This window comes from Microvirga mediterraneensis (genome assembly GCF_013520865.1).
Classification (GTDB): Bacteria; Pseudomonadota; Alphaproteobacteria; order Rhizobiales; family Beijerinckiaceae; genus Microvirga; species Microvirga mediterraneensis.
Map to the genome: position 1 here is coordinate 732,852 of NZ_JACDXJ010000001.1, position 109,686 is coordinate 842,537.

General features: G+C 65.5%; 107 protein-coding genes and 1 tRNA gene. 43 read left to right on the forward strand and 65 right to left on the reverse strand.

The genetic code is table 11. The features are described 5' to 3' along the window. Positions 1-22 precede the first annotated feature (22 nt). The 15 genes from nusA to H0S73_RS03540 form a co-directional block, all read right to left on the reverse strand. Positions 23-1,642 carry a transcription termination factor NusA gene (nusA, locus tag H0S73_RS03470; protein WP_181050847.1) on the reverse strand — a complete coding sequence of 540 codons (1,620 nt, stop codon included), beginning with the start codon at positions 1,640-1,642 and terminating at the stop codon, positions 23-25. Between the two features lie 12 nt (positions 1,643-1,654). Further along, complete coding sequence (gene rimP, locus H0S73_RS03475) at positions 1,655-2,284, reverse strand: ribosome maturation factor RimP (RefSeq protein WP_181050848.1); 630 nt, start codon at positions 2,282-2,284, stop codon at positions 1,655-1,657. Between the two features lie 151 nt (positions 2,285-2,435). Beyond that, the gene (gene trmB, locus H0S73_RS03480) at positions 2,436-3,119 is read right to left on the reverse strand and encodes a tRNA (guanine(46)-N(7))-methyltransferase TrmB (protein WP_181050849.1); all 684 of its coding nucleotides are present in this window, start codon (positions 3,117-3,119) and stop codon (positions 2,436-2,438) included. A 160-nt stretch (positions 3,120-3,279) separates the two neighbouring features. After that, positions 3,280-4,458 (reverse strand): methionine adenosyltransferase, encoded by a 1,179-nt coding sequence (metK, locus tag H0S73_RS03485; RefSeq protein ID WP_181050850.1) that lies wholly within the window; start codon positions 4,456-4,458, stop codon positions 3,280-3,282. A 105-nt stretch (positions 4,459-4,563) separates the two neighbouring features. Then, entirely contained in the window at positions 4,564-4,977 is a 414-nt protein-coding gene (locus tag H0S73_RS03490) for a helix-turn-helix domain-containing protein (protein WP_181050851.1), read from the reverse strand. Between the two features lie 49 nt (positions 4,978-5,026). Then, the gene (gene lnt, locus H0S73_RS03495; protein ID WP_181050852.1) at positions 5,027-6,631 is read right to left on the reverse strand and encodes an apolipoprotein N-acyltransferase; all 1,605 of its coding nucleotides are present in this window, start codon (positions 6,629-6,631) and stop codon (positions 5,027-5,029) included. Further along, positions 6,628-7,653: a hemolysin family protein gene (locus H0S73_RS03500; RefSeq protein WP_181050853.1), complete on the reverse strand. Its 1,026-nt coding sequence runs from the start codon at positions 7,651-7,653 to the stop codon at positions 6,628-6,630. The genes lnt and H0S73_RS03500 overlap by 4 nt, the downstream gene beginning before the upstream one ends. 20 nt (positions 7,654-7,673) lie before the next feature. Continuing rightward, positions 7,674-8,132 (reverse strand): rRNA maturation RNase YbeY, encoded by a 459-nt coding sequence (gene ybeY / locus H0S73_RS03505; protein ID WP_181054227.1) that lies wholly within the window; start codon positions 8,130-8,132, stop codon positions 7,674-7,676. A 14-nt stretch (positions 8,133-8,146) separates the two neighbouring features. Continuing rightward, the gene (locus tag H0S73_RS03510) at positions 8,147-9,247 is read right to left on the reverse strand and encodes a PhoH family protein (protein ID WP_181050854.1); all 1,101 of its coding nucleotides are present in this window, start codon (positions 9,245-9,247) and stop codon (positions 8,147-8,149) included. 69 nt (positions 9,248-9,316) lie between these two features. Beyond that, the gene (miaB, locus tag H0S73_RS03515; protein WP_181050855.1) at positions 9,317-10,675 is read right to left on the reverse strand and encodes a tRNA (N6-isopentenyl adenosine(37)-C2)-methylthiotransferase MiaB; all 1,359 of its coding nucleotides are present in this window, start codon (positions 10,673-10,675) and stop codon (positions 9,317-9,319) included. 208 nt (positions 10,676-10,883) lie between these two features. Continuing rightward, positions 10,884-11,885 carry an adenosine kinase gene (locus H0S73_RS03520; RefSeq protein WP_181050856.1) on the reverse strand — a complete coding sequence of 334 codons (1,002 nt, stop codon included), beginning with the start codon at positions 11,883-11,885 and terminating at the stop codon, positions 10,884-10,886. A gap of 71 nt (positions 11,886-11,956) precedes the next feature. Further along, a complete protein-coding gene (locus H0S73_RS03525) occupies positions 11,957-12,364 on the reverse strand; it encodes a helix-turn-helix domain-containing protein (protein WP_181050857.1) in 408 nt (135 codons plus the stop codon). A 4-nt stretch (positions 12,365-12,368) separates the two neighbouring features. Further along, a complete protein-coding gene (locus H0S73_RS03530) occupies positions 12,369-12,938 on the reverse strand; it encodes a Smr/MutS family protein (protein WP_181050858.1) in 570 nt (189 codons plus the stop codon). Beyond that, complete coding sequence (gene mltA / locus H0S73_RS03535; protein ID WP_181050859.1) at positions 12,863-14,050, reverse strand: murein transglycosylase A; 1,188 nt, start codon at positions 14,048-14,050, stop codon at positions 12,863-12,865. Before mltA ends, H0S73_RS03530 begins: the two co-directional genes overlap by 76 nt. Before the next feature lie 50 nt (positions 14,051-14,100). Continuing rightward, a complete protein-coding gene (locus tag H0S73_RS03540) occupies positions 14,101-14,823 on the reverse strand; it encodes a Tim44/TimA family putative adaptor protein (RefSeq protein WP_181050860.1) in 723 nt (240 codons plus the stop codon). Between the two features lie 262 nt (positions 14,824-15,085). Between H0S73_RS03540 and secB the strand changes: the two genes are divergently transcribed. Continuing rightward, entirely contained in the window at positions 15,086-15,568 is a 483-nt protein-coding gene (gene secB / locus H0S73_RS03545; protein WP_181050861.1) for a protein-export chaperone SecB, read from the forward strand. Positions 15,569-15,701: 133 nt separating this feature from the next. Here secB and dnaQ read toward each other — a convergent pair whose 3' ends face one another. Genes dnaQ through H0S73_RS03570 form a run of 5 tightly spaced genes read right to left on the reverse strand, consistent with a single transcriptional unit; the run spans position 15,702 to position 19,352 of the window. Next, positions 15,702-16,421 (reverse strand): DNA polymerase III subunit epsilon, encoded by a 720-nt coding sequence (gene dnaQ / locus H0S73_RS03550; RefSeq protein WP_181050862.1) that lies wholly within the window; start codon positions 16,419-16,421, stop codon positions 15,702-15,704. 15 nt (positions 16,422-16,436) lie between these two features. Then, the gene (coaE, locus tag H0S73_RS03555; RefSeq protein ID WP_181050863.1) at positions 16,437-17,042 is read right to left on the reverse strand and encodes a dephospho-CoA kinase; all 606 of its coding nucleotides are present in this window, start codon (positions 17,040-17,042) and stop codon (positions 16,437-16,439) included. Next, complete coding sequence (locus H0S73_RS03560; protein ID WP_181050864.1) at positions 17,039-17,887, reverse strand: shikimate dehydrogenase; 849 nt, start codon at positions 17,885-17,887, stop codon at positions 17,039-17,041. Before H0S73_RS03560 ends, coaE begins: the two co-directional genes overlap by 4 nt. 12 nt (positions 17,888-17,899) lie before the next feature. After that, entirely contained in the window at positions 17,900-18,517 is a 618-nt protein-coding gene (locus H0S73_RS03565; protein WP_181050865.1) for a Maf family protein, read from the reverse strand. Between the two features lie 4 nt (positions 18,518-18,521). Next, complete coding sequence (locus tag H0S73_RS03570; RefSeq protein ID WP_181050866.1) at positions 18,522-19,352, reverse strand: pyruvate, phosphate dikinase/phosphoenolpyruvate synthase regulator; 831 nt, start codon at positions 19,350-19,352, stop codon at positions 18,522-18,524. A gap of 380 nt (positions 19,353-19,732) precedes the next feature. Here H0S73_RS03570 and hemE point away from each other — a divergent pair, with 380 nt between their 5' ends. From hemE to rho, 3 genes are all read left to right on the forward strand, one after another. After that, positions 19,733-20,770, forward strand: a complete 1,038-nt coding sequence (gene hemE / locus H0S73_RS03575) for a uroporphyrinogen decarboxylase (RefSeq protein ID WP_343058211.1) — start codon at positions 19,733-19,735, stop codon at positions 20,768-20,770. A 5-nt stretch (positions 20,771-20,775) separates the two neighbouring features. Continuing rightward, positions 20,776-21,201 carry a protoporphyrinogen oxidase HemJ gene (gene hemJ, locus H0S73_RS03580; RefSeq protein WP_181050867.1) on the forward strand — a complete coding sequence of 142 codons (426 nt, stop codon included), beginning with the start codon at positions 20,776-20,778 and terminating at the stop codon, positions 21,199-21,201. Positions 21,202-21,567: 366 nt separating this feature from the next. Further along, positions 21,568-22,833 carry a transcription termination factor Rho gene (gene rho / locus H0S73_RS03585; protein ID WP_114944157.1) on the forward strand — a complete coding sequence of 422 codons (1,266 nt, stop codon included), beginning with the start codon at positions 21,568-21,570 and terminating at the stop codon, positions 22,831-22,833. Between the two features lie 195 nt (positions 22,834-23,028). On the opposite strand, the gene H0S73_RS03590 is transcribed toward rho, so the two are convergent. Then, positions 23,029-23,949, reverse strand: a complete 921-nt coding sequence (locus tag H0S73_RS03590; RefSeq protein ID WP_181050868.1) for a DMT family transporter — start codon at positions 23,947-23,949, stop codon at positions 23,029-23,031. Positions 23,950-24,070: 121 nt separating this feature from the next. On the opposite strand from H0S73_RS03590, the gene H0S73_RS03595 reads away from it, so the two are divergent. After that, positions 24,071-24,580, forward strand: a complete 510-nt coding sequence (locus tag H0S73_RS03595) for an Lrp/AsnC family transcriptional regulator (protein WP_181050869.1) — start codon at positions 24,071-24,073, stop codon at positions 24,578-24,580. Between the two features lie 156 nt (positions 24,581-24,736). Here the strand turns inward: H0S73_RS03595 and H0S73_RS03600 are convergent, their stop codons facing one another. Further along, positions 24,737-26,761, reverse strand: a complete 2,025-nt coding sequence (locus tag H0S73_RS03600; protein WP_343058212.1) for a thioredoxin domain-containing protein — start codon at positions 26,759-26,761, stop codon at positions 24,737-24,739. A 106-nt stretch (positions 26,762-26,867) separates the two neighbouring features. Here H0S73_RS03600 and mnmE point away from each other — a divergent pair, with 106 nt between their 5' ends. From mnmE to H0S73_RS03625, 5 genes are all read left to right on the forward strand, one after another. Continuing rightward, positions 26,868-28,178, forward strand: coding sequence for a tRNA uridine-5-carboxymethylaminomethyl(34) synthesis GTPase MnmE (mnmE, locus tag H0S73_RS03605; protein WP_246388712.1), 1,311 nt, complete (start codon positions 26,868-26,870; stop codon positions 28,176-28,178). Positions 28,179-28,497: 319 nt separating this feature from the next. Next, positions 28,498-30,381, forward strand: a complete 1,884-nt coding sequence (gene mnmG / locus H0S73_RS03610) for a tRNA uridine-5-carboxymethylaminomethyl(34) synthesis enzyme MnmG (protein WP_246388715.1) — start codon at positions 28,498-28,500, stop codon at positions 30,379-30,381. Positions 30,382-30,392: 11 nt separating this feature from the next. Then, the gene (gene rsmG, locus H0S73_RS03615) at positions 30,393-31,007 is read left to right on the forward strand and encodes a 16S rRNA (guanine(527)-N(7))-methyltransferase RsmG (protein ID WP_181050872.1); all 615 of its coding nucleotides are present in this window, start codon (positions 30,393-30,395) and stop codon (positions 31,005-31,007) included. Then, positions 31,004-31,843, forward strand: coding sequence for a ParA family protein (locus H0S73_RS03620; RefSeq protein WP_181050873.1), 840 nt, complete (start codon positions 31,004-31,006; stop codon positions 31,841-31,843). Before rsmG ends, H0S73_RS03620 begins: the two co-directional genes overlap by 4 nt. A 17-nt stretch (positions 31,844-31,860) precedes the next feature. Further along, positions 31,861-32,748, forward strand: a complete 888-nt coding sequence (locus H0S73_RS03625) for a ParB/RepB/Spo0J family partition protein (RefSeq protein ID WP_181050874.1) — start codon at positions 31,861-31,863, stop codon at positions 32,746-32,748. 137 nt (positions 32,749-32,885) lie between these two features. Here H0S73_RS03625 and holA read toward each other — a convergent pair whose 3' ends face one another. Genes holA through leuS form a run of 3 tightly spaced genes read right to left on the reverse strand, consistent with a single transcriptional unit; the run spans position 32,886 to position 37,054 of the window. Continuing rightward, positions 32,886-33,905, reverse strand: coding sequence for a DNA polymerase III subunit delta (gene holA, locus H0S73_RS03630; RefSeq protein WP_181050875.1), 1,020 nt, complete (start codon positions 33,903-33,905; stop codon positions 32,886-32,888). A 4-nt stretch (positions 33,906-33,909) separates the two neighbouring features. Then, positions 33,910-34,446 carry an LPS assembly lipoprotein LptE gene (gene lptE / locus H0S73_RS03635; protein ID WP_181050876.1) on the reverse strand — a complete coding sequence of 179 codons (537 nt, stop codon included), beginning with the start codon at positions 34,444-34,446 and terminating at the stop codon, positions 33,910-33,912. After that, a complete protein-coding gene (gene leuS, locus H0S73_RS03640; protein ID WP_181050877.1) occupies positions 34,433-37,054 on the reverse strand; it encodes a leucine--tRNA ligase in 2,622 nt (873 codons plus the stop codon). The genes lptE and leuS overlap by 14 nt, the downstream gene beginning before the upstream one ends. 181 nt (positions 37,055-37,235) lie before the next feature. Between leuS and H0S73_RS03645 the strand changes: the two genes are divergently transcribed. Next, on the forward strand, positions 37,236-37,916 hold the full coding sequence (locus tag H0S73_RS03645) for a YggS family pyridoxal phosphate-dependent enzyme (protein ID WP_181050878.1): 681 nt from the start codon (positions 37,236-37,238) through the stop codon (positions 37,914-37,916). 156 nt (positions 37,917-38,072) lie between these two features. On the opposite strand, the gene H0S73_RS03650 is transcribed toward H0S73_RS03645, so the two are convergent. Next, positions 38,073-39,068, reverse strand: coding sequence for an aldo/keto reductase (locus H0S73_RS03650; protein WP_181050879.1), 996 nt, complete (start codon positions 39,066-39,068; stop codon positions 38,073-38,075). A gap of 120 nt (positions 39,069-39,188) precedes the next feature. Here H0S73_RS03650 and H0S73_RS03655 point away from each other — a divergent pair, with 120 nt between their 5' ends. Both H0S73_RS03655 and H0S73_RS03660 read left to right on the forward strand, forming a co-directional pair. Further along, positions 39,189-40,115 (forward strand): LysR family transcriptional regulator, encoded by a 927-nt coding sequence (locus tag H0S73_RS03655; RefSeq protein ID WP_181050880.1) that lies wholly within the window; start codon positions 39,189-39,191, stop codon positions 40,113-40,115. A 278-nt stretch (positions 40,116-40,393) separates the two neighbouring features. Then, positions 40,394-41,908, forward strand: coding sequence for an ABC-F family ATP-binding cassette domain-containing protein (locus tag H0S73_RS03660; RefSeq protein ID WP_181050881.1), 1,515 nt, complete (start codon positions 40,394-40,396; stop codon positions 41,906-41,908). Positions 41,909-42,552: 644 nt separating this feature from the next. On the opposite strand, the gene H0S73_RS03665 is transcribed toward H0S73_RS03660, so the two are convergent. Then, positions 42,553-43,086, reverse strand: coding sequence for a L,D-transpeptidase family protein (locus tag H0S73_RS03665; protein ID WP_181050882.1), 534 nt, complete (start codon positions 43,084-43,086; stop codon positions 42,553-42,555). Positions 43,087-43,322: 236 nt separating this feature from the next. Here H0S73_RS03665 and H0S73_RS03670 point away from each other — a divergent pair, with 236 nt between their 5' ends. Beyond that, entirely contained in the window at positions 43,323-44,009 is a 687-nt protein-coding gene (locus H0S73_RS03670; RefSeq protein ID WP_181050883.1) for a response regulator transcription factor, read from the forward strand. A 5-nt stretch (positions 44,010-44,014) separates the two neighbouring features. Further along, a complete protein-coding gene (locus H0S73_RS03675; RefSeq protein ID WP_181050884.1) occupies positions 44,015-44,515 on the forward strand; it encodes a cyclic nucleotide-binding domain-containing protein in 501 nt (166 codons plus the stop codon). A 113-nt stretch (positions 44,516-44,628) separates the two neighbouring features. On the opposite strand, the gene xth is transcribed toward H0S73_RS03675, so the two are convergent. The 3 genes from xth to H0S73_RS03690 all read right to left on the reverse strand — a co-directional run bounded on the left by xth (position 44,629) and on the right by H0S73_RS03690 (position 49,170). Beyond that, positions 44,629-45,444: an exodeoxyribonuclease III gene (gene xth, locus H0S73_RS03680; RefSeq protein ID WP_181050885.1), complete on the reverse strand. Its 816-nt coding sequence runs from the start codon at positions 45,442-45,444 to the stop codon at positions 44,629-44,631. Positions 45,445-45,549: 105 nt separating this feature from the next. Beyond that, positions 45,550-46,473 (reverse strand): outer-membrane lipoprotein carrier protein LolA, encoded by a 924-nt coding sequence (locus tag H0S73_RS03685; protein WP_181050886.1) that lies wholly within the window; start codon positions 46,471-46,473, stop codon positions 45,550-45,552. 99 nt (positions 46,474-46,572) lie between these two features. Further along, the gene (locus tag H0S73_RS03690) at positions 46,573-49,170 is read right to left on the reverse strand and encodes an FtsK/SpoIIIE family DNA translocase (RefSeq protein ID WP_181050887.1); all 2,598 of its coding nucleotides are present in this window, start codon (positions 49,168-49,170) and stop codon (positions 46,573-46,575) included. A gap of 154 nt (positions 49,171-49,324) precedes the next feature. Between H0S73_RS03690 and H0S73_RS03695 the strand changes: the two genes are divergently transcribed. The 3 genes from H0S73_RS03695 to H0S73_RS03705 are packed head-to-tail and all read left to right on the forward strand — an operon-like array spanning position 49,325 to position 51,357. Next, entirely contained in the window at positions 49,325-49,708 is a 384-nt protein-coding gene (locus tag H0S73_RS03695; RefSeq protein ID WP_181050888.1) for a hypothetical protein, read from the forward strand. Between the two features lie 41 nt (positions 49,709-49,749). Beyond that, positions 49,750-50,685, forward strand: coding sequence for a DUF1775 domain-containing protein (locus tag H0S73_RS03700; RefSeq protein WP_181050889.1), 936 nt, complete (start codon positions 49,750-49,752; stop codon positions 50,683-50,685). Between the two features lie 15 nt (positions 50,686-50,700). Next, positions 50,701-51,357, forward strand: a complete 657-nt coding sequence (locus tag H0S73_RS03705; RefSeq protein ID WP_181050890.1) for an SCO family protein — start codon at positions 50,701-50,703, stop codon at positions 51,355-51,357. Positions 51,358-51,458: 101 nt separating this feature from the next. On the opposite strand, the gene H0S73_RS03710 is transcribed toward H0S73_RS03705, so the two are convergent. The 3 genes from H0S73_RS03710 to tesB form a co-directional block, all read right to left on the reverse strand. After that, a complete protein-coding gene (locus tag H0S73_RS03710) occupies positions 51,459-52,802 on the reverse strand; it encodes an ammonium transporter (RefSeq protein WP_181050891.1) in 1,344 nt (447 codons plus the stop codon). 35 nt (positions 52,803-52,837) lie between these two features. Continuing rightward, entirely contained in the window at positions 52,838-53,176 is a 339-nt protein-coding gene (locus H0S73_RS03715; RefSeq protein ID WP_181050892.1) for a P-II family nitrogen regulator, read from the reverse strand. Positions 53,177-53,383: 207 nt separating this feature from the next. Beyond that, a complete protein-coding gene (gene tesB / locus H0S73_RS03720) occupies positions 53,384-54,244 on the reverse strand; it encodes an acyl-CoA thioesterase II (protein WP_181050893.1) in 861 nt (286 codons plus the stop codon). A gap of 190 nt (positions 54,245-54,434) precedes the next feature. Here tesB and H0S73_RS03725 point away from each other — a divergent pair, with 190 nt between their 5' ends. After that, positions 54,435-55,700, forward strand: coding sequence for a ubiquinone biosynthesis hydroxylase (locus H0S73_RS03725; RefSeq protein ID WP_181050894.1), 1,266 nt, complete (start codon positions 54,435-54,437; stop codon positions 55,698-55,700). 103 nt (positions 55,701-55,803) lie between these two features. Then, the gene (locus H0S73_RS03730) at positions 55,804-58,032 is read left to right on the forward strand and encodes a hypothetical protein (RefSeq protein WP_181050895.1); all 2,229 of its coding nucleotides are present in this window, start codon (positions 55,804-55,806) and stop codon (positions 58,030-58,032) included. A 71-nt stretch (positions 58,033-58,103) separates the two neighbouring features. Here H0S73_RS03730 and ppa read toward each other — a convergent pair whose 3' ends face one another. The 3 genes from ppa to acnA form a co-directional block, all read right to left on the reverse strand. Continuing rightward, positions 58,104-58,637, reverse strand: a complete 534-nt coding sequence (ppa, locus tag H0S73_RS03735) for an inorganic diphosphatase (protein ID WP_009490622.1) — start codon at positions 58,635-58,637, stop codon at positions 58,104-58,106. A gap of 282 nt (positions 58,638-58,919) precedes the next feature. Beyond that, positions 58,920-59,426, reverse strand: a complete 507-nt coding sequence (locus H0S73_RS03740) for a GNAT family N-acetyltransferase (RefSeq protein WP_181050896.1) — start codon at positions 59,424-59,426, stop codon at positions 58,920-58,922. A gap of 337 nt (positions 59,427-59,763) precedes the next feature. After that, positions 59,764-62,469, reverse strand: coding sequence for an aconitate hydratase AcnA (gene acnA / locus H0S73_RS03745; RefSeq protein WP_181050897.1), 2,706 nt, complete (start codon positions 62,467-62,469; stop codon positions 59,764-59,766). A 229-nt stretch (positions 62,470-62,698) separates the two neighbouring features. Between acnA and ccmA the strand changes: the two genes are divergently transcribed. Both ccmA and ccmB read left to right on the forward strand, forming a co-directional pair. Continuing rightward, positions 62,699-63,352 (forward strand): heme ABC exporter ATP-binding protein CcmA, encoded by a 654-nt coding sequence (gene ccmA, locus H0S73_RS03750; RefSeq protein ID WP_181050898.1) that lies wholly within the window; start codon positions 62,699-62,701, stop codon positions 63,350-63,352. Continuing rightward, positions 63,349-64,017 carry a heme exporter protein CcmB gene (gene ccmB / locus H0S73_RS03755; RefSeq protein ID WP_181050899.1) on the forward strand — a complete coding sequence of 223 codons (669 nt, stop codon included), beginning with the start codon at positions 63,349-63,351 and terminating at the stop codon, positions 64,015-64,017. The genes ccmA and ccmB overlap by 4 nt, the downstream gene beginning before the upstream one ends. 12 nt (positions 64,018-64,029) lie before the next feature. Here the strand turns inward: ccmB and H0S73_RS03760 are convergent, their stop codons facing one another. Then, positions 64,030-64,707: an ArsR/SmtB family transcription factor gene (locus tag H0S73_RS03760; protein ID WP_181050900.1), complete on the reverse strand. Its 678-nt coding sequence runs from the start codon at positions 64,705-64,707 to the stop codon at positions 64,030-64,032. 77 nt (positions 64,708-64,784) lie between these two features. Here H0S73_RS03760 and H0S73_RS03765 point away from each other — a divergent pair, with 77 nt between their 5' ends. Next, positions 64,785-65,114 (forward strand): NIPSNAP family protein, encoded by a 330-nt coding sequence (locus H0S73_RS03765; protein ID WP_181050901.1) that lies wholly within the window; start codon positions 64,785-64,787, stop codon positions 65,112-65,114. Further along, positions 65,111-65,476, forward strand: coding sequence for an antibiotic biosynthesis monooxygenase family protein (locus H0S73_RS03770; protein WP_181050902.1), 366 nt, complete (start codon positions 65,111-65,113; stop codon positions 65,474-65,476). The genes H0S73_RS03765 and H0S73_RS03770 overlap by 4 nt, the downstream gene beginning before the upstream one ends. On the opposite strand, the gene H0S73_RS03775 is transcribed toward H0S73_RS03770, so the two are convergent. Then, complete coding sequence (locus H0S73_RS03775) at positions 65,460-66,449, reverse strand: M23 family metallopeptidase (RefSeq protein ID WP_181050903.1); 990 nt, start codon at positions 66,447-66,449, stop codon at positions 65,460-65,462. The genes H0S73_RS03770 and H0S73_RS03775 overlap by 17 nt on opposite strands. A gap of 190 nt (positions 66,450-66,639) precedes the next feature. Here H0S73_RS03775 and H0S73_RS03780 point away from each other — a divergent pair, with 190 nt between their 5' ends. Genes H0S73_RS03780 through H0S73_RS03790 form a run of 3 tightly spaced genes read left to right on the forward strand, consistent with a single transcriptional unit; the run spans position 66,640 to position 68,110 of the window. Beyond that, positions 66,640-67,380, forward strand: coding sequence for a heme ABC transporter permease (locus H0S73_RS03780; protein ID WP_181050904.1), 741 nt, complete (start codon positions 66,640-66,642; stop codon positions 67,378-67,380). Positions 67,381-67,383: 3 nt separating this feature from the next. Beyond that, a complete protein-coding gene (gene ccmD, locus H0S73_RS03785; RefSeq protein WP_181050905.1) occupies positions 67,384-67,539 on the forward strand; it encodes a heme exporter protein CcmD in 156 nt (51 codons plus the stop codon). Then, positions 67,532-68,110 (forward strand): DsbE family thiol:disulfide interchange protein, encoded by a 579-nt coding sequence (locus tag H0S73_RS03790; protein ID WP_181050906.1) that lies wholly within the window; start codon positions 67,532-67,534, stop codon positions 68,108-68,110. Before ccmD ends, H0S73_RS03790 begins: the two co-directional genes overlap by 8 nt. Here the strand turns inward: H0S73_RS03790 and H0S73_RS03795 are convergent. Beyond that, positions 68,076-68,564, reverse strand: coding sequence for a YaiI/YqxD family protein (locus H0S73_RS03795; RefSeq protein ID WP_181050907.1), 489 nt, complete (start codon positions 68,562-68,564; stop codon positions 68,076-68,078). The genes H0S73_RS03790 and H0S73_RS03795 overlap by 35 nt on opposite strands. A 137-nt stretch (positions 68,565-68,701) precedes the next feature. Here H0S73_RS03795 and H0S73_RS26230 point away from each other — a divergent pair, with 137 nt between their 5' ends. Next, positions 68,702-70,045 carry an adenylate/guanylate cyclase domain-containing protein gene (locus H0S73_RS26230; protein ID WP_181050908.1) on the forward strand — a complete coding sequence of 448 codons (1,344 nt, stop codon included), beginning with the start codon at positions 68,702-68,704 and terminating at the stop codon, positions 70,043-70,045. A gap of 3 nt (positions 70,046-70,048) precedes the next feature. On the opposite strand, the gene H0S73_RS03805 is transcribed toward H0S73_RS26230, so the two are convergent. Further along, positions 70,049-70,675, reverse strand: a complete 627-nt coding sequence (locus H0S73_RS03805; RefSeq protein WP_181050909.1) for a thioredoxin domain-containing protein — start codon at positions 70,673-70,675, stop codon at positions 70,049-70,051. A 184-nt stretch (positions 70,676-70,859) separates the two neighbouring features. On the opposite strand from H0S73_RS03805, the gene H0S73_RS03810 reads away from it, so the two are divergent. Then, a complete protein-coding gene (locus H0S73_RS03810; protein ID WP_181050910.1) occupies positions 70,860-71,759 on the forward strand; it encodes a protein-L-isoaspartate O-methyltransferase family protein in 900 nt (299 codons plus the stop codon). Between the two features lie 6 nt (positions 71,760-71,765). On the opposite strand, the gene H0S73_RS03815 is transcribed toward H0S73_RS03810, so the two are convergent. The 4 genes from H0S73_RS03815 to fabA all read right to left on the reverse strand — a co-directional run bounded on the left by H0S73_RS03815 (position 71,766) and on the right by fabA (position 77,676). Next, complete coding sequence (locus tag H0S73_RS03815) at positions 71,766-74,342, reverse strand: sensor domain-containing protein (RefSeq protein ID WP_181050911.1); 2,577 nt, start codon at positions 74,340-74,342, stop codon at positions 71,766-71,768. 384 nt (positions 74,343-74,726) lie between these two features. Next, positions 74,727-75,557 (reverse strand): enoyl-ACP reductase FabI, encoded by an 831-nt coding sequence (gene fabI, locus H0S73_RS03820; protein ID WP_343058221.1) that lies wholly within the window; start codon positions 75,555-75,557, stop codon positions 74,727-74,729. Positions 75,558-75,716: 159 nt separating this feature from the next. Next, positions 75,717-76,940: a beta-ketoacyl-ACP synthase I gene (gene fabB / locus H0S73_RS03825; protein ID WP_181050912.1), complete on the reverse strand. Its 1,224-nt coding sequence runs from the start codon at positions 76,938-76,940 to the stop codon at positions 75,717-75,719. A 214-nt stretch (positions 76,941-77,154) separates the two neighbouring features. Continuing rightward, complete coding sequence (fabA, locus tag H0S73_RS03830; protein ID WP_181050913.1) at positions 77,155-77,676, reverse strand: 3-hydroxyacyl-[acyl-carrier-protein] dehydratase FabA; 522 nt, start codon at positions 77,674-77,676, stop codon at positions 77,155-77,157. Between the two features lie 229 nt (positions 77,677-77,905). Here fabA and irr point away from each other — a divergent pair, with 229 nt between their 5' ends. Both irr and H0S73_RS03840 read left to right on the forward strand, forming a co-directional pair. Then, positions 77,906-78,376, forward strand: a complete 471-nt coding sequence (gene irr / locus H0S73_RS03835) for a Fur family transcriptional regulator Irr (protein ID WP_009490579.1) — start codon at positions 77,906-77,908, stop codon at positions 78,374-78,376. Between the two features lie 48 nt (positions 78,377-78,424). Further along, positions 78,425-79,297, forward strand: coding sequence for an EamA family transporter (locus tag H0S73_RS03840; protein WP_181050914.1), 873 nt, complete (start codon positions 78,425-78,427; stop codon positions 79,295-79,297). A gap of 9 nt (positions 79,298-79,306) precedes the next feature. Here H0S73_RS03840 and H0S73_RS03845 read toward each other — a convergent pair whose 3' ends face one another. Continuing rightward, on the reverse strand, positions 79,307-79,453 hold the full coding sequence (locus H0S73_RS03845; RefSeq protein ID WP_181050915.1) for a DUF3096 domain-containing protein: 147 nt from the start codon (positions 79,451-79,453) through the stop codon (positions 79,307-79,309). 72 nt (positions 79,454-79,525) lie between these two features. Then, entirely contained in the window at positions 79,526-80,059 is a 534-nt protein-coding gene (locus H0S73_RS03850) for an SH3 domain-containing protein (RefSeq protein ID WP_181050916.1), read from the reverse strand. A 164-nt stretch (positions 80,060-80,223) separates the two neighbouring features. Here H0S73_RS03850 and H0S73_RS03855 point away from each other — a divergent pair, with 164 nt between their 5' ends. From H0S73_RS03855 to H0S73_RS03865, 3 genes are all read left to right on the forward strand, one after another. Next, entirely contained in the window at positions 80,224-81,216 is a 993-nt protein-coding gene (locus H0S73_RS03855) for a 2-hydroxyacid dehydrogenase (RefSeq protein WP_181050917.1), read from the forward strand. Between the two features lie 260 nt (positions 81,217-81,476). Further along, positions 81,477-82,202, forward strand: a complete 726-nt coding sequence (locus H0S73_RS03860; protein WP_181050918.1) for a Crp/Fnr family transcriptional regulator — start codon at positions 81,477-81,479, stop codon at positions 82,200-82,202. Positions 82,203-82,217: 15 nt separating this feature from the next. After that, positions 82,218-82,496 carry a hypothetical protein gene (locus H0S73_RS03865; RefSeq protein WP_181050919.1) on the forward strand — a complete coding sequence of 93 codons (279 nt, stop codon included), beginning with the start codon at positions 82,218-82,220 and terminating at the stop codon, positions 82,494-82,496. A gap of 4 nt (positions 82,497-82,500) precedes the next feature. On the opposite strand, the gene H0S73_RS03870 is transcribed toward H0S73_RS03865, so the two are convergent. Continuing rightward, a complete protein-coding gene (locus tag H0S73_RS03870; RefSeq protein WP_246389205.1) occupies positions 82,501-83,754 on the reverse strand; it encodes a flavin monoamine oxidase family protein in 1,254 nt (417 codons plus the stop codon). Positions 83,755-83,852: 98 nt separating this feature from the next. Between H0S73_RS03870 and H0S73_RS03875 the strand changes: the two genes are divergently transcribed. Continuing rightward, entirely contained in the window at positions 83,853-84,584 is a 732-nt protein-coding gene (locus H0S73_RS03875) for a sulfate transporter family protein (RefSeq protein ID WP_181050921.1), read from the forward strand. A 109-nt stretch (positions 84,585-84,693) separates the two neighbouring features. On the opposite strand, the gene H0S73_RS03880 is transcribed toward H0S73_RS03875, so the two are convergent. Further along, positions 84,694-85,800 (reverse strand): complex I NDUFA9 subunit family protein, encoded by a 1,107-nt coding sequence (locus tag H0S73_RS03880; protein WP_181050922.1) that lies wholly within the window; start codon positions 85,798-85,800, stop codon positions 84,694-84,696. Positions 85,801-85,979: 179 nt separating this feature from the next. Between H0S73_RS03880 and H0S73_RS03885 the strand changes: the two genes are divergently transcribed. After that, a tRNA-Leu gene (locus H0S73_RS03885) sits at positions 85,980-86,064 on the forward strand. Between the two features lie 243 nt (positions 86,065-86,307). On the opposite strand, the gene rpsU is transcribed toward H0S73_RS03885, so the two are convergent. The 5 genes from rpsU to H0S73_RS03910 all read right to left on the reverse strand — a co-directional run bounded on the left by rpsU (position 86,308) and on the right by H0S73_RS03910 (position 87,817). After that, positions 86,308-86,610, reverse strand: a complete 303-nt coding sequence (gene rpsU, locus H0S73_RS03890) for a 30S ribosomal protein S21 (protein WP_181050923.1) — start codon at positions 86,608-86,610, stop codon at positions 86,308-86,310. Positions 86,611-86,679: 69 nt separating this feature from the next. After that, positions 86,680-86,874 carry a hypothetical protein gene (locus tag H0S73_RS03895; protein WP_181050924.1) on the reverse strand — a complete coding sequence of 65 codons (195 nt, stop codon included), beginning with the start codon at positions 86,872-86,874 and terminating at the stop codon, positions 86,680-86,682. A gap of 33 nt (positions 86,875-86,907) precedes the next feature. Next, positions 86,908-87,255: a DUF6481 family protein gene (locus H0S73_RS03900; RefSeq protein ID WP_181050925.1), complete on the reverse strand. Its 348-nt coding sequence runs from the start codon at positions 87,253-87,255 to the stop codon at positions 86,908-86,910. Between the two features lie 45 nt (positions 87,256-87,300). Continuing rightward, positions 87,301-87,498, reverse strand: coding sequence for a hypothetical protein (locus tag H0S73_RS03905; RefSeq protein WP_181050926.1), 198 nt, complete (start codon positions 87,496-87,498; stop codon positions 87,301-87,303). 109 nt (positions 87,499-87,607) lie between these two features. Beyond that, complete coding sequence (locus H0S73_RS03910) at positions 87,608-87,817, reverse strand: cold-shock protein (protein ID WP_114943546.1); 210 nt, start codon at positions 87,815-87,817, stop codon at positions 87,608-87,610. A 1,390-nt stretch (positions 87,818-89,207) separates the two neighbouring features. On the opposite strand from H0S73_RS03910, the gene H0S73_RS03915 reads away from it, so the two are divergent. Further along, a complete protein-coding gene (locus H0S73_RS03915; protein ID WP_181050927.1) occupies positions 89,208-89,867 on the forward strand; it encodes a transglutaminase-like cysteine peptidase in 660 nt (219 codons plus the stop codon). A gap of 85 nt (positions 89,868-89,952) precedes the next feature. Further along, positions 89,953-90,924 (forward strand): cytochrome c oxidase assembly protein, encoded by a 972-nt coding sequence (locus tag H0S73_RS03920; RefSeq protein ID WP_181050928.1) that lies wholly within the window; start codon positions 89,953-89,955, stop codon positions 90,922-90,924. A 15-nt stretch (positions 90,925-90,939) separates the two neighbouring features. Here H0S73_RS03920 and H0S73_RS03925 read toward each other — a convergent pair whose 3' ends face one another. After that, complete coding sequence (locus tag H0S73_RS03925; protein WP_181050929.1) at positions 90,940-93,243, reverse strand: heavy metal translocating P-type ATPase; 2,304 nt, start codon at positions 93,241-93,243, stop codon at positions 90,940-90,942. A 74-nt stretch (positions 93,244-93,317) separates the two neighbouring features. Here H0S73_RS03925 and H0S73_RS03930 point away from each other — a divergent pair, with 74 nt between their 5' ends. Next, a complete protein-coding gene (locus H0S73_RS03930) occupies positions 93,318-93,734 on the forward strand; it encodes a MerR family transcriptional regulator (protein ID WP_181050930.1) in 417 nt (138 codons plus the stop codon). Positions 93,735-93,764: 30 nt separating this feature from the next. Here the strand turns inward: H0S73_RS03930 and H0S73_RS03935 are convergent, their stop codons facing one another. After that, on the reverse strand, positions 93,765-94,781 hold the full coding sequence (locus tag H0S73_RS03935) for an LLM class flavin-dependent oxidoreductase (RefSeq protein ID WP_181050931.1): 1,017 nt from the start codon (positions 94,779-94,781) through the stop codon (positions 93,765-93,767). A gap of 277 nt (positions 94,782-95,058) precedes the next feature. On the opposite strand from H0S73_RS03935, the gene H0S73_RS03940 reads away from it, so the two are divergent. The 3 genes from H0S73_RS03940 to H0S73_RS03950 all read left to right on the forward strand — a co-directional run bounded on the left by H0S73_RS03940 (position 95,059) and on the right by H0S73_RS03950 (position 99,096). Next, positions 95,059-96,246 carry an AraC family transcriptional regulator gene (locus H0S73_RS03940; protein WP_246388717.1) on the forward strand — a complete coding sequence of 396 codons (1,188 nt, stop codon included), beginning with the start codon at positions 95,059-95,061 and terminating at the stop codon, positions 96,244-96,246. 117 nt (positions 96,247-96,363) lie between these two features. Beyond that, the gene (locus H0S73_RS03945) at positions 96,364-98,532 is read left to right on the forward strand and encodes a mechanosensitive ion channel domain-containing protein (protein ID WP_181050932.1); all 2,169 of its coding nucleotides are present in this window, start codon (positions 96,364-96,366) and stop codon (positions 98,530-98,532) included. Positions 98,533-98,673: 141 nt separating this feature from the next. After that, positions 98,674-99,096 carry a helix-turn-helix domain-containing protein gene (locus tag H0S73_RS03950; protein ID WP_181050933.1) on the forward strand — a complete coding sequence of 141 codons (423 nt, stop codon included), beginning with the start codon at positions 98,674-98,676 and terminating at the stop codon, positions 99,094-99,096. An 86-nt stretch (positions 99,097-99,182) separates the two neighbouring features. Here the strand turns inward: H0S73_RS03950 and H0S73_RS03955 are convergent, their stop codons facing one another. The 8 genes from H0S73_RS03955 to H0S73_RS03990 form a co-directional block, all read right to left on the reverse strand. Next, entirely contained in the window at positions 99,183-99,476 is a 294-nt protein-coding gene (locus tag H0S73_RS03955; RefSeq protein ID WP_181050934.1) for a hypothetical protein, read from the reverse strand. Positions 99,477-99,559: 83 nt separating this feature from the next. Continuing rightward, positions 99,560-99,850, reverse strand: coding sequence for a hypothetical protein (locus H0S73_RS03960; protein ID WP_181050935.1), 291 nt, complete (start codon positions 99,848-99,850; stop codon positions 99,560-99,562). A 159-nt stretch (positions 99,851-100,009) separates the two neighbouring features. After that, positions 100,010-101,287 (reverse strand): MGH1-like glycoside hydrolase domain-containing protein, encoded by a 1,278-nt coding sequence (locus tag H0S73_RS03965; protein ID WP_181050936.1) that lies wholly within the window; start codon positions 101,285-101,287, stop codon positions 100,010-100,012. 24 nt (positions 101,288-101,311) lie between these two features. Further along, positions 101,312-102,358: an ABC transporter ATP-binding protein gene (locus H0S73_RS03970; protein ID WP_181050937.1), complete on the reverse strand. Its 1,047-nt coding sequence runs from the start codon at positions 102,356-102,358 to the stop codon at positions 101,312-101,314. A gap of 11 nt (positions 102,359-102,369) precedes the next feature. Next, entirely contained in the window at positions 102,370-103,230 is an 861-nt protein-coding gene (locus tag H0S73_RS03975) for a carbohydrate ABC transporter permease (protein ID WP_246388718.1), read from the reverse strand. Continuing rightward, a complete protein-coding gene (locus H0S73_RS03980; protein WP_181050938.1) occupies positions 103,227-104,078 on the reverse strand; it encodes a carbohydrate ABC transporter permease in 852 nt (283 codons plus the stop codon). Before H0S73_RS03980 ends, H0S73_RS03975 begins: the two co-directional genes overlap by 4 nt. A 67-nt stretch (positions 104,079-104,145) precedes the next feature. Next, positions 104,146-105,429 carry an ABC transporter substrate-binding protein gene (locus H0S73_RS03985; protein WP_181050939.1) on the reverse strand — a complete coding sequence of 428 codons (1,284 nt, stop codon included), beginning with the start codon at positions 105,427-105,429 and terminating at the stop codon, positions 104,146-104,148. A gap of 67 nt (positions 105,430-105,496) precedes the next feature. Then, entirely contained in the window at positions 105,497-106,504 is a 1,008-nt protein-coding gene (locus H0S73_RS03990) for a substrate-binding domain-containing protein (protein WP_181050940.1), read from the reverse strand. Positions 106,505-106,775: 271 nt separating this feature from the next. Between H0S73_RS03990 and H0S73_RS03995 the strand changes: the two genes are divergently transcribed. Beyond that, positions 106,776-107,531 carry a HugZ family pyridoxamine 5'-phosphate oxidase gene (locus H0S73_RS03995; protein ID WP_181050941.1) on the forward strand — a complete coding sequence of 252 codons (756 nt, stop codon included), beginning with the start codon at positions 106,776-106,778 and terminating at the stop codon, positions 107,529-107,531. A 9-nt stretch (positions 107,532-107,540) separates the two neighbouring features. On the opposite strand, the gene H0S73_RS04000 is transcribed toward H0S73_RS03995, so the two are convergent. Together H0S73_RS04000 and H0S73_RS04005 are read right to left on the reverse strand one after the other, a co-directional pair. Further along, on the reverse strand, positions 107,541-109,295 hold the full coding sequence (locus H0S73_RS04000) for an adenylate/guanylate cyclase domain-containing protein (protein ID WP_181050942.1): 1,755 nt from the start codon (positions 109,293-109,295) through the stop codon (positions 107,541-107,543). A gap of 103 nt (positions 109,296-109,398) precedes the next feature. Beyond that, positions 109,399-109,563, reverse strand: a complete 165-nt coding sequence (locus tag H0S73_RS04005; RefSeq protein WP_181050943.1) for a hypothetical protein — start codon at positions 109,561-109,563, stop codon at positions 109,399-109,401. Positions 109,564-109,686 lie beyond the last annotated feature (123 nt).

Below are 109,686 nucleotides of genomic sequence, written 5' to 3' on the forward strand. Positions count from 1 at the left end.
CCTCGCTTTGCCATTGCCGGGTTTAAGACGGTTGGGCCTCGGTCTCAGCCTCTTCGGCCGATCCCTCGGTCTCCACCGCCTCTTCCGGCTGCTCGATCCAGCCCGCCTTCACGCGGGCAGCCATGATCATGTTCTCCGCATCGGCGCGGGAGACGTCGAAGCCGTCGAGCGCGCCCTTGTAGCGGGTCGCGTCCGGGCCGCGTCCTTCCGTCCAGCCGACGAGGTCGTCGGTGGCGCAGCCGGCCAGGTCCTCGACGGACTTGATGTCGTTCTCGCCGAAGGCCACCAGCATGGCGGTCGTGACGCCGTCGATCTCCTTCAGGTCGTCGGAGACGCCGAGTTCGGCGCGGCGGGCCTCGTTCTCGGCCTCGATGCGGGCGAGGTATTCCTGGGCGCGGCTCTGGATCTCGGCCGCGGTATCCTCGTCGAAGCCCTCGATGGAGGCCACTTCGGCGGCGTCCACATAGGCGATTTCCTCGACGGAGCGGAAACCTTCCGACGCCAGGAGCTGGCCCACCACCTCGTCCACGTCGAGAGCGTTCATGAACAGCTCGGTGCGCTCGGCGAATTCCTTCTGGCGGCGCTCCGATTCCTCGGCCTCGGTCAGGATGTCGATGTCCCAGCCGGTGAGCTGGGAGGCCAGGCGCACGTTCTGCCCGCGGCGACCGATGGCGAGCGAGAGCTGGTCGTCGGGCACCACCACCTCGATGCGGTCGGCCTCCTCGTCCAGCACCACCTTGACCACTTCGGCCGGCTGCAGGGCGTTGACGATGAAGGTCGCCTGGTCGGGCGACCAGGGAATGATGTCGATCTTCTCGCCCTGGAGCTCGCCGACGACTGCCTGGACGCGGGAGCCGCGCATGCCCACGCAGGCGCCGACCGGATCGATGGAGGAATCGCGCGACGTCACGGCGATCTTGGCGCGGGAGCCCGGATCGCGGGCAACGGCCTGGACCGACACGATGCCGTCGTAGATCTCCGGCACCTCGGAGGCGAAGAGCTTCGCCATGAACTGCGGATGGGTGCGCGACAGGAAGATCTGCGGCCCACGGGCCTCGCGGCGCACGTCGAACAGATAGGCGCGGATGCGATCGCCGGGACGGAAGGTCTCGCGGGGGATCAGCTCGTCGCGGCGGATGATCGCCTCGCCGCGGCCGAGATCGACGATCACGTTGCCGTACTCGACGCGCTTGACCGCGCCGTTCACGACCTCGCCGATGCGGTCCTTGTATTCCTGGTACTGGCGGTCGCGCTCGGCGTCGCGCACCTTCTGCACGATCACCTGCTTGGCCGACTGGGCCGCGATACGGCCGAAATCGAAGGGCGGCAGGGTGTCGGCGATCACGTCGCCCACCTGGGCGGCCGGATTGTGGCGGGTACGGGCCTCGGCGAGGGCAATCTCGCGGGAATCGTTCTCCACGGCGCCGTCATCCACCACCAGCAGGTGGCGGGCCAGGCGCAGCTCGCCGGTCTTCGAATTGATCTCGGCGTGGATGTCGGTTTCGGCACCGTAGCGGGACCGGGCCGCCTTGGCGATGGCGTCCGCCATGGCGTCGAGCACGATCTGCTTGTCGATGACCTTTTCGCGTGCGACCGCATCGGCGATCTGCAAGAGTTCCAGCCTGTTGGCACTGATAGCCATCGAGGTCGCTCCTTAGTTCGGTTTCGTCTGATCGGTCGGGTCCTGCGCCTCGTCGGGTGCATCGACCACATCCGTGTCTTCATCAAGATCGTCCGTGGTCGGCGCCGTCCCGCGGCGCAGGGATTCACGGATCAGTTCGTCGGTCAGAACGAGGTGCGCCTCGCCGATATCCGTCAGCGGAGCGCGGGCGATGGGCTCGAGACCTTCCTTCACGTCCGGCAGCTCGATCACGAGCATCCCGTCCTCGACGCCCCGCAGGATGCCGCGAAAGCGCTTGCGGCCTTCCACCGGCACGGCCATCTCGACCTTCGCATCGTGACCGCTCCAGCGCTCGAAGTCGCTGACGCGCACGAGCGGCCGGTCGATCCCCGGCGAGGAGATTTCCAGGTGATAGGCCGTGGCGATGGGATCCTCGAGGTCGAGAACCGGTGAAATCCCCCGGCTCACGGTCTCGCAATCCGACACCGACATGGTGCCGTCCGGCCGTTCGGCCATGATCTGCACGGTGCATCCGTTCGCGCCGGTGACCCGCACCCGCACGAGGTTGAAGCCCAGATCCTCGATCACGGGCTCGACAATGGCCGCCACTCGGGCGGCGACGCCGCTTTCCGTAATCAGTCGCTTGTCGCGTTCGTTTGTCATGGCTCTCCGCACGCTCCGGCGTCCAAGCAATAAAAAAGAGCGGACCCCGGGGGGCCCACTCTCGACCAGCAGCTTGACGCTGCAACCAGAGCTGACAAGGGGAATATACTGATTCCAACACCAAAATACAAGCGTGGTGCGAGAACGTCCCTCAAACACGCTCGAACGTGAGATAGCTCGGCACCCTGCCCTCCCGAATCGCCTTGGCCTCGTAGCGGGTGCCGGGCCAGCCGTCGTAGGGCCTGCGCCAGTCGTCGGCCCGGGCGGCCTTCCAGCGGAAATGCCGGGAGCGCAAGGCCCGGGCCAGGACCCAGCCGATGTAATCGTCGATGTCGCTTGCAAAGCGCAGCTCGGCGCCAGGCTTCATCACGCGCGCGAGGCTCTCGAGGGTCTCGTCCGAGACGAGGCGGCGCTTGCGCTGGCGGCGCTTGGGCCAGGGGTCGGGGTAAAGGATGTAGACCCGGTCGAAGGACGCATCGGGCAGGGTCGGCAGCAGGTCCGTGACATCGTCGTCCCAGACCCGGACGTTGTCGAGGCGCTCCTGCTCGATCACGGCGAGAAGTTTCGCCATGCCGTTCACGAAGGGCTCGCAGCCGATGAAGTTGACGTCGCGGTGCGCCCTCGCCTGGGCGGCGAGATGCTCGCCGCCGCCGAAGCCGATCTCGAGCCAGGTTTCATGGGCCTGGGGATTGGGAAACTGGCCGGAGGGCGCGCCGCCCGGAACCACGCGGATCGCCGGCAGCAGGTTCTGGACCAGCTCGTCCTGACCGGAACGAAGCTTCTTTCCCTTCCGGCGCCCAAAGAACGCGCCCGCCCGTTCCGATGCTTCGCTCATGGGACTGTTGCTCCTGAAGACAGCACGATGTGCTTGGTGATCGGCCCGGCACGTCGCTGCCGGCTCATGCAGTGAGAGCCGGTCCTCCTTCCGGGGAACCGGCTCTCACGGGTGAGGGACTCTTGATCGCCGGACGACAGCCGCCCGGCCCCGCCTAGTGTCAGCGGAACGCGGCCTTGAGGCTGTCGGCCAGGTCCGTGCGCTCCCAGGAGAAGCTGCCGTCGGTATCCGGCTTGCGCCCGAAATGGCCGTAGGCCGAGGTGCGGGCATAGATCGGCCGGTTGAGGCCGAGATGCGTGCGGATGCCGCGGGGCGAGAGTTCCATGGCGTCCGTGAGGACGGCCTCGAGCTTGCCCTCATCGACCTTGCCGGTGTCGTGGAGATCCACATAGATCGACAGGGGCTTGGCCACGCCGATGGCGTAGGAAAGCTGCAGGGTGCAACGGTCGGCGAGACCGGCCGCCACCACGTTCTTGGCGAGGTAGCGCGCCGCATAGGCGGCCGAGCGGTCCACCTTGGTCGGATCCTTGCCCGAGAAGGCGCCGCCGCCGTGGGGTGCCGCGCCGCCATAGGTGTCGACGATGATCTTGCGGCCGGTGAGGCCGCAATCGCCGTCCGGCCCGCCGATCACGAACTTGCCGGTGGGGTTCACGTGCCAGATGGTCTGGGCCGAGATCCAGCCCTCGGGCAGGGTCTGGCGGATATAGGGCTCGACGATGGCGCGCACGTCGTCGGAGGAGAGATTCTCGTCCAGGTGCTGGGTGGAGAGGACGATCTGGGTTGCCGCGACGGGCCGGTTGTTCTCGTAGCGCAGGGTGACCTGGCTCTTGGCGTCCGGACCGAGCTTGGCCGCGTCGCCGATCTTGCCCTTGCGGGCGGCGGTCAGGTTCTCGAGGATCTTGTGGGCGTAGTAGATCGGCGCCGGCATGAGGTCGGGCGTCTCGGTGCAGGCGTAACCGAACATGATGCCCTGGTCGCCCGCGCCCTCGTCCTTGTTGCCGGCCGCATCGACGCCCTGGGCGATATGCGCCGACTGGGCATGGAGATAGACCGCGACGTCGGCGGTCTTCCAGTGGAAGCCTTCCTGCTCGTAGCCGATATCCTTGATGGCATCGCGGGCGAGCTCGATCACCTTGTCCTTGGTGATGGAATCGGGGCCGCGCACCTCGCCGGCGATGACGACGCGGTTGGTGGTGGCAAGCGTCTCGCAGGCCACGCGGGCCTCCGGCTCGGCCGCCAGATAGGCATCGACGACGGCGTCGGAGATCCGGTCGCAGACCTTGTCCGGATGACCTTCGGAAACCGATTCACTCGTGAAAAGATAGCTAGAACGCCGCACGATGGAATTCCTTCAGGCAATAGAATACTGGTGCCCGCAGTCAGCTACAGGCTTCAAAACATGCTCATGCCGTAGGCTGAATGAAAGGTCAAGCGAACGTGTTCTTTATGACGAACGCTCTACCTCTTCTTGGGAGGCGAGCGCATTGACGAGCTGAACGATGCTCTTGCGGACCTTCGGGCTCTTGATGCTGGCGAAGGTCCGGACGAGATGCAGGCCCTCGGGGGTCGACATCATGTCGGCCACATAGGTCGGGGTGCTACCTTCGGCGAAGCCGGATTCGGACTTGCCGCTCCTGATGCCGTCGAAAAAGAAATCGATGTCGACATTGAGGATCTTGGCGATATCGACGAGGCGGGCGACGCTGATCCGGTTCATGCCCTTTTCGTATTTTTGGACTTGCTGGAAAGTCAATCCAAGCATGTCGCCCAATTTTTCTTGGCTCATTCCAATCGAAACGCGGCGCATACGTACCCGGCTTCCGATTTCCTTATCGATAGTGCCCGTCGATTTCTTCATTTTGGCCTGTCCCCTTGCCGACAAAGACGCACTGACGAGGCATATTTACTTAGTTTAGGGATGATTGGTGCCTGCGACGTGCTATCAGCAGGATTAAGCAGATCGCAAGCGTGGCCGTCAAAGAAAACCTGCCCCAACTCCTATAAAGAGTAAGGGGTTCAGCAACCGGAAGGGAGGTATCGATGACACCTTCAACTCCCAATGGAAGATTGTCGACTATCCGACCAAAAGGATCGATGACGGCCGAGATTCCCGTATTGGCTGCCCTCACCAGCGGAAGGCCCTCCTCGACCGCCCGCAGACGGGCTTGGGCGAAGTGCTGATAGGGTCCAGGGGTCTGACCGAACCACCCATCGTTGGTCACGTTCAGGATCAGGTCCGGCCGAGCCCCCTCGGCGACGATCTCTCCCGGAAAGATCGCCTCGTAGCAGATCGTCGCGGCAACGGGCGGAAGGCCCGGTATGGATAGCATCGCGCGCTTCTCGCTCGGCTCGAAGCCGCCGGGAATATGAACGAACTGGCGCAGACCCACGGCTCTCATCAAGGTATCGAGAAATTTCGGCACATATTCGCCGAAGGGCACCAGATGGACCTTGTCGTAGGCGCCGAGGATCGTGCCCTTGTCGTCGATCACCTGGATGGCGTTGTAGAACTTGCCCGCCGCCTCGCCGGGCAGGGGATCGTCCATGCGGGCGGCACCCGTGATCAGGGTGGAGCCCGGACCGAGGAGGGCGGCGATCTGCGCCAGGGAGGCGGGGTCGCGATGGAGCAGGAACGGAAAGGCCGATTCCGGCCAGACGATGTGGGTCGGTGCAGCGGCCTTGCCGTCCCGGCCGGGGCTCGCGCTCAGGGTCAGGTAGCGCCGCATGATGGCGTCGCGGTTGCGCGGGTTGAACTTGGCGTCCTGCGGCAGGTTGGGCTGCATGATGCGCAGGCGCACGTTCTCGACCTGCGCCGAGGCCTCCGACGGGAGACGCCAGGCTCCGAAGGCCGCAAGGCCGAGAAGCAGGGCAGTCGCGAGACCCGGGGCCGTCCAGCGGGCGCGCGTCGTTTGTCCGGTGAGCAGAACGGCGGGCGCGGCACAGATGGCGACGCTCAGGAAGGTCAGGCCGTAGAGGCCCACCAGCGAGGCGGATTGCATGAGCCAGGTATTCTGACCGAGAGCCATCCCGGGATTGTTCCAGGGAAAGCCGGTGAAGAGATGGCCGCGCAGCCATTCGCTGACCGTCAGGCCGAAGGCGAGGGCGAGAATGCGCCAGGCATCGGGCTGCCAGAACAGGCGGGCGAGGGCGAAACCGAAAGCGGAAAAGAAGGCGAGCAGGGCGGGCAGGCCCAGCACCCCGAAGGGCATGGCCCAGGCGAACTGGTCGGCCTCCACGAGGAAGGCGGCGCCGAGCCACCACAATCCGGCGACGAAATAGCCGAAGCCCCAGAACCAGCCGAGGAGGGCGGCGGCTCGGAAGGGCGCCCAGCGGGAGGGGCCGTCCTTGACGGTGCCGTCCAGGAGCCAGACGGCCGGCACGAGGGAGAACACGAGCGCAGGCAGGATGCCGAAGGGCGGCATGGCCATGGCGCCGACGGCCCCGGCCGCAAAGGCCGTGAGCCAGCGGCGCCATCCTCTTGCAAGGATGACGCGATCGGCCAGACGCATCATTCCGCGGCAGCGCTTTCGGGGCGCGGGGCGTTCGCCTGGCCGTCTCCGGCCTCTGCCTCGAAGGTGCGGCGATGGACGCGCAGCCGCTTCACGCGCCGGGGGTCGGCGTCGAGGACCTCGAATTCCAGGCCCGACGGACCTTCGATCACCTCGCTGCGGGACGGGACGCGGCCGGCGAGCGTCACGATGAAGCCGCCAATGGTATCGATGTCCTCGGCACCCTCTTCCTCGGTCAGGTCGAGGCCCAGCACGTCCTTGACCTCGTCGAGGCTCGCGCGGGCATCGGCGATGTAGGTGCCGTCGGCCGCCGGCACGATGGTGAGGGTCGCATCCTCGTCGTGCTCGTCCTCGATGTCGCCCACCACCATCTCGACCAGGTCCTCGATGGACACGAGGCCGTCTGTGCCGCCGTATTCGTCGATGACCAGGGCCATGTGCGTGCGGGTCGCCTGCATGCGCACGAGAAGGTCGATGGCCGGCATGGAGCGCGGCACGAACAGGACCGGACGCAGGATATTGGCGGAGGAGAGCGCCATCGACAGGTCGATCTGGCCGAGGCTCGGCAGGGGAGCTTCATCGCTCGATCCGGCCTCCGAGGCACCACCATCGGCCCGCATGGCGATGAAATCGAGGAAGTCGCGGATATGGACCATGCCCTTGGGGTCGTCCAGGGTCTCGCCATAGACCGGCAGGCGGGAATGGCCGGCCGTGCGAAACAGGCTCAGGAGTTCGCCGAGATTGGTGTCAGCCGCCACCGCCACGATGTCGGCGCGGGGCACCATCACGTCCTCCACCCGGATCCGGTGGAAGGAGAGCACGTTCTTGAGCATCGCCCGCTCCTGGGGCGAGAAATCCGTGTCCTCGACGGTTTCGGCGAGGACGTCCTCAAGGTCGTGACGGATGGATTCACGGGGTTTCAGGCCGAGACGGGTCAGAACCCGGTCGTACCAGTGGTCGCGTGTGTCGTCTGTCTCGGTCGGGGTTCGGACAGGTCGGTCGCTACGACTTCGATCTTCGTTCATTGCTTTGGGTTGTCAGCCGTTCATGCTGCCATATCGCGATAGGGATCGGCGATGCCAAGGGTGGCGAGCGCCTTTACCTCAAGACCTTCCATGATCTCCGCCTCCGCCTCGACCTCGTGGTCGTAGCCGAGGAGGTGCAGGACTCCATGAACGATCAAATGGGCAAAATGATGCGAGAGCTCCTTGGATTCCTCCTCGGATTCGCGCACCAGCGTTTCGTAAGCTAAAGCAATGTCGCCCAAATGGCGAGGGCCGTTTGCGCCCGGCTGCTCGGGCGCCGGGAAGGACAGCACGTTGGTGGGCTTGTCCTTGCCCCGCCAGGTCCGGTTCAGTTCGCGGATCTGGGCGTCGTCGGCGAGCATCACGCTCGCCTCGAATTCGCCATCCGCCTCGTAGGTGACGGAGAGGGCGGCCTCGGCAGCCTTCTGCGCCAGGGCCTCTGCGTTCTCGAGGCGGTCCCAGTCGCCCGCCTCGATCATGATGTCGAGCGTGATCACGGTCTGCGGTCCCGGTCGTAACGGGGTTGATCCGATTGAGGCGGCGCTTCGCGGGCGGCCTTGTCGTAGGCGGTCACGATGCGGCGCACGAGATCGTGACGCACCACGTCGGCTTCCTTGAAGGTGACGCGGGCAATGCCCTCGACACCGTTCAGGATGCGCGCCGCTTCGACGAGGCCGGATTTCTGGCCCGGCGGCAGGTCGATCTGCGTCGGGTCGCCGGTGATGATCATCCGCGAGCCTTCGCCGAGTCGCGTCAGGAACATCTTCATCTGCATCGACGTGGTGTTCTGCGCCTCGTCGAGCAGCACCAGGGCATTGGTGAGGGTGCGCCCGCGCATGAATGCCAGCGGGGCGATCTCGATCATGCCGGTCTGCAGGCCGCGATCCACATGGCGCGCTTCCATGAAGTCGTAGAGCGCGTCGTAGATCGGGCGCAGATACGGATCGACCTTCTCGCGCATGTCGCCCGGCAGGAAGCCGAGGCGCTCGCCCGCTTCCACGGCCGGACGGGAGATGATCAGCCGGTCCACCTGACCCTGTTCCAGGAGCGACACCGCATAGCCGACGGCGAGCCAGGTCTTGCCGGTGCCGGCCGGGCCTTCAGCGAAGACGAGCTCGTTCGTCTTGAGCGCCTTGATATAGGTGTTCTGCGAGGCATTGCGAGCCCGCACGGGTCCACGCCTGCGGGTGGAGATCTGGTCGAAGGCGGTGAGGCCCGCGGCCGGCTGCTCCTCGGCGGCCGGGAAGAGGCTGCCCTGCAGGGTGCTCTCCTCGACGGCGCCGTCCACATCGCCCGGCCCGAGCGCTCCGCCCTGACGGGCGCGCTCGTAGAGCCTTTCCAGAACCCGGCGCGCCATCTCGGAGCCTTCGGGCGTACCCTTGACGGTGACCCGGTTGCCGTTGGCGATGGCGGTCACATTCAGGCGCCGCTCCAAATGGGCGAGGTTCTGGTCGTATTGTCCGAAGACGAGGCTGGCGAGACGGTTGTCGTCGAAGGTGAGAATGATCTCCGCCTCTTCCACGACGCCGGGGTGCAAGCTGGTGGCGTTCCGTCCCTTTTGGGCTCGTGCGGTCGCGTTGTCCGCTGGGCTCAAATGCCTCTCCTCTGAATGTCGGCCGCAAGGTGTGCGGCCAACGGATATGGGGTCTCGCGGGGCTGGAGACTAGGCAGCGACTTGACTGCCGGGTCCGACCCATTCCCCGAACAGGCTGTTGGAACCGGCCTGCGTGATCCGCACCGTCACGATCTCGCCGACGGCGTGGCGGTCGGTCTCGATCTGCACGGCCTGCAGATAAGGCGACTTGCCTGCCATCTGGCCCGGATGACGACCCGGCTTCTCCAAGAGAACGTCGAGGGTCTGCCCCACGGTTCCGTGATTGAAGGCCTGCCGCTGCATTTCCAGCAGATTCTGGAGCCGCGCCAGCCGCTCGGCCTTCACGGCCTCGGACACCTGGGCGTCGATTTCCGCCGCCGGCGTGCCGGGGCGGGGGCTGTACTTGAACGAGAAGGAGCTGGCGAAACCCACATCGGCCACGAGCCGCATGGTCTCCTCGAATTCCGCATCAGTCTCGCCCGGGAAGCCGACGATGAAGTCGGACGACAGCGCGAGCCGGGGTTGGGCCGCGCGGATGCGCTCGATCAGGCGGCGGTACTCGTCGCCCGTATGCTTGCGGTTCATCGCGTCGAGGATGCGGTCGGAGCCGGACTGCACCGGCAAGTGCAGATAAGGCATCACGGCGGGCAGGTCCCGATGGGCCGCGATCAGCTCGTCGTCCATGTCGCGCGGATGGCTGGTGGTGTAGCGGAGCCGGGCGATGCCGGGCACCTCGGCCAGGCGGTGGAGCAGGCGGCCGAGCGACCAGACGGAGCCGTCCGGCCCATCGCCGTGATAGGCGTTCACGTTCTGGCCGATCAGCGTCAGCTCGCGCACGCCCGCATCGGCGAGGCGCAGGGCCTCGTCGAGAATCTTGGCGACCGGGCGCGAGACTTCCGCGCCCCTTGTATAGGGCACCACGCAGAAGGTGCAGAACTTGTCGCAGCCTTCCTGGATGGTGAGGAAGGCCGACACGCCGCGGCTCCGGGTCTTGGCCTTGGAAGGGGCGGGCAGGTGGTCGAACTTGTCCTCGATCGGGAATTCCGTATCGACGATCCGCTCGGAGCGCGACTTGTTCAGGAGGGCGGGCAGGTTGTGATAGTTCTGCGGGCCGACCACCACGTCGACGGCGGGCGCCCGGCGCAGGATCTCCTTGCCCTCGGCCTGCGCGACGCACCCGGCCACCACGACCTTCGTCTCCTGGCCCGATGCCTCGCGCTCCTTCTTGAGCTCGCGCACCCGGCCGAGCTCGGAATAGACTTTTTCGGCGGCTTTCTCGCGGATATGGCACGTGTTGAGGATGACGAGATCCGCCTCCTCCATGGCCTTGGTTTCGCTGTATCCCTCCGTCGCCAGCATGTCCGCCATGCGCTCGGCATCGTAGACGTTCATCTGGCAGCCATAGGATTTGACGAAGACTTTTTTCACGAGATCGGCCTGTCTGCTTGCAATCGGGCGGAAGGGAATGGACGCCGTTTTAAGCCTTTTATGCCTGCAAGAGAATAGCGGCGGTTTGGCTCAAGAAACCCGGCCACCTCGGCGTCGTCCCGGGACTGCGCGGCAGACCCGGGATCGGGTGGGACATGGCCCTTCTTCCTCCCTGCCCGGTTGAGGAAGAAGAGCGTCAGATCCGAACTTACCCCAAAAGTCCTTCCTGCTGCGCCAGCTCGCGCAGGTTCGCCTGCGGGCGGGCGCCCAGGTGGCTGATGATCTCGGCGGCGGCGAGGCCGCCGAGGCGGGCGCAATCGACGAGGTCGAGGTTGTTCACGAGGCCCGCGAGGAAGCCCGAGGCGAAAAGGTCGCCCGCGCCCGTGGTGTCGACCACGCGCTCGACGGGGAAGGCCGGCACGGCCCTGGTCTCGCCGCGAGTCACGATCAGGGCGCCGTCCGCCGAGCGGGTGACGGCGCCGAGCACGTTTTCCTCGCGCAGGGCCGCCAGAGCGCTGTCCGCGTCCGAGGTGCCGTAGAGGCTCTGCAGTTCGTGGATGTTGGCGAAGAGGATGTCGAGGCTGCCGTCGCGCATGAGGCCCAGGAACTCGTCGCGGTAGCGGTCGACGCAGAAGGCGTCGGACAGGGTGAGGGCCACCTTGTTGCCGGCCTCGTGGGCGATCTTCACCGCCTTGCGGAAGGCCTCCTTGGCGGCCGGCGGATCCCAGAGATAGCCTTCGAGATAGACGATGCTCGAGGCGCGCACCGTGTCCGGGTTCACGTCGTCGGGCGTGAGGTTCTGGCAGGCGCCCAGATAGGTGTTCATGGTGCGCTCGCCATCCGGCGTCACCAGGATGAAGCTGCGCGCCGTAGCGGGACCGTCCTCGGCGGGCTTCACGTCGTAATGGACGTCGATGGCCCTGAGGTCGTGGGCGAAGAGCTTGCCCGTCTCGTCGTTCTTCACCTTGCCGATGAAGCCGGCCTTCACCCCGAGGGAGGCTGCGCCCGCGGCCGTGTTGGCTCCCGAGCCGCCCGACACGATCACCGCCGGGCCCATGTCGCCGTAGAGCTCCTCGGCGCGGGCCTCGTCGATGAGCTGCATGGCGCCCTTATGCACCTTCTTGTGGAGCAGGAACGCCTCGTCCGTATGGGCGAGCACGTCAACGATGGCGTTGCCGAGGGTGAGGACGTCGATGCGGGTCTGGGACATGAGCCACCGGGGTTATGAAATGACGGGGCGCTTTCGCATCCACCGCTCCGGCGGTCAAGGCTCGGGTCTTCTCAGACAGTATCCTGCACCGCCTGGATGGGCACGGGCGAACGCCTCTCGCGGGTCTGGGCCCTGTCGAGAACCGCCAGCATGTCCTCGAGCTCGCTCTCGGAGAGAGACCGGATCTCGCGGGCGAGGCGGTTGGCCAGCAGCGTCGCCTTCGGGTCCCCGCCTGCCGTGTCGATCTTCACCTTCGGGTCGGAGAGATCGGCGAGGCGCGTCAGCTCGTCGGCCTCGTCCCAGATGATGTGGAAATACTGCAGGACGCCCTGGATGAGCGCCCAGGTGGGCTTGCCGCGCTCGCCGCGCTCCAGGGCCGAGAGATAGGCGCTCGACACGCCGAGATGGGACGCCATGTCCTTCAACATCCGCCCGCGCTCCCGGCGCAGCTGCCGAACCCGTTCACCGAAGGGAGTCATGTCGCTATCCTGTGCCCCGCCGCCGGCGGAGCCTGACATAGAGTGCACCGGATCCGCCGTGCTGGGGAGAGGCCTCCTCGAAGCCGATCACCACATGGCGCAGGTCGGGCAGGCGAAGCCAGTGGGGAACCATGCGGCGCAGCACCCCCCGTTCGTCGAACAGGCCGCCGGCAACGGCCGCCCCACCCTTGCCGGTGATGACGAGGACGAGTCCGTAGCCGGAGCCCTGCGCCCGGTGCAGGAACCGCAAAAGGGCGAAATGCGCCTCTTCCTGGCGCATCCCGTGCAGGTCGATGACACTGTCCACCTCCTTGCGGCCCCGGCGCAGGGCCTGAAGGGTCTTGCGCTCCACCGGAGCCAGCGGGGGCAGGGCGGGTTTCGCCGGGGGCGGGAGCGGAGGCAGCACGGGCACGGCGGCCGCGGCCTGCGGTGCGGAGGCCGTGGCGGGTTTGTCCTCGGGTTCCGGCTCGACCGGGAGGCGCTTGCCTTTCATGGGCTTCACATGCCTGGCCACGTGAGACCAGAGCCGCTTCTCCTCGGAGCTGAGCTGGCGGGTGCGGCTTCGCTTGGGCATGAACGGGGGTTGGGCTGCAGGACCACGAACCGCACGGCATGACGGAGCAGGCCGGCGCGCCGTCCCGCCTCCTCGCCGCTGCCGAAGAAGAAATCGCCCCGCGCCGGGCCGACGATGGCCGAGCCCGTGTCCTGGGAGATCATCAGCCGCCGCAGGGGCTCGGCCGTGTCGAGGGTGAGTGGCAATTGCCCGTCGAGCCAGACGGGAAGGCCATAGGCCCACAGGGATCGATCCACAGCGAGGCTCCGGCCGGGCACGAGCGGGGTGCCGGCGCCTCCGATGGGGCCGTCCTCGGGCGCGAGCTCGCCCGCCTCACGGAAGAAGATATAGGACTGGTTCTGCCGCATCAGAGCCTTGGCCGATTCCGGGTGGCTCTTGAGCCAGCCCATGAGCTTGTCCAGCGTCATGGTCTCCAGATCCATCTCGCCCCGCTGCACCAGAAGGCGGCCGATGGACGTGTAGGGCCGGCCATTGCGCCCGGCATAGGCCACGCGCATCACCGAGCCGTCGTCGAGGCGGATGCGGGCCGAGCCCTGCACATGGATGATGAAGGCCTCGCCCGGCTCGCGCAGATAGACGATGGGGCGGGCGAGCGTTCCTAAGGCTCCGTTCTCGATGGCGGCACGGTCGGGATAAGGCTCGTAGCCGCCCCGGGTGCGCCGGGCCGCCTGGAGGCCCTTGTCGAGGCCGGGCAGGGTTTCGCCCTGTGGGATCGTGACGAGGTCGTCGGGCCGGTCGAGCAGGGGGACCCGATAGGTCGCGTCAGGCCTGCGCGAGCCCCGGAATTCGGGCTCGTAATAGCCCGTGAGGAAGCCGCCGCCGGACAGGGGCGTAACGGCGAGGGGCTGAAAACGGGTTTCGAAGAAGCGCCTCGCCTCGGCCCGGCCGAGACCGGGCGTCTTCAGGGCCTCGCGGCAGACGGCCAGGAGGTCCGCTTGCGGTGCCTGGGCCGGGCGAAGGGCGGCGGCACTGGCCTCGAGAGGCCGGCAGGAGCGCAGGAAGGCCTGGAAGGCGGCGGCGTGATCGTCCGCCTCCCAGCCGGCGAGATCCTGGAAGGACAGGGGCTCGAGCCGCGCCTGATCCGCCAGCGCCGAGGCCGAGCCAGTGGACATGGTCAGCGTCCAGACGAGAGAGCAAGCGAGGAGGGCCCGCCCGGCATGCCTCATTGCCCCGCTTCGGTCGCCACAAGCTGCCAGTTGGGATCGCGGCTGCCGAGGGTGCGCGCGAAGGTCCACACGTCGGTGACGTCGGCCACGGTCTCCGGGCTGCCGTCGACCACGGTGCCGGAGGCGTCACGGGTGGCCGTGATGAGCTTGGAGAGGAAGCGCACGACGATCTGGGCCGTCTTGCCCTGAAGCTCGGCGCCCGCCATCTCGGCCTTGTCGATGGACACGAAGGTGGTCTCCACCGTCTCACCGCGGCGCTCGCGCTCGGTGATCGCCCGCTCGAAGCCTTCATAGACGTCGCGGGAGAGAAGATCCTTGAGAATCTTGCGGTCGCCCTGGGCGAAGGCGGTCACGATCATTTCATAGGCCGACTTGGCGCCCTCCAGGAACTCGGCCGCGTCGAAGCCAGGCTCCGCGCGGGCAATGCCGTCGAGGGCCTGGGCCGTGGGCGTGCCGGGCTCGGCGATGCCTTTCCAGCGCTCGGCCGGGGGGATTTCGGACGCGGGACGGGTACCGTTGGCGCCGGGCAGGCGCACCACATTGTGATCGGGCTCGGCCGGCGCATTGCCTGGACGCAAGGGGGCATCCCGACGCGACATCGGGTCGAAGGGCGGTTGCTCGTTGCCGGTCTTCTGCCCCAGGACGGAGCGCAGACGCCAGATCACGAAAACGGCGAGTACGATAAAAATGAGGGTCGTGATGTCGAAGGAATCCTGCATCGTCGATCCGTTGTGAGCCTGCCCGGGCCCGGCTGTCGCCGGGCGTTGTGTGGAGGAGGCGAAGGTGTCATCCTTCGCATATGGGGTCTTGAGGTCGTAACATCCACCTCCGCCCCCGACAAGCGAATGAGTCGGCTGAAATCTTGCTTCATGTCGGAGAAGCTGATAGCGCGAATATCCATGGCCCGAAGCGAGCCGGCGCTTTGCCTGACGACGTGTTTCGTCCGGGCCCGACAAGACACCCCTCAGGGAGCATGAACCCATGGCCGAGAACCCGGCAAACAACGGAGCGCCCGCGCTCAACGCCCTTGCGCAGTACTGCAAGGACTTTTCCTTCGAGAACCCCAACGCCCCCCGGTCCCTGCAGCAGCAGTCGGAAGGCCCGCAGATCAACCTGCAGGTCAACGTGAACGCCAAGCAGCTCGCGGATGCGGATTTTGAGGTCGACCTGACCCTCGAGGGCGATGCCAAGATCGGCGGCAAGGACGTATTGTTCGCCTTCGAGCTGACCTATTCGGGCGTGTTCCGGATTCAGAACATCCCGCAGGAGCAGCTGCACCCGGTGGTGATGATCGAGTGCCCGCGCCTGCTCTTCCCCTTCGCCCGCCAGATCGTGGCCGATGCGGTGCGCAACGGCGGCTTCCCGCCCCTCTACATCGACCCGATCGACTTCGTCGCCCTCTACCGCCAGCGCGCCGCCGAGGTGCAGGCCCAGCAGAATGGCGCCGGTCCGACGCTGTCGTAAGCCTTAGAACCATCGACGGATTTCAGGATCGGGCGAGGCGGCTTCCGTCTCGCCCGATTTTTTATGCCCGGACGGAGATGTCGTGAGAACGGTCGACATCTCCCTCCGGGAGCCGTGGGAATGATGCCGAACCTTAAGAGGACGCCTCCGGCGTGGTCTCGCCGAGATATTCGCGCCAGAGGGCATTGGGCCCGAGCTGCTGGATGAAGGCCTCATGGGCCGCGCGCTCGGCCTCGGTCAGGCGCGGGATCAGGGTGCGGGGACGGGCGTCGCGCGCCGCAGCCTGACGGGAAGCGGCCGACCGTGAGGTGGGTTTGAGCGAGAGGTCGAAGCCGACCTGCCGGCCGCCGATCAGCTCGATATAGACCTCGGCCAGGATCTCCGCGTCGAGGAGCGCCCCGTGCTTGGTGCGCCTGGAATTGTCGATTCCGTAGCGCGAGCAGAGGGCATCGAGGTTGTTCGCCGCGCCCGGATGCTTGCGCCGGGCCATCGAGAGCGTGTCGATCACATCGGGCAGGTTGAACGGCGTGTGTCCGGTGCGGGCGAATTCCGCGTTGAGGAAGCCGATATCGAAGGCGGCGTTGTGGATGACGAGCCGCGCATCGCGGACGAACTCGGCGAATTCATCGGCGATGGCCGCGAAGACCGGCTTGTCCTTAAGGAACTCGTCGGAGAGTCCGTGGACCGCGAAGGCTCCCGGCGAGACCGGGCATTCGGGGTTGATGTAGACGTGATAGCTCTTGCCCGTGGGGATATGGTTGAGCAGCTCGACGCAGCCGATTTCGATCACCCGGTCGCCGTTGGCATGATTCGTGCCGGTGGTCTCGGTATCGAGAACGATTTCACGCAACATTACGAAAACTCTTCATCAAAAACTGCGACGCCGACCGGGCCGACCGGCGAGGCAGGCGAGGATCGACCGCACCTGCGCCTCGGCGGAGGCGAAACCGCGGCTGGAATCGACCAGGAAATGGGCACGGGCCCGCTTGTCGGCATCCGGCATCTGCTTGGCCAGGATGACACGAAATTTCTCGTCCGTCATGCCGGGACGGGCCAGGACCCGGTCGCGCTGAACCGAAGCCGGCGCGGTGACCACCAGAACCGCGTCGCAGCGCGCCTCGCCGCCGGTCTCGAACAGAAGGGGGATATCCAGGACGGCGACCGGCGACAGGGCCGAAACCTTTTCGAGAAAAGCCTCCTCCTCGTCCCGCACCAGCGGATGCACGATGGCCTCAAGCTGCTTCATGCCCTCCGGATCGCCGAGAACCACCGCCCCCAGCTTCGCCCGGTCGACGGCCCCGTCCGCGACGGTACCGGGAAAGACCTTCTCGATCAGCGGCGCGGCGCGGCCGCGATAGAGCCTGTGCACGGTGGCGTCGGCATCGTGAACCGGCACGCCGAGCCTGCGGAAGAGATCGGCGGTGGCCGATTTTCCCATGCCGATGGAGCCGGTGAGTCCGAGCACGAAGGTCATCGATGCCCCTCGATATCGGCCAGGATCAGCGCCCGCAGCTCGGGCGTCACCTCCGGGGTGACGCCGAACCAGCGCCGGAAGCCGGGCACCGCCTGGTGCAGCAGCATCCCCAACCCGTCGACGGTCCTCAGACCCCGAGCGGCCGCGGCCGCGAGGAGAGGGGTCTCCAGCGGAACGTAGACGATGTCCGCCACGGCCGCGTTCCCCGGCGCCCGGGACAGGTCGAGGTCGAGAGGCGGCTGACCCGCCATGCCGAGGGACGTGGTGTTGACGATGAATTGGGCATGCGGGATGACGCGCCCGAGGTCTTCCCACGCCGAGGTCTCAAGAGCCACGGAACTGCCGGGTCGCAGATCGCGGACAAGATCCTCGGCCTTCGACAAAGTGCGGTTCGTTACGAAAATCCGTTTCAGCGGCCGCTCCTGGAGCCCCGCCACCACGGCTCGGGCCGCCCCGCCGGCGCCGAGCACGAGGGCCGTATCCACATCCTGTTCCCAGCCTGTCCTCAAGGTAGCATCGAGATGGGCCATGAAGCCGGGCACATCCGTGTTGTCGCCCCAGAGCACGCCGTCCTCGATCCAGAGGGTGTTCACGGCGCCCACGCGCTCTGCCCGAGAGGTGCGGCGCTCGACGCCGAGGAAAGCCGCCTCCTTGTGCGGAAGGGTGACATTGCCGCCGGCGAAGCCCTGCGACGGAAAGCCCTTCAGGAATTCCCCGAAATCCACAGGCGCCACGTCGATGCGCTCGTAGGAGCCGTCGAGCCCGTATTGCTTCAGCCAATAGCCGTGGATCAGCGGCGACCGGGAATGCTTGATCGGATGGCCGACGACGAAGGCCTTCGTCATGACATGAGGTCCTTAAAGGGCGAGGCTGCCGAGGCGGCGCAGGGAGGCGAGGAGCGAAAGGAGAGGGAGGCCCAGGATCGTGGAATGGTCTCCCTCGACCGTCTCGAAGAGATGAATGCCGAACCCTTCGAGCTGGTAAACACCGACGCTTTTGAGCACGTCCGGTCCGGCCAAGTCGAGATAGAGATCGATCGCCTGCTCGGTCAGGGGCCGCATGGTGAGATGGGCGCTCGCGGCAAAACGCTCGACGACCTGCCCGCCGATTGCGATGGCTCCGGCCGAATGCAGGACATGACGACGGCCCGACAAGGCCATCAGATGAGCCTTGGCCGCATCGCGACTCGTGGGCTTGTGGAACACCGCGCCGTCGCATGCGAGAACCTGATCGGCCCCGAGCACGACCCGCTCCGGATGGCGGCGGCTGACGGCGAGCGCTTTTTCCTCCGCGAGGCGCCCGGCGAGCGACGGCGGATCGAGCGCCTCATGGGCGGCGGCGTCCTCGACGGCCCGCTCGTCGATGCTGGAATTCTGCGTCTCGACGGGAAGCCCCGCGCTCACGAGCAAGGCAAGCCTCGTCGCGCTGGTTGAGGCGAGGAGGAGTTTTTCGGCATGGGTCCAGAGCACCGGCATGAATCTATTCCGCGATGAAGCGCAGGCGATGGTCGCGATAATGGTCAATGATCGCCGCGGCCGTCTCCTCGATGGAGCGCCGGGTCACGTCGATGACCGGCCAGCCGTTGCGCGCGAACAGCCGCCGCGAGGCCGCCAGTTCCTCGGCCACGGCGTCGCGGTCCACATAGGAGGTATCGTCGTCGGCGTTGAGGCTCAGCAGCCGGTTCTGCCGGATCTGCACGATCCGCTCGGGCGTCGCCACTAGGCCGACGATCAGCGCTTTCCGGGCGGTTTCGAGAACCGACGGCGGCGGCACGCCGGGCACGAGCGGAATGTTGGCCGTCTTCAGGCCGCGATTGGCGAGGTAGACGGCCGTCGGCGTCTTCGAGGTGCGGCTCACGCCCACCAGGATCACATCGGCGTCGTCGAGATCGTGCGGCAGGTGCCCGTCGTCATGGAGGAGGGTGAAGTTCATCGCGTCGATGCGCTTGAAATATTCCGCGTTCAGCATGTGCTGCGCGCCGGGCCGGGCCGTCGAATGGGTGCCGAGATAGGAGGAGAGCAGGGCGTGGACCGGCTCCAGCACGGAAAGGTGCGGGGAGCCCGTGTTGCGGCAGACCTCCTCGAGCCGGTGAGCCAGATCCTGCTCCACCAGGGTATAGAGCACGATGCCCGGCGCGGTCTCGATCTCGCTGATCACGCGCTCCAGCTGCGTGTTGGAGCGCACGAGGGGATAGACATGCTCGATGGCGGCGACGCCCTCATATTGCGCCACCACCGCGCGGGCGACGGTGATCAGCGTTTCGCCGGTCGAATCCGAGACGAGATGGAGATGAAAATAGCTGCGTCCCACGGCGGATGCTCTCCAGGCAAAGGAGTCGATCAGTGTGGATAAAACGCTCTCATCCGGAGGTCCAGCCGAGGGGCCTGTGGGTTTCGCCTCGATCCATCAACAGGGCTCGTCATTGTGCGAGTCCGAAAGAGCCGATTTGGGAGAATCCGGCACGAATCAGCGCCAAGAATTCGATTCATATCTGGTTAATCTTCGTTAACGGGCTGTTAAGCTTTAAGAATCCGGAAAGGATTGTGACACCCTCGCCCCATCCGTTAATGACCCGTTAACGGCACGGGCCGTGTGGACCGCTTGTGGACGGGCTTGCGGCTTTGCGATTCACGGCCCAAGAGAAACATCAGATTCTTAGATTCAAAGATTATATTTTTAAGAGAGGGCCTGTGAGCGAACGTCCCACCAAAGCGATCCTCCGCGTGCTGAACGGCGAGCCGGTCTGGCCGCTTCCGATCTGGATCATGCGCCAGGCCGGCCGCTACCTGCCGGAATACCGGGAGACTCGGAAGCAGGCGGGCTCCTTCCTCGATCTCTGCTACAATCCAAGGCTTGCCGAGGAAGTGACCCTCCAGCCGATCCGGCGCTTCGGCTTCGACGCCTCGATCCTGTTCTCGGACATCCTGGTCATTCCCCATGCGCTCGGCCAGGACGTGCGCTTCGTCGAGAACGAGGGGCCCAAGCTCGATCCGGTGACCACCGAGAAGGATTTCTCGCGGCTGGCCGACGAGCTGCCGCTGGAGCGGCTCGATCCGGTCTTCGAGACCCTGGACCGCCTGAGCAAATCTCTGCCGAAGGAGACGACCCTTCTCGGCTTCTGCGGCGCGCCTTGGACGGTGGCGAGCTACATGATCGCCGGCAAGGGCACCCCCGACCAGGCACCGGCCCGGCTCACCGCCTATCGCGACCCCGCCTTCATGGATGCGCTGATCGACAAACTGGTGCGGGCCTCCACGGCCTATCTCATCCGCCAGATCGATGCGGGCGCCGAGGCGGTGCAGATCTTCGAGAGCTTCGGCTCGGCCCTGCCGCCCGCTCTATTCGACCGTCTGTCCCTGAACCCGATCCGCCGGATGGTGGAGGGTCTTAAACAGGCTCGTCCCCAGGCCAAGGTGATCGTCTTCGTGCGCGGGGGAGGGGCCAATCTCCATCGCTTCGCCTCGGCTGGGATCGGCGATGGGCTCGCCCTCGACTGGACCCTCGATCCGGCCGTCGTGCTGCCGACCATGCCAGACACGGTCGCGACCCAGGGCAATCTCGATCCCCTGGCGCTGATCGCCGGCGGGGCGGCTTTGACCGACGGCGTCGATCACATCCTGGGCGCGGTGCGCGGACGCCCGCACATCTTCAATCTTGGGCACGGCATCCTGCCGGAGACACCGATCGAGCATGTCGCCCAGATGATCGCTCGCGTGCGGGGAGCCTGATCGCCATGCTCTATCTCTGGCTCAAGGCGTTCCACGTGATCGCCGTCATCGCGTGGATGGCCGGCATGCTCTATCTGCCGCGCCTCTTCGTCTATCATTGCGACGCCCCGAAGGGCTCGATCCAGTCCGAGACCTTCAAGATCATGGAGCGGCGCCTGCTCAAGGCCATCATCAACCCGGCCATGGTGGTGACCTGGGTGCTCGGGCTGTATCTCCTCTGGGACGGCGGCTGGTACACCTCCGGCTGGATGCACGCCAAGATCGCTCTCGTGCTGATCATGTCCGGCCTGCACGGGGTCTACGTGAAGCGGCTCAAGGAGTTCGCTGCGGACAGGAACACGAAGCCGGCGAAATATTATCGCATCCTCAATGAGGTCCCGACGCTCCTCCTGATCGGCATCGTGATCCTGGTGATCGTGAAGCCGTTCTGACGGCTTTGCAGGTGCGGAGTTCCGGGTCCAGAGTGAAACCTAGGATCGTGTGGCGAGGATAGCGCTGAACCCCCTCTCCCTGAGGGAGAGGGGGTTCAGAGTCTCATTCTGCCGTCGATCCAAATCCTGGCTTTGCCCGGCCCGAAATGACCCTTTTGGATTCAATCCTTCAAAGCCTCTTGAGCCTGGGTGCGAATGAGGCTAAATAAGAATCCTCCTCCTCTACAGACAGGTGCGCTGCACGGGGCCCCCAGGGCTCTCTCTCAAGTCACCCCTCGTGAACTGAGCGGCCCTGTCGAACGTTTCCCCGATCTCCTCCGCGTACAGCCCCATCTGCCCGCGAATTTACCCCGAGAGTGTTCCCCGATGAGGGAAATCAAACTTCAAGACCTGAAATCCAAGACGCCCACCGAACTCATCGCCTTCGCCGAAGAGCTCGAGGTCGAGAACGCGAGCACCATGCGCAAGCAGGAGCTCATGTTCGCCATCCTCAAGCAGCTGGCGGCACGCGAGGTGGAAATCATCGGCGCGGGCGTGGTCGAGGTGCTGCAGGACGGCTTCGGCTTCCTGCGCTCGGCCGATTCGAACTACCTTCCGGGCCCCGACGACATCTATGTCAGCCCAAGCCAGATCCGGAAATTCGGCCTGCGCACCGGCGACACGGTGGACGGCCCGATCCGCGGCCCGAAGGAAGGCGAGCGTTATTTCGCCCTGCTCAAGGTCAACACGATCAATTTCGAGGATCCCGAGAAGATCCGGCACAAGGTCCATTTCGACAACCTGACGCCGCTCTTCCCGCACGAGCGCTTCAAGCTCGAGCTCGACGATCCGACCCGCAAGGACTTCTCGCCGCGGATCATCGACATCGTGTCGCCCATCGGCAAGGGCCAGCGCGCGCTCATCGTGGCGCCGCCCCGCACCGGTAAGACGGTGCTGATGCAGAACGTCGCGCAGTCGATCACCACCAACCATCCCGAGTGCTACCTCATCGTGCTGCTCATCGACGAGCGCCCGGAGGAAGTGACCGACATGCAGCGCTCCGTGAAGGGCGAGGTCGTGGCCTCCACCTTCGACGAGCCGGCGACCCGCCACGTGCAAGTGGCCGAGATGGTGATCGAGAAGGCCAAGCGCCTCGTGGAGCACGGCCGCGACGTGGTCATCCTGCTCGACTCGATCACCCGCCTGGGCCGCGCCTACAACACGGTGGTGCCGTCCTCCGGCAAGGTGCTCACCGGCGGTGTTGACGCCAACGCCCTGCAGCGCCCGAAGCGCTTCTTCGGCGCGGCGCGCAACATCGAGGAGGGCGGTTCGCTCACCATCATCGCCACCGCGCTGATCGATACCGGCTCGCGTATGGACGAGGTGATCTTCGAAGAGTTCAAGGGCACCGGCAACTCGGAAATCATCCTCGACCGCAAGGTCGCCGACAAGCGCACCTTCCCGGCCATCGACATCACCCGGTCCGGCACCCGCAAGGAAGAGCTGCTGGTCCCGTCGGACACGCTCAAGAAGATGTACGTGCTGCGCCGCATCCTCAACCCGATGGGCACGGTCGACGCCATCGAGTTCCTGCTCGACAAGCTGCGCCAGACCAAGTCGAATCAGGAATTCTTCGACTCGATGAACACCTGAGGCGGACCCTTCGCCTCCGACCATCAGAGCCCCATCCTCTCTGCCTGAGAGGATGGGGTTTTCGTTTGCCCTCACAGCACGCCCATGAGCCACAGGATGATCAGGGTCAGCACGGCGGACACCAGGAGCGAACCTGCGCAGCCCAGGCGGTTCGAGAAGACAAAAAACATCGCCGCTCCTGTGATCCGTCCCGCATCACCGCTTCACGGCTGAACCGAAGACGCCGCTCGCGAGCGCAACGCCGACGGACGCCAATGTTATCCCGACAAGTGCGGCGGCATCCGGGATCTCGCCGAGCAGGGGAACGGCGATCACCGCCGCCAGCACGATCGACAGGGGCGACACGGCAGCCGCCCGTGAAGCGCCGAGGTAATCGATGGCGAGCCCGTAGAGAACGATGCCGACGACGCCTGAGAAGAAACCCTGCACGATGGCCTGCAGGATCACGGACCCGGCCAATCCGTGGTCGAGCGCCTGGACCAGGGACGGAGCGCCCAAGGGCAGGAGGATCAGGAATGACCACATCCCGATGAGAGCGGCGGCCTCGAGGGCGGACAAGCCGCTGCGGCGATAGGCATGGGTGTAGATCCCCCACAGGCAGGCGCCGCCCAAGAGCAGCACATGCCCACGCCAGGCACCGTTGCCGGCAAACAGCAATCCATAGCCGCCAATACAGAGGGCGCCGATCAGGATGAGGACAAATCCCGCGATTCTGGCGCGTCCGAGATGCTCGCCAAAGACGAGCCAGCCGATCATCGCCACGAAAAGCGGCATGGTGCCGGGCAGAAGCGGCCCGATCTCCGCCGCCGGGGCAAATTGCATGCCGAGGGCGACCACGAAAAAGAACGGAGCTCCGGATCCGAGGAGCCCGATCCCTTTGAGCAAACCCAGTTTCTTCGGAAATAATCCGATCCGCCAGCTGATGGGAAGCAGCAGGAGCGCTGGAACGCCGAACCGAAGGAGGCCAACGGCGGCCGGCTTCAGGTCGTGCGTCACCGCGTGGCGGGTCGCGACGAGCCAGACCGCCCAGATGGTGACGGTTGCAAAAGCGACAAGCCAGCCGACGAAGGCCGGGCGGTTTCCAGACAGGGGCGTGGGACAGGTGAAATCGGACATGGCATGCCTCCTTGATCTCGTGAGCATAGGCTTGCCGGGGAGGGCATGTCCTTGCGAAGTTCGGCTTGATGCTTGCTCGTTCTTGGCAGAAAATTGCGCCTGGATCCCATCGTGTACAACCATGCCTTATATCAATCTCGACGCTATCGACCTGCGCATCCTGAATGCACTTCAGGCTGACGGACGACTCACCAATCAAGAACTGGCCGATCAGATCGGCCTTTCGCCCTCGCCATGCCTGCGTCGCGTACGGCGTCTGGAGCGCGACGGCTTCATTCGCAGCTACCGGGCCGTACTGGATCGGGACTCCGTGGGTCTCGGCCTCACGGTCTTCATCGAGATCAAGGTGGAAAAACACTCCCGCGACAATGCGCAGGCGCTTCAGCAGGCGCTCGCCGCCATGCCCGAGGTGGTGGCTTGCCACATGGTTTCCGGCACGGCCGACTTCATCGCCGAGATCGTGGTGACCAATCTCAAGGCTTACGAGAAGCTCCTGACGGAAAAACTCCTGGTGCTGCCGATGATCGGCGACATCCGCTCCAATTTCGCCCTCACCCGCGTGAAATCCGACGCGGGCCTGCCCCTTACGCATCTCAAGCGCGGATCGGAGCGGCAGGAGCCGGATTGTTGAGAACTTCGTTTCTCTCCCCGCCGCATGTCGGACGTTTCCGACTTGCGCTGGAGGAAACCGGGTCGCGGGCAAACCCGAAACCTTATGTTTGTGGCCTTGCGCATCTTTTCACGCGAAGCCGATGCCCGCTTTTGCGTTCGATCCTCTGATTGCCGCTCACGCATCGCGCTTTTGCCCTGGCATCAGCATCTCCGCCGCCTGGGCTTTCAACGCTGCCGCCAGGACCGGGAGCGAGCAGCGCATGCCTGCACAGACGAGGGCTTGCGGCCCGGCGTTCGAGGAGGCGAGCGCCTTGGCCGGGTGCTTGTCGTCGAGGCCTTCATCCGATGGCAGCCAGCGGACGCTGCGGACCGGGTAGGGGATTCTCAACCCGGTGTCGAACAGGGGGCCACCATCATTTCCCGTGACGAGGATGGTCAGGCCCCGCAGGTGCAGGTCGAGAGCATTGAGAACCGACGTGTGACCCAGGGGTGACGAGCGGGCGATCCCTGTCAGCCGGGTCAGAAAATCCGAGGCCCGGTGGCGATCGCCGTCGGTCCCCGTGAGCTGCGCCAGGCGAACCAATGCCTCGGCGAAGACGCCGTTGGCGTTGGGGACCGCATCATCCTGGGTCGGCTGCGGCCGGACCACCAGGGGATCCGCGCCCCGGGACGTCATGGCCAGGGCACCGGTCTCCGCGACCCGATGATCGGAGAGCAGCCGGTCGCGCCACGTCTCCGCGTCCCGGAGATAGGCCCGGTCGGAGGTTGCCTCGAAGAGCGCCAGCGCCGCCCGCATCATGGCCGCGTGGTCGAGGGCGAAGCCCGGAAAGATCAGCGCGCCGCCGCGCCAGGAATGCCCGAGCTGGCCGTCGCGGGTCATCGTTTCCGTGACGGCGCGATAGGCCCGTCGGGCGAGCGCGATCCAGTCTGGCCGGTCGAGCAGGGGAGAGGACCGCACCAGCGCGGCGATCATAAGCCCGTTCCAGTCCGCCAATACCTTGTCGTCGAGCCCAGGCCGCCCGCGAACGGACCGCCGCTCCAGCAGTTTCGCGCGCAGGACGGTGAGGCGCTCCTCGACGGCGGCCGGGGCCTCACCGGAGATGAGCCGGTTCGGGATATTGCGACCCTCGAAATTTCCTTCTTCGGTGATGTCATAGACCTTCGCGAAGAAGGCAGCGTCCTCCTCGCCCAGGACATCCTGGATCTCGGCCAGGCTCCAGACGTAGAACCGGCCTTCCTCGCCTTCCGAATCCGCGTCGAGGCTCGACGCGAAGGCACCGTCCGAAGTCATCATCTCCCGCCGGAGCCAAGTGACGATCCCCTCGGCCGTGTCCCTGAACAGGGCGCGGCCGGTCTCGGCATAGGCCAGCGCATAGAGTTCCAGAAGCTGCGCGTTGTCGTAGAGCATCTTCTCGAAATGCGGCACGAGCCAGCGCTCATCGACGGAATAGCGGGCGAAGCCGCCGCCGAGATGATCGTGGATGCCGCCGAGCGCCATTCGCTCCAGGGTCAGGAGGAGCCGCCTCTTCGCCTCGCCGTCGCGCGTTCGGTCGGTATAGCGGTCGAGGAATTCGAGGATCGGCGGATTGGGAAATTTCGGCGCACCCTGCAATCCGCCGTTCTCCGGATCGATCAGCTCGGCAAGACGAAGGCCCAGGCGGTCGAGATCCTCCAGGCTGAGGGTTCCTCCGTCGCCCGTCGCCGTTTTGGCGAGGTGCTGCCGGATCGCATCCCGGTTCTTGAGGATGCGCTCCGGCTCGGCGTGGTAGAGGCGGCTGATCTCGCGCAGCACTCCGACGAAGCCGGGCCGGCCGAAGCGCGGTTCCTTCGGGAAATAGGTTCCGCCCCAGAACGGCTCGCCCTCGGACGTGAGGAACATGGTGAGCGGCCATCCGCCAGGCTCGCCCAGGAGATGCAGGGCGTTCATTTGGACATGATCCACGTCCGGCCGTTCCTCGCGGTCGACCTTGATGTTGACGAAGAGCTCGTTCATGACGGCGGCCACGTCCGGGTCCTCGAAGCTTTCATGGGCCATCACGTGGCACCAATGGCACGCGGCATAGCCGACGGAGATCAGGATCGGCTTGTCCAGCCGCTTGGCCTCTGCCACGGCGTCGGGTCCCCATTCCCACCAATGGACAGGATTGTCCCTGTGCTGCAGAAGGTAAGGGGAGCTGGCCTCGTTCAGGCGGTTCATCATGTCTGCTCCGGCGTCGGCTTTCCAGGGTTGCCGACCTGGGTTCGCGGCTCGTGGCCTTAAGACTTCATCAACCTTAAATCCTCTCAAGATGACGAGGTTCATCCCCATGCGTTCCGACGACACGATCTTCGCCATCGCCTCCGGTCACGGCCGCGCCGCCGTATGCCTGATCCGGATCAGCGGGCCGGAGAGCCGCAGGATCCTGGAGCTGATGGCCGGGAGGATGCCTGAGCCCCGGCGCGCAGTCGTGCGCACCCTCAAGGATCCGGTGACCGGCGAAGCGCTCGACCAAGCGCTCGTGCTGTGGATGCCAGGCCCTGGAAGCTTCACCGGCGAGGATCAGGCCGAACTCCAGATCCATGGCGGGTTGGCGACTCGGGCCGCGGTTCTGCGCGCCCTCGGTTCCCTGGACAATTGCCGCGCGGCGGAAGCGGGTGAGTTCACCCGAAGGGCCTTCCTCAACGGGCGGATGGATCTTGCCCAGGTCGAAGGCCTGGCGGACATCATCGATGCCGAGACGGAGGCGCAGCGCCGGCAGGCCATGCGCCAGCTCGGCGGGCGGATGGGGAATGCCGCCGAGGGTTGGCGCGAAAGCGTGCTGCAGGTTCTGGCGCTTCTCGAGGCGAGCCTCGATTTCTCCGACGAGGGGGACGTGCCGGAGAATCTCGAGGCGGAGATCCTGCAGATGATCGACCGGGTGGGCGGCGAGATCGGCCAAGCCTTGGCGAACCGCAGCGGCGAGCGCCTGCGCGACGGCCTGACCGTCGTGCTGGCGGGTCCACCCAATGCGGGCAAGTCGACCCTTATGAACGCGCTCGCCCGGCGCGACGTGGCCATCGTGTCGCCGATTGCCGGGACCACCCGCGATGTGATCGAGGTCCATTGCGACCTGGGCGGACTGCCCGTGATCATCGTCGATACGGCAGGCCTGCGGGAGAGCGCCGATGTGGTCGAGCAGGAGGGCGTGTCCCGCGCCCGCGCCCGGGCGGAGAACGCCGACCTTGTGCTCTGGCTCGTCCCACCGGAAGGCGAGGAGACGGCGCCACCCCAGGCGCGGCGCCTCGTGCGCGTCGGGACGAAGTTGGATCTCAGCGGGTCCCGGCAAGATTGCGACCTGACGATTGCGGCTGCGACCGGTGAGGGTCTGCCGGAGCTGATCGCACGCCTGGAAGAGGAAGCCGCCGCGCTGATGGGGCAGGGGGATGCCATCGTGACCCGTGAGCGTCACCGCAAAGCCCTTGAGCGCGCCCATGCGGCTTTGGGCCGTTCCCGGGCGATGCTTGTGAACCACGGACCTCTCGAACTGGCCGCCGAGGAAGCTCGGATGGCAGCCCGGGCCATTGGCGAGATCACCGGCCGGGTGGACGTGGAGGATGTGCTGGACCGCCTGTTCTCCAGCTTCTGCATCGGCAAGTAACGAAGCGCTCAGTAACTTTGAATCGAATCGGTGGGAGCCGGAATTCAGATGTTCACGAATCGGTGGAACAATGCTGAATCGGGTGGGCACATCCTGTGAATGGAATGTGCAGAACAGGGGGCCGGTCCAGAATGTTTCACGTGAAACATTTTGCCCTTTTGACCTCTGTCGCGCAGGCCACTAGACCCAAGCCCATAGCGCGAAAAAAATGGTTCTAATTCTTAGTGCCGGGCTGATGCGCCCAGCGTGACGAGTGTGTCGAGCGAGTTCCGAAGGTGCATATCTACCCCGGACACGATGCTCCACGATGGAGAAGGTCATGAGTGAGGTGTTCGATGTGATCGTCGTGGGCGGGGGGCACGCTGGCTCCGAGGCAGCCGCGGCGGCGGCCCGCATGGGCGCGCGCACGGCCCTCGTCACGCACAGGCTGGCAACCATCGGGTCCATGTCCTGCAACCCGGCCATCGGTGGTCTCGGCAAGGGTCACCTTGTGCGCGAGATCGATGCCCTAGACGGGATCATGGGACGCATTGCCGACAGGGCCGGCATCCAGTTCCGCCTGCTCAACCGCCGCAAGGGTCCCGCCGTCCGGGGGCCGCGCACCCAGGCGGACCGTAAACTTTACGCCCGCGCCATGCAGGCCGAGCTGCTGCAGACGCCGAACCTGACGATCGTCGAAGGAGAGGCGGACGATCTTATCGTCCAGGATGGCCGGATCGCCGGCCTTCTCCTGACCGATGGACGCGCGCTCGCGGCCGGGGCCGTGGTGATCACCACGGGCACCTTCCTGTCGGGTCTGATCTATATCGGCGAGAAGAAGATCCCGGCCGGCCGAATGGGCGAGCGCCCGTCCCTGGGCCTGCCGAAGACTTTCGCGCGGCTTGGTTTTACCCTGGGACGACTGAAGACCGGCACACCGCCTCGTCTTGACGGGCGGACCATCGATTGGGCCGGAATCGACAAGCAGGCCGCCGATGATGAGCCGGTGCCGTTTTCCCTGCTCACCACCCGGATCGAGAACCCACAGATCGAATGCGGCATTACGCGGACCACGGACAAGGTTCACGCGCTGATCCGGGAGAACCTGCATCGCTCGGCCATGTATTCCGGCGATATCCAGGGCAGGGGGCCCCGTTACTGCCCTTCCATCGAGGATAAGGTGGTGCGTTTCGGCGACCGTGACGGGCACCAGATCTTTCTTGAGCCCGAGGGTCTCGACGATAGCACTGTTTATCCGAATGGGATCTCGACCTCTCTTCCCGAGGACGTGCAGCTAGCCTTCCTGCAGCATATTCCGGGCCTGGAGAAGGTCCGTATGCTCCAGCCGGCTTATGCCATCGAGTACGATTATGTCGATCCGCGCAACCTGACCGCCGCGCTCGAAACCAAGGCGGTTCAAGGCCTGTTCCTGGCCGGGCAGATCAACGGCACCACGGGCTACGAGGAAGCGGCCGCCCAGGGACTGGTGGCCGGGCTCAATGCGGCCCGTAGGGCTTCCGGCCAGGACGGAACCGTGTTCGACCGGGCCGAATCTTATATCGGCGTACTCATCGACGACTTGATCACCCGCGGGGTGAGTGAGCCCTACCGGATGTTCACCTCCCGCTCCGAGTATCGCCTGAGCCTGCGTATCGACAATGTGGATGAGCGGCTGACCGGCAAGGGCCTTGAGCTCGGCTGCGTCGGTGTGGAGCGCGAGAGGCATTTCCGGCAGTCGCAGGTGGAAACCCGTGAGACCCGGCAGCTCCTGCAGGCCTTGAGCTTGACACCTCAGGAAGCGTCCCGTCGCGGTCTTGAGCTGAACCAGGATGGGGTTCGCCGCTCGGCCTATCAGCTTTTGTCCTATCCGAACATCGGCTGGAATGACCTGACACGGGTCTGGCCGGAGCTATCCACGGTCAGCGTTCCGGTAAAGGATCGGCTGGAGACCGACGCGACCTATGCAGTTTATCTCGACCGCCAGCAGGCCGATATAGCCGCCTATCGCAGGGATGAGGGCGTCGTCCTGGAGGAGACCATCGACTTTCAGGGACTGCCGGGCCTTTCGAACGAGATCAAGGCCAAGCTCGATCTCGTCCGTCCCAAGACCCTGGGGCAGGCGGCGCGGATCGAGGGGATCACGCCCGCTGCCCTGACCCTGCTTGCCGCCCATGCCCGCAAGGGGTCGGGTCGGGTAAGTCGCGTGGCCGAACCTTTGTCTTGACGGAAACTCCTATGACCACCGCATCCGACCTGAATGTTTCACGTGAAACATTCGAGAAGCTGGAAATGCTCGAACGCGAGCTTCGCCGCTGGCAGGCGATCAAGAACCTCGTCGGACCGGCGACCCTGACCCAAATCTGGGACCGCCACATCGTCGATTCGCTCCAGCTTCTCGATCTCGCCCCCGGTGCCGGAACCTGGCTGGACCTCGGTTCCGGGGCCGGATTTCCCGGTCTGGTACTCGCCATCGCGGGGGCGGAGAGGGGGCTCGAGGTCCACCTTGTCGAAAGCAATTCGCGCAAATGCGCCTTCCTCCGCCACATCGCCAGGCTGACCGGCGTGTCGGCGACGGTCCATGAAGCGCGGCTCGAGACCGTGGTGCCGGGCTTCATCGGCAAGGCCGATATCGTCTCCGCCCGTGCTCTGGCATCACTCGCCATGCTGCTGGATTGGACTGCCCCCTTGTTGAAAGCGGGGACAATAGGCCTGTTTCCCAAAGGGCGGGACGTCGAGTCCGAATTGACCGAGGCGCGGAAAAAGTGGACATTCGCGGCAGAGATCCTGCCGAGCCTGACCGATTCCGAAGCCAGGATTCTTCGCATAACCTCCATCGAGAGCCATTCATGATGACCGATCGCAACGGATCCGAAGCAGGCGCGCGTGGCGTGACGCCACGCGTTCTCGTGCTTGCCAACCAGAAGGGGGGCGTCGGCAAGACCACGACGGCGATCAACCTCGGCACCGCGCTCGCCGCCATCGGCGAGAAGGTTCTGATCATCGATCTCGACCCGCAGGGCAACGCCTCGACGGGTCTGGGAATCGACCGCAAAAGCCGTCAGGTCTCGACCTATCACGTGCTTGCCGGGGAAGCGTCGCTGTCCGAGGCGATCACCGAGACCGTGGTGCCCGGCCTGTCGGTTGCACCTTCGACCCTCGACCTGCTCGGCGTCGAATTGGAGATCGCCAATGAGCGGAACCGCTCGCATCGGCTTCGCTCCGCAATTCAGAGCCTTTCCGGCTCCGAGGTAAGTGAACCTTTTACCTATATTTTGATCGATTGTCCGCCATCGCTCAATCTCTTGACCATCAATGCCTTGGTCGCCGCTGACGCTGTTCTGGTCCCCCTCCAATGCGAATTTTTTGCTCTGGAGGGCCTCAGCCAGCTGCTCAAGACGGTCGAACAGGTCCGTTCAGCTCTCAACCCGGACCTGTCGATCCACGGTGTCGTGTTGACCATGTTCGACCCGCGCAACAACCTCTCGGGCCAAGTGGTGGCCGACGTGCGCGAGTTCATGGGCAGCAAAGTTTACGAGACCATGATCCCGCGCAACGTTCGCGTGTCCGAGGCACCCTCGCATGGCAAGCCGGTCCTGCTCTACGATCTGAAATGCGCGGGCTCGCAGGCTTATCTCCGTTTGGCATCCGAAGTCATTCAGCGTGAACGCGCCCTGCGCGCGGCATAAAACATTTGAGAGAGACAATGGCAGAAGAAGGTAAGTCGCGCCTGGGCCGTGGATTGGCCGCCCTGATCGGGGAGGTCGGGGACGAGATGGGCAACCTTGAACGCAAGGGTTTCGTGCCGCGCCACGTGCCGGTGGAGTTCCTGCGCCCGAACCCGCGCAACCCGCGCAAGGTCTTCGATGACGAGGATTTGCAGGAGCTGACCCAGTCGATCAAGGATCGCGGCATTATCCAGCCCATCGTGGTGCGATCCGTGGTGCCGGGATCAACCGAGAACTATGAGATCGTCGCCGGCGAGCGCCGCTGGCGCGCGGCGCAGAAGGCGGGCCTGCACAAGGTGCCGGTGGTCGTCGTGACCATCGACGACAAGACTTCGCTGGAATACGCGATCCTCGAAAACGTCCAGCGCGCCGATCTGAACCCGATCGAGGAGTCGGAAGGCTATTCGCGCCTGATGGTCGAGTTCTCCTACACGCAGGAGAACCTCTCGAAGATCATCGGCAAGAGCCGCAGCCACATCGCCAACATGCTGCGTCTCGCCGATCTTCCGGCCGGCGTGCGCAAGCTCCTGATGGAACGCAAGCTCACAGCCGGCCACGGTCGCGCGCTCCTGTCCGTGAAGGACCCGGTCCAGGTGGCCAAGCGCGTCATCGACGAGGGCCTGAGCGTGCGCCAAGTCGAGGAGATCGCGCAGAACGACAACGCGACGCCCGAGAAGGCGGAGGCCAAGGCGGAAAAAGCCGCCAAGGCGGAAAAAGACCCGGATACCCGCGCGCTCGAGCGAGCCCTGCAGGACGTGCTCGGCCTCACCGTCAGCATCGACCACAAGGCCAAGGGCGGCGAACTGCGCATCAAGTACAAGACCCTGGATCAGCTCGACGGCCTGTGCCGGCGGTTGAACCCGTAAGCGCCGGAGACACTTTCCCACGAGATGGCCGGCCTTGTGCCGGCCATCTCGTTATCAAGAATCGCCACACTTCAAGCAATCGAGGTCACCGGCACAAAGCCGGTGACGACAGAGGATGAACTTGCGACAGGGGGACATTACCGCCGCGCCGCGCGCGCGATGTCCAGCAGGGTCTTGGCCGCGATCGTATCATCCAGGTCGGAGAGGCGGCGGGTTTGCAGAAGGCTCGCCTGGAGAAGCGCGATGGCGTTCTTGAGATTGTCGCTCGTCCAACGCTGAAGGTGACGCTCAACCAATGGTTTGCGCCGGAAATGCAGGCTGCGCATGGTTTCCATGACGGCCGGGATCGGTCGGCCTTCCTCTACGGAAAGGCGTGCCGTCAGCAGCATCAGGGCATGGCGCAAGGCCGCGCCGAGCAGCACGGCCGCGTTGATCCCCTCGGCGGCCAAGCGCCGGGAGCCGGTCTCCAGGCCCGTGCCCTCACCGCCGAAAGCGGCATCGACGACCGCATCCATGGCAAGACTCGACACGTCGCTCATGATCGCGTCCACGTCGGCCAACGTGATCTCGCGCTGGCCATGGGCATAGAGCATGAGCTTGGCGAGCTCGCCCCGGGTGGCCAGCCGGTCGCCGCCGAGGCTTGCGATCAGGGCCGTGCGCGCGTCGCGCTGGATGGAAAAGCCGCTCGCCTTCAGGGTCTCGTCGACCACGGTGCCGAGGTCACGGCCCGTATCCGCATAACAGGGCAGGGCGAGCGCTTTCTGCGAGCGCTCGCAGAGGGTCCTCAACGGCGAGGATTTCTGCAGGTCGCCTCCCTCGATGACGATCACCGTATCCTGGATCTCGCCCTTGAGCACCGCATCGACAGCCGGCGCGATGTTGCGCGAGGTCGATTTCACCCAGATCGCACGCTTGCCGCCGAACAGGCCCATCGTGCCGGCCTCATCCGCCAGCCGGGCCGGGTCCGCGGCGATGTCGTCGCCGTCGATGCGGATGAGCTGGAAGGGGTCGGCCGGGTCGTCCACGGAGCGCTCGGCGACAGTGCGGGCGCGCTCGTTGATCAGGCCCATATCGGGCCCGTAGAACAGGAAGACGCCGATCCGCGGATCGGGGCGCCGCAGCGCCCCTTCCACGTCGCCTGCTTTGACGGCGACCATCGGCTCAGCTTGCGGTTGCGAGCGTCGCCGACAACCGGGTCTTCACCTGCTGGGCCAGATCCTTGGCGAGCCTGATTTCCGCGTCGCGGCCCGCCCGGATGTTGGCGAAGCGCTGCGGGAAGCGGTCGAAGCTCGTGGACGAGGTCGCGGTGCCTTGGGTGACCACGGTCTTTCCGTCCAGGCTCGTCAGGGTATAGGTCAGGGTGCCGGCGACGATGACGGAGCTGGCCGTGCCCGTGGTGCTGTCGACGACCGGGCTCGAGCGGCTTTCGCTCAGCTTCAGGGCGAGCTTATAGCGCTTGGGCGTGTCCGACCCCGAGCCGTTGAGGGCATAGATCATCTCGCTGCGCAGGTAATGGCCGGCGTTCGCGAGCGACGGCGGCCAATCCGTCATCGGCACCTCGATGGAGGCGAGCACCGTCTGGAGCGACTCGCCTGAGGCCGTCGGCCCGTAGAGCGGCCGGAAACAGGCGGACAGGCCGAGAGACAGGCCCGCCACGACAACCACGTGAGCAAGGCTTTTCAAGTTAAGCGACGACATTCACGATCCTTTGGGGAACCACGATGATCTTGCGGGCGGGCTTGCCTTCCATGGCCTTCTGCACGGCCTCGAGCGAGAGCACGGCCGCCTCGACTGTAGCCTGATCCGCATCGCGGGCAACCGTCACGTCGGCCCGCTTCTTGCCGTTGACTTGGACGGGCAGGGTGACGGTGTCCTCCACCAGCAGCGACCGGTCGAGAACCGGCCAGGCGGCTTCGGATACGAGGCCCGGCTGGCTCAGGGATTCCCAGCATTCCTCGGCGAGGTGCGGCATCATCGGGGCGAGCAGCTGCACGAAGATGCGCCCGGCATCCGTGAAGGCCGCGCCCAGACCCGGTTCGGCGCTGGTCCTGGCCTGATTGGACAGGTCCTGCAGGGCGTTGGCCAGTTCGTAGAGATGGGCCACGCAGCGGTTGAAGCGCAGGCGCTCCACATCGTCCTCGACGGCGGCCAAAGCCTTGTGCGCGGCCTTGCGGACGGCGAGCGCGATCGGGCCGTCGCCGGGAGCGCCATCGGCGCTGCCAATGCGCTCGGCGATGTCGCCGACGAGGCGCCACACGCGCTGGACGAAGCGGCCCGCACCCTGCACGCCTTCCTCGGTCCAGATCACGTCGCGCTCCGGCGGCGAGTCGGAGAGCATGAACCAGCGCGCCGTGTCGGCCCCGTAGGAGGCGATGATCTCGTCCGGATCGACCGTGTTCTTCTTCGACTTCGACATCTTCTCGATGGAGCCGATCTCGATAGGCTCAGCCGTTTCCACGTGGAAGGCCTTGCGGGTGTTCCCCTGAACCTCGAAGCGCACATCGGCGGGCAGCACCCAGCCGCCCTTGGCATCCTTGTAGGTCTCGTGGACCACCATGCCCTGCGTGAACAGGCCCGCGAAGGGCTCGTCCAGGCCGGCATGGCCCGTCTCCCGCATCGCGCGGGTGAAGAAGCGCGAATAGAGCAGGTGCAGGATCGCGTGCTCGATGCCGCCGATATATTGGTCGACCGGCAGCCAGGCATCGACCGTCGCCGGGTCGGTGGGCTCATCCGTCAGGGTCGGGTCCGTAAAGCGCGCGAAGTACCAGGACGAATCGACGAAGGTGTCCATCGTGTCCGTCTCGCGCCGGGCCTTGCCGCCGCATTGCGGGCAATCCACGTGCTTCCACGTCGGGTGGCGGTCGAGCGGGTTGCCCGGCACGTCGAAGGACACGTCTTCCGGCAGCTCAACCGGAAGTTGGTCTTTCGGTACCGGCACCACGCCGCAGGCTTCGCAATGGATGATCGGGATCGGGCAGCCCCAGTAGCGCTGGCGCGAGATGCCCCAGTCGCGCAGGCGGAAATTCACCTTGCGCTCGGCCACCGGGCGGTTGCCCCGGGTCTCTTTCTCCAGGCGGCGGGCGACCTCCTCCTTGGCTTCCGCGATGGTCATGCCGTCGAGGAAGCGGGAATTGATCATCCGTCCCTCGCCGTCATAGGCGGTATCGGTGATCACGAAGGAGGCCGGATCCACGTCCGGCGGGCAGACGACAGGCGTGTTGCCCAGGCCGTACTTGTTGACGAAATCCAGGTCGCGCTGGTCGTGCGCCGGGCAGCCGAAGATGGCGCCCGTGCCGTATTCCATCAAGATGAAGTTCGCTACGTAGACCGGCAGCGTCCAGTCCGGGTCGAAGGGATGTTCGGCGCGGATGCCCGTGTCGAAGCCGAGCTTCTCGGCCTTGTCGATGGTCTCCTGAGCCGTGCCCATGCGCTTGGTTTCTTCGATGAACGCCGCCAGCTCCGGGTTCTTGTCGGCGGCGGCCTTCGCCAGCGGATGATCGGGCGCGACGGCCATGAACTTCGCGCCGAACAGGGTGTCGGGGCGCGTCGTGTAGATCTGCAGCTCGGTCTCGCCGTTCGGCACGGTTTCCGGCTTCAGGGCGAAGCGGACCAGCAGGCCCTCGGAGCGGCCGATCCAGTTGCGCTGCATCAGGCGCACCTTCTCCGGCCAGCGGTCCAGGGTGTCGAGCCTGTCGTCCAGATCCTGGGCGAAATCGGTGATCTTCAGGAACCACTGGGTCAGCTCGCGCTGCTCGACCAGGGCGCCCGAGCGCCAGCCGCGCCCGTCGATCACCTGCTCGTTGGCCAGCACCGTGTGGTCGACCGGGTCCCAGTTCACCTTCGCGGTCTTGCGGTCGACGAGGCCCTTTTCCAGGAAGTCCAGGAACATACGCTGCTGGTGCTTGTAATAGCTCGGATCGCAGGTCGCGATCTCGCGGCTCCAGTCCAGCGACAGGCCCATGCTCTGCAGCTGGGCGCGCATAGTGGCGATGTTGGCGTAGGTCCATGTCTTGGGATGGACCTTGTTCTGCATGGCGGCGTTCTCGGCCGGCATGCCGAAGGCGTCCCACCCCATGGGGTGGAGAACGTTGAAGCCTTTGGCCCGCTTATAGCGCGCCACCACGTCGCCCATGGTGTAGTTGCGCACGTGGCCCATATGGATGCGACCCGACGGATAAGGGAACATCTCGAGCACGTAGTATTTCGGGCGCGGGTCGTCGTTGTTCGTCTTGAACAGGTCGCGGTCGTTCCAGACCTGCCGCCATTTCAGCTCGGCTTCCTTGGCGTTGTAGCGCTCGGGCCTCATTTTTCTCGTCACATCCGTCATTGATCAGCGAAGCGGCTTGCGCCGCCGGGTTGCGGCGGACTAGGACACAGCTCTCCGGCGCGGTCAACGGTTTCGCGCGCGGGAGGCCGTCAAGTTTTGCGCCGGTGTGGCTCCCTCTCCGCATGGGGGAGGGGGTCGGGCGTACAGGAAGGAAGATCCCATGAGCGAGAACGACGCTGTCGAAGGCCTGAGGCAGGTCCGGGAAAGCATCCGGCGCGCGGCCTCCGATTACGGCCGCAACCCGGCCGGGATCACCCTCGTGGCGGTCTCGAAGACCTTCCCGGCGGAGGCGATCGAGCCCGTGCTCGCGGCGGGCCAGCGGGTCTTCGGCGAAAACTACGTCCAGGAGGCCAAGGCCAAGTGGCCGGCCCTGCGCGAGCGCTACCCCGACGTGGAACTCCACATGATCGGCCCGCTGCAATCGAACAAAGCCAAGGAGGCGGTGGAGCTCTTCGACGTGATCCACACCCTCGACCGCCCGTCCCTCGCCGAGGCGCTGGCGAAAGAGATCGCCAAGCAGGGGAGAAAGCCCCGCCTGCTGGTGCAGGTGAACACCGGCGAGGAGCCGCAGAAGGGCGGCGTGATCCCGACCGAGATCGATGCGTTTCTCGAAGCCTGCCGCGGCCGGTATGGCCTGGAGATCGACGGCCTCATGTGCATCCCGCCTGCGGAGGACCCGCCGTCGCCCCACTTCGCCCTGCTCAACACCATCGCCAAACGCCACGGCCTGACATGGCTCTCCATGGGCATGAGTGCCGATTTCGACGCGGCGATCCAGCTCGGCGCCACCCATGTACGGGTGGGCAGCGCGATCTTCGGCAGCCGGGCGAAGGTCAAGTAAGCCAATCTATCGTCGGCGTCTCGAGGAACGGCACCCTTCTCACGTCGTCACCGGCCTCGTGCCGGTGATCCCGATCGGAAAGGCGCGGCGCTCTTCCAATCGAGATGGCCGGGACAAGCCCGGTCATGACGGAGAGGTGATGACGTGGCGGGTTGTTTACCCCCGCTCGCTGTCCAGCATGGCCATCTGGGGAGCAGCGGAGCGGGCGCCCGCAGCAGAGCCTCTGGGCACGGGCTGCTCGATGGCCGCGAGATCCCCCTCCGTCAGCGTCACGTTGCGTGCGCCCAGCGCCTCGCTGAGCCGGTCGCGGCGGCGGGCGCCGATGAGCGGGACGATGTCGTCGCCCTGGGCCGCCACCCAGGCGATGGCGATCTGCGCCACGCTGACGCCCTTTTGGTCCGCCACTCGCTTGAGAGCCTCGACCAAGGCCAGGTTTTTCTCCACGTTGCCTTTCTGGAAACGCGGGCTATGGGCGCGGAAATCGCCAGGACCGGCCTTGTCCTTGCTCCAATGGCCGCTGATCAGGCCGCGCGAGAGCACCCCATAGGCGGTGATGCCGATCCCGAGTTCGCGGCAGACGGGCAGGATGCTCTCCTCGATCCCACGCGAAATCAGCGAATACTCGATCTGCAGGTCGCAGACCGGATGCACGGCCGCGGCCCGGCGGATGGTTTCGGGGCCGACCTCGGACAAGCCGATATGGCGCACGTACCCCGCCTTCACCATGTCGGCGACGGCCCCGATCGTGTCCTCGATCGGCACGTTCGGATCGAGACGGGCCGGGCGGTAGATGTCGATGTAATCGACCCGCAGGCGTTGCAGGGTATAGGCGAGAAAGCTTTTGACTGCCTGGGGCCGGGCATCGTAGCCGAGCCAGGCGCCGGTCGGATCGCGCATGGCGCCGAATTTCACGCTGATGAGCGCCTGATCGCGGCTGCGACCCTGGAGCGCCTCGCCGATGAGCATCTCGTTATGGCCCATGCCATAGAAGTCGCCCGTATCGAGCAGGTTGATCCCGGCCTCGAGAGCCGCGTGGATGGTGGCAATGCTCTCCGCTCTGTCGGCTGGGCCGTACATGCCCGACATTCCCATGCAGCCGAGGCCCAGGGCGGACACGAAGGGGCCGGTTTGTCCCAAGCGGCGGTGTTGCATTTGATGATCTCCTGAAAAAGGGCTGGCCGCCGGTTCGTCGCGGCATGAAGGGATCATGCCTGCTTCCGGTTCGTGCGATAATCCGGCATAACCGGAACAGGCTGTTTGGATTTTCGAACAATGAGCGACGTGGATCTGGCGGATCTCGAAGCCTTCGCGGCGGTTGCGCGGGCGCGAAGCTTCCGCAGCGTGGCGCGGCTGCGCGGCGTCTCGGCCTCCACCTTGAGCGAAGCCCTGCGGCGGCTGGAGACCCGGCTCGGGGTGCGGCTCCTCAACCGCACGACCCGCAGCGTCACCCCGACGGAAGCAGGCCAGCGGCTGCTGGAGCGCTTAGGCCCGGCCTTGAGCGAGGTCGCGGCCGCGCTCGATGCGGTCAACGGCTTTCGCGATTCCCCGACCGGGACGCTTCGGCTCAATGTGCCTACGGCCGTGGCCCGCCTCGTGCTGCCGCCGATCGTCGGGCCGTTTCTGTCGGCCTATCCCGGCATCGCTCTGGAAGTGACCACCGAGGACAGCTTCGTCGATGTCCTGGCGGCCGGGTTCGATGCGGGCATCCGCTACGACGAGCGGCTGGAGAAGGACATGATCGCCGTGCCCATCGGGCCGCGCGCGCAGCGCTTCGTCGTAGCCGGAGCACCGGCCTATTTCGCGGAACATGGCCGGCCGGTCCACCCGAAGGACATTCTGAACCACGCCTGCATCCGCCATCGCTTCGCCAGCGGCGTCATGCATCCCTGGGAGTTCGAGCGCGGCGGCGAAATCATCAAGATCACGCCGACCGCGCGGGTGATCGCCAACAGCATCGACCTGGAGATCGCCGCCGCGATTCAGGGGCTCGGCCTGATCGCCACCTTCGAGGGCTTCGTGGAGCAGGAACTGAAGAGCGGAATCCTCGAGCCGGTGCTGCAGGACTGGCTGCAGCCTTTCTCCGGGCCGTTCCTCTACTACCCGAGCCGTCGCCACATGCCCGCACCCCTGAGGGCCTTCGTGGACTTCATCAAGAAGCGAGAACGTCCCGGGATTGCATCCCAGACGCATCCCGGTTAAGCTTAAATTCTCGATCGCCATTTGAACCAGGGAGGGCTGCATGTTGGAAGCGATGCATCAACGCATGTTCGGCCCCTGGCACGCCCTGCAGCAGCTTGTTGCAGGGCCGGCCATCGAACGGATCTGACGGGCTTCCCTCTGTCTCCATCTCATTCTGGTCAGCTCTGAACGGCTCATCGCGCTACGGCTCCGCAAGGAGCCATGGTGCCTGACACGTTCCAGACCTTCTGCGCTTCCGATACCTTTGCCCGGGCGCGCCGCACCAGTGAGAAATCCCCATGGCCGTTCTGAGCCTTCGCAATGTCACCGTCATTGCCCACACGCCCCTGTTCCAGAACCTGAACCTCGTCATCGGCGAGGGCGACCGCCTCGGTCTCGTGGCCGCCAACGGCGCCGGCAAATCGACCCTCCTGAAATGCATGGCCGGCCTTGCCGAACCGACCGAGGGCGAGTTCGTCCGCTCGCGAGGCCTGAGCGTCGCGCTCGTGGAGCAGGATGTTCCCGCGAACCTGCTCGACCTGTCCCTTCACGACGTGCTGCTGCGGGCATTGCCTGCGGACGAGCGCGCGGGTCAGGAATGGCGCGTCGACATGGTGCTCGACGAGTTCGAGACTCCGAACGAGCTTCGCACCTTGCCGATGCGCGCGCTCAGCGGTGGCTGGCAGCGGCTTGCGCTCATCGCGCGGGCGTGGATCACGCAACCGGATCTGCTGCTCCTCGACGAGCCCACGAACCATCTCGATCTCGAAAAGCTCTTCAGGCTGGAGGCCTGGATCAACGCGGCCGGCTACACCGCGCCCGTCGTGGTGGCGAGCCACGACCGGGATTTCCTCGATGCCTGCACGACGAAAACCCTTTTCCTGCGCCCGGAGGAATCCGTGGCTTTCGCGCATCCCTATCGCGGCGCCCGCGCCTTGCTCGACGCGCAGGATGCGGCGGCGCAGATTCAGCGCGACAAGACCCTGCGCGAGGTGAAGCGCCTGCGCCAGAGCGCTTCGGCGTTGCGCAATGTCGGCATCAACAGCGGCAGCGACGCGGCGCAGATCAAATCCGCCCAGATCAAGCGCCGCGCCGACGCCTTGGAGCAGACTGCGCATTCCGTGCACAGGGAGCGGACGGGCGAAATCAGGCTTGCCAATCGCGGCACCCATGCGCGGGTTCTCGTGGCGCTGGAGAATGTCGCCGTGCAGGCACCGGACGGGCGCAAGCTCTTCACGGTTCAAAAACTCGACGTGGCGCAGGGCGAGCGGATTGTCGTGCTCGGCCGCAACGGGGCGGGCAAGTCGCAATTCGTGCGCCTGCTGCACGGGGCGATGAAGCAACAGGATGGCTTGCCAGGCATCCGAGTCAGCCCGAGCCTCGCCCTCGGCTATGTGGACCAGGACATGGCGCAACTGCCGCAAGGCGCGACCGCACACGACTTCATCCTGTCGCGCTTCCGCCTCGGCGACCAGCGCAGCCGCGCGGTGCTGGCGGAAGCGGGCTTTTCCATCGAGAGGCAAGGCCTGCCGATCGCGAAACTGTCGCCGGGACAGAAGGCGCGGCTCGGCCTGTTGGCGCTGCGCCTGTCGGATCCGAATGTCTATCTGATGGACGAGCCCACCAACCATGTGGACATCCCGGGCCGCGAGCAGCTGGAATCGGAAATCCTCGACGCCCAGGCCACCTGCATCGTCGTGTCCCACGACCGCAGCTTCGTCAAAACCATCGGCACTCGCTTCCTGCTGATCGACAAGGGCCGGCTGCGCGAGATCGACGGGCCCGAGACGTTCTATGAGAGCGTGCTCGGGTGAGGATGTATGGCGAGGTGCGATGACTGCGCTTAATTTGGGTGCGGAAGTGAGTACTTGCTGATTTATCTCAACCCTCATCCTGAGGAGCCGCCGAAAGCGGCGTCTCGAAGGATCGTCCAGAGAGCACTGAAGACGCCCTCGTCCTTCGAGACGGTCACTGCGTGACCTCCTCAGGATGAGGGCTAAGCGGAGCGCATCCACGTTGGGAAGCGCCGCGATGAACACAATCCACGCTATTACTGCCGTCGTGCCGATGATCTCGATTGCTTGAGGCGATGACTCTTTTAACAAACGGGATGGCCGGCACGAGGCCGGCCATGACAAAGATGCAGGAGCGAACCCTCTGCTTCTTTATTAGTCGCCATTTCGCCACTTCAAAAAGATCAAGAGGAGTCCGAGAGCAAACACTGCTTCGTAGCCACTTCCTTTGAGATGAAAGCCAAGAAGCGAAAAATCGAAGCCATTGATGTTCATATGACTTTACTCCTTCAGCGAGAACGAGGCTGCGAGCCTGTTCTCAATCCAAGGTGCACCTAAGAGCTCGTTGCGAGAGGGTGACCTTGTCCCCCATTCTCGGTGACGGGGTGGGCTGTTAAGCGCGCAGCCGCTAAAATTTTTGACGCAAGCATAGAGGAGGCGGGCCTCTACCCCACGATCTCGATCCGCGTCTTCGGACCGATCCGCTCCAGCAGGCGGCGGATCATGCGTTTGTCGACGGCCACGCAGCCTTCCGTCGGCAGGAAGCCCGGGCGCGCGAGGTGGAGGAAGATGGCGCTGCCGCGGCCCTTGACGATGGGGCCGCGGTTCCAGGCGATGTCGAGCACCACGTCGTAGAGATGGTCGTCCCGCCACATTTTTTCGTGGCCGGTCGGGCAGGGCAGGGGCACGAGCCGGTTGTAGCGGCGGTCCTTCACGTCGTCCGACCAGCCGTCGCCGGGGCGGATCGGCCTTATCGGCAAGCCGGTTCGGGGCCGGGGGCCGCGGTCGGGCCGGTAGAAGGCCTGCAGGATCCCGAAGCGTCCGACCGGCGAGGCGCCGTCGCCCTCGCGCTTGGCATGGCGGGTGCCGGACCGTCCCAGGGCGCACGGGATCACGAGGTTTCCGGCCTCCAGCCGCCCGCGCCGGTGGTCGAGCGGGGAGCGAAAGACGCGGATGACATTGACGCGAGAACGTTTCATCGGCAGTGGAAGGGACGGGAGGTCCCTCTTGTTGTCAAGCTGGGAATGACTACTCTTATGCGTCGAGCATGATCCGACGCTCAAGGCTCGCGCCGGAGAAATCCGGGCGCCGATGGTCGAACCGGATCGTGCGCGGCGACAAAAGAGCGAATGGACCGGCTTGAGGCTTGAGGGTTCTTCGCTATTGAAAGGCCGCTTCTGCCAATTCCGCGGTTCCTCGTGTTAAAGGGTTTGAGATGTCGAATGCCAGCCGCCTCCTCGTCGTCGACGACGATCAGGACCTGCGCGACACCCTAGCCGAACAGCTCGGATTCTATGACGAGTTCCAGGTTGCGACCGCCGAGACGGCCACGGGCGCCATCGAGGCGGTGAAGGGGGACCGGATCGATCTCGCCATCATGGATGTGGGTCTGCCCGACATGGACGGGCGCGAGGCGGTCAAGGTCATGCGCCAGAACGGCTTCCGCAGCCCGATCATCATGCTGACGGCCCAAGGCTCGGATGCCGATACTGTGATGGGCCTGGAGGCCGGCGCCAACGATTACGTGGTCAAGCCGTTCAAGTTCGCCGTGCTGCTCGCCCGCATCCGGGCGCAGCTGCGCCAATACGAGGCGAGCGAGGACGCGGTGTTCCAGATCGGTCCCTACATCTTCCGTCCCGGTTCGAAGCTGCTCACCACCGACAAGGGCTCCAAGCTCAAGCTGACGGAAAAGGAGACGGCGATCCTGCGCTATCTCTACCGCGCCGGTCAGGCGGTGGTCGGGCGCGACACCCTGCTCACCGAGGTCTGGGGCTACAATTCCAACGTGACCACCCATACCCTCGAGACGCATATCTACCGCCTGCGCCAGAAGATCGAGGCCGATCCCTCCAATGCGAGCATCCTGGTCACCGAGCCCGGCGGCTACAAGCTGATCCCCTGACATCCATGGCGCTCGACGACGATATCGCGGTTTTGAGCCAGGCTCCGCTGTTCAACCTGCTCGGGCGGGATGCCCTGCGCTTGGTCGCCTTCGCGTCCGAGAGCCGGACCTATCGCGAGGGCGACGTGCTGTTCCGCAAGGGAGACCGCTCGGACGGCGGCTATGTGGTGAGCCGCGGCGCCATCGCGCTCGACGCCGGCGAGAGTGGTTCGTCCGAAGCCTTCGTGGCCGGTCCGGGGGCGCTCATCGGGCAGGCGGCCTTGTTCGCCCGCATCGAGCGCCGCGCCACCGCCACCGCCCGCGAATCTTCGGCTATCATCCGGGTGACGCCGAGCCTCATGCGTCGGGTGCTGGAGGAGTTCCCGGATGCCGCCGCGGCCATCCAGGACGCCATGGCGGACGAACTGGCCCTCCTCACGGAAGGTCTGGAGCGGGTCCGCCAGCAGCTCATCGCCATAGACGGCGAGGAGTTTCCGGCCAAGAAGCCGGATGAAGACAAGGCCTAAACATGGGAGCCAACAGGGGAATCCGCTTCTGGCTCCGATGCTTGGTCTTTAGCCCGGCGTGGAAAGCCGGGTCCACTTTTCGATGACGCGGCCCTCTGGGTCCGCACGATGCGCTAAAGCTCCAGCACCGCCGTCACCGGCGCGTGGTCCGAGGGGCGCTCCCAGCCGCGGGCGTCGCGGGTGACGTCGATGGAGCGCAGCGTGTCCTTCATGCCCTTCGACAGCCAGATATGGTCGAGCCGGCGGCCCTTGTCGGCGGCGGCCCAGTCGGGCGAACGGTAGCTCCACCAGGAATAGATCTTTTCAGGTTCCGGGCGCAGGACGCGCATGGCGTCGATCCACTCCGCCTCCTGGCGCAGCTCCTCCAGGGCCTGTGTTTCGACCGGGGTGTGGCTCACCACGTCGAGGAGCTGCTTGTGGCTCCAGACATCGTGTTCGAGGGGCGCCACGTTGAGGTCGCCCACCAGGATCGCCGGGCCCGCGGTCGGCTTCGCGCGGCTGCCCCAGGAGCGCATCTCGGCCATGAAGTCGAGCTTGTGCCTGAATTTCTCGTTGAGCTCCGGGTCGGGGATGTCGCCGCCCGCCGGGACATAGAAGTTATGGATCGTGAGCCCCGCCGCCCCCTTGGCCTCGCGGCTCAGGGTCACGGTGATGTGGCGGGCGTCCTGCCGGCCGCACATCTCCATCACGCTCGTCTCGGAGAACGGGTAGCGGGACAGGATGGCGACGCCGTTATAGCCCTTCTGGCCCATATGGACCACGAAAGGATAGCCGAAGGCCTGCAGATCCTTGAGCGGCAGCTTGTCGTTCGGGCACTTGGTCTCCTGCAGGCACAGGATGTCCGGGCGGCGCTCCTTCAGGAAGCGGCCCACCTGATCGAGGCGCAGGCGAACGGAATTGATGTTCCAGGTCGAGACGGTCAGTTGCACGGCAGAAGCCCTTCGGAAGATCCTTCCGGGCTACGACAGATTTCGGCCGGAGGGAAGGGCGGGCTTCAGGATGAGGGCTCAGGGAGGAGACCTTCTTCGAAAATCTTACTTGTTCCCGCCGACGATCGCTTCGTACTGGATCTTGAACAGGTCCTGGTCGATCCGGCGGTCGCGCTCGGCCTTGTTCAGCACAACCACGGTCTGGAACCCCTGCGCGTCGATGATGCGCCACTGGTTCAGGTTTTCCACCTGGGGATCGAAATAGAGGGTGATGCGCGAGGTGCCGCCCAGGGTTGAGGAATCCTCCAGGCCGATGCGGATCGAATCGCCGTCGTTGGTGATGCCGATGATCCGGATGTCCCGGCCGAGATTGACCTGCTCGCGCAGGAGGAATTTCAACGGGGTCTGGGAGATCGAATAGAGGTCCTGGGTGGCGAGCTTGCGGTCGCGCACGGCGACCGAGCGCCCGTCGGCGATCACCTGGAGGGTGGCGGGCGGATCGTATTCGAACCGCACCTTGCCGGGACGCTGGAGGTAGAGGGTGCCCCCTTGCCGCCGCCCGTCACCGCCCACTTGGGTGAAATCGGCCACCAGGGTGGTCAGGTTCGTGAAATAGGCATTGGCCCGTTCCACCACGGCGCTGTTCGACAGGGGCTGCTGCAGGGCCACGGGCTCCACGGCCGCGGCCATGACGGGCTTCGGCGCGATGGCCAGAGGCTCTGCTTCCGAGGCCCGCTGGATGTCCGTCAGGGCCGGGCGGCTCGGCGGCAGCGGCGCCGTCACGGCCAGGACCTGCTCCGCATTGGCGGGTCTCGGGATCACGGGCCGGGACGGCTGGATCTCGGCGACCGCAGGATGCGCGTGGCGGAAGGTCGCTGTCGGCAGCTGCTGGAGGGACGGGCCGAAGGCCTGGGCCGCCGCCGGACGGGTCGGGGCCAGGATCATGTCGATCGGAAGCGTCTGGGCCACGGCCGGCAGGGTGCCCGCGAAGAGGGCCGTTACCAAGCCGGCAAGGGGGATGGCACGCATCCGATTCGGTCTCCTTCGGAACATCATCGTGAACGCTGCTTGGCCATTGGGCATGGCTCAACAATGACGCGGGGCAGCGGCCAAGGTTCCGACAAAGTCTTAATCGTCTCCCATCCCGGGCGTTTCAAGCAGAATTTCGCGTTTCCCGGCGTGGTTGGCGGGTCCGACGATGCCCTCGTTCTCCATGCGCTCCATGAGCGAGGCGGCGCGGTTGTAGCCGATCTGGAGCCGGCGCTGGATGTAGCTGGTCGAGGCCTTCTTGTCGCGCAGCACCACCGCCACCGCCTGGTCGTACAGGTCGCCGCCCGGCGCCCCGAACTCGCCCTGGTCGAACACCGGCGTGTCGGCGCCCGCGGCCCCGCCCTCGTCCTCCTCGGCCGTGACCGCCTCGAGATATTGCGGCCGGCCCTGGCGCTTGAGGTGCGCCACCACCTTCTCGACCTCCTCGTCCGAGCAGAACGGCCCGTGCACGCGCGTGATCCGCCCGCCGCCGGCCATGTACAGCATGTCGCCCTGGCCCAGGAGCTGCTCGGCGCCCATTTCCCCTAAGATCGTGCGGCTGTCGATCTTCGAGGTCACCTGGAACGAGATCCTTGTCGGGAAGTTCGCCTTGATCGTGCCGGTGATCACGTCCACCGACGGGCGCTGGGTGGCCAGGATCACGTGGATGCCGGCGGCGCGCGCCATCTGGGCTAGGCGCTGGATCGCGCCCTCGATCTCCTTGCCGGCCACCATCATCAGGTCGGCCATCTCGTCGACGATCACCACGATGTAGGGCAAGGGATCGAGATCCATCACCTCGTCCTCGTAGATCGCCTCGCCGGTCTCGCGGTCGAAGCCGGTCTGCACCGTGCGGGTGATGGTCTCGCCCCGGGCCTTGGCCTCGACCACTCGGGCGTTGAAGCCGTCGATGTTGCGCACGCCGAGCTTGGACATCTTGCGGTAGCGGTCCTCCATCTCGCGCACCGCCCATTTGAGCGCCACGACCGCCTTCTTCGGGTCGGTGACCACCGGGGTGAGCAGGTGCGGGATGCCGTCATAGACCGACAGCTCGAGCATCTTCGGGTCGACCATGATCAGGCGGCACTCGGCCGGCGAGAGCCGGTAGACCAGCGACAGGATCATGGTGTTGATCGCCACCGACTTGCCCGAGCCGGTGGTGCCGGCCACCAAGAGGTGGGGCATGCGGGCGAGATCGGCGATCACCGGCTCGCCGCCGATGGTCTTGCCCAGGCACAGCGCCAGCTTCTGCTTCGAGGTCTCGAAATCCTGGCTGGCGAGCAGCTCGCGCAGGTACACGGTCTCGCGCTTGTGGTTGGGCAGCTCGATGCCGATCGCGTTGCGGCCCTGCACCACCGCCACGCGCGCCGAGACCGCGCTCATCGAGCGCGCGATGTCGTCCGCCAGCGAGATCACCCGCGACGACTTCGTCCCAGGCGCAGGCTCAAGCTCATACAACGTCACTACAGGGCCGGGATTGACCTTCGTGATGGCGCCGCGCACGCCGAAATCCTCCAGCGTCCCTTCGAGCAGGGCGGCGTTCTGCTCCAGGGCCTCGGCCGAGATCGTGGGGACCGATGGCCGCTTCGGTTCGGCGAGCAGGTTGAGCTGCGGCAGCTGGTAATGTTCCTCGTCCAGGAGGGAAGGCTGCGCCTCGCGGGCCATGCGCTTGCCGGGCTTGGGCGCGGCATGGGCCGGTCCGACGCGCGTGGGCGCCGGTTCGGGTCGGGACGCCGGACGCGGGGAGGGCGGAGCGGGCCCGTCGTCATCCCAGCCGGCCTCGTCCTCGTCATGCATCGGTACGGAGGCCGGCGCGGGCCTCGGGCGCGCAGGAGCACCGTCGAGTACCGGCTCGCGCCGCAATCCGGGCTGGCGGGACGGGCGCTTCGGCTGCGCGGGCGCCTCCTCGAAATATTCGTCTTCGTGAGCGGAGCGGCGGCCTTCCTTCCAGCGTCGCGCGGTGGCGCGCAGGCTCATGACGCCATGAGCCAGGGCCCCCAGGGACACGATGCCCCAGCCCGGCTCATCGTGGCCGATTTCCTCCGCCTCGTCCCAATCCTGGATCTTGCGCCGCCTGAGGGGCTGCGGCTCCTCGATCTCCTCCGGCTCCTCGTGATGCCGTCCCTCGTCCGGCCCGAGCCCGCAGGCGGCCGTGAGGCTGAAGATCGCGAGGCCTGCGAACAGGAAGCCCAGGACCGCGCTGGCCGAGCCGCTGGAGAGGCCCGTGATGGCCTTCGCCCCGGCGAGGATCGCATCGCCGACCACGCCGCCCAGGCCCGTCGGCAGGGGCCAGCTCTGGGTGGGAGGCATGGCGCTGGCCAGGGCCGTCGCGGCGCCCGCGCCGATGACCCAAAGGGCCAGGCGCAGCTGCAGGCGGCCGAGATCGCCGGATTTCATGAGGCGCCAACCCCAGAGCGCCAGGGGCAGCACGGCCGCGATGGCCCCCAGGCCCAAGAGCTGCATCAGCAGGTCGGCCACGATGGCGCCGGGCCAGCCGAGGAGGTTGCGGACGGGCAGGGCGGTGGCGTTGTTGAGGCTCGGATCGTCCACCGACCAGGTGGCGAGCGCCACCGCGACCGCGCCGGCGACGGCGATCAGGCACAGGCCCGTCAGCTCCTGCGCCCGGCGGGCGAGGAAGGCCCGGAAGGCGCTGAAGAGGCCATCATAGGCGGAAGAAGAACGGCGGGCCGCACGCATCAAACCACTCTAAAAATCCATAGGACGGGACAATCTCGCCAGGATGCTAGAGAAGCCGGGTTAAGGGTCCTTTAACCGTAAGTGCATCGGGCGGAGAAAGTGGCCCAGGCGATCCCTGTTGACGTTTTCCTTCGAAGAGACGAGTGTCCGGCCCATGACGCGCCGGGCTCCCCGAACCCATTGGACACGCGCCGCCATCGTGGCGGTGATGGCCTATGCGTTCGTCCTGCAGGCTCTGCTTCTCTCGGTCAGCGGCTCTTTCCACACGGCCGTCGCGGCCAACGCGCAGGGGATCATCTGTCTTCAGGACGGGTCCTCCGCGCCGGATCATGGGCCGACGAAAGCTCATCAGAATCTCTGCTGCACCCTGAGCTGTCACGGTGCGGGCACGGCTGGGCCGATTCCGACCACGGCCGTTCCCGGGCGGGTCGCACCTGTCGCGGCCGCCGCTGGCGTGAGGCCCGCCGGATCGCCGCATCTGCGGCTCACCTCCAACGTCCTGCCCTTGGGATCGCGCGCGCCCCCGCGCCTCGGCTGACCCGCACTCGCCGATTTCCCAATTCCGCAAGGACTCATTTCATGACTACGTCACGCATTGGCGCGCTTGTCGCCGCCCTCATGCTGTCCACGCCCGCCTTCGCCCATGTCACCTTCGAAGACGGCCAGACGGCGCCGAACTCCACCTACAAGGCGGTCCTGCGCATTCCCCATGGTTGCGACGGCAAGGCCACCCTCAAGGTCCGCGTCCGCATCCCGGAAGGCATCATCGCGGTCAAGCCCATGCCCAAGCCCGGCTGGAAGCTGGAGACCGCCAAGGGCTCCTACGTGAAGGCCTATCAGCTCTCCGGCGAGGCCGTCACGGAAGGCGTCACCGACATCGTCTGGACGGGCTCCCTCGACGATGCCTATTACGACGAGTTCGTGTTCCAGGCCCGCTTCACCGATGCCTTCCAGCCCGGCGCGACGGTCTATTTCCCCGTCGTGCAGGAATGCGACGGCGCAACCGCGGAATGGACCCAGGTGCCGGCTGCGGGCGAGGATCCGCACAGCCTGAAATCGCCAGCGCCCGGCGTGCGGATCGCCGGAACCGCCACAGCCCCGCAGGCCGTGAAGGCCGGTACGCTCAGTCTCGAACAGGCCTGGTCGCGGGCGACCCCGGGCGGCGCCAAGGTCGGCGGCGGCTATGTGAGCATCACCAACACGGGTGCTGCGCCCGACCGGCTGATCGGCGGCTCGTTCCCGCTCGCCTCCAAGGTCGAGGTGCACGAGATGCGTCTCGACGGCGACGTGATGCGCATGAAGCCGGTCGAGGGTGGGCTCGAGATCAAGCCCGGCGCCACGGTCGAATTGAAGCCGGGTGGACTCCATCTCATGTTCATGGACCTGAAGGAGCCGCTGAAGGAAGGGCAGACCGTCAAGGGCACGCTCGTCTTCGAGAAGGCCGGTCCCGTCGAGGTGGAATACGCGGTGCGCGGCATGGGCGGCGGGGCCGCGCCGGCCGAGCACAAGCACTAGCCCGGGAGATCGGCCATGACCATCAAACGCCTCCTCGTGCCGCTCCTGGTCTTCACCGCCGGCCTCCTGGTGCTGGTCGTGACGGCGGGCCTGCTGCTGTTCCCCTCGCAACAGCAGCAGAGCGCCGGCAAGGTGCCCATCGGCGGCCCGTTCAAGCTCACCAGCCATGAGGGGAAGCCGTTCACGCAGGACAACCTGAAGGGCAAGCCCTTCGTGGTCTTCTTCGGCTTCACCCATTGCCCGGAAGTCTGCCCGACCACCCTCTACGACCTGACCCAGGACATGGCGGCCCTGGGCAAGGATGCGGACCGGCTCCAGGCCGTCTTCATCACGGTGGATCCCGCACGCGACACGCCGGAGCTGATGAAGACCTATCTCTCCTCCTTCGACCCGCGCATCGTCGGCCTGTCGGGAACCGAGGAGGAGATCGCCGCGGCGGCGCGCGCCTACAAGATCTACTACCGCAAGGTGCCGACCGAGGGACAGGACTACACCATGGACCACTCGGCGACCCTGTTCCTGATGGACAGCAAGGGCGAGTTCTACGGCACGTCCAACTTCCAGGAGCCGGAGGAGACCCGGCGGGCGAAGCTGCGGCAGCTGATCAAGAACGGGGAAAATCTCATCGCCGTCATTCCGGGGCACCGCAGGCGAACCCGTAAGGACGCTTGAGGGCAAATAGGAAAAGCCCCGGCCGCTCGGACCGGGGCTTTCCACGTGAGCCTCTGGAAGGCTTCTTGCCGGATCGCTCGGGCCGAGCGATCCGGGTGATCTCAATAATTGTAGGCGCGCTCGCCGTGGTCCGCGAGGTCGAGGCCTTCGCGCTCCTGGTCCTGCGTGACGCGCAGGCCGACGATCAGGTCGGTGATCTTGTAGAGCACCACGGAGCCGATGCCGGTCCAGACCAGGGTGATCGCCACGGCGATGATCTGGGTCCAGACCTGGCCGCCGATCGAGTACTCGCCGACGCCGGTGCCACCGAGCGACGGAGCCGCCACGATACCGGTGCCGATAGCCCCGATGATGCCGCCGACGCCGTGGATGCCGAAGACGTCGAGGGCGTCGTCATAGCCGAGCGCGTTCTTCACGCCGGTGACGGCGAAATAGCAGACCGCGCCGGCCACGAGGCCGAGCACGATGGAGCCCATGGGACCGGAGAGTCCGGCGGCCGGCGTGATGGCCACGAGGCCGGCGACCGCGCCCGAGGCGATGCCCAGCAGCGAGGCCTTGCCCTTGCCGAGGGCTTCCACAGTCATCCAAGCGAGGCCGGCGGCGGCCGGAGCCAGGATGGTGTTGATGAGCGCGAGGGCGGCACCTCCCGTGGCCTCGAGGTTGGAACCGGCGTTGAAGCCGAACCAGCCGACCCACAGAAGGCAGGCGCCGACGAAGGTGAGCGTCAGCGAATGCGGAGCGAGCAGGTCGCGGCCGTAGCCGATGCGCTTGCCGATCATGAGGGCGCCGACGAGGCCGGCGACGCCGGAATTAATGTGAACGACCGTGCCGCCCGCGAAGTCGAGGGCGCCGAGGCCGAAGAGATAGCCTTCCGAGAACCACACCATGTGGGCGATCGGGAGATACACGAAGGTCAGCCACAGGCCGGTGAAGATCATCACGGCTGAGAACTTGATGCGCTCGGCGAAGGCGCCGACGATCAGGGCAGGGGTGATGGCCGCGAAGGTCAGCTGGAACGCGATGAAGGTGAATTCCGGAATCGCCACGCCCTTGGTGAAGGTGTCGGCCGTGGAAGCCCCGTTGATGCCGGCGAGGAACGCTTTGGAAAAGCCGCCGATGAAGGCGCCGATGCCCTCGCCGCCGGACGTGAAGGCGAGCGAGTAGCCGTAGAACACCCACAGGATGGCCACCAGGCTGAACACGGAGAAGACCTGCATCAGCACGGACAGCATGTTCTTGGTGCGCACGAGGCCGCCGTAGAACAGGGCAAGGCCCGGAATCGTCATGAGGATGACGAGGATCGTCGAGACGAGCATCCAGGCGGTGTCACCCTTGTCGACCGTGGGAGCCGTAGCAGCGGCGTCTTGCGCCAGGGCAGGGTCGAGCGCCGCGAGGCTCGAAGCCAGCGCGCCGAGCGCCGGCAGGAGGAGAGGACGGAACTTCATCGGATCTAAACTCCGGAATGATCGAAGGAATGGAATCAGAGAGCGTCGATGTCGGTTTCGCCCGTGCGGATGCGGACCGCCTTCTCGAGCGAGGTGACGAAGATCTTTCCGTCGCCGATCTGGCCCGTGCGCGCGGCTGCCGTGATCGCGTCGATCACCTGGTTCACCATCTCGCTCGCCACGGCCACCTCGATCTTCAGCTTTGGCAGGAAGCTCACGGCATATTCGGCGCCGCGATAGATCTCTGTATGCCCCTTCTGCCGTCCGTATCCCTTCACCTCGGTCACGGTGAGGCCGTGCACGCCGAGAGCGGTGAGCGCGTCGCGCACCTCCTCCAGCTTGAACGGCTTGATGACCGCCATCACGATTTTCATGGGTCAGGCCCCCTTTGAGACGTCCGCCCAACAATCCGGGCAGCGGTTTCCAACGTGAACCCGGCCTCATGGACGGGTGTCGGGGTGATCTACGCAAGAAACATGCCAAGCCTTGCCCGGCTTGTGCAAAGGGCTTCTGCCTCTTTGCTAGGCAGCCGAAGCTGGGCTATAAAACGGCCTCATTGATGAATTTTTGGGCAGACTCTGTCAGGTCCGGCGCTCGCGGATGAGGCCTTCCTGGGCGACCGAGGCCACGAGCGTGCCGTCCTGCTTAAAAATGAGCCCGCGCGAGAAGCCGCGGGCGCCGCCGGCGCTCGGGGTATCCTGCGCATACAGCAACCACTCGTCGGCCCGGAACGGCCGGTGGAACCACATGGCGTGATCCAGGCTCGCAGGCTGGATATTCGGATCGAACACCGTCCGGCCATGGGGGAAGAGGGACGTGTCGAGGAGCGTCATGTCGGAGGCATAGGCCAGGACGCTTTGGTGAATGGCCGGATCGTCGGGCAGGCGGCCGAGGGTCTTGATCCAGACATGGAAGCGCGGCTCGCCCGGATCGCGGGAGGTGTAGCGGTTGATCTCCACGGGACGAATCTCGAGCGGACGCTCGCGCTCGTAATAGGTGCGCATCGGCTCGGGCATCTGCAGGAGGAGCCGGCCCTTCACGTCCTCCTCGCTCGGGAGTTCGTCGGGGCCCGGTACCTTCGGCATTTCGGCCTGATGTTCGAAACCCTCCTCCTCGCGCTGGAACGAGGCCGACATGGAGAAGATCGCCTGCCCATGCTGGATCGCCAGGACCCGGCGGGTGGTGAAGCTCTTGCCATCGCGGATGCGGTCCACCTCGTAGATGATCGGAACCTTGGGATCGCCCGGCAGCATGAAATAACCATGAAGCGAATGGGGATGGCGCCCCTCGACCGTGCGGGTCGCAGCCACCAGAGACTGCCCGATCACCTGCCCGCCAAACACGCGTTGCCAGCCGCTCTTCGGGCTCTGGCCGCGAAACAGGTTCACCTCGAGCGGTTCGAGATCGAGGATGGAGAGGAGATCGGAGACAGCACGGGACATGGGTTCAAGGTCCTTCGATCGGCGACAGCCATCCATCGGTGAGTGCTTCGAGAAGGTCAAGCTTGACGCTGGCCGATGATTGGCCGACACCCACCTATAACGTCCGGAACCGGAGAATTTCCCGGGCGGATGCACTTTCGGACCGTGAGAGTGTTTCCCTCACCGGACAAGGCCTTGGGGAGTAGGAATCATGAGCGCAGCGACGGGGATGGAGCGGCCGCGCATCGTCATTGCGGGCGGGGGCCTCGCGGGTCTGTCCCTGGCGCTGGCGCTGAAGAAGGCGCTCGGCGACGGGATCGGCGTGGTCATGTGCGATCCTGCCCTCAAACGCGATCCGCACGGAGACAAGCGCTCCTATGCGATTGCTGCTGCGGCGCGGCGGATGCTGACGGCGCTGGGGACCTGGAATCAGGTCGCCGACAGGGCCCAGCCGATCCTCGACATGGTGATCACCGACAGCCGCCTGCAGGACCCGGTGCGGCCGACCTTCCTCACCTTCGCGGGCGACGTGGACGGGCACGAGCCCTTCGCCCACATGATCACGGCGGGCGACCTGACCGCCGCCCTGCTGGAGGCCTGCCGGGAGGTCGGGATCGATCTCAGGGCCGAGGGCGTGAAGGGCTTCGCCCTGCATGGCGCCCATACGGAGGTGTCCCTGACGAACGGCGACAGCCTGCGGGCCTCGCTGCTCGTGGCTGCCGACGGCGCGCGCTCGCGCCTGCGGGAGCAGGCGGGCATCGGCTGGATTTCCTGGCCCTACCACCAATCCGGCATCGTGGCGACCATTGCCCATGAGCGCGATCACGAGGGAAGGGCCGTCGAGCATTTCCTGCCCTCCGGCCCTTTCGCGATCCTGCCGCTGAAAGCCGAGCCGCAGGCCGACGGCAGCCTCAGGCACCGTTCGTCCATCGTCTGGACCGAGCGCGCCGAGAACGTGCCGGCCCTGCTGGATTCGCCTCCGGACGATCTCCTCGCCGAACTCGAGCGCCGCTTCGGGCTGCAGCTCGGCAGACTCGCATTCGAGACGAGGCCTCAGGCCTTCCCCCTGTCCTTCGGAGTCGCCCGCTCCTTCGTGGGCGAGCGGCTGGCGCTCCTGGGCGACGCGGCCCACGTGATCCACCCGATCGCCGGCCAGGGGCTCAATCTCGGCCTGCACGATGCGGCGGTGCTCGCCGAGATCGTGACCGACGCCCTGCGCCTCGGCATGGACCCCGGCGCGGCCGACGTGCTCGACCAGTATGAACGGGCGCGCCGCGCCGACATCACGGCGATGGGCCTGATGACGGATGGCCTCAACCGCCTGTTCTCGAACGACATCCTGCCCGTGCGCCTGATCCGCGACCTCGGCCTCGGCCTCGTCGACCGGATGCCGGGCCTGAAGCGCTTCTTCATCCGCGAGGCGGCCGGCCTGCGCGGCGGCGAAGCGCCGCGGCTGTTGAGGGGCGAGACTCTCTGAAAAGGCCGCCGGAAGGATCCTCGACGGGCGCAAAAGCGGCTTTTTTATCGTTACTTGATAACATATAAGATCCTCATGACCGGTTCCGGTTCGAGGATCCACCATGACTGAAATCTACAAAGCCATTCTCCAGAGTTCCGACCTCTCGGGCGGAGTCGACAACCAGACCCAGTACAAGCATCTGACGGCCGAGGCAGGGACGACCTTTCTCGGATGGAGCATATCCGATCCCGACAGCGATGCCGGCGGCATCAAGGCGACCGCCAGCCACCGCCTCATCGTCGCCTATGACATCACTTTGAGCGTCAAGCTGAACGCGCTTGAGTTTTCGGGGGTGAGCAACACCGTCTACAACGAAGGAAAGATCGCCTCTAGTACCGGAACCGGCGTGCGCTTCTCTGGCACCGGGACCCACTCTGTCAGCAATGTCCTGCGCGGAACCCTTCCGACGAGTGCCGCCAACCTGGATTCTCTGCAGGGCGGGAGCATTTCCGGCGTCGTCGGGATCGCCCTGACGCCATTGGGCAGTACCTCCAACCGCCTGGACCTCTTCAACTCGGGTCTCATCCAGGCGTCCTCCGGCACGATCATCATCGGCGGGGCAGGCGACGACCGGGTCATCAATGCCGGGCTGTTCCTGACGAGTGCCGCCGACGGCTCTCTCCTCGTCGACCTGAAGAACGGCAAGAACTTTTACGATGGGACGGCCGGAACCTACTTGGCCTCTCCAGGCACTACCTTGAGCGTCACGATCAAGGGAGGATCTGCCGACGATACGTTTTATGGCGCCGCCTCCGGCGAAACCTTCATCGGAGGAACGGGCGTCAACATCATCAACGGCGGCAGTTCCACCAGCGCCACACAGAAAGACACGGTCGATTATTCGTGGGCGTCAGCGGCGCTCAATGTCAGCCTGGAGCGCACCTTCTCGCAATGGACCGGCGTGTCGACCGATCTACTGGTCAACATCGAAAATCTCACCGGCGGCGCCTTCGACGATACGCTCACCGGAGACAGCTATGCCAACGTGCTCAAGGGCGGGGCGGGCAACGACACCCTTGAGGGTGGCTACGGCGACGACGTGCTCGACGGTGGCAGCGATGCAAACGAAGTCAACACGGCGCGTTATACGGGCAGCCTGGCTACGACCGTCGATCTCACAACTCAGGGACCCCAGAACACCGGCTACGGCTCCGATACGCTGATCAATATCCGCAACGTCGAAACCGGCGGAGGAGCGGACAAGCTGAGTGGGGATGCCAAGGACAACCTCTTCAAGAGCGGCGCCGGCAACGACAGGCTTGAGGGTCGTGGCGGCAAGGACACGCTCCAGGGCGAAGCCGGCGCGGACACCCTCGTGGGCGGCGCAGGCGACGACACGCTGGACGGCGGCTCCGGCGAGGATACGGCGGAGTTCTCCGGCAACCGCGCCAACTACACTTGGAGCAAGAATTACGCGGACGGCAGCTACACGATCGTCGACAACACGGGTCAGGACGGCACCGACCTTCTCAAGGACATCCGCCTCTTGAAATTCGCCAATGGCACGGTTGCGCTCTCCAACGCTGCGCCGTCGGCTATCTTCCTCTCGACCTCAAGCATTTCGGAAACGGCCGCGCCGGGCAAGGTCGCGGATATCTACGGTTCCGATGCCGACGGCGACACCTTGACTTACACGTTGGTGGACAGCGCCGGGGGCCTGTTCTCAATCGACGGGGAAAAACTCATCCTGAATGGCACGCTCGATTACGAGATGGCGAAGCAGCACGTCATCACGGTCAAGGCCACGGACCCTTATGGCGGCGAGTTCACCAAAGTCATCACGCTCAGCGTCCGCAATGTGAACGAGTCCACGCCGCTCGTCCTCAGTGGGACCAAGAACGCCGACACTTTGTCGGGCGAATCCGGTAATGATCGTCTCTCGGGGCTCGCTGGAAACGATTATCTCTACGGGAATAATGGTAACGACACGCTCGTGGGCGGCAACGGCATCGACGCCATGTTCGGCGGCGCTGGCAAGGACGTGTTCGTCTTCGACACCAAGCCCAACGTGAAGACGAATGTCGAATATCTCTACGACTTCAACCCTGCAGACGACACGATCCACCTGAAGCTGTCCGCCTTCAAGGGCGTCGGCAAGAAGGGTGGACTGTCGAAATCTGCGTTCTGGGCCGGCGACAAGGTGCACGATTCGAACGACCACATCCTCTACAACAAGAAGACAGGCGCCCTCTTCTTCGACCCGGACGGCACCGGCTCCAAACCGGCGCTGCAGATCGCCGTCATGCCCAAGAACCTCAAGCTGACGCACAAGGACTTCCTTATCGTCTGACAGAGGTCCTGACCCTCAAACGACAAAGGCCGGGCTCGCGCCCGGCCTTTTCGTGAGAAACCGCCAGCTTCTCAGCCCTGCTTCTTCGCCCGCTCGATCGCCTCGACGATCAGGCGGCGGGCCTCTTCGGCGTCGCCCCAGCGGATGATCTTGGCCCATTTGCCGGGCTCCAGGTCCTTGTAGTGCTCGAAGAAGTGCTCGATCTGCTTGATGGTGATCTCGGGCAGATCCGTATAGGTCGCCACCCGGTCGTAGCGCTGGGTCAGCTTGCTCGACGGAACGGCGATGATCTTCTCGTCCTGGCCGCCGTCGTCCTCCATCACCAGAACGCCCACGGGGCGCACGTTCATGACGGCGCCCGGCGCGATGGCGCGGGTGTTGGCGACAAGCACGTCGCAGGGATCGCCGTCGCCCGAGAGCGTGTGAGGGATGAAGCCGTAATTGCCCGGATACCGCATGGAGGTGTAGAGGAAGCGGTCGACGAAGAGCGCGCCGGATTCCTTGTCCATCTCGTACTTGATGGGCTCGCCGCCGAGGGGCACTTCGATCACGACATTCACGTCGTCCGGCGGGTTCTTTCCAATCTTGATCGCGTCAAGGCGCATAGAGCTGTTCTCCGGAACAAGGCTTGAAGCATCGTCCCGGGTCGGGCCGCCTCCTGACGAGGAGACAGGCCGTCATACCGGACGATGCGGCAAAAGCTCGTTTTGAGAGCGGCTTGAACCCTTTAGGCCGAAAGGCCGCTTTCTGAAGCTTGGACGCTTCACTAGAGCATTGAGGTCAAAAGGGGAACCCACTTTTCGGCACCATCGGGCATAGCGCACGACAGGAAGCGGGGCCGTCAGCAGGTCCGGCAACAACGATTCGGATCGGCCTCCGGGACGCTCTCACCGGAACAGATAGGCGACCTTGGCAAGCGGCGTTCCGCCGATCCGCTCCTCGACCCGCGCGATCGTCCGCCCGCCCATGCCCGCGTAGAAGGCGCAGGCGCGCTCGTTGGCCTCGAGCGCCCAGACCACGATCCTGTCCATCCCGCGCGCTTTCAGGTCGTTGCGCACTGCGTTGAACAGGCGCCGCCCGAAGCCGACGCCCTGGTATTCCGGCAGCAGGTAGAGTTCGTCGATCTCCCCGTTCGCCGGCAGCGACCGGTCGCGGCAGCGGCCGTAGGAAGCGTAGCCGACGGCGCCCTGGCCCATGTCGAGCACCACCAGCGGACGCCCGCGCGCCACCGTGGAGCTCCACCAGCGCGCGCTGCGCCGGGCGAACATCTTGTCGAGGGTCACTCCCGGGATAATGCCGAGATATGCCTCTCGCCAGGCAGCATCGAAGACCCGCGAGAGCGCCTGGGCATCCCCGGACTTGGCGTGACGGATACTGACGAGAAGGTCGCTCATCGCATTAGCAAAGGGTCAGAGAAGCAATAATATCAGTTTCCCCGTGAAAGGGTTAACGGCGCCTTAACGAAATGGGAAGACCGACGGTGAAAGCGTGGCATTCTCAGCAAATCCAGAGCGTTGAGGAAAGGGCCATAGTGACGCAAGCCGGCTATCGACAAGCCATTCCCAACGGAACGTCCGCGACAGAAAGACCGGCGCGGTCTCGCATGACGCAATCTCCGACAGCAGGGAAGCGGCGACGAAACAAACGGGGCGCTTCATCACTGAAGCGCCCCGTTTGTTTCGGATGGATGGCCCGCTCCTCATCCCAAGAGCGGGCCGCTTGTTTCGTGCTTTACGCCGCGAGCTGGCGCAGGACGTAGTGCAGGATGCCGCCGTTGCGGAAGTACTCGACCTCCTCCAGCGTATCGATGCGGCAATGCACCGGCACCTTGCGCACCGATCCGTCGGAGGAGGTGACTTCCATCTCCATACGCTGGCGCGGCTTCAGTTCGCCGGCGAGACCCTTGATGGTGACGGTCTCGTCGCCCTTCAGGCCGAGCGTCTCCCAGGACGTGCCCTGCTCGAACACGAAGGGAGCGACACCCATGCCGACCAGGTTCGAGCGGTGGATGCGCTCGAAGCTCTCGGCGATGACGGCGCGCACCCCGAGCAGGTTCGTGCCCTTGGCCGCCCAGTCGCGCGACGAGCCGGTGCCGTATTCCTTGCCGGCGAGGACGACCAGCGGAACGCCCTCTGCCTTGTAGCGCATGGCCGCGTCGTAGATGAACATCCGCTCGCCGGAGGGCTGGTGGATGGTATAGCCGCCCTCGACCACGTGGCCGCTCTCGTCCTTCACCATCTGGTTCTTGATGCGGATGTTGGCGAAGGTGCCGCGCATCATGACTTCGTGGTTGCCGCGACGGGTGCCGTACTGGTTGAAGTCGGCGACGCGCACCTGGTGAGCCTGCAGGTATTCACCGGCCGGCGATGCGGCGCGGATGTTGCCTGCGGGCGAGATGTGGTCGGTGGTGATCGAATCCTGGAAGAGGCCGAGGATGCGCGCGTTCAGGATGTCCGTGACCGGCTTCGGCTCCTTGGTCATGCCCTCGAAGTAAGGCGGGTTCTGTACATAGGTGGAACCCATGTCCCACTCGTAGGTGAGGCCCGGCTCGAAGGTGACCTTCTTCCAGTTCTCGTCGCCCGAGAACACGTCCGCGTAGCGGGTCTTGAACAGCTCGCTCGTGATCGTGCGGTCGATGAAGTCCTGCACCTCGGCCGAGGAGGGCCAGATGTCCTTCAGGTACACCGGCTTCCCGTCCGAGCCCGTGCCCAGCGGATCCTTGGTCAGGTCCACCAGCATGGAGCCGGCGAGCGCGTAGGCCACCACAAGCGGAGGGGAGGCGAGGTAGTTGGCGCGCACGTCCGGGTTCACGCGGCCTTCGAAGTTGCGGTTGCCCGAGAGCACCGACACGGCCACGAGGTCGTTGTCGTTGATCGCCTTCGAGATGTTCTCCGGCAGCGGGCCCGAATTGCCGATGCAGGTGGTGCAGCCGAAGCCGACGAGGTTGAAGCCCAGCGCATCGAGGTCACCCTGAAGGCCGGCCTTCTTGAAGTATTCCTCGACGATCTGCGACCCAGGCGCGAGCGAGGTCTTCACCCACGGCTTGGAGGTCAGGCCCTTGGCGACGGCGTTGCGGGCCAGAAGGCCGGCGCCGATCATCACGCTCGGGTTCGAGGTGTTGGTGCAGGAGGTGATCGCCGCGATCACCACGTCGCCGTGGCCGAGATCGTAATTGGCGTCGTCCACCTTCACGCGCTTTCCGATTTCACCCGCCTTGCGGAATTCCTTCTCCATGGCGCCGAGGAATTCAGGTTTCGAGGTGTCCAGCGTCACGCGGTCCTGCGGGCGCTTCGGGCCGGCGAGCGAGGGAACCACGTCGCCGAGGTCGAGCTCGAGGGTGTCGGTGAAGACCGGATCCGGCGTCTCGGGGGTGAGCCACATGCCCTGGGCCTTGGCATAGGCCTCGACGAGGGCCACGCGCTCATCGGTGCGGCTGGTGGTGCGCAGGTAATCGATGGTCTTCCGGTCGATGGGGAAGAACCCGCAGGTGGCGCCGTATTCGGGAGCCATGTTGCCGATGGTCGAGCGGTCGGCCACCGACATGTCGGTGAGGCCGGGGCCGTAGAATTCCACGAACTTGCCGACCACGCCCTTCTTGCGCAGCATCTGGGTGACGGTGAGCACCAGGTCGGTGGCGGTCACGCCCTCTTTAAGCTTGCCGGTGAGCTTGAAGCCGATGACTTCGGGGATGAGCATGGAGACCGGCTGGCCGAGCATGGCGGCCTCCGCCTCGATGCCGCCCACGCCCCAGCCGAGAACGGCGAGGCCGTTGACCATGGTGGTGTGCGAATCGGTGCCGACCAGGGTGTCCGGATAGGCGGTCTCTTCACCGGTCGCCGTATCCTTGCGGGTCCAGACGGTCTGGGACAGGAATTCCAGGTTCACCTGGTGGCAGATGCCGGTGCCCGGGGGAACGACGGAGAAGTTTTCGAAAGCGGTCTGGCCCCACTTGAGGAAGCGGTAGCGCTCGCCGTTGCGCTGGTATTCCAGCTCCACGTTGCGGTCGAAGGCCTTCGGGGTGCCGAACTCGTCGACGATCACCGAGTGGTCGATCACGAGGTCGACCGGGACGAGCGGGTTGATCTTGCGCGGGTCGCCGCCGAGGTTCTTCATGGCGTCGCGCATGGCCGCGAGATCGACCACGGCCGGAACGCCGGTGAAATCCTGCATCAGGACGCGGGCGGGGCGATAGGCGATTTCCTTCTCGTCCTTGCCCTTGTTGTTCAGCCATGCGGCCACGGCCTCGATGTCGGCTTTGGTGACCGTGCGGCCGTCTTCGTAGCGGAGCAGGTTCTCGAGCAGCACCTTCATGGAGAAGGGCAGCTTCGAGGCGCCTTTCAGGCCGTTCTTCTCGGCCTCGACGAGGGAGTAATAGGTATAGGACTTGTCGCCGACATGAAGTGTCTGGCGGGCATTGAAGCTGTTGTTGAGCGTCACGGCGAATCCTCGCGTGCATTTGGGTTACGAACATGTGTTCGGCCGAAAGCGCGATAAGCGCGCGCCGCTCCGGGGGCGCCCGGACAGGGGAGAAGCGCGCGAGACGGATTGGACGCCTTGGCGCGCGGCGCAGCCAGGGGTGCTATAGATCATTTCGAACCATCCCGCTACACGGTTTAGAACCATTCTGGGGTGCAATGAGGGCAGGGGTCCGGGTTTGGGACAGGGTTTGCGTCTGAGCGTTAACGATTTGGCCTGCGAACGGGGGGAGCGCCGAATCTTCCAGGGCGTTTCCTTCGTGCTCGAATCCGGCGAGGCCCTCGTGATCACCGGCCGCAACGGCGCGGGCAAATCCACCCTGCTGGATTTGCTCGCCGGGCGTCTGACACCCGCCGGCGGCAAGATCCTCTGGGAAGGCGCGGGCGAGCGCACGCTCGCCGAATGCCTGCATTACGTGGGCCATCGCGATGCCCTCAAGAGCGCGCTCACGGCAGAGGAGAACCTGACCTTCGCGCGAGACTTCCTCGGGCACCCGGCGATGAAGCCGGGAGAGGCGCTCGATGCCGTGGGCCTCGCCCACGCGGCCCGGCTGCCGGTGGCCTATCTCTCGGCCGGGCAACGGCGTCGCGTCGCGCTGGCCCGGCTCCTGGTGGCCGAACGTCCGCTCTGGCTTCTCGACGAGCCGACCTCGGCCCTCGATACCGCGTCCCAGGAAACCCTGCGCCTCCTGCTTGAGAAACATCGCGAAGCCGGCGGCATGATCGCGGCTACGACCCATTCGCCGCTGTTCCTGAGGGATGCGAAGGAAATCAGGATCGAACGCGTTATCCGTTCCTCTGCGAGGGTGGACGCCGAGCACGGTGAGGCGGGAGAAGCTCCATGATCAGCTCCTTCCGCGCCCTCCTGATCCGCGACCTGAAGCTCGCCGCCCGCGTGGGCGGGTCGGGCGTCATGGGGCTCATCTTCTTCCTCATGATCGTGACGCTGATCCCCTTCGCGCTCGGGCCCGACCTCAACCTGCTCTCGCGCATCGGCCCGGCGATCCTCTGGATCGCCGCCCTGCTCGCGACGCTGATCGGCCTCGACCGGCTGTTCCAGGCCGATCAGGAAGACGGCTCCCTCGATCTTTTGAGGCTCTCGCACGCCCCCTTGGAAATCGTCGTGCTGGCAAAGGTTTTAGCCTATTGGCTCGTCACCGGCTTGCCGCTCGCCATCGCGGCGCCGTTCCTGGGCCTGCTGGTGGCGCTTTCGCCGGAAGGCATGCTCGCCATAGTGGCGACCCTGCTGGTGGGAACGCCCGCGCTCACCTTCATCGGCGCGGTTGGGGCCGCGCTCACCGCGTCCCTGCGGCGCGGCGGGTTGATTCTGGCGATTCTGGTCCTGCCCTTCATGATCCCGACCCTGATCTTCGGCGTGTCGGCCGCCAATGCCGCCCTGGGCGGCACGATCCCGTTCGCGACGCCGTTCCTGATCCTGGCCGCCCTGTCGCTGATCGCCGCCGTGGTCGGGACGATCGGAGCCGCCGCCGCTCTGCGGTCTGGGGAGTAGAAAGCCTTTCGATCAGGCGGGGCTGAAAGCCGTATCGAACTGCGCCGTTCCCTCGCAGGTGAAGGTGAGAACGCGCCCAGTCCCGCGCCGGACCCAACCCCGGTCGGTCATGCGGGATAGGATCGCGGCCCCCAGGGCGCCGCCCAAGTGGCTGTGGCGCTCGCTCCAGTCGAGGCAGGCGCGGCAGACGGGCCGGCGGCCCTTTTCGAGCCGCGTGAGATCGATGCCGAAATCGGCGAAGAAAGCGCGGCCCTTAGGCGTAAGGACCAGGTCGTGCCCGCCCTCGATGAGGCCCCGGCGCAGTGCGCCCTTCAGGAGCGCGACGCCGCGCTCCCCGGCGAGATGGTCGTAGCAGACCCGGGCGGACCGGAGCGCCGCGTCCTTCGGGCCGGTCCTGACCCGGGTGGCACCCGTGCGCTGGGCGAGACCCATCAGGGCTTCGAGCACCTGGGCCACGTCCGGACCCGAGAGGCGGAAATAGCGGTGCCGCCCCTGCTTCTCCGCCGTGAGCAGGTTGGCGGCATCAAGCTTGGCGAGATGGCCGCTGGCCGTCTGGAGGGTCACCCCCGCCGCTTCCGCGAGTTCGCTCACGGTGAGCGCCCGCCCGTCCATGAGGGCGGTGAGGATGTTGGCGCGGGCCGGATCGCCGAGGAGCGCGGCCACGGAGGCGATGACGGGACCTTCTTTCATACTTCGATCATAGCCGAACCATCGATGTAGAACAATCGGCTATGCCGGGCGTGTTCCAGACACCCGGAAGGTTCAAGATGATCCCCTGCTTCATTCGTTACGAGATCGCCCCGTTCAAGGTGCCCGCCTTCGAGGAATATGCCCGCAACGGGGGCCAGGCCATTCCCCGCTGCGGCGCGGACCTCATCGGCTATTACGCGCCGCACGAAGGTTCCGCCACGACCGCCTATGGCCTCTACAACATCAGGAACCTCGCCGAGTACGAGGCCTATCGCGAGCGCCTGAAAAATGATCCGATGGGCCGGGCCAACTACGAATTTGCCAAACGAGAACAGTTCATCCGCCGCGAGGACCGGATCTTCCTGCGGCTGGCCTCGACCCCTCATGCGGAGCTGATCAAACCATGATCGCTGTGATCTTCGAAGTCTGGCCGGAAGGGGATGAGGGCAAGCGGGATTATCTCGGTCTCGCGGCGGCGCTGCGCTCCGACCTGATGGAGATGGACGGGTTCATCTCCATCGAGCGCTTCCAGAGCCTGACCGAGCCGGGCAAGCTCCTGTCGCTCTCGTTCTGGCGCGACGAGGAGGCCGTGCGGGCCTGGCGCAACCTGCCCTCCCACCGCTCCACGCAAGGGGCAGGCCGGGCCGGTGTCTTCCGCGATTACCGCCTGCGGGTCGCGGGCGTGATCCGCGATTACGGACTGAACGAGCGCGAGCAGGCGCCGGCGGACAGTCGGGCGGCGCATGACGGCCTTATGGCCTCAGGCTGATCCCGAAGGCCTGCTCGATGGCGGGCTTTCCGTCCCGCTCGACCCGGTAGACGGCGCGGTAGAGCCCGGGACGGAAACCGCCCTGCGGCTGCTTCACACCGGCAAAGGCCATCCATTGCGCCTTGGCCCGGTCGAGGGGCGGAGCCTTGTTCTGGGCCATCGGCTTGCCGTCAGGATCGAACAGGGTGAGGGTCTGAACATCTCCGCCTTTCAGACCGATGGCGCGGACGAAGGCCACGAGGGCAGGGGACCTCGTCGTCGGGATATCCTGTTCGGCCGCGCCGGATTCGATGGCGTCCATGGTCACGGGACCGGGGGCGAAGCCCTTGTTGAGGACGCTGCCGCCCTGATAGGCGAGGGTGCGCTGGAGCGAGGCCTCCCAGAGCGATGTGCCGCCGCCGCAGGACTTCTCCGGCGCGCCATAGGCGAAGGGATCGACGGGCTTGCCGTCCTTGCGCAGGGTGAAGTGCAGGTGCGGGAATTCCGTCATGCCCGACAGGCCGATCTTCCCGATCCGGTCGCCGGCTTTCACCGGATCGCCCGGCTTCACCGCGAGGCTGCCCTTCGCCATGTGGCAGTACTGCGCCTCCCAGCCGTTGCCTTGATCGATCAGAGCGCCGTTGCCGCATTCGGTGCTGGCGACGCTCTCCCGGCCTCGCCCGGACAAGGAGACGTCCTCGACGCCGTCACGGACCCGCAGCACCTTGCCGTCGGCCGCCGCGATCACATCGATTCCGGCCCTCTGGGCCGCCATGGTCGGCACCCGGATATCGGTGCCGTCATGGGCGTCGTAGGTGAGGGTGCCGCATTGATAGTCGCTCGCGGCCGGCGACGGGTCGCGGTCCACGTAATGCTGGATGAAGCAGGTCCGGCCGATCTCGCAGGCGACGGGCAGGCGTAAGGAAATGTCCTGCGCGACCGCCGGAAGCGCGACGAGAGTAAGGCCGACGAGGCTCGTGAATCCAAGGCGCATGACCGCTCCGCAACAATGATGCGGGAGTATAGGCTGGATCATGAGGCGGATGAAGGGCAGGTCCTACGCAGAATTCCGGAATGCCCAGCGCCGCCTGAACCACCTAAAAGCCCCATTCTGGCGAAAACGTTATACGGCTTGCGGCGATGTCTCCGTTGCAGGTGCAATTCAAGACCGCTACATCGAACCCATGATCCGTGAGCTTGCCAATCCGACCCGCTTCATGAGCCTCAGCGGCACGCTCCTGCCGTGGGTGGGAGGCCTGGCGGCGCTCGTCATGGCCGCCGGGCTCTACATGGTCTGGTTCACGGCTCCGGCCGATTACCAGCAGGGCGAGACGGTCAAGATCATGTATATCCACGTGCCGGCCGCGTGGCTGTCCCTGTTCTTCTACATGATCATGGCAAGCTCCGCGCTGGGCACCCTCGTGTGGCGGCACCCATTGGCCGACGTGTCGCAGAAGGCGGCTGCGCCCATCGGCGCCGCCTTCACGCTGATCTGCCTCGTCACCGGCTCGCTCTGGGGCAAGCCCATGTGGGGCACCTATTGGCAATGGGACGCGCGGCTGACGTCGATGCTGGTGATGCTGCTCATCTATCTCGGCATCCTGGCGCTCTGGCGCGCCATCGAAGAGCCGAACCGGGCTGCCCGGGCCGTGTCGATCCTGACCCTCGTGGGCGCGGTGAACGTACCCATCGTCAAATTCTCCGTCGATTGGTGGAACACCCTGCACCAGCCGGCCTCCGTGTTCCGCCTCGGCGGGCCGACGATCCATTCCTCCATGCTCGTGCCGCTCCTTGTCATGGCCGTCGCCTTCACGTTGGTCGGCGTGGCGCTGCATCTCTCCGGCATGCGCACGGAGATCCTGCGCCGCCGGGTGCGCACGCTCACCATCCTCGAGGCCGAGCGCCTCGACGCACAGGCCGCCTGAACGATGTCGCACACGTTCTTCATCGCATTCTCCTACATCCTGACGGCGCTGGTGGTCGCAGGATTGATCCTGCGCGCGGTGATCGACCATCGCATCCAGGTCCGCGCGCTGGCCGAGCTCGAATCGCGTGGCATCGGCCGGAGGTCACGCCGTGGCTGACGTCGTCGAGCGCCCGCGCTCCCGCCTGATCTTCCTGCTGCCCGCGCTCGTCTTCGGCGCGTTGGTGGTGCTCTTCGGCGTACAGCTGATTTCAGGAAAAAACCCGGCCGAGGTGCCATCGGTCCTGATCAACAAGCCCGTGCCGATCTTCACCCTCGCGCCTCTCGAAGGCCTGCGGGCCAATGGCCAACCCGTGCCCGGCTTCTCGAACGAGGACCTCAAGGGCCGCGTGACGGTGGTGAATGTCTGGGCGTCCTGGTGCGCCCCCTGTCGACAGGAGCATCCGCTGCTGGTGGATCTTGCCAAGGACCCGTCGATCCGCGTGGTCGGCATCAACCAGAAGGACAACCCGGACAACGCCCGCCGTTTCCTCGGCGCGCTCGGCAATCCCTATGCCGCCGTCGGCGTCGACCCTAACGGCCGCGCCTCCATCGACTGGGGCGTCTACGGCGTGCCCGAGACCTTCATCGTCGGTCCGGACGGCACCATCCGGTACAAGCATATCGGCCCGCTGACGCCGGAGAATTTTGCAGGTTTCAAGGAGCGCCTGAGCCAAATCCCGCGCGCTTGAGTCGGTTGATTGCCACATCGAGAGCGGAGAGGAAGGTCGAGCGGTCTTTCTGCGAAAACGGTTTCGGCCCGCCCGTCACCTCGCCCATGGCGCGCAGGTCCTCCATCAGGTTGCGGCTGGCGAGCGCCATGCCGACGGAAGCCTCCGTGAAGGGTTTTCCGGTCGGGCCGATCACGTCGGCACCGGCCTTCACGCAGCGGCTCGCCAGAGGAATGTCGGCGGTGATCACGATGGCGCCGCGCCGCGCGCGCTCAGCGATCCAGTCGTCGGCCGCGTCGAAGCCCGAACCCACCACAACCCGCTCGATCAGCGGATCCTGCGGCACTTGCAGGAAGGCGTTCGACACCACGAAGACCTTGACGCCGTGCCGTCCGGCGACGCGGTAGATTTCAGGCTTCACCGGGCAGGCATCCGCATCCACGTAGAGGGTGATCGGTTGGACCATCTCGTTCATAGGCCATATATTCCTGTGGGATGCGGGGACGCCGCCGGGATCTTTCCGGCTGCTCACGAGGGCATAACCGATCCGTAATGGGCTTTGAGTCACGTGTCGACTGGACCATATCCATCCTGGAGAGCAGAAAGAACCCCGTGACTCCCCGATCCCGCATCCGCGCCGCGCTGGGCCTGATCGACAGGCTGCGGACATCTCCCTCCTTAAGCGATGCCACGCATAGGCTGATCCGCGAGGCCGATACGGGGGCGCTTCAGCGCGCCGGGCTCGCGCGCATGGTCACGGCCGGGCTGCTGCTCATGGCCGTCCTGGTCACCACGGCGGGCGTCGAGCTCACCAATCCCATCGCGCTCAGGCAGATCTGGGCGGCCGAGCTGACGCTGATCCTCTTCGGAGCTTTGGGCTGGGGGGGCGCCTGGCTTGCGTCGAGACGGATCGGCATCGAGAAGCTGCCGGTCATCACGGCCGTGGTCGATGCGTGTCTCGTCCTCGGCAATCTCGGCTATACCCATTGGGGCCTCGGCATTCCCGGAAGCCTGTTCTCGGTGTTTCCGGTCGCCTGGGTCGTGCCGATCACCATGGCGGCGGCGGCCATTCACTACCAGCCCCGGCTCCAGGCCTTCGTGGCGGCGATCTATGTGATCGGTCTTTCGCTGCTCGCCTTCGGCAGCGGGTATCTGAGCCCGGCCGACCGCCAGGAGGATCTGGCGGAGATCGTCGGCGTGTTCTCGGCCCAGGCCAACATGGTCCGCGTCGTCATGGTGTTCGCCGCCGCCCTGATCCTGATCCTGGTGGCGCGCCAGGGCCGCCTCATGCTGGAGCGGGCCGTGCGGGAGACGACCCTGCGCGTGACGCTCACCCGCTACCTGCCGCGGGAACTGGCGCCGATCCTCACCGACCAAGCCTTCGCGTCCCTGCGGCAGGGACGGCGCATTCCGGTGACCCTGCTCTTCGTGGACATCCGCGCCTCGACCACCTTCGGCGAGACCATGGAGCCGGCGCAGCTTGCGGTCTTCATCACGTCGTTCCGCCGCCGCGTCCTGAGGGCGGCCTCCCGGCACGGAGGCGTCATCGACAAGTTCACCGGCGACGGCGCCCTCATCCTGTTCGGCGTGCCGGGAGCCGGAGACGACGATGCGCGCCGGGCGCTCGCCTGCGGCCGCACTCTCCTGACCCTGATCGACCGCTGGAACGCCAAGCGCGGCTTCAACCCGCCGGTGCGCATCGGCATCGGCATCCACACGGGCGACGTGTTCTGCGGAGTGGTGGGGGACGAGAGCCGGCTCGAATTCACGGTGGTCGGCGAGACGGTCAACATCGCCTCGCGCATCGAGCAGGCCACGAAGACGGTGGATTGCGAACTTCTCGCCTCGCAGGAAACCGTCGTGGCGGCGGGCGAGGAAGACCATTGGGTCGAGGTTGCCTGCGACCCCCTGCCGGGGGTCACGCGCAAGATGGTGCTGATGAAGCCGGCCGGCTGAGGTTCACCCTCTCGCCCGTGCGATCGCCTCGCGCTTCTGCTCCAGGCTCATGCCGCCGATATAGGCTTCCGTCCCGATCAGGAAGGAAGGCGTCGCCACGAGGCCGAGATCGCTGCCTGTCGCGAAGGCGTCCTTCATCCAGCCGGTGGTCTTGTCGCTGTTGGCGATTTCGGTCACCCGCTTCCGGTCGCCGCCGAGCTTTTCCGCCTCCGCCAGCGCCCGCTCGCCGTCCACCGTGCCGCGCAGGGAGAACAGGGCGAGATGCAGGGGCAGGTAGCGCTCGGGACCGTAAAGCTGCAGATAGGCCAGGGCCGCGCGGGTCGCCGCAACCGATTGCGGGCTCAGCACGGCGAAGTTCACCAGCATGTAGGACAGCTCGGGTTCCGCCTTCAGCAGGTCGGGCAGGCTCTGCGCCGAACGTTTGCACCAGGGGCAGTTGTAGTCGAAATACTCCACCATGATCACGTCGCCGTGCTGGTGGCCGATGCGCACGATCGACGGGAGGTTCAGGGCGTTCTCGATCAGCTCCACCGGGATCATCTGCGGCTCCGGCGCGGATTGCGCAAAGGCGGAAGCCCTCGTGCCGGACAGGGCGAGACCGGCGAGAAGAACGCGGCGGGACAGGATCATGAACGATACTCTCGTGAGGTAAGACCCTCGTGCCGGTCGAACATGGCGATGGCAAGGCCAAGGTTCTTTTTCTCGCGGACTCGTGAGAGGCAAGGCATGGGCTTCATACCCGTGGACCAGGGCTTCGTTATCAGGTCGCGTTGAGCCATGATCACCCCCACAATCGTTCGACCGGGGAGAGCCGATGGAGTCCGTTTTCAACGAGCATGAATTGGCCGTGATCCGGCGGGCTTTCGCAAAGCAGATTATGGCCCTTTCAGGTACCGAGGCCGATGCCCCGCTCGAAGAGGCGTTCGCGGCGGTTCCACGCGAGCGTTTCCTGGGGGATCCGCCCTGGCAGATGTCGCGTGTACCGAGAGGGTACGAGGCCGTGCTTTCCCATGATCCTGCCGTTCTTTACCAGGACACTTTGTTCGCCCTCCTGTCCCATCGCGGCGTCAACAACGGCAGTCCATCGCTCCATGCGCGCTGGCTTCATGCAATGGCTTTGCGCGAGGGGGAGCGCGTCGCCCATCTGGGTGCCGGTAGCGGCTATTATACGGCCATCATGGCTCAACTCGTCGGAAGCCAGGGCCATGTTTATGCCGTCGAGTTCGATTCGGCTCTTGCCGAACGCGCCCGGGCGAGCCTCTCGGATACGTCCAATGTCACTGTGATCGAAGGTGATGGAGCCGAATGGCCGCGTGAAGGCGTCGATGCGGTCTATGTCAACTTCTCGGTGGAACGGCCTGCCGACGCGTGGATCGACTGCTTGCAGGCGGATGGCCGGCTCATCTTTCCGCTCGGCGTTCCCCGTCCGAAACCCAGCCCCTCGGGCGGCACCCATTCCCTCTATGGGGCCGGGCTGTGCGTCACGCGTAAGAACGACGATCTGTCGGTGCGTTGCCTCGGACCGGCCTCCTTCGTCTGCGCGGAGGGCCGGCTGTCGCCGGGAGGCCCCGAGCGCGAGGTGCTGCATGCCGCTTTCGAACGCAGCGGCATCGAATTCGTGCGCAGCCTGATATGGAAACGAAATGCTCCACCTGGGCGGTGCTGGTTTACGGGATCCGGTTGGGCCCTGTCCTATGACGAGATCGCCGGATGACGCAGGTCAAACGCCGGTCCAGGACGTGATCAAGGCCGGGACGTCCCCGGCCGGCATGGGGCGGCCGAAATGGTATCCCTGCACGAGGTCGCAGCTCATGCGCTGCAGGAGAGTCGCCTGGAAGGCGTTTTCCACGCCCTCGGCTACGACCTCGATGCCGAGATTGCGGCCGAGATTCAGGAGCGCCCTGACGATCGCGGCATCGTCCGCATCCGTCTCCAGGCCGGCCACGAAGGTCCGGTCGATCTTGATCGCATCGACCGGATAGCGCTTGAGATGCGACAGGGAGGCGTAGCCGGTGCCGAAATCGTCGAGCGCGATCGTCACGCCCTCCGTGCACAGGGTGCGCAGCGCGCGCTCCACGTATTCGGCCCCGGAGCCGAGAAATACGCTCTCGGTCACTTCCACTTCGAGGCAGTGGGCCGGCACGTTCATCCATCTCAGGTCTTCGAGAACGCGCTCGGCATAGTTGTCGCGCCGGAACTCGGCGGCCGACGCATTGATGGCGATGCGCCCGAAGGCAAGGCCCGCATCGAGCCAGGCGCGGACGTCCTTGAGGATGCAGGAGCGCATGCGCTCGCCGATGGCCGTTCCGAGCTCCGTGTCGTTGAAGGCGGGCGCGATCGTCTCGGGGGACTGGATTCCATTCCGGGGATGATGCCAGCGCAGAAGCGCCTCGAACCCGGCCAGCGCGCCCGTGGCGAGCGTCACCTTGGGCTGATAGAACGGCACGATCCAGTCGGACGCCACCGCGCGTGCCGCCACCTCCAGGGCCGAGGTGGTTCGCTGCGATTCCTCCCGCATGGTCGCAACGAACATCCTGAACGAGCCGCGCCCGGAGGTCTTGCTGCGATAGAGCGCCAGATCGGCCTGTTTCTGAAGCTCTTCCGGGCTCATGGCGAAACCGGTCGTGATGGCTCCGCCGATGCTCGTGCGGCAGTCCAGAAGCTTGCCGCTGCGTTTCAGGGGCTCCTGCATGCGGGTCAGGATGGCGTGGGCCATCGCGGCCACGTCCCACTCGCCGGCGATCTCGGGCAGCAGCACGGCGAATTCGTCGCCGCCCAGGCGGGCGACGGTGTCGCCGGGTCGCACCGCATGGCGCAGCCGCTGCGCGAATTCCTTCAGGAGATCATCGCCGGCATCGTGGCCGAACCGGTCGTTGATCTGCTTGAGGTGGTCGAGATCCATGACCAGCAAGCCCGTGGCCCGGGGGGAGCCGGATGCGGCGTCGAGGGCCTGCTGCAGACGTTCGCGGAACAGCCTGCGGTTGGCGAGACCCGTGAGGTCGTCGTGATGGGCGGCCCAGCGGAGGGTTTCCTCCGTGAGCTTGCGGTCATGGATGTCCTCGACCGCCCCGTACCAGCGGATGATGGCCCCGTTTTCGCTTCGCCGGGGAGCAGCCCGGGAGCGGAACCAGCGATGGGTTCCATCCACCATGCGCAGGCGGTAGTCCATGTCCAGTCCTTCCCCCGCCTTGACCGCCTGGGACCAGCGGCTCAAGGAGGTGGGGGCGTCTTCGGGATGCAGCGCCCGGCTCCACCCGGAACCCAGCGCCTCCCGCGGGTCCATGCCTGTCAGGTCGTGCCAGCGCGAGGAGATGTCGAGGACGTTGCCCTGCGGGTCCGCCGTCCAGGAGATCTGCGGGTTGAGCTCGACGGAATGACGGTGATGCTCTTCGCTCTCGCGCAGCGCCACGTCGGTACGCTGCCGCTCGATGGCCAGAGCCGCAAGATGCAGCACGGCCTCCATGCGCTCCATCTCGCTGCCGGTCGGGGCGCGGGGCTCGCCATAATAGAATCCGAAGGTGCCGAGCACCTCGCCGGAGCGGGACAAGATCGGCTTCGACCAGCAGGCCTGCAGCCCGTACGACAGGGCGAGGTCGCGCCAGTCGTCCCATAGGGGATCCGATGCGATGTCGGACACGATGATGCTGGTGCGCAGGTAGACGGCGGTGCCGCATGAGCCCTTGTTCGGTCCGACCTCCAGACCGTCGATGGCCGCGTTATAAGCCGGTGGAAGGCCCGGCGCGGCGCCATGCCGGAGCAGAGCGGTCTCCGCATCGTACAGTAGCACCGAGCAGCGGGCGCCGGGGAGCTGGACTTCCGCCAGCCGGCATAGGGCGGACAGGATCTCGCCGATAGGCTGGCCGGCGGCGACCATTTCCAGCACATGGGCATGGCCCTGCAGGGCGAGCTCCGCTTCCTTCCGGTCGTGGATGTCCTCCGTCGTGCCGTACCAGAAAGCGATGGCCCCGGTCTCGTCGCGCCGGGCCGCCGAGCTCGACCGGCACCAGCGGTAGCTGCCGTCCGCCATCCTGATCCGGTATTCGCACTGGTAAGGGGTGCCGGCCGTGAGGCTTTCGCGCCTCGCTTCGACCAGACGGGGCAGGTCGTCCGGATGAACCAGCTTCACCCATCCGTTGCCGGTCAGCGCTTCGGGTGGCTGGCCGATCCACTCGGACCAGCCGGGCCCGACCTCGACGACCTTGCCGTCCGCATCGGCCAGCCAGGGGATCTGACGGCTCAGGGCGAAGGCGTAATGATACAGACTTTCATAGGTTTTCGATGCATTCCTCTGCGGCATGAGTAAATTTTCTCGAATTAACTCATGGGAAGAAGTGAAGCCAACATCCTCATTCCAACGCATACAGGAAACCGAAACGCCTCGAATATCGAATGAATTCTTGGCCGATAACGCAATGTCTGTCCATTAGGAGAAATGGACTAACGCGGTCTTTCCAAGCGCGTGGAGCTGCCGTTTTTTATTGATGATTTATTGATAAGGTTAAGAGACGTACGAGCGCCGATGCTCGCATGTGGCGAGTTGTGAGGCCGAGAACCGGGCTCGCAATGGTCTCCTGACGGCATCCTGGCCGATATGCTCCACCGCCCGATCAGGTGCAGGGCGGCGAGAGTTCCGTTCGAAGTGTCGAAAACTCTGGGAAGAGAGCCTTTTGCGTTCGACGTTCTAACCTTCTTCCCCCGTCACGCCGGCGGCGTCCTGGGCCTTCAGGACATCGGGGCGCGGCATCGAGATGATGTTGTAGCCGGAATCCACGTAATGGATCTCGCCGGTCACGCCGTTCGAGAGGTCGGAGAGCAGGTAGAGGGCCGAGCCGCCGATATCCTCGATGGTCACCGTGCGGCGCAGGGGGGCGTGAGCCTTCTGGTAGGTGAACATGAGGCGGGCATCCGAGATGCCGGCGCCGGCGAGCGTGCGCACGGGGCCGGCCGAGATCGCGTTGCAGCGGATGCCTTTCGGGCCGAGATCGGACGCGATGTAGCGCATGGAGGCTTCGAGCGCCGCCTTGGCCACGCCCATCACGTTGTAGTTCGGCATGACCCGGGTGGAGCCGCCATAGGTGAGGGTCAGAAGCGAGCCCCCGTTCCTCATGCGCTTGGCGGCGCGCTGGGCGATCTCCGTGAAGGAGAAGCAGGAGATCACCATGGTGCGGGAGAAGTTCTCCCGGGTGGTGACGTCCACATAGGAGCCCTTGAGCTGCGACTTGTCGGAGAAGCCGATGGCGTGGACCACGAAGTCGAGGCCGTCCCAGGTCCTGTCGAGGGTCTCGAACACCGCGTCGACGGACGCGATATCCTCCACGTCGCAGGGAATGACGAGTTCGGAGCCGAGCGACTGCGCCAGGGGAGCGACGCGCTTGCCCAGGGCTTCGCCCTGATAGGTGAAGGCGAGCTCCGCCCCGTGCTGGGCCAGGGTCTTGGCAATGCCCCAGGCGATGGAATGGTCGTTGGCGACGCCCATGATGAGGCCGCGCTTTCCTTGCATCAGACCGGTCACTTGGGTCCCCCTGTGCATCGGCTCCATCGTGCGACGCCAATTGTTATGAAAGTGTGCATCGCGAGCCGGAAGAATGGTGTCGGTGAGCGTGTCCATGCGAAGTCCCCCAGGAATGAATCGGGGCATCGCATGGAGCCGTCTCAGGTTTATGACAGAGTCTTATCCGTTGTGGCGGCTGAAGACGAGTGTGGCATTGGTGCCGCCGAAGCCGAAGGAGTTCGACAGGACCGTGTCGATCTTGGCGTCGTCGATGCGCTTGCGGACGATGTTCATGTCGGCGAATTCCGGATCGAGCTCGTCGATATGGGCGCTCTCGCAGATGAAGCGGTTGTTCATCATCAGGAGCGAATAGATCGCCTCCTGCACGCCGGTGGCGCCGAGCGAGTGGCCGGTGAGCGATTTCGTCGCAGAGATCGGCGGGCACTTGTCGCCCGAGCCGAAGACCTGACGGATCGCCTCGATCTCCTTCTGGTCGCCCACGGGGGTCGAGGTGGCGTGCGGGTTGATGTAGTCGATCGGGTTATGGACGTCCTTGAGGGCCATGCGCATGCAGCGGATCGCGCCTTCGCCCGAGGGAGCCACCATGTCGTAGCCGTCCGAGGTCATGCCGTAGCCGACGATCTCGCCGTAGATGCGGGCGCCGCGGGCCTTGGCGTGCTCCAGCTCCTCCAGCACCAGCACGCCCGCGCCGCCGGCGATGACGAAGCCGTCGCGGTTGGCGTCATAGGCGCGGGAGGCCCGGGCCGGGGTGTCGTTGTACTTGGTGGACATGGCCCCCATGGCGTCGAAGAGGTTGGACATGGTCCAGTCCAGGTCCTCGCAGCCGCCGGCGAACATCACGTCCTGCTTGCCGTACTGAATCATCTCGTAGGCATTGCCGACGCAGTGATTCGAGGTCGCGCAGGCGGACGAGATCGAATAGTTCACGCCCTTGATCTTGAACCAGGTCGCGAGGGTGGCCGAGGCCGTGGAGGACATCGCCTTCGGGACGGCGAAGGGGCCGATGCGCTTCGGGCCTTTGTCGCGGGTGATGTCGGCCGCTTCCACGATCACCCGGGTGGACGGACCGCCCGATCCCATGATGATGCCCGTACGCTCGTTGGAGATCTCGCTCTCCTCCAGGCCCGCGTCCCGGATCGCCTGGTCCATGGCCACGTGGTTCCAGGCGGTGCCCCGGGCGTGGAAGCGCATGGCGCGGCGGTCGACGATCTCCTCCGGGTTCAGGCTGGGAGCGCCGTGAACCTGGCAGCGGAAGCCGTATTTCGTATAATCTTCGGCCTTGCTGATCCCGGACTTCGCTTCACGCAGAGAGGCAAGCACCTCCTGCGTGTTGTTGCCGATGGACGACACGATGCCCATTCCGGTGACGACGACGCGCCTCATAGCCTACCTCTTCAAAGGATCTTCTGTTGTCTGCCTTAGCGGTTCAACACGTAAGGTCGATCCTGCTCATTCTCAACACTGAGCCATGCGAATGGGATGAAAGCGTGATCCCAAGGAAGGCCCCGCCGTTTCGCGGCAGGGTCGGTTCTTTAAAAAAGAATACGCTTTGTCAATAGGATGGGACAGGAACTGACCTTTGGTCAGCGCCCGAATTCTAGCCGCCTGCGGCCGCATCCGCCTGGAACAGGCCGACGCGCATGTCCTTGGCCTCGTAGATCCGGCGCCCGTCGGCCTCCAGCCAGCCGTCGGCGATGCCGAGCACCAGCTTCGAGCGGAAGACGCGCTTGAGGTCGACGCCGTAGACCACTTTCTTGACCGTCGGCAGCCCCTGGTCGGAGAACTTCCCCTCGCCGACGCCGAGCGCCCGTCCGCGTCCGGGCGAGCCGCCCCAGCCGAGGAAGAAGCCCGTCATCTGCCAAAGGGCATCCAGCCCCAGGCAGCCCGGCATCACCGGGTCGCCCTTGAAATGGCAGGGGAAGAACCAGAGATCCGGCCGCACGTCGAGTTCCGCCAGCACATGGCCCTTGCCATAGGCGCCGCCATCCTCGCCGATGGAGGTGATGCGGTCGAACATCAGCATGGGCGGGAGCGGCAGTTGCGCGTTGCCGGGACCGAACAATTCTCCGCGCCCGCAGGCAAGGAGCTCTTCATAAGTAAAGCTGGACTGGCGGGCCATTCCGGATGCCGATCCTTTCATCGCGTCTTCAACAAGCGGTCCCGAGACGGTCTCGGGACCTGGGTGCGGGCTCTGGTAGCACAGGCTTGGCGATCCATCAAAGGGACCTGAGCGGGGATTTTCACCGTTGCGGGAACCGGTGCCGCGCCCGGGGCAACCTTGCGGTAATCCTCTCGCTTTCCTATGATTGTGATGGTAGAAGCGCCCATCCGTTCATTCAGTTCCTCCGATGACCGATCCTTTGTCCGCCTATATCGAGTCCACCACCGCTCCGCATCGGAAGGGTTGCCCCGTGTCCGAATTGCGGGACAAGCTGCGCCGCGTGGGCCTGCGCCCGACCCGGCAGCGCGTGTCCCTGGGCTGGCTCCTGTTCGGCAAGGGCGACCGGCACATCACGGCTGAAATGCTCTTCGACGAGGCGTCCCGCGCCCGCGTCCCGGTCTCGCTGGCGACCGTCTACAACACCCTGCACCAGTTCACGGAAGCCGGCCTCCTGCGCCAGCTCTCGGTGGACGGGGCCAAGGCCTATTTCGACACCAACCCGACCGAGCATCACCACTTCTTCCTGGAGGAGGAAGGCGAGCTCGTCGACATGCCCGAGACCGCCGCCGTCAGCGTGGCCGACCTGCCCGAGCCTCCCGCCGGCATGGAAGTGGCCGGCGTCGAGGTCATCGTGCGCCTGCGCCGCAAAGGCGCCTGAGTCGCCGCTTCGCTCACGTTCCAAAGAGCGGCTTCCGGTCCGTAAAAGATGCCGCTCAGCCATAGCCTCGCCGCCCTTCTCGTCACGGCCATCTGGGGCCTGAGCTTCGTGGTCATCAAGCTCGGGGTCGGCACCATGCCGCCCCTGCTGCTGGCGGCGCTCCGCTTTCTCTTCGCCGCCTTGCCGGCCGTCTTCTTCGTGCCGCGCCCCAAGACCGATTGGCGGAACGTGATCGCCTACGGCTTTTTCCTCGGGGTCGCCCAGTTCGGGCTGCTGTTCGCGGCGATCAGCCTGGGAATGCCGGCAAGCCTCGCCTCGGTGGTCATGCAGGCGCAGGTCTTCTTCACGATCCTCTTCGCGGCCTTGGTCATGGGCGAGCGTCCCGGATCGCACCAGGTGATCGGCGGCGTCGTGGCGAGTTCCGGGCTCGTGCTCATCGCCTGGCCCCGCATGACCGGAGGGGACGCGGTCCCCTTCCTCATGACGGTGCTGGCCGCCGCCGCCTGGGGCGTGGCGAACATCGTCTCGAAGCGGGCCGGGCGGGTCGACATGCTGGGTTTCATCGTCTGGTCCAGCCTCGTCGCGCCCCTGCCGTTGTTCGGCCTGTCACTCTGGCTCGACGGCCCGGCCCAGGTGTTCGATGCGCTTAAGAATATGGACGGGGGCACCGTAGCGGCGGTGGCCTATCTCGCCTATCCGACGACCGTCTTCGCCTTCGGCATCTGGGCCTACCTCCTGTCCTGCCACCCGGCGGCCACGGTGACGCCGTTCGCTCTGTTCGTTCCCGTCGCCGGGATCCTGGGCTCCGCCCTGATCCTCGGCGAGGCCATGCATCCGATCGAGGCCATCGGCGGGGCGGTGATCGTCCTCGGCCTCGCCTTCAACGTCTTCGGGCGGCGGCTCTTGAGGCGGACGGCTTAAACTCGTTCGTCAGCGGATGAAGCCGAATCCGACCAGTGCATAGACGATCAGGAAGATGGCCACGAAGACGTTCAGGAAGCGCGGAGCGACAAGGGACGCGATGCCGAGAACCAGGGCCAGAATGGGGAGCAGTTTGAAGTTCAGGTTGATGCTCATGCAGACAAGGCTTTCGAGAAAAGAAACGGTGTTTCTTTTTAGCGGTCAAAAGCTTGATAAAACGGTAAAGGCCTATTCCACAGTCTCGTTGGGGTAGACGCCCCAGAGCTTCTCCTGCTGGATGTAGCCGTCCACGTCCCGGGCGCCGTCCAGCACGATCGTCACGCGGCACCATTTGCCGTCGCAGCCCTTGATGTTGGTGATCACGCCCGGCTGCAGATGGGCCGCCACGCCGCCCTTTTCGTCGGCCCGGTCGAACAGGTTGATCGGCGGCTGGTTGCCCTTGGCCCAGGGCATCACGAGCGCCGTGCGACGGCCCGACAGGAGGGAATGGAGCACCCAGCCTTCCGTACCTTCCGAATCGCGGATGCGCCGCCAGGTCTCGTACTCGGCGATGATCTCCACCGGCAGGCCGGCCCGCTGGAACACCCAGGCGGTCCTGTGATCCTTGGACGGGCCCTCGCGCAGGTTCACCCGGTCCGTCTTGAGACTCACATAACGCGGCACCGGCAGGCCCGTGCCGAGACGGCCGCCCGGGGGCTGCTGGGCGGCAGCCGTGGCGGCGCCCAGGCTGACAAGAGCAAGGGCAAGGGCGATCTTGCGCATGGTTCCCCCGATAGTGACTTTGTCTTGGGTTGAGGCTCTGGTAGAGAAGCTTGACGGAGACCGCCACGCGGCGCGTCGTCACCTTTGATCGCCGAAGCAGGGTTAAGAGAGCGTGAAACTCTCTGAACTTCGCGGGGTTTCAGTGCCGGGGACGCTTGAAGTCGATGAAGAAGAGACCTGTCGTCGTTGTCACCCGCCGCCTGCCCGATGTGATCGAAACGCGCCTGCGCGAATTGTTCGACACGCGCCTCAACCTCGAGGACAAGCCCCTCTCGCCCGAGGAACTGGCCGAAGCCGTCAAGACGGCGGACGTGCTCGTGCCGACCATCACGGACGAGATCGGCGCGCCCGTGCTGGAGCAGGCCGGTCCCAACCTGAAGCTCATCGCCAATTTCGGCAACGGCGTCGACAACATCGACGTGACGGCGGCCGTGGCTCGGGGGATCACCGTCACCAACACGCCCGGGGTTCTGACCGAGGATACGGCCGACATGACCATGGCGCTGATCCTGGCGGTCGCCCGCCGCATTCCCGAAGGCGCCCGCGTGATCCCGGACGGCAACTGGGCCGGCTGGTCGCCGACCTGGATGCTGGGCAGGCGCATCACCGGAAAGCGCCTCGGCATCGTCGGCATGGGCCGCATCGGCCAGGCGCTTGCCCGTCGCGCCAAGGCCTTCGGCCTGTCGATCCACTACCATAACCGCCGCCACGTGCCGCCGAAGATCGAGGCTGAGCTCGAGGCGACCTATTGGGAATCCCTCGACCAGATGCTGGCCCGCATGGACATCGTGTCCGTGAACTGCCCGCACACGCCTGCCACCTATCACCTGCTCTCGGCCCGGCGCCTCAAGCTCATGAAGCCCGACGCGATCCTGGTGAACACCGCCCGCGGCGAGATCATCGACGAGGGCGCGCTCACCAAGCTCATCGAATCCGGCGCCATCGCGGGGGCCGGCCTCGACGTGTTCGAGGAGGAGCCGGCGGTCAATCCGCGCCTTGTGAGGCTCGCGAAGCAAGGCAAGGTCGTGCTGCTGCCGCATATGGGCTCGGCCACTCACGAGGGGCGCGTGGCCATGGGCGAGAAGGTCATCGTCAACATCCGGGCCTTCGTCGACGGCCACAAGCCGCCTGATCGCGTGCTGCCCAGCATGCTCTGAAGGATCGTCAGGTCGAAGAGCGTTGTCCTGCCGGTGAAGGGCGCGGAATTCCCGTGCCTCGAGGGATCCCCGAAGGTTCGCGGGACGCCGGGAACGACCCTCGGCCGCTGCCTTTCCTGAACGGTGTGTCGCCCCTTCGCCAGGGGAGAGGTGGTTCGCGATCCGGTGCGACCAAAATCCGTCTTGAGCATAAACATATGTGAGTGCGGCTGAGAAAGGAGTTTGGCCAGAACAGGGGCGTACTTACCCCCACGGCCTTGATGACCAATTCCCTTATCCTGAAGCTCGAGAAATACGACCGGCTCTCCGATGACGAGAAGGGGGCTCTCGACAATGCCATCGCTCGGATTCGCACCGTCGAGGCCGACGAGGACATTATCCGCGAGGGCGACCGCCCGACGGAGAGCTCGCTGCTCCTGGAAGGCTTTGCAGCCCGCTACAAGATCGTCTCGAACGGCCGGCGGCAGATCTCGGCGATCCATGTGGCGGGCGACTTCATCGACCTGCACAGCTTTCTCCTGAAGACGATGGACCACGGCGTGCTGGCGCTCACCAATTGCCGCATCGCCCTCGTTCCGCATGCGACGCTTGAGAGGATCACCGACGAATATCCTCATCTCACCCGGCTGCTCTGGCTCAACACGCTGATCGACGGGGCCGTCCACCGGGAATGGCTCACGGCCATGGGCCGCCTGTCCGCGACGGCCCACATGGCGCATCTGATCTGCGAATTGTATCTCCGCCTGAAGGCGATCGGACGCGTCGAGAGCGACACGATCCAGCTGCCCATCACGCAGGCGGAGCTCGGCGACACGCTCGGATTGTCGACGGTCCACGTGAACCGCGTGCTGCAGGAACTGCGCAAGGAAGGATTGATCCGTTTCCAGGGCGACGCGTTGACCATTCTCGACTGGGAACGGTTGAAGAAGGTGGGTGAGTTCACCTCGACCTATCTCAGCCTCCAGAATGAAGACCGGCAGCCCTGACCTTTGGGATGGACGATGAGCGATATTACTCTCCAAGAGATACCCGTCCTGGCGGATGGCGGCAGGCACGAAGGACAGCTCGTTCTCGCGGACGGGCAGCTGGTGGCCGTCTTCACCTGGGTGACGCCGGAGGAAACCGTCGGCGGGCCGGAGCGGGCCGGCGGCTGGTTCCTGGAAGCGGGCTTCGGCCCTTGCGGCGGCCTGCTCAGCACGACGCCACCCGTTCTTGCCACCCTCGACGACGCCGTAACCTGGGTTCGCTCCCAGCTCAATGCCGGCCTGTCCCGGCCGTGAGGCCTCAGCGCAATGTGGCGATGATCTCGCCGGCCGCTCTCTCGCCTTCGTCCCAGGCTCCTCCGGCCGTGCCCCACTGGGCCCGCGAGAGCGCCTCGCCGGCAAACCAGATCCGCTCACCGACCGGCGCCTTCAAGACATCACGGATGGCATAAAGCCCCGGCGGCACCACGGCCCAGGAGGTGCGCGACCAGGGATCGTGCCGCCAGGCGGTGTTGTGTACGGCGGCGAGGTTGCGGATCGCCCGGTGGCCGAACTGCTCCGCCAGCACCGCGCGGGCATAGCGGTAAGGCGCGTGGACGTCCCGCCGGTCGAAGGCGGAGGCGGTCGGCTGGTCGAGCTCGAAGAAATGGAACGCGGTGCCGTCGATCCGGGTCAGGAGCCCCGGCGGCTGCCGGTGCGTTCCGGTGAGGCTCGCCAGGCGGTCCGCGCCGCGAAAGGGCGAATCCGGCCAGTGCAGGATCACATGCTCGTAAACTCCTTGCGTGAAGCCGTTGATCGCCTCCGCAACGGGACAGGGTAGGGCGGGCGCGAAGCGGATCGCCTCCTGCTGCAGCACAGCCATGGGCGCGGTGACGAGAACGGCCCTGGCCCGGAGCGTTCCGGCTGACGTCTCGATCCTCACGCCCTCGCCGGACCAGTCGATGCCGTGAACGGCCGTGCCGGTCCGCACGGGAAGACGATGGGCGAGGCGGCCCACATAGGCGCCGAGTCCGCCGGCGATGAAGAGGTTGTCCGCGTATTCCATGCTCGGAAAATCGTGCAGGCTCACCTCGTCGAGCGGCCGGCCCGAGACGAGGCCGTGGATGGCGGCCCCCCGCCGCCCTTGTGGCCCCATCGGCGGAAGGACCGCCGCTGCCGGCTGATCCTCCCTTGCCTTGGCCGCCTGGGTCATGGCGCGGTCGGCCATGGCGAAGGCGCCGTCGAGGGCCACGCGCTCGGCTCGGGTGCCCGGCCTGCCGCGGACGAAGAAATGCCCGTTCACCGGCGCCCGGCGCAGGGGTTCGCCGCGTGCCCGCCCGAGCGCCACGAGAGGATTGATCGGGCCGGCATGGAGCCAATGGGCGCCGAGGTCCACCGGATGCCCCTTGAAGCGGCGCGTGACCGTGCGCCCGCCGATCCGGTCCCGCGCTTCCAGTATCGTCACCGTCGCTCCAGACGCCAGGAGGCGCCGCGCCGCCGCGATCCCGGCGCTTCCCGCGCCGACGATCGCCACGTCGGGATTCGCGCTCCAGCCCGTCGCGGCTTCATGGTCCATCGGCACGGCTTTCTCCACCCCTCGCTTTGCGGCGGGATCGTTCATAAGTAAGGTCCGCTTCCCGCATCGAGGGATGCTGAGCAAGGACCAAACGACAGATGCTGATTCAATCGGTTTTCGCGGCGGCCCGCGAGGTCTTCTCGCCGGCCCTGCGGCGTATCCTCTGGAAATCGATTGGGTTGACGATCGCGCTGCTCGTCCTGGTCTGGCTCGGCCTGACCAAGCTGTTCGACCTCTTCCTGACCGATCACCATTTGAGCGCCACCTATCCGATCATCGACAGCTTCGCGTTCTTCCTCGCGGGCTTCGGTCTCTTCGTCGTCCTGGTCTATCTGCTGCCGGCGATTTCCGCCATCGTGGCGGGCTATTTCCTCGACGACGTGGCCGACGTGGTGGAGCGGGAGAGCTACCCGGCCGATCCGCCGGGCCGGGCCCTGCCCTTCGGCCAGTCCCTCATCTACGGCCTTCGCTTCGCCGGCCTGTCCCTGCTGGTGAACCTCGTGGCCCTGCTCCTGTTCTTCATCCCGGGGATCAATATCGGCGTGTTCTTCATCGCCAACGCCTATCTGCTGGGCCGGGAATATTTCGAGCTGGCGGCGGGCCGCTTCTGGCATCCTGAGGACGTGGCGCGCCTGCGCACGGAATATCGGGGAACGGTGCTGGCCGCCGGCGCCGTGGTGGCGGCCCTGGTGCTCGTGCCGGTGGTGAACCTGATCACGCCGATCTTCGGCGCGGCCCTGATGGTTCACCTGCACAAGAAGCTCACGCGCAATCCGGCAAAGCCGTTGCCGCTGCGCCGGGACAATGCGGTTTCGATCGAGAAGGCTTAGAAACAGTTACAGCATCGGATGTGAATTCGAGCTCACGTCCGATGCTCCAACGTTCCGGTCTGTCGCATCCTTACGCGCAGAACCGGTTCCCCCTTTTGCGCCCTATGCTTTAGCGGCTCGACGACTGGCCGACGGCCGGACCGGCGGCCCGCTCCGGGTGGAAATCGGATCCGGCGCCTCCCGAACGGGGCGCGAGCAGGTCGGGCGTGTTGCTCGCAGGAGCGTTGCGCTTGAGATCGAACTGGCCGGTCCTGCGGAAGCGCAGGAGGTAGCTCGGGACGATCGCCTCGATGGTCGTGGGCGTGACGCCGAGGCCCTGAAGCGTCCGGCCCTCGCGGACGGCAGCCTCTGAGACCACGTTGTCCGTCTCCAGCAGGATCGCCTGGTCGCGGGTGGTGACGAGCTCGTCGGGGAGCAGGCCCAGGGTCAGCCAGTCGAGCCCGCCTAGGACGCCGCCCATGGTCCGGGCCAGATTGCCCGCCACGGGTACGATGGGACGCTTGCGCTCGGTGACTTCGAGGACGAATTCCATCATCTGGCGCATGGTGCGGATCTCGGGGCCGCCGAGCTCATAGACCCGGCCGCCCGTCACTGCGCCGTCCACGGCGCGCAGGACGGCCTCGGCCACGTCGCCCGCATAGACGGGCTGGAACCGGGTGTCGGCGCCGGGCAGGGGCAGCACGGGGAGCATCCGCGCGAGCGTTCCGAAGCGGTTGAAGGAGCTGTCGCCCGGCCCGAACATGAGGGAGGGGCGCAGGATCACCGCATCAGGCCGCTCCTGCAGCAAGGCGGCCTCGCCCTCGGCCTTGGAGCGCGCATAGGCCGATTCGGAATTGGCGTTCGCCCCGATGGCCGAGACATGGGTGAAGGACACGGCCTTCCTGGCGAGCCGCGCGATCATCGCCGGAGCCCTGGCCTGGAGCGCATCGAAGCGCTGGCGGCCGGTTTCCTGCAGGATGCCCACGAGATTGACCACATGGTCCGCCCGGGCCACCGCATGGGCGACCGAATCCTCGTTGCGCAGGTTGGCGTGGATCGGATTGATCTGCCCGACCTTGCCCAGAGGCAGGAAGTTCGCGAGGTTCGGCTGGCGGGTCGGCACGAGAACGCGATAGCCGCGCTCCGCCAGACGGCTCACCACGTAACGGCCGAGAAAGCCCGATCCGCCGAAAACGGTGACGGTTTGCTGCTCAGGCGTGCGAAGGGCACCGATCATGAAACTCTCCCGCCCGGCTCAGGGCTTGCATGGAGCTTGGGTGTGAAATTCGAAGATGTCTCTAGTCAAACGCCGCTCCCCTGTGAAGAGGTGCAACGCCAAGAAAGCGCATCGGTCGCATTTTCAGTGATTGACGAAGCCCGAGAAGCACCGTAAACGAAGCCTCGCCGACGAGGCATGCCCAGGTGGCGGAATTGGTAGACGCACTGCTTTCAGGTAGCAGCGGGTAACACCGTGGAGGTTCGAGTCCTCTCCTGGGCACCATCCCTCAAGAAGCGCAATGCGCGCAACGGGTTGAGGGTTTAAAAGATTTCAGCCTTTCACTCTGAGACACGGCAGGTGCCTGCAAAGGCATCTTGGTGCCGTAGTCCTGAACGCAACTCTCGAATATATTACTTCTGATCACGGTCGCTGAAGTGCATTGGGCATGACGATGCAGGGGCGCCGAATCGATTCCGCGCCGCCTGCTGCCAAATCCATGGGTTAGGCTCTTCGGCTCTGCTGCCGTTAGGCCTTCGTCTCCGCCGCCTCGGTGCGTGGGCTTGCCTGGGAAGCAGCCATGGGCTTGCGCGGTCCGGAGAAGCGGGGCTTCGGCTTGGGAGCCGCGATCAACCCTTCCCGGATCGCCTGCTTACGGGCCAGCTTGCGGCTTCGGCGGACGGCTTCGGCTTTCTCGCGGGTCTTTCGCTCAGAAGGCTTCTCGTAAGACTTGCGCGCCTTCATCTCGCGAAAGATGCCTTCCCGCTGCATCTTCTTCTTGAGAACTCTCAGAGCCTGATCGACGTTGTTATCGCGCACTAAAACTTGCAAGGAATGTCCCTTCTCAATTCGTGGGTTTCGTTTCGCCGCGGCAGAGCCTAGCGGGTTGATCGGGAGGAGTTACGTGCCGCGGATCTCGCTCTCACGGACGGCTCGTTCGATCGCTCCTGACTTGATCCGGTAGGAAACCTCCCCGGTCTGGTCGGCAGGCATGAGCCGCGTCACCTCGTAGATACTGGCGGCACCTGTTCGAGCATCGGAAAATCCCGGCTGGGTCAGGCGAACCATCTGCCGGACCTTGAATTTGTGAGCCATCGGTCAATCTCCTCGTGACGGGGTCGGACGCAGTTACTTCCGGGCCTTGCGGGCGGCGTAACGAGCATCGCGGGCGGCCTTGCGTTCCATCTCGTGCCTTGCGTCGCTCTCTTCCTTCTCGGCCGCCGCGCGTCGTTCCTGCGCCGCTTGATCGGCCGCGTGAGCTTCACGCGCCATGGCAAGGTTGGCCTCCTCGGCCAGTCGCTTCGCGTCCCGTTCAGCCAAGCGAACCTCGCGTGCTGCGCTCACGGCCGCACGCGCAGCGCGCCGTTCGGACACGGCCGGGTCGTCCGGCCCGGGCCGCTGGCGGAACTTTGCCACCATGGCCTGCTTCGCGCTTTGGGAAACCTGCAGTCGCTCGCCGAAATCTTTGTGCTTCATATCACCTGTCAATCTCATGAAATCCGTCGGCCCCGTCCGATAGCGTTATCGGACACGCCGAATGCTGGTGATGGTGCCTTCAGGAAGGGTCCCCTGTTCCTGTCGTGCTCGTGCCATCCCTTCAACAAAACGCGCATCGGAGGCCTTTTCCAGATCGTCGATCCAGAGATAGGCGCGGCGCGCATCGTCGTAGTCGACGACGAACATCACCGATTTGGCGGGAGTCTTTCGAAACGTATACATCGCTTCATTCCCCGATCTGGCCATGGGGTCATGGCGTGTTGAAAGAAAAAGCCGCTCCGCCGAGGAGCGGCTTCGCAAGGCGGCCCTTATAGGGTGCGCCCTGTCATGCTCAGTCCGCCTGGATGTTGTTGACGGCGACCTTGCCGGAGCGGCGGTCCTCGGCGGTGTCGAAGGACACCTTCTGGCCCTCGCGCAGGCCGCGGATGCCGGCGCGCTCGAGCGCGGTGGCGTGCACGAACACGTCCTTGCTGCCGTCGTCCGGCTGGATGAAGCCGAAGCCTTTTTGATCGTTGTAGAACTTCACGGTGCCCGAAATCATGGGAATATCCTTGGAGAGGCTTGTATGCACGTGAGCCCGGGGCATGCGGAGGCACGCCCGCGCTCGGGTTCGTCGATGTTTGGGAAGGGGGTCTGAACGTGCGCCTGGAAGGCCAAGGCGTAACGGCCCGATTGTCCGGCCAAATGTCGATGATCTCTATCTAAGCCTCACTTACGGCGAATACAAGGCGCATCGACAAAGTCATGTTCCAGATTAGCCGTTTTTATATCCCAGAAGTGAATGCGCCATCCAAGTTTTTTAGGGCACGAGGTGCGGATGAGGAGCGCTTCCGAAAGGGACATTTTCTCGCAACTTTATGGATATTTTCTATTCGTTCTTGTGATCATGGGAAAAGTGGTCCATATTAGTCTTATCCAACCGATACGTTCGGCCTGCTCTCTGAAGCTCATGATTGAGCGCCGAGCCCGCTTTCCGCACCTTTGAAGTTTGGTCGCTGCGTGTAGTCCACGCGGCGGATCTGTCGTTTTGCTCCGCATTCGACGTCATCAACAACAGCGGCACAGCCTGAGGCTGAAGCCGTTTAAGGAACCCATGTACACGATACCTCATACGAAACCGGTGAAGACGCTGTCTCAGCCCTTGCCGAAGAAGCAGCCTCACAAGTCCCTTGCGACTTGGCGGCCACAGCAGACCACCCTCACCCGCGAAGAGATCCGAGCGATCGTTCTTGAGCAGCTCGGCTAGAGTCTCGGACCCAAAAGTGGGCGCCACTTTTGGGATTCATCCGATGCTCCTTCTCTTGGCTGGCGCATCGGATGAGGCGGCAAGCCGGTCCACTTTTCGCTGACGCGGCCCTCTGGGTCCGCACGATGCTCCAAGATCACGACTCATTCCATGAGCGCTCCGGCCGTCCTGACGAGATTGTCGGAGCTCTGCCGTGTGGCGGCTGTGTGGTTTCCCTATTCTGGTCTTCTGCGGAAGAGAGGAGCGGCCACCGAAGCCGCCGCGTCGGATCCCGCCGAGGCGGTCCATTCCTACTCCGGGGACAGCCCGCCTTCGGCGCCGGGATCGCCCCTCTTCAAGCCCAGGTCGGTCGATCCGCAACGGCGTGAGCGCGACAATCGGCCTTCCGGTGCCTCTTCCATTCAGAGCATCGGACGTCAATTCGAACTCCCGTCGGACGCCTCAAGCCATTGGGGTCCCGCATCCTTACCCACATGACCGGTTCCTGCTTCTGCGTTCGCCGCTTCAGCCTGCGGGACCTTTCCCATGGGCCTCCTGGGGCATCGGGATTTGCGCGCGAGCGCTCGGCCTTCGGAACGAAACCGCCTGCGGCCTGTTAACCCTTGTTTAACTCTTGCCTTGAATTCGCCATCCGCGCCGTGCCAATAAAGATGAACAATTCCTTAACGGCACATCGGTGGGGGCAATGCGGCAACCTCTCTTCGGGCTTCTGAGCGTCCGGCCTTTTTCCAAGAGCGCGCTTCGTTTCTCCGCCCTTTCCCTCGCCCTGACATTCGCCGCCGCCGCGCAGGCCCAGACCGGGAGCATCTTGCCCGGTTCCTCGCAGCCCGTCGCCCAGGTAGGCATGGCCAAGCCGATCATGGGCTGGGTCCGCTTCTGCGAGCAGTACCCGGCAGAGTGCACGGTCGATTCGTCCGAGCCCGCAACCATTCAGCTGGGCGCCAAGGAATGGCAGACGATCGTTCGCATCAACCAGCAGGTCAATGCGGCCATCAAGCCCAAGACCGACATGGATCATTGGGGTGTCGAGGACGTCTGGGATTTCGCCGAGGACGGCTATGGCGATTGCGAGGATTACCAGCTCGTCAAGCGCAAGCGTCTGGTCGAGGCCGGCTTTCCCCGCCGCGCGCTGCGCATGACCGTCGTGATCGACGAGGAGGGCGCGGGGCATGCGGTCATGATGGTGCGCACCAACCGGGGCGACTTCATCCTCGACAACAAGCGCAATGCCGTCCTGCCGTGGCACAGGACCGGTTACACCTACATCAAGCGCGAGGGTGACCAGAACATGGCCTGGGCCTCGCTCGGCGGTCAGGTGTCGCCGACCATGACGGCGAACCAGTAAGCCCGCTCGACCCGACGACGGCCTCCCGAGAGAACAAAGCCGCCCGGTCGCAGTTGTCACTGCGGAGCTTGTTCGGGAGGGGCATATGTCCGGATTCGAGGTCAAGGCATCGATACGCTTCGGCCTTTGTGGCGCCGGGGCCTTCTTCCTGTCGGCCGCTTCCGCGTGGGCCGCGGAGCCGCAACTCCCGTTGGGGCTGCTGACCCTGTGCCTTGCGACGCTTCCCGAGACACGGCCGGAGCAGGTCTGGGCCTCCTGGAGCCTCTCGCCGGTGATCGTCCTCCCTCTGGTCCTGGTCACGGTCCTCTATGGTCGCGGGCTGCGCGTCCTGCACAAGGAGGCCCGGCCTCCCCTGGCGCAGCGGGCCCTGTTCGGCGCCGGCATCGCATGCCTCGTGGTCGCGCTGGTTTCTCCCCTTTGCCGGATGGCCGCAACCCTCGCCTGGGCGCACATGGTCCAGCACGTCCTGCTCGTCGCCGGTGCGCCGCTGCTCCTGGCGCTGAGCCGTCCCGGACGCGTCCTTTTCGCGGCTTTACCGGCCCGTCTCCGCCTGATTGCCGAGGCCGTGCGGACGGACAGGCCGGCGTCGCAGCCCTATGCCTATCTCCTCGCCAGCTTCGTGCTCTACGGGGCGAATATCTGGTTCTGGCATGTCCCGGCGCTCTATCAGGGCGCGCTGCTGGGTGCCGGCCTGCATGTGCTCATGATCGCGGTGCTGCTCGCCGTCAGCCTGCTGTTCTGGCACGTGATCCTGGAGACCTACCGGATGCCGGGGCCCGGTTCCGGACTTGCCGCCGCACTCCTCTTCTTCACGTTCCTGCACACCGCCGTTCTCGGCCTGCTCCTCGCCCTCTCTCCGCAGGTCTGGTACCCGCTGATGGCGTTGCGCAGCGCGGCATGGGGCCTGCTGCCCATCGACGACCAGCGGCTCGCCGGGCTGATCATGTGGATCCCCATGGGAGGGGTGTATTTCGCCACGGCCCTCGTGATCATGGGGCGGCTCATCGCCGGCTCCAGCCGAACCCCGGGAGCGGCGGCTTCGACCGGAGCCGAGTGATCGCGCCAAGCCCCCTCAGGTCCGGCCGCCGGCGGCGAGCAGGCGCATGGCGTTGGCGGTGACCAGCACCGTCGCGCCCGTGTCGGCGAGGATGGCCGGCCACAGGCCGGTGATGCCCAGGATGGTGGTGACCAGGAACACCGCCTTGAGCCCGAGCGCGATGGCGATGTTCTGGCGGATGTTGGCCATCGTGTCCCGCGACAGGCGCACCATGCGGGCGATGTCGAGCACGCGCCCGTGCAGCACCGCCGCGTCGGCGGTCTCCAGCGCCACGTCCGTGCCGCCACCCATGGCGATGCCCACATCCGCCGCCGCCAGGCCCGGGGCATCGTTGATGCCGTCGCCGATCTTGGCCACCACGTGGCCGTTGGCCTGCAGCTCCCGGACGATGGCCTGCTTGTCCTGCGGCAGCAGGTCGGCCCGGGGCTCGATGCCGAGCCCCGTGGCAATGGCGGTCGCCGTGCGCCGGTTGTCGCCGGTGACCATGAGCGTGTCGACACCCGCCCGCTTCAGGGCCTCAAGCCCTTCCTTCGCGTCCGGGCGCGGCTCGTCGCGCATGGCGATGACCCCTGCGACCTGCTCGCCCGCGAGCAGCACCGAGACGGATTTGCCCTCGTCGTTCAGCCCGGTGATCAGCGTCGTCTGCTCCGACGTGAGCGCCACCTTCTCGGCCACGGCCTTGGGCGAGCCGAGGAAGAGCGACACGCCGCCGACGCTGCCGGTCACTCCCTTGCCTCCAGCCGCCCCGGCACCGGTCGCCGGCGGCACCGGAACGCCGGCCTCCGCGGCCTTGGCCAGGATCGCCGTGGCGAGCGGGTGGCTCGATCCCGTTTCCAGGGCGGCCGCCAGGGACAGGACCTCCCGCTCCGAGCGTCCGACGGGGATCACGTCCGTGACCTTGGGCTTGCCCTCGGTCAGGGTGCCGGTCTTGTCCAGAGCCGCTACGGTGATGGTGCCCAGCGTCTCCAGCACGGCCCCGCCCTTCATGAGCAGGCCGCGGCGGGCGCCGGCCGCGAGGCCTGCCGCGATGGCCGCGGGCGTCGAGATCACGAGGGCGCAGGGGCAGCCGATCAGCAGGATCGCCAGGCCCTTGTAGACCCATTCGCCCCAGGGAGCGCCGAAGAGCAGGGGCGGCACGACGGCGACGAGCGCGCCGATGACGAGGACAGCCGGCGTGTAGTAGCGCGAGAAGCGGTCGATGAAGCGCTCGGTCGGGGCTTTGCTTTCCTGCGCCTCCTCCACGAGGCGCACGATGCGCGCGATGGTGTTGTCCTGGGCGGCGGCCGTGACGCGCACGCGCAGGGCGCCGTCGCCGTTGATGGTGCCGGCGAAGACGGTCTCGCCTTCGCCCTTGCGCTTGGGCACGCTTTCGCCGGTCACCGGCGCCTCGTCGACGGCGCTCTCGCCCGACACGATCTCGCCATCGGCGGGAACCCGGTCGCCGGGGCGGACGAGGATGACGGAGCCGACCGTCAGGGTCTCGGCCGGGACTTCCTCGGTCCGGCCGCCGCGTTCGATCAGGGCCGTCTTGGGCACCAGCTTGGTCAGGTTCCGGATGCTGGCCCGGGCACGGCCCGCGGCGACGCCTTCGAGCAATTCGCCGACCAGGAACAGGAACACCACCATGGCGGCCTCCTCGGTGGCCCCGATGATCACCGCGCCGACGGCCGCGATGGTCATGAGCATCTCGATGGAGAACGGGGTGCCGAAGCGGGCCGCCACGACAGCCCGCCGGGCAATCGGCACGAGGCCGACCGCCATGGCGAGGACGAAGGCCCAATGACCGGTCTGCGGCAGGAGCCGGCCGATGACGTAGGCGGAGACCAGCGCCAGACCGCAGGCGATGGTCAGGAGGCCGCGCGGGCTCGTCCACCAGGGACCGTCGCTGGGGCCATGGTCGTGCAGGTGCCCGTGCAGGCCGGCGGCAGCTTCATCATCATGATCGTGCTTGTGCCCGCGATCGTGGGCATGGCCCTCATGATCGTGGTCGCAGCCGGAGCCGTGGACGTGTCCATGGCCGTGATCGGCCTTGTGGGCGGAGGCCCTGGCGGTTGCGGGACCCTGCCCGGTGACCTTGTAGCCCAAGGTCGTGATCTGCTTCGCGAGGGCAGCCGGGACGACCGTGTCGTCATGGGAGACGGTCACGGTACCGGCCGGGACGGAGACGTTGACGTCTTCCACGCCCGGGTTGCGTCGCAGAGCCGTGTCGATCTTGGCCGCGCAGGAGGCGCAGTCCATGCCCGAGACGCGGTAGCGGGTGCGCTGTTCCCTCGCGGACTTGTCCTCATGGCCGCCGGGCAGGTTGCGTGCCTCATTCATCGCAAAGACCTCTTCACTTCGATTCGGCCGGAGCCTACATCCTCTAGCGACTAGAGGTTCAAGAGGTTTCTCGTATGTCCCTGACGATCGGAGAGCTGTCGCGCCAAGCCCAGGTGAAAATCCCGACCATCCGTTATTACGAGCAGATCGGCCTTCTGGCCGCGCCGGCCCGGACGGAGGGCCAGCAGCGGCGTTATGGCGCGGGCGATGTCCGCCGGCTCAACTTCATCCGCCATGCCCGCGAACTCGGGTTCGAGGTCGAGGCCATCCGACAGCTTCTGGATCTCACGGGCACACCCGACCGCGCCTGCGGGGACGTGCATGAGATCACCAAGGTCCATCTCGAGGAGGTGAAGGACAAGATCGCCCGGCTCACCGCCCTGCGCGACGAGCTCGAGGCCATGGTCGCCTGCGACTACCGGAAGATCGCCGAGTGCCGCATCATCGAGGTGCTTGCCGACCATGGACAATGCCGACACGATCGGCATTGAGGCGTCGAACGCAAAAGCGGGGTCCGATCCTCACCGCCAGCCCAGGGCCGGGGCGACGTGCTTCAGGATGGCCTCGATGACATGGGCATTGTAGTCGACGCCGAGCTGGTTCGGCACGGTCAGAAGCAGCGTATCGGCCTCGGCGATCGCCTCGTCCGCCTTGAGTTCCTCGATGAGCCTATCCGGTTCCGCCGCATAGGAGCGGCCGAAGATCGCCCGCATGTTGTCGATGAAGCCGATCTGGTCGCCGTCCTTGCCGTGCCCGAAATAGGCCCGGTCGCGGTCGTTCACGAGCGCGAAGATCGACCGTGAGACCGAGACGCGAGGCTCGCGGGCATGCCCCGCCTCCTTCCACGCTTCCCGGTAGAGGCGGATCTGCTTGGCCTGCTGGACGTGGAAGGGTTCGCCCGTCTCGTCCTCCTTCAGGGTCGAGCTCTGGAGGTTCATGCCCCGCTGGGCGGCCCAGATGGCCGTTGCGTTGGAGGCGGATCCCCACCAGATGCGCTCGCGCAAGCCTTCCGAATGCGGCTCGAGGCGCAGCAGGCCGGGTGGGTTGGGAAACATCGGGCGCGGGTTCGGCTCGGCGAAGCCCTCGCCCTTGAGGACGTTCAGAAGCACTTCCGTATGATGGCGGGCCATGTCGGCGTCGCTTTGGCCTTCGTCGGGCGTATAGCCGAAGTAGCGCCAACCATCGATCACCTGTTCGGGCGAGCCGCGGCTGATGCCGAGCTGGAGACGCCCGCCGCCGATTAGGTCGGCCGCGCCCGCATCCTCGGCCATGTAGAGCGGATTCTCGTAGCGCATGTCGATGACGGCGGTGCCGATCTCGATCCGGCTCGTTCTCGCGCCGACCGCCGCCAGCAGCGGGAAGGGCGAGGCGAGCTGGCGCGCGAAATGATGGACGCGGAAATAGGCTCCGTCCGCGCCCAGCTCCTCGGCCGCGACGGCGAGGTCGATGGATTGGAGGAGGACATCACGGGCCGAGCGCGTCTGCGATTGCGGCGAGGGTGACCAGTGCCCGAACGAGAGAAAGCCGATCTTCTTCATGAGGCGGTCCTATGCAAATACCGTGAGCCGGTTCGACACGCGAAGGCAGATGGCCGTTCGTGTCCAGGCTCTCCTATGAGACTTGCCTTGACGGATCAATATTGACGCAGGGGCACTCTTCAAGGTGGAGCATCGGCCGGAATAGCAGAGGCCATGTCCGCGATTGAGCCGCAATTGCCAAGTAACCTATGTTAAATTGATATTGGTCAAGGCGTCGGTGTTCGAATGGACCGAGCGTAAGGTCCTGAGTCACGTATCAGAACTCTGCGAGAAGGCCATGACGATGACAAACGACATCGGGCCTGCGCTCAAGAGTAAGAGCAATGGTCAGGAACGGCCCATATCGCTCTCGTCCATGGTTCCGGCGGGATTGGGTCGCACGCTTCCACCCGGCTACATTCATCTGGGCGTCGTCAAGGAAATCGCGCCGACCCTGCGCGAATTCGGCATCGATCCCGCTCCGATCATCCGTGAGGCGGGCCTTGATCCGAGTCTTTTCGACGACGGAGCCAACATCATTCCCCATGCGGCTCTGGGACGGCTCCTCACCTTGAGCGTCGCCCGCACGCATTGTCCGCATTTCGGGTTGCTGGCCGGCCGGCACGCCACGATCCTGTCTTTGGGGTTGATTGGCCGCCTGATGCAGCATTCCGAAACCGTAAAAGATGCCGTGCGGGCACTCGTGTCGAATCTGAGCATCCAGAACCGGGGTGCCGTGCCCTCGTTCACGATCAGCGACGGCATGGCCCTGCTCACCTTCTCGATTTACCAGCCCGAGGTTGAGAGCGCGGATCAGATCTCGGACGGATCTCTCGCGGTGGCGGTCAATGCCCTGCGCACCCTGTGCGGATCGGACTGGAACCCGACCGAGGTGCTGTTGCCCCGCGCCGCCCCCGCGGACCAGGAGCCGTACCGGCGCCATTTCCGGGCGCCTGTCCGGTTCAACCAGGAGAGCGCTACCCTCGTTTTCCCGGCGCGTGATCTGGATCGCCGGATCGACGGCGCCGATCCGATGGTGCGGGAGGTTCTGGAGGAGCGGATCCGGCAGATGAAGATCGCTCAGGGCTGCGAGTTTTCGGACGACATCCGGCGGCTGCTGCGGACGCGGCTGACGCGCACCCGCTGTTCGGCCGAGGATATTGCCGAGACGCTGGCCATGCATCGCCGGACCCTGAGCCGCCGCCTGAAGGACAGCGGCATGGGCTATCGGGCGATCGCCAACGAGATCCGATTCGAGATTGCCCGGCAATTGCTGCAGGACACAGAGGTGCCGCTGGGGCAGATCGCGGCGGCGCTGGGCTATTCGGAAGCCAGCGCCTTCACCCGGGCTTTCCGGCGCTGGTCGGGCCGGACGCCCAAGGCCTGGAGGGCCGACGGCCGCTCCGGCTGCCTCGCCCCGGCAGCCCAAAGCGCCAGCGGATTGTCCCCACGGGTCAAGCACGGAGCGGCCGGAAGCCTACAATGATCCTTGTAGGCTCTTGAACCTGGAGATGGCATCGTGGGCCAAGTGGCCGGTATGTCGTGAACGCCTCTGGACAGATCTTCTGCCGGTGTCCGTAATCAGCCCTGATCGGAGTGGACCGTGAGCGCAAGATTTTCCCGAACCTTGATTGCCGCTCTGTGGGGGCTGATGGTCCTGATCCTGGTTCAGGCCGGCCTTGGCCCGGCCCGGGCTCAAGCCGATGCGGCTCCACCCGCGCCGCCGCAGGTTCAGGAGCTTCTGCGGCTGCTGGAGGATCCCGCGACGCGGGCCTGGATCGACCGGCAGGCACGGCCGGTGCCGTCCCCGGCGGCGGAGACGCAGCAACCGCAGGACATGAACTCCGAATTGATGGCGAGGCGTGTCGAGGCGCTGCGGGCGCATCTTGCCTCCCTGGCGGCGGAAGTGCCCCGTTTGCCGCAAGAGACCCGGCAGGCGGCCGATCTGCTGTCGCGGGAACTCCAGAGCCGGTCCTTCGTCGATGTCGTTCTCCTCGTGCTCGGCTTCCTGGGTCTCGGAGCCGGAGCCGAATGGATTTTCCGAAGGATCACGGCAGCCGCAGGCGAGCGGATCGTCTCCCATCCCGTGCGGACGCCCAACGACCGGCTGCGGTCGGTCGGCTGGCGCCTGGGATTCGGCCTGGCCCATGTGGCGATCTTCGGCCTGGGGAGCATCGGCGCGTTCCTTGTCTTCGACTGGCCGCCCCTGCTCAGGCGAATCGTGCTCGCCTACCTTCTCGCCGCGCTCCTGTTGCGGGTTGCCCTGCTGGTGAGCCGGGTGCTCCTCTCACCCCGGGCGGTGGGTCCTCACGATCCCGAGGTCCTCCGGGTCGTTCCCATGACCGACGAGGCGGCCCGGTTCTGGCACCGCCGCATCGTGCTGTTCATCGGGTGGTTCGCATTCGGTTGGGCCACTGTGGAAACCGTGACCACTCTCGGGTTCTCGCCAGACGGCCGCAGGGTGGTCGCCTATGCTTTGGGAATCGGCCTTCTGGTCCTGGCGGTCGAGGCCGTCTGGCGATGGCCGTCTCCTATCGCGGTCGCGCCGGATGCATCGGAGCGTCCGCCGCGGCATCACACGATCGGGACGTGGCTGCTGTCGCTCTATCTCGTCCTGCTGTGGGGCTTGTGGGTCGCGGGCCTGATGGGGCTGTTCTGGCTGCTGGTGGTAGCCGTCGTGCTGGCCCAGGCGGTGAAGGTCACCAGAGACTCCGCCCGCCATCTGCTGCGGCCCCTGGAAGCTTCGGAGACCGCCTACAGCCACGAGCTCTGGGCCGTCTTTCTCGACCGGGGCATACGGGCCCTTCTGATCGTCGGGGCGGCCCTGTTCCTCGCATGGGTCTGGGGGACCGACCTGGGCGAAATGACGAGCCGCGACACCGTCGTCACCCGTCTCGTCCGGGGCGTGCTCAGCAGCATCGTGATCCTGCTGGTGGCCGACCTCCTGTGGCAGGTCGTAAAGACGCAGATCGACCGCAAGCTGGCGCGCCTGCAGAACGGGGCGTCTCCCGGCAGCGAGGAGGCCTTGCGCCAGGCGCGGGTCCGGACGCTGCTGCCGATGCTCCGCATGGCCGCGTTCATCGTTCTGGCCACCGTCGCCGTGCTCATGGCGCTCTCGTCCCTGGGGGTGGAGATAGGCCCGCTCATCGCAGGCGCGGGCATCTTCGGCGTGGCCGTGGGGTTCGGGTCGCAGACCCTCGTGAAGGACATCATCAGCGGCATCTTCTACCTGCTCGACGACGCCTTCCGGGTCGGCGAGTACATCCAGAGCGGCTCCTACAAGGGCACCGTGGAGAAGCTGGGTTTCCGCTCCGTCAAGCTTCGGCATCATCGCGGCCCCATCTTCACGGTCCCTTACGGCCAGCTCGGAGCGGTGGAGAACATGAGCCGCGACTGGGTCATCGACAAGATGACCATCAGCGTCACCTACGATACCGACCTCGACAAGGCGAAGAAGATCATCAAGCAAGTGGGCAAGGAGCTTGCTGCGGATCCGGAATGCGCTCCCAACATCATCGAGCCTCTGAAAATGCAGGGCGTGGAACAGTTCGGCGACTTCGCCATCCAGCTGCGCATGAAGATGATGACCCGTCCGGGCGAGCAGTTCGTGATCCGGCGCAAGGCCTACGGGATGCTGAAGAAGGCCTTCGACGAGAATGGGATCGAGTTCGCATTCCCGACCGTCCAAGTGGCGGGCCGCGGGGATGTCGAGCCGGCGGCCGCCCGGCAGATGCTCACGCTCGTCAAGGGCAAGCCGGAAGAGGGCGGTTAGTGCAATCGTGCGGCCCCGGAAGGCAGCCTGCGCATGGTCCCAAGTGTCAAGAGGAAGTCACAAGCGGTCAAGCAGGCGGATGCCGGAGCGGCCATGATGCCTCTGCTTGGCGGCACGACCGCCGGATAGGCGGAGGGGACCATGGAGATGTCATCCACCCGCAGGACAGACGAGATGCCGCCGGGCCATGGCTCCGGCCCCCTGACCGACGATCTGCGGCGGGTGCTTCGAACCGAGCTGCTCCGGGACACTTGCTCCGCGGCGGCCGTCGCCCGCCTGTTCTCGATGCATCGTCGCACCATGAGCCGTCACCTGCGCACGGAGGGCCTTGCCTTCCGCCAAGTGGCCAATGAGGTGCGCTTCGAGATCGCATGCGAGCTGCTGGAGAATACCGAAATGGCGGTAAACCAGATCGCCGCAGTCCTGAGATACTCGGAACTGAGCGCTTTCACCCGCGCTTTCCGGCGCTGGTCCGGGCAGACGCCGTCAGCCTGGCGCGCCCGTCATTCCCGTGCCCGAGCCTCCGTGAAGCCCCGCATCCAGCGCCTCAAGACGGCCGAATGAACATGCGGATCCCTAAAGCATCGGACGTGAGCTCGTGTTCAAGTTCGATGCTTTAAAGAAATGCGTCTCTCGGGCGAGGGCGATTCTCAGTCGTCCCACCAATCCCTCGGGCCTTCCTTGCAGCGATAGCCGACGAAGCAGGCCGGTGTGTCGCGGCTTGGGACGTAAGCCTGCTGGGCATACTCGCCGATCGCGCAGAAGGATCCGTCGCGCACGAACCTGTCATAGGTTTGTCCGCCGGTTCCCAGGACGATGGCCCCTCGGGCAAACACCATTTGCTGGTTTGCGCCGCAGGGCATGGCCAGCGTCGACGGGCGCGTCTGGGCCTGCGCGCCCGTCAGAAAGGCGGATGACATCAACACGATTACGGCTCGCTTCATGGGCGGCCTCCTGCCTCGTTGCGGTTGCATGGCGGATTGACTCTGGACCGTTCCCGACCAGGAAGTCCCGCTGCATCCATGCTCTACCGGCCGTTGTCGATCTCGATGGAACGGCAAACTCCTCCGATGGGGCACTGGACCGCATCGGCCGTTCTCACCCAGGCCGGCTGGACCGTTTCCTGGAGTGCGCAGAAACTCGAATCTCTGACATAGCGGTCGTAGGTCGTTGGTCCAGTGCGGAGAACGACCGCACCCCGCGAGGCGACGATCCCCCTGGCCGCGGCACAGGTCATGGTCAAGGTCGTGGCTCCCGTCTGGGCCATCGCGCCGGTCGCGAAGCCGGTCATGATAAGAGACACGAGGACGGACTTCATCGCTTCCCTGCACTTTTCGGAGCAGGATAGCGCAGCCGGATGCCGCCGCTTGATGGAACGGGACAGCCCCTTGACAGTTTCGGCCACAGCATCGGACCCCCTAAGGGATTCCCCTATCGGGTCCGATGCTTGTTCTTTCATGCTGCGGGAGATGTCTGGTCAGATCCGTCTGCCGAGCACCATGTAGGCCGCGGCGGTCCAGGAGAAGGTATCGCCGCCCAAGCCTTCGCCTGTCGTCGGATCGAAATACTCGCAGAACCCGGCGCTCTCGATGGCCTGGACGACGGTTTGCTCGATTCGGCGCGCAAGAGCCTCCGACCCGTTCAGGCGCAAGCCATCGCAGATGAGCCAGTTGATCACCGCCCAGACCGGGCCGCGCCAATAGCGCTTCGGTTCGAAGGTAGGCGAGAAGGACGGCGTCGAGGGAACGCCGACGAACATGCCGGAAAGCCAGCGCTCGACCTCCGCCACGATGGCTGTCCGCTGAGCATCGTCGAGCGTCAACGCCACGAGAGGAATGAAGCCCGCCTGGGTGGGCGTTTCGATGTCCCGTCGCGAGATCAGGTCGAGATTGACGAAGCGGGAGAGGTCGGGGCGCCAGCGGTCGGCAAGACCCGCGCGCAGCCTCTCGTGCATGCGCGAGAGCTCGTCCTTCTCCTCGTCGGTTCCCAATGTTTCGGCCAAGCGCATGAGGTCGGCGGTCGCACGCGCCAGTATGGCCGTCATCTGCACGTCGGCTATCTTGAAGGGGGCCGCCTCCCATTGCCGCGTCGGGTCCCAGCCGCAATCCCGGTAGGTGTCGACGAGATGGATGAAGCGCTGGTAATCCTCGTCGCGCGGACGCATGGACGCATCCACATGGCCCGTATCCTTGCGGCGGATCGCGGTCGTGGTGGTGGTCGGCACGCGGGCGAGCGCCTCGTCCCAGGCCGGCGAGTTGTCGCTTCCGCTCTCCCAGGGGTGAAGGATCGACACAAGGCCGAGCCCTTCAGGATCGCGCGCATTCAGCCACCAGCGATGCGAGCGCAGGGCCGCCTTGAACAGAACCTTCGTCCGCTCCGTCGCGCCCGCCGTGCCGGCTGCGAGAGCCGCCTCGTGAACGTGGCGAAGCGCCATGCCGAAGACCGCCGGCTGGGTGATGCCCGAGGTCGGAACACGATGCCGCGTGCCCCATACGTCCGGGCCGGGAAAATAGGTGTCGCTCGGGGCGTGGAACACGATGTGCGGGATCATGCCGTCGTCCCATTGGCCTTCGATCAGCCGCTCCAGCTCGCGATAGGCGCGGTCCACGTCGAACACCGCGAAGCCCATCGCCACGAAGGCGGAATCCCAGTTCCACTGGAACGGGTAGAGCCGGTCGGTTGGCACCGTGTAACCGCCGCGATCGTTGCGCGCGAGAATGGCGCGCGCGGCGTCTTCCTTCGGAAGCATGGTCATCTCAAAATCCTTCAATTCGAAAGTTCAGGCCCGGGCGAGGGCGCGTCCGGTGGTGCCGTCGATCCAGGTCATCCGCGCGGGATCCACGGTCAGTCCCACGCGCTCGCCGGCATTCACCTTCGCCGTCGGCGGCGCGACGATGCGGGCGAGCTGGCCGTCGATGGCGCCCGTAAGAAGCAGGTGCGAGCCCATGGGCTCCACCACGCGCACGTCGAAGGGAATGCCCGAGCCGTTGGGTCCAAGACTCGCATCTTCGCCGCGCAACCCGAGTTCCAGGTTCTGCCCTGTCGGGCAGGGGAGAGTTGCATCGCCGATCCGCGCGATGCCGTGGCTGCATTGAACCTTGATGAAGTTCATGGGCGGGGAGCCGATGAAGCCGCCGACGAAGCGGGTGGCGGGCGTGGCGTAGATTTCGAGCGGCGCGCCGATCTGCTCGATCTTGCCGCCATACATGACGGCGATGCGGTCGGCGAGGCCCATGGCCTCGGTCTGGTCATGCGTCACGTAGATCGTCGTGGTTCCGGCTTCGCGCAGAACCGCCTTCAGCTCCGTGCGCATTTCCAGCCGCAGGAGCGCGTCGAGATTGGAAAGCGGTTCGTCCATGAGCAGCACGGCCGGTTCGACGGCGAGCGCGCGTGCCACCGCCACGCGCTGGCGCTGACCTCCCGAGAGTTTCGCCGGATATCGGTCGAGATAGCTCTCGATGTGGAGCAGGGCCGCCGCGCGTTCGACCTTGCGTTTCACCTCCGCCTGCGGGGTCTTCTGCATCCGCAGCCCGAAGGCGACGTTCTCGAACACGGTCATGTGCGGGAAGACGGCATAGTTCTGGAACACCATCGCCAGCCCGCGCTTGCGTGGCGCGAGGGTGCTTACATCCTGCCCTCCGATGACGACGCGGCCGGCGCTTTGCGTCTCGAGGCCGGCAATGATGCGCAAAAGCGTGGTCTTCCCACAGCCGGAGGGGCCCAGCAGGGCCACGAACTCGCCGTCGTTCACGGTGAGCGAGACTTCCTGCAGGGCACGGAAGGAGCCGAACTCCTTGACGACGCGATCGATGACGATGTCAGCCATGAGGTGATCCGTTACTTGCTGGCGATGCCCCACACCGCGAAGAGGTATCGTCTCACGGCGAAGATGAAGAGCACGGAGGGGATGATGAGAATGAAGCCGCCGGCGAAGCGGTAATGCAGCGGGCTCTCGGCCAGGATGCGGAGCAGATAGGCGGTGAGCGTGCGCTCGCGCACGGTGAGGATCGAGGCGGCGAACACCTCGTTCCAGGAGATCACGAAGGCGAAGATCGCGGTGGCGGCCAGGCCGGGCAGGGCGAGTGGCAGAACCACCTTCATGAAGGCCTGGAATCGCGTGCAGCCGAACACCCAGGCGGCCTCCTCGTATTCGCGCGGAATGCCCATGAACAGGCTCTGCGTGACGAGGGCCGCGAAGGGCAGGGCCAGCACGGTGTGAATGAGCGAGACGCCGAAGGGCGTATCGTAGAGACCGAGGCGGATGAACGACACGGTGAGCGGCAGCGCCAGGATGGCGAGCGGGAAGGCGCGGGTGAGGAGGACGAGCAGCCGGTATGCGTTCTGCCCGCGGAAGGTATAGCGCGCCAGCGCATAGCCGGCGGGAGCGCCGAGCGCGATGGAGAACACCACGGTCAGCCCGGCGGCGATGAGCGAGTTGACGAGGGCATTGAACACGCCCTCGATGGCGAGAAACTGGCTCATGGCCGCGAAGGACAGGTCCGACGGCCAGATCGATTTCGGCCAGCGGAACACGCCGAGCCTGCCGCCGAAGGCACCAAGCGCCACGAGATAGATCGGCACCAGCACCCAGGCGATCAGCACGGCGAGGCCTGTCCAGAGAAGCAGGCGCCGTGCCGAGGGAAGGGCCATGCCGCGGCTCGGTGCAGCGGGTTCGAGTTCTGAAGCGCTGGTCGTCATGGGAGCTGCTCCGGACGCGTCCTCAGCACGCGCAGGTAAAGAGCCGTTGCGGCGAGAGAGATCGCCATGATGAGCACCGCATAGGCGGCGGCGACGCCGTAATTCTGGTTGTCGTTCTGCCAGACATAGGCTTCGCCTGCGAGAACCGGGAAGTTGCGGCCGCCGAGCGCATAGACGACGGCGAAGACCTCGAAGGCGAGGACCGTGCGCAGGATCAGGGCCGATTGCAGGCTGGGCTTCAGAAGCGGCAGGGTAATCCGGGTGAAGCGCGTCCAGGGCTTGGCGCCGAAGATTTCGGCCGCTTCCGCAAATTCCTTCGGGATCAGCTGCAGTCCCGCGATCAGGATCACCAGCACGATGGCGGTGGCGCGCCAGAGCTCCGCGAGCACGATGGCGAAGAACAGGGCAACGGGCGTTTCCTGCGAGAGCCAACCGGTCGGTCCCTGGATGAGGCCGAGAGCGTAGAGCGCGGAGTTCAGGTAGCCCGTGTTCTGGAGCAGGGCGAGCCAGGCGAGGCCGGCTGCGAGGTCCGAGATTCCGAGCGGAATGGTGAGCACCCACAGGACCAGGTCGCGGCCTTTGTCGAGCTTCGTCACCATGGTGGCCATGCCGAGCGCCAGAACGACCTGGAGCGGCACGACCACGAGGGTGAGCAGGAACGTGTTCTTGATGGCGAGCGCGAAATTCAGGTCGCCGGCCATGCGCTGGTAGTTTTCGAGCGAGAAGCCTTCGCCGGCGGAAAACGACAGCCAGATCGTCTGCACGAGCGGCACGAGAAAGAGAGCTCCGAGAAAGACGACCGATGGCGCGATCAGCGCATAGGGAATCCAGGATGTGCGCGCAGGCATGAAGCCGCTCCACTCGCGAGGGGAGGGCCCGGCGGAAACGGAATCCGCCGGGCTTTACATGTCAGTGTTATTGGACCGAGCAGGCGCCTTGGCTCGGCTTGTCCGGAGCCCAGCAGGGGGCGCCGGTTTCCTTCATGAGCGTATCGAGAACCTTCGCCTGCGCCTCGAGCACGTCCTTGACCGGTTCGTTGCGCAGCACGATGCGCTGGAACGAGTCCATGTAGACCTTGTTGAACTCGCCGCCCTTGGCGCCGAGGCCCACGGGCAGGAGCGACACGAGCGCGTCCTTGGCGTTCTGCGTCGCGGCCACCGCGCCGGCGAGCGCCTTGATGCCGGGCGCGAGGTTCGCCGGCAGCTCCGCCTTCACGACCGGGAAGAAGCCGACTTCGGCGGCCGTCGCCAGCTGCGTCTCGGGCTTGGTCAGGTGCTCGATCACCGCCACGGCGCCCGCGCGGTTCGGCGCATCCTTCGGGATGGCGAGACCGGCGATCACCGGCATGTAGCCGCGTCCCTTCGGGCCGGCCGGCGCCGGGAAGGCGACGAACTGGTCGGGCTGCAGGGTGAGCGCTTCCTTCACGCGAGCGATGTGATCCCACGCGATCCACACCTCGCCCGAGAGCAGCGGCTCCTGCATGAAGTTGTAGTTGGTCGAATTGGGATTCGACACCGCCCACAGGTCCTTCAGCGCGTTCCATCCGGCTTCCGCATCGGGCGACTTGAAGGTCGTAACCACGCCGCCGGTGAAGGACGGGTAGAAATAACCCTGGAAGAACCGCGGCAGGAGGCCCGTCGGACCGGCCGGGAAGCCGAGGCGGCGCTGGCCGGTCTTGTCGACGATGTTCTTGCCCCATTGCTGGAGCTGCGCATAGGTGAGGGTGTTCACGTCCGCGCCGGCCGGCAGGTATTGCAGCGCCTGCTTGTTGGCGACCATCACGTAGGTGGCCTGCATCCACGGGATGTATTGCTGCTGGCCCGTGCCGAGCTTGCCGAGATCCATCAGGCTTGCGGGAATGCCGCGATCGGTCAGCTTCGCCGCGACATCGTCGACGGACTGGAGATCGGCCGGAACGTGCGGCTGCAATTCGCCGTGCAGCGCACCGACGACGCTCGCCGTGCGCTTGCCGGCCTGCGTCTCCGCTTTCATGCGGACGGCAAAGGCGGGCGGCTCATCGACCACGTAGGTGGTCTTGCCGGCGATGCCTTTCAGCAGAACCTCGCGGACCTTCGTCGCTTCCTCGATGGGACGAAGCTGCGTCGAGTAAAAAATCGTTTCCTGCGCCTGAGCGACCGTGAGCCCACCGAACAGGGCTGCCGCGGCGGCGATGGCGCGAAGCGATACCGGATGCTTCATTTCCTTCCTCCATCGGTCCCTTCTTGGTGCCGCTCGACCCGGGGCCGGAAGATCGAGGGCGTCAAACTCAGTTGGCCGGTCCGTGGGTGGCCCTCGGAACCTGCCGAACCGGCAGAACGGTTTGCAACTCGCGGGCGTCGCGTCCGCCGAGCCGTGCGATGAGCATCTCGGCCAATTGTCGGCCCACATCGGGAGCGGCGATTTCCATGCTCGACAGGGGCGGATCGGTGAAAGCCGCGGAGGGCAGATTGTCGTGGCCGATCACCGCGATATCGCGCCCGGCGGTGAAGCCGTGCTCCTTGAGCGCGCTCAGGGCGCCGATCGCCATGCTGTCGGTCGCGCACAGCAGGGCCGTGGGAGGCGCGCTCTGCCCGAGCAGCCATTGCGCGGCCTCGTAGCCGCCTTCCTCCGTCGGCTGCGCCGTGTATTCGAGCGCTTCCGGGGAGCCGATCTCGTCGAGCGCCGCAAGCCAGCCCTTGCGGCGCAAATGCGCGAAGGTGAGGTCCTGCGGCGCCGCGATATGGGCGATGCGTCGATGGCCCATGGATGCGAGCTTTTGGGCCGCTTCCCTGAAACCGGCCTCGCCGTCGCCGTCGATGAAGGCGTGCTCGTCCGATCTCGCAGTCCTGCCATGGGTCACGAAGGGGATGCCGCGTTCCTTCAGGAAGGCAACGCGCTCGTCCTCGAGCCTTGTGCGCACCACGATCACCGCATCGGCTCGGCGCCCGTCCAGGAGCCGCCGATAGGTATCCATCTCGCCCCCGCGTCCGGCGATGGGCAGCAGCATCAAGTCGAGGCCTTCCTCGGCCAATCGCTGCCCGCAGGCGGCCAGCATGTTCAGGAAGATGGGAGGGCCGAACCGGCCCGGCTCCGTCGGCAGGGTCACGGCTACCGCTTCGGCCTTGCGTCGCCGCAGGCTGCGGGCTGCCGGGTTGGGACGGTAGTTCATGGCCTGGGCTGCCGCCAGAACGCGCTCGCGCGTGGCCGGAGCCACGTCGGAATAGCCGTCGAGGGCCCGCGATACCGTGGTGATCGACAGACCGAGCGATTGCGCGAGAAGCTTCAGGTTCGACACGGAGGAATGCTCTCCTTACGTCTTCAATTCAATCTCCAAAACGTTTTGGGAAGTCAATATCCCGATCTCGGCCCTTAGTCTAAGGTCTTATGGGAGCCAAGCCGCCAGCGTACATTTCTTGCCGTAAGGGAAGGCAATCCCCGACCGGAGAGTCCAGATATCAGCGGCAAAACGGACGGATCAAAACTTCTGCATCCGGTAAAATGAGCTCCGCTATGGGTCCCATGCCCCGGCATGTATAATCCCGGCCTCGAGACCCGGAGGACGCGAGATGGCGAAAGACCCGACCCTGCCCGTCGACCATGACGCTCGCTCTCTGGCCAAGAGACTGATGCGCACGGCCCGATCCGGTGCGCTCGCCACCAACGATGCGGAGAGCGGAATGCCCTTCGCGAGCCTCGTTCAGGTCGGAACGGATCTCGACGGCTCACCCCTCATCCTCACCTCGCAGCTTTCAGTGCATACGAGGCTGATGGAGGCCGATCCACGCTGCTCCCTGCTCCTGTCCTCCATCGGCAAGGGCGATCCGCTGGCGCATCCGCGCCTGACCCTGCAGGCGACGGCGGAGCGCCTCGACCGGGAGACGGACGATGCGAAGAAGATCCGCCGCCGATACCTGCTGCAGCATCCCAAGGCCGAGCTCTATGTGGATTTCCCGGATTTCAGCTTCTGGCGCCTCAAGGTCTCGTCCGGCAGCCTCAACGGCGGATTCGGCCGGGCCTATCGCATGACGGCCGGGGACCTGCTCGCCGACATGTCCGAGTTCTTCGATTTCTACGACTTCGAAGCCGGCGCCATCGACCACATGAATGCCGAGCATTCTGACGCGGTCGCGCTCTATGCCACCCAGCTTTGCGGGGGCCGAGAGGGCGTCTGGCATCTCATCGGGATCGACCCCGAAGGCATCCAGCTGGCCCTGGGCGACGACATCCTGCGCCTGTCCTTCCCGAAGCCCCTGACGGGACCGCACGAGGTGCGTCCCATGCTCATCCGGCTTGCGAACGAGGCCCGGAGCAGGGCTGCATGATCATTACGGTCACTCCGGGACGCCTGCGACCTGGAGCGCGTCGAGATAACGCTGGGCGAAGGTCTGGTCGCGCCAGGGATTGATCTGTCGCTGCAGGGTCAGCGTATAGGTCGGGAAGGCTTCCATCAGGCGCTCCGCCGCCATCCTCGCCTCGTCCAGGCGCCCAAGCCCGACGAAGGCCCCGATGACGACCCTGTAGGACGAACCGTAGCCCGGCATCTCCCGCAGGGCCGTTTCTCCCCAGGTCAATGCGTCCTCGAACTGTTCGAGCATGAGGTAGCACATCCCGATACCTGACAGGGCGATGCCTTTCTCCGGGTCCAGGGGGCTCAGGCGCATGGCTTTGTGGAAATGGTCGATCGCCACGAGAGGCCGGCCCGCATGGGTGTTGACCCACCCGCCGCTCGTATAGCTCTGGGCCGAGTTCGGATTGAGCGACAGAGAGCGTTCGATGGCATTCAGGGCGGCCTCGTAATCCTTCGCGCTGTAGGCAAGGACCTGGGCGGCGAACCGCAGGCTCGTCGGGTCATCGCGCGCCTCCGCCATCACCTCGCGCGCCATGCGGGTCGCGACGCGGATATCGTCGGGCTCATGCCAGCACTGGCTCACCGAGATGCTGCGGATATAGGCGCCGAGCGCTTTCGCCAGCGTGAAGCCGGGATCGATGCTCAGGGCCTCGTTCGTGAGCCTGCGGACATCGGCAAAGCCCTCGCGGGTCATCTTGTAGAAGCAGGGCAGGGCGCGCAGGTACAGGTCGTAGGCCGTGACGGAGGTGGTCGGCTTGTTGTGAGCCTGCCGGATCTCCTCGAGCCGGATGCTGGGCTCGACCGCCCCGACGACGCTTTCCGTGACCCGGTCCTGCAGTTCGAAGATATCGCTCAGGTCCCCGTCGAACCGTTCGGCCCAGACATGGTGCCCGGTCATGCCGTCGATGAGCTGACCGGCGATGCGGACCCGCGATCCCGCCTTCCGGATGCTGCCCTCCAGAACGTATTGCACGCCGAGTTCGCGAGAGACCTGCCGGACGTCGACGGCGCGGCCCTTGTAGGTGAAGGAGGAGTTCCGGGCGATCACGAAGAAGGACCTCACCCGGCTGAGACCCGTGATGATGTCCTCCACCAGGCCGTCGGCAAAGTATTCCTGCTGCGGGTCTTCGCTCAGATTGGTGAAGGGGAGCACGGCGATCGAAGGCCTGTCGGGAAGAGGCAGGGGTTTGGGAGATTCCAAACCCATCGGAGCAACGGGACCAGCCTTCAAGGCATAGGTCCTGACCGGCTCCACCATGTTCTTCACCCGTTGCGGCCCGAGATCGCTGAAAGCCAATGGCAGGAGCTTGCGCACATAGTGATAGGCCGTCTCCGATGCGCAGATCGCCCCCGGTTGCGCCAATTCCTGCAGTCGTGCCGCCACATTGACCCCGTCGCCGAGGAGATCGCCGTCCCGCACCATGACATCGCCCACATGCACGCCGATGCGGAACCGCAGGCTCTGGCTACCGGGCTCCTGGCCGAGCCGCTCCTGGATCTCGACGGCGCACTGGACGGCATCGACCGCGCTCGGAAACTCGGCCAAGACGCTGTCGCCGGCCGTATTGGCGATGCGCCCGCCATTGTCGGCGATGAGCCCGTCCATGATTGCGCGATGGGCCGTCAGGATTTGGAGGGTTCCGACCTCGTCGGCCTCCATGAGACGCGAATAACCTGCGACATCGGCCGCCAGGATGGCCGCCAGCCGGCGCTCGACCCTTTGCTTCTGCGGATTCATTCCATCCTCAGGGCATCGTCCCGGCTTCATTCTGCGGCCGTTTGGGAAAGCCGTCCAGTCGGCCGAGATACGCTGAGGCGAACCGGTATCCGTGCCTTAAGGCTCAGGAGCTCACGCCTTCGTCGCGCTTTCTCTCGCAATCCCGCTTCGGGGTCTGCTGCGGCGCCTGTTGCTGCTGGGCGACGATCCTATTGTCGTGGGAGACATCCGTTGCGTGGGACGGAACGGCGAAGGCTGTCAGGACGGCAAGGGAGAGGATGCGGAGCATGATCTGTCTTTCCTTGGTCGAAGCATGCGGATGCTAATGCGTGGCCGAGGCGATGGCCAGCCTGTTTGAAATTCATGTTGCGCGGGTTCTTTGCACCCCTTGAAACCCTGAAATCCGCTTCCT

Excerpts from the sequence above, each read along its gene's own strand:
- H0S73_RS03500 (WP_181050853.1), bottom strand. The coding sequence starts at position 7,653 with ATGAACGAAGATCGAAGTCGTAGCGACCGACCTGTCCGAACCCCGACC.
- H0S73_RS03910 (WP_114943546.1), bottom strand. The coding sequence starts at position 87,817 with ATGATTTCGGGCACCGTGAAGTTCTACAACGATCAAAAAGGCTTCGGC.
- H0S73_RS03650 (WP_181050879.1), bottom strand. The coding sequence starts at position 39,068 with ATGCAACACCGCCGCTTGGGACAAACCGGCCCCTTCGTGTCCGCCCTG.
- H0S73_RS03645 (WP_181050878.1), top strand. The coding sequence starts at position 37,236 with ATGAGCGAGAACGACGCTGTCGAAGGCCTGAGGCAGGTCCGGGAAAGC.
- H0S73_RS03795 (WP_181050907.1), bottom strand. The coding sequence starts at position 68,564 with ATGAACGAGATGGTCCAACCGATCACCCTCTACGTGGATGCGGATGCC.
- H0S73_RS03490 (WP_181050851.1), bottom strand. The coding sequence starts at position 4,977 with ATGAAGAAATCGACGGGCACTATCGATAAGGAAATCGGAAGCCGGGTA.
- H0S73_RS03525 (WP_181050857.1), bottom strand. The coding sequence starts at position 12,364 with ATGACTCCCTTCGGTGAACGGGTTCGGCAGCTGCGCCGGGAGCGCGGG.
- hemJ (WP_181050867.1), top strand. The coding sequence starts at position 20,776 with ATGCTCTATCTCTGGCTCAAGGCGTTCCACGTGATCGCCGTCATCGCG.
- H0S73_RS03935 (WP_181050931.1), bottom strand. The coding sequence starts at position 94,781 with ATGAAGAAGATCGGCTTTCTCTCGTTCGGGCACTGGTCACCCTCGCCG.
- H0S73_RS03715 (WP_181050892.1), bottom strand. The coding sequence starts at position 53,176 with ATGAAAATCGTGATGGCGGTCATCAAGCCGTTCAAGCTGGAGGAGGTG.
- H0S73_RS03860 (WP_181050918.1), top strand. The coding sequence starts at position 81,477 with ATGACCAATTCCCTTATCCTGAAGCTCGAGAAATACGACCGGCTCTCC.
- H0S73_RS03980 (WP_181050938.1), bottom strand. The coding sequence starts at position 104,078 with ATGCCTGCGCGCACATCCTGGATTCCCTATGCGCTGATCGCGCCATCG.
- ppa (WP_009490622.1), bottom strand. The coding sequence starts at position 58,637 with ATGCGCCTTGACGCGATCAAGATTGGAAAGAACCCGCCGGACGACGTG.
- H0S73_RS03985 (WP_181050939.1), bottom strand. The coding sequence starts at position 105,429 with ATGAAGCATCCGGTATCGCTTCGCGCCATCGCCGCCGCGGCAGCCCTG.
- H0S73_RS03695 (WP_181050888.1), top strand. The coding sequence starts at position 49,325 with ATGACGCGCCGGGCTCCCCGAACCCATTGGACACGCGCCGCCATCGTG.
- H0S73_RS03660 (WP_181050881.1), top strand. The coding sequence starts at position 40,394 with ATGGCCGTTCTGAGCCTTCGCAATGTCACCGTCATTGCCCACACGCCC.
- H0S73_RS03925 (WP_181050929.1), bottom strand. The coding sequence starts at position 93,243 with ATGAATGAGGCACGCAACCTGCCCGGCGGCCATGAGGACAAGTCCGCG.
- H0S73_RS03850 (WP_181050916.1), bottom strand. The coding sequence starts at position 80,059 with ATGCGCAAGATCGCCCTTGCCCTTGCTCTTGTCAGCCTGGGCGCCGCC.
- lnt (WP_181050852.1), bottom strand. The coding sequence starts at position 6,631 with ATGATGCGTCTGGCCGATCGCGTCATCCTTGCAAGAGGATGGCGCCGC.
- H0S73_RS03805 (WP_181050909.1), bottom strand. The coding sequence starts at position 70,675 with ATGATCCTGTCCCGCCGCGTTCTTCTCGCCGGTCTCGCCCTGTCCGGC.
- H0S73_RS04005 (WP_181050943.1), bottom strand. The coding sequence starts at position 109,563 with ATGCTCCGCATCCTCTCCCTTGCCGTCCTGACAGCCTTCGCCGTTCCG.
- H0S73_RS03930 (WP_181050930.1), top strand. The coding sequence starts at position 93,318 with ATGTCCCTGACGATCGGAGAGCTGTCGCGCCAAGCCCAGGTGAAAATC.
- H0S73_RS03995 (WP_181050941.1), top strand. The coding sequence starts at position 106,776 with ATGGCGAAAGACCCGACCCTGCCCGTCGACCATGACGCTCGCTCTCTG.
- lptE (WP_181050876.1), bottom strand. The coding sequence starts at position 34,446 with ATGTCGTCGCTTAACTTGAAAAGCCTTGCTCACGTGGTTGTCGTGGCG.
- H0S73_RS03865 (WP_181050919.1), top strand. The coding sequence starts at position 82,218 with ATGAGCGATATTACTCTCCAAGAGATACCCGTCCTGGCGGATGGCGGC.
- ybeY (WP_181054227.1), bottom strand. The coding sequence starts at position 8,132 with ATGATCGAGGCGGGCGACTGGGACCGCCTCGAGAACGCAGAGGCCCTG.
- rsmG (WP_181050872.1), top strand. The coding sequence starts at position 30,393 with ATGACCACCGCATCCGACCTGAATGTTTCACGTGAAACATTCGAGAAG.
- H0S73_RS03625 (WP_181050874.1), top strand. The coding sequence starts at position 31,861 with ATGGCAGAAGAAGGTAAGTCGCGCCTGGGCCGTGGATTGGCCGCCCTG.
- H0S73_RS03955 (WP_181050934.1), bottom strand. The coding sequence starts at position 99,476 with ATGAAGCGAGCCGTAATCGTGTTGATGTCATCCGCCTTTCTGACGGGC.
- rho (WP_114944157.1), top strand. The coding sequence starts at position 21,568 with ATGAGGGAAATCAAACTTCAAGACCTGAAATCCAAGACGCCCACCGAA.
- H0S73_RS03845 (WP_181050915.1), bottom strand. The coding sequence starts at position 79,453 with ATGAGCATCAACCTGAACTTCAAACTGCTCCCCATTCTGGCCCTGGTT.
- H0S73_RS03840 (WP_181050914.1), top strand. The coding sequence starts at position 78,425 with ATGCCGCTCAGCCATAGCCTCGCCGCCCTTCTCGTCACGGCCATCTGG.
- H0S73_RS03665 (WP_181050882.1), bottom strand. The coding sequence starts at position 43,086 with ATGAAACGTTCTCGCGTCAATGTCATCCGCGTCTTTCGCTCCCCGCTC.
- H0S73_RS03530 (WP_181050858.1), bottom strand. The coding sequence starts at position 12,938 with ATGCCCAAGCGAAGCCGCACCCGCCAGCTCAGCTCCGAGGAGAAGCGG.
- H0S73_RS03905 (WP_181050926.1), bottom strand. The coding sequence starts at position 87,498 with ATGTATACGTTTCGAAAGACTCCCGCCAAATCGGTGATGTTCGTCGTC.
- H0S73_RS03920 (WP_181050928.1), top strand. The coding sequence starts at position 89,953 with ATGTCCGGATTCGAGGTCAAGGCATCGATACGCTTCGGCCTTTGTGGC.
- coaE (WP_181050863.1), bottom strand. The coding sequence starts at position 17,042 with ATGACCTTCGTGCTCGGACTCACCGGCTCCATCGGCATGGGAAAATCG.
- H0S73_RS03770 (WP_181050902.1), top strand. The coding sequence starts at position 65,111 with ATGATCGCTGTGATCTTCGAAGTCTGGCCGGAAGGGGATGAGGGCAAG.
- ccmB (WP_181050899.1), top strand. The coding sequence starts at position 63,349 with ATGATCAGCTCCTTCCGCGCCCTCCTGATCCGCGACCTGAAGCTCGCC.
- H0S73_RS03965 (WP_181050936.1), bottom strand. The coding sequence starts at position 101,287 with ATGACCATGCTTCCGAAGGAAGACGCCGCGCGCGCCATTCTCGCGCGC.
- H0S73_RS03620 (WP_181050873.1), top strand. The coding sequence starts at position 31,004 with ATGATGACCGATCGCAACGGATCCGAAGCAGGCGCGCGTGGCGTGACG.
- H0S73_RS03705 (WP_181050890.1), top strand. The coding sequence starts at position 50,701 with ATGACCATCAAACGCCTCCTCGTGCCGCTCCTGGTCTTCACCGCCGGC.
- H0S73_RS03600 (WP_343058212.1), bottom strand. The coding sequence starts at position 26,761 with ATGATGAACCGCCTGAACGAGGCCAGCTCCCCTTACCTTCTGCAGCAC.
- leuS (WP_181050877.1), bottom strand. The coding sequence starts at position 37,054 with ATGAGGCCCGAGCGCTACAACGCCAAGGAAGCCGAGCTGAAATGGCGG.
- H0S73_RS03895 (WP_181050924.1), bottom strand. The coding sequence starts at position 86,874 with ATGGCTCACAAATTCAAGGTCCGGCAGATGGTTCGCCTGACCCAGCCG.
- H0S73_RS03520 (WP_181050856.1), bottom strand. The coding sequence starts at position 11,885 with ATGTCCCAGACCCGCATCGACGTCCTCACCCTCGGCAACGCCATCGTT.
- H0S73_RS03685 (WP_181050886.1), bottom strand. The coding sequence starts at position 46,473 with ATGCGTGCCATCCCCCTTGCCGGCTTGGTAACGGCCCTCTTCGCGGGC.
- ccmD (WP_181050905.1), top strand. The coding sequence starts at position 67,384 with ATGTCGCACACGTTCTTCATCGCATTCTCCTACATCCTGACGGCGCTG.
- H0S73_RS03915 (WP_181050927.1), top strand. The coding sequence starts at position 89,208 with ATGCGGCAACCTCTCTTCGGGCTTCTGAGCGTCCGGCCTTTTTCCAAG.
- irr (WP_009490579.1), top strand. The coding sequence starts at position 77,906 with ATGACCGATCCTTTGTCCGCCTATATCGAGTCCACCACCGCTCCGCAT.
- H0S73_RS03880 (WP_181050922.1), bottom strand. The coding sequence starts at position 85,800 with ATGATCGGTGCCCTTCGCACGCCTGAGCAGCAAACCGTCACCGTTTTC.
- fabA (WP_181050913.1), bottom strand. The coding sequence starts at position 77,676 with ATGGCCCGCCAGTCCAGCTTTACTTATGAAGAGCTCCTTGCCTGCGGG.
- H0S73_RS03760 (WP_181050900.1), bottom strand. The coding sequence starts at position 64,707 with ATGAAAGAAGGTCCCGTCATCGCCTCCGTGGCCGCGCTCCTCGGCGAT.
- H0S73_RS03775 (WP_181050903.1), bottom strand. The coding sequence starts at position 66,449 with ATGCGCCTTGGATTCACGAGCCTCGTCGGCCTTACTCTCGTCGCGCTT.
- H0S73_RS04000 (WP_181050942.1), bottom strand. The coding sequence starts at position 109,295 with ATGAATCCGCAGAAGCAAAGGGTCGAGCGCCGGCTGGCGGCCATCCTG.
- H0S73_RS03675 (WP_181050884.1), top strand. The coding sequence starts at position 44,015 with ATGGCGCTCGACGACGATATCGCGGTTTTGAGCCAGGCTCCGCTGTTC.
- H0S73_RS03590 (WP_181050868.1), bottom strand. The coding sequence starts at position 23,949 with ATGTCCGATTTCACCTGTCCCACGCCCCTGTCTGGAAACCGCCCGGCC.
- H0S73_RS03815 (WP_181050911.1), bottom strand. The coding sequence starts at position 74,342 with ATGCCGCAGAGGAATGCATCGAAAACCTATGAAAGTCTGTATCATTAC.
- H0S73_RS03970 (WP_181050937.1), bottom strand. The coding sequence starts at position 102,358 with ATGGCTGACATCGTCATCGATCGCGTCGTCAAGGAGTTCGGCTCCTTC.
- H0S73_RS03710 (WP_181050891.1), bottom strand. The coding sequence starts at position 52,802 with ATGAAGTTCCGTCCTCTCCTCCTGCCGGCGCTCGGCGCGCTGGCTTCG.
- H0S73_RS03960 (WP_181050935.1), bottom strand. The coding sequence starts at position 99,850 with ATGAAGTCCGTCCTCGTGTCTCTTATCATGACCGGCTTCGCGACCGGC.
- secB (WP_181050861.1), top strand. The coding sequence starts at position 15,086 with ATGGCCGAGAACCCGGCAAACAACGGAGCGCCCGCGCTCAACGCCCTT.
- nusA (WP_181050847.1), bottom strand. The coding sequence starts at position 1,642 with ATGGCTATCAGTGCCAACAGGCTGGAACTCTTGCAGATCGCCGATGCG.
- mnmG (WP_246388715.1), top strand. The coding sequence starts at position 28,498 with ATGAGTGAGGTGTTCGATGTGATCGTCGTGGGCGGGGGGCACGCTGGC.
- H0S73_RS03690 (WP_181050887.1), bottom strand. The coding sequence starts at position 49,170 with ATGCGTGCGGCCCGCCGTTCTTCTTCCGCCTATGATGGCCTCTTCAGC.
- holA (WP_181050875.1), bottom strand. The coding sequence starts at position 33,905 with ATGGTCGCCGTCAAAGCAGGCGACGTGGAAGGGGCGCTGCGGCGCCCC.
- dnaQ (WP_181050862.1), bottom strand. The coding sequence starts at position 16,421 with ATGTTGCGTGAAATCGTTCTCGATACCGAGACCACCGGCACGAATCAT.
- H0S73_RS03950 (WP_181050933.1), top strand. The coding sequence starts at position 98,674 with ATGGAGATGTCATCCACCCGCAGGACAGACGAGATGCCGCCGGGCCAT.
- H0S73_RS03780 (WP_181050904.1), top strand. The coding sequence starts at position 66,640 with ATGATCCGTGAGCTTGCCAATCCGACCCGCTTCATGAGCCTCAGCGGC.
- H0S73_RS03855 (WP_181050917.1), top strand. The coding sequence starts at position 80,224 with ATGAAGAAGAGACCTGTCGTCGTTGTCACCCGCCGCCTGCCCGATGTG.
- tesB (WP_181050893.1), bottom strand. The coding sequence starts at position 54,244 with ATGTCCCGTGCTGTCTCCGATCTCCTCTCCATCCTCGATCTCGAACCG.
- H0S73_RS03595 (WP_181050869.1), top strand. The coding sequence starts at position 24,071 with ATGCCTTATATCAATCTCGACGCTATCGACCTGCGCATCCTGAATGCA.
- rimP (WP_181050848.1), bottom strand. The coding sequence starts at position 2,284 with ATGACAAACGAACGCGACAAGCGACTGATTACGGAAAGCGGCGTCGCC.
- H0S73_RS03540 (WP_181050860.1), bottom strand. The coding sequence starts at position 14,823 with ATGCAGGATTCCTTCGACATCACGACCCTCATTTTTATCGTACTCGCC.
- H0S73_RS03560 (WP_181050864.1), bottom strand. The coding sequence starts at position 17,887 with ATGACGAAGGCCTTCGTCGTCGGCCATCCGATCAAGCATTCCCGGTCG.
- H0S73_RS03875 (WP_181050921.1), top strand. The coding sequence starts at position 83,853 with ATGCTGATTCAATCGGTTTTCGCGGCGGCCCGCGAGGTCTTCTCGCCG.
- H0S73_RS03740 (WP_181050896.1), bottom strand. The coding sequence starts at position 59,426 with ATGAGCGACCTTCTCGTCAGTATCCGTCACGCCAAGTCCGGGGATGCC.
- H0S73_RS03810 (WP_181050910.1), top strand. The coding sequence starts at position 70,860 with ATGGAGTCCGTTTTCAACGAGCATGAATTGGCCGTGATCCGGCGGGCT.
- H0S73_RS03725 (WP_181050894.1), top strand. The coding sequence starts at position 54,435 with ATGAGCGCAGCGACGGGGATGGAGCGGCCGCGCATCGTCATTGCGGGC.
- H0S73_RS03730 (WP_181050895.1), top strand. The coding sequence starts at position 55,804 with ATGACTGAAATCTACAAAGCCATTCTCCAGAGTTCCGACCTCTCGGGC.
- H0S73_RS03655 (WP_181050880.1), top strand. The coding sequence starts at position 39,189 with ATGAGCGACGTGGATCTGGCGGATCTCGAAGCCTTCGCGGCGGTTGCG.
- H0S73_RS03940 (WP_246388717.1), top strand. The coding sequence starts at position 95,059 with ATGACGATGACAAACGACATCGGGCCTGCGCTCAAGAGTAAGAGCAAT.
- H0S73_RS03900 (WP_181050925.1), bottom strand. The coding sequence starts at position 87,255 with ATGAAGCACAAAGATTTCGGCGAGCGACTGCAGGTTTCCCAAAGCGCG.
- mltA (WP_181050859.1), bottom strand. The coding sequence starts at position 14,050 with ATGTCCACTGGCTCGGCCTCGGCGCTGGCGGATCAGGCGCGGCTCGAG.
- H0S73_RS03975 (WP_246388718.1), bottom strand. The coding sequence starts at position 103,230 with ATGACGACCAGCGCTTCAGAACTCGAACCCGCTGCACCGAGCCGCGGC.
- H0S73_RS03565 (WP_181050865.1), bottom strand. The coding sequence starts at position 18,517 with ATGCCGGTGCTCTGGACCCATGCCGAAAAACTCCTCCTCGCCTCAACC.
- trmB (WP_181050849.1), bottom strand. The coding sequence starts at position 3,119 with ATGAGCGAAGCATCGGAACGGGCGGGCGCGTTCTTTGGGCGCCGGAAG.
- H0S73_RS03670 (WP_181050883.1), top strand. The coding sequence starts at position 43,323 with ATGTCGAATGCCAGCCGCCTCCTCGTCGTCGACGACGATCAGGACCTG.
- mnmE (WP_246388712.1), top strand. The coding sequence starts at position 26,868 with ATGCGTTCCGACGACACGATCTTCGCCATCGCCTCCGGTCACGGCCGC.
- H0S73_RS03870 (WP_246389205.1), bottom strand. The coding sequence starts at position 83,754 with ATGGACCATGAAGCCGCGACGGGCTGGAGCGCGAATCCCGACGTGGCG.
- fabB (WP_181050912.1), bottom strand. The coding sequence starts at position 76,940 with ATGAGGCGCGTCGTCGTCACCGGAATGGGCATCGTGTCGTCCATCGGC.
- H0S73_RS03765 (WP_181050901.1), top strand. The coding sequence starts at position 64,785 with ATGATCCCCTGCTTCATTCGTTACGAGATCGCCCCGTTCAAGGTGCCC.
- H0S73_RS03700 (WP_181050889.1), top strand. The coding sequence starts at position 49,750 with ATGACTACGTCACGCATTGGCGCGCTTGTCGCCGCCCTCATGCTGTCC.